The organism is Rhizobium esperanzae, from assembly GCF_014197615.1.
GTDB classification, from domain to species: domain Bacteria; phylum Pseudomonadota; class Alphaproteobacteria; order Rhizobiales; family Rhizobiaceae; genus Rhizobium; species Rhizobium esperanzae_A.
Genome location: NZ_JACIFY010000007.1, coordinates 57672 through 172438, shown reverse-complemented (window position 1 = coordinate 172438; position 114767 = coordinate 57672). Strand labels below are relative to the sequence as shown.

Here is a 114767-nt window from a genome sequence, read left to right as displayed (position 1 = left end):
GAAGGGCTTCTTCTTCCAAGTGTCCGAGACGGAGGCGGTGGCCTTCACGAACGCATCGTGATCCACTTCCACGACTTCGACAGCGGAGTTCTTCTTGAAGTTTTCGAGCACTTCGGCGGCCTTCTCGTTCGAGAGCTTCCGCTGCAGATCACCCGCTTCCTTGGCTGCCGCCTTCACAGCTTCCAGGTCGGATCCAAGCCGTGCCTGAGCGATCTTCGACATCAGGAATGGCGTCGATTCCCACTTGTGCGCTGTCAGGCTGATATACTTGTTAACTTCGTGAAGCTTCGAACTCTCGATATTGGCGAGAGGGTTCTCTTGCCCGTCCACAACACGCTGCTGCAACGCGATGTAAAGTTCGCCGAAGGCGATCTGTTCGGTCCCGGCTCCCAAAGCCTGGAAGATGTCGATCGTCATGGGGTCAGCGGGCGTTCGGATCTTCATGCCGGCCAGATCGGCCGGGGCTGCCACCTTCTGCTTCGAATTGGTGAGGTGGCGGATGCCGTTGTCCCACCAGTCTAGCGGAACGACGCCGACCGATTCGAAACGCTTGTTGAGTTCGGCGCCCACCGGTCCGTTGAGGACGGTCATCGCCTTGTCGGTGTTTTGGAAAAGAAATGGCAGGCCGAGCGCGTTCAACTCAGGGACAATTGCCGAGGTTGCGCCTTGGCTGTTGGCGGTGAAGTCGAGCGCGCCGGTTCGCAGGCTGGTCAGCATCGCTGAATCGCTGCCGAGCGTCTCGGCACCCGCGACGTTGATCTGGATTCGGCCCTCGGTCTTCTCTTTGACGAGTTCCGCGAATTTTGCGGCCCCGACGGTTCTGGGATTACCTGGCGCTGCTCCGTGACCGAGTGTCAGTGTCGTGGCCGCCGCGCTTGCATATCGACTGGATAGCACGACTGCCGGGGCTGCAAGAACAGCGGCGGCAGTCGCCAGGAAAATGCGTCTGTTGACTTGAAAGCTCATATCATCCTCCATCATAAGCTTGTCTTTGATCGGCCGGCTCTCCTCAACCGGCCATCGCTCTCACGTCGAAAGCCAGGCTTTCACCGCCTCTGTAACCTTGAGTGTCGAGAGACCATACTGGTCGTGGAGAGTTGGCAAAGCGCCTGCCTCCAAGAATTGGTCCGGCAAGCCGATCTGGCGGAAAGCCGGAGGTGAGACACCGGCGCGCATCAGCGTCCCGGCGACGGCCTCGCCGAGCCCGCCGATGACAGTGTGGTTCTCCGCCACGACCACGAGGCGCCCACCCTTCCGGCATTCGGCGACGATCGCCGCCTCATCGAGAGGTTTGATCGTCGGGACGTGCAGTACAGCTGCGTCGACGCCGTCCTTCTGGAGCTGCTTGGCAGCCTCGAGCGCACGCATCGTCATCAGGCCCGACGAAATAATAAGAGTGTCCCGACCGTCCCGAATGAGCTTCGCCTTTCCAAGCTCGAACTTGTAGCCATACTCGTCTAGGACCAACGGCACGTTGCCGCGAAGCAGCCGCATGTAGACCGGCCCCTTATGACCCGCAATCGCCGGAACAGCCTGCTCTATTTCACTGGCATCGCAGGGATCGATGATGGTTAGGTTTGGCATGCCACGGAACATCGCAAGATCTTCCGTGGCCTGATGACTCGGGCCGTAGCCGGTTGTCAGACCCGGAAGAGCGCAGACGATTTTCACGTCGAGCATCTCCTCGGCGATGGCCAGGCAGATGAAGTCGTAAGCTCGCCGAGACGCGAAGACAGCGTATGTGGTGACCCATGGCTGAAAGCCTTCGCGCGCCATACCTGCGGCCGACATCATCAAAAGCTGTTCCGCCATTCCCATCTGATAAAAGCGGTCGGGATGCGCAGCTCGGAAAACATGTAGGTCCGTATACTTTGCAAGGTCGGCGGACATACCGACAATCCGGTCGTCTCGTTGCGCCAGCGCCGCCAATGCATTCCCGAAGGGCGCAGGCTTGGTCGGCTGATCGGGGCCGGCGATCGACGCGATCATCGCGGAGGTCGTCAGGCGAGGCTTGTCGCTACCGTTTTCAAGATGCGCTGGCCGAATGTACTTCGAACGTCTCATGCCTCCACTCCCGCATCTATAATCCTGAGGGCCTCCGCCCATTCGTGCGGCTCCACTCGCAGGAAGTGGTTCCGATCGCGTACTTCGAGGAACGGCACGCCCTTCGCCATCTTCGTGTCGCATATGATGATACGGGGTCTGGCCTCCGCGTGATTGCGAGCAGCGTCGAATGCCGTCACGAGTGCCTCGATGTTGTTTCCATCGACTCGCTGGACAAACCACCCGAACGCTTCGAACTTCGGAGCAAGAGGCTCGAAATTGAGTATGCCGATCGATGGGCCGTCAGCCTGCATCTGGTTGACGTCAACGATGCCGACCAGGTTGTCGAGTTTAAACGATCCTGCCGACATCGCGGCTTCCCAAGTCGACCCTTCGTCGAGTTCGCCGTCGGAGAACAGGTTGTAGACGAAGGAGGACGACTTCTTCCTCTTAAGAGCGAGAGCCATGCCGACGGCGATGCCGAGACCATGCCCGAGCGATCCTCCGGTGATCTCCATGCCAGGTGTGTAGGCGGACATGCCGGACATCGGCAGACGGCTATCGTCGATCCCGTAGGTTTCCAACTCGTCCTCTGGAACGATCTTGGCCTCGATCAGAGCTGCATAGAGAGCGATGGCGTAGTGCCCAATGGAAAGAAGGAACCTGTCGCGTCCCTCCCATTCCGGATCTTCGGGACGATAGTTCGTGGCATGAAAATACGACACTGCAAGCACGTCCGCGACGCCGAGCGCCTGTGCGATATAGCCCTGTCCCTGGACTTCGCCCATGCGAAGTGCGTGACGCCGGATGCGGCGGGCTCGCTCCGTCAGGCTGATGTTGTGGCCAATCTGTGTCATGGTCGAGCGTTCTCCTGGTCGCCGAGCGGTGGATCTCAGTGGATCAGCATGCCGCCATTGACGTCGATCACAGCACCCGTGACATAGGCCGACAGGTCCGAGGCAAGGAACAAGTAGATGTTCGCGACGTCGGCTGCGTCCCCGAGTCGGCTCAATGGGATGCCTTTGATAATGTCAGCGCGCATCTGATCGGTGAGTTTGCCCCCGGTGATGTCAGTCTGGATAAGGCCGGGGGTGACCGAGTTGACCCGAATTCCGGCGGGCCCAAATTCGCGGGCCATCGCCTTGGCGAGGCCCAGGACGCCTGCCTTCGCGGCGGAATAGTGCGGGCCGCCGAAGATCCCGCCGCCACGCTGCGCCGAGACCGAAGACATGCAGGCGATCGATCCGCCGCCATTGTCGCGCATATAGGGAATGAAAGCCTGGCTCAGGAACAGCACGCCGGTCATATTGACGGCGACAATCCGTTGCCAATCAGCATCCGTGATGTCCAACGTTGAGACGGGCTGAGTAATGCCAGCGTTGTTGATCAGCGCGTTGACCGCGCCGAAGGATGCGATCACCTCGGAGGCAGCCTTCGTGCAGGAGTCCTTTTCGGCAACGTCGCATCGGAGGCCAATGTGAGCCCCGGTATTAACGGTCGGCAGGGCGGCAGCGGCTTCCCCGGCGGCTTCTGCATCAATATCGAGGATGGCAACCCGGGCGCCATTCTCGGCGAAAAGCTGTGCGGTCGCACGGCCGATGCCGCGCTTGCTCGCCGCGCCTGAAATGACCGCGGTCTTTCCATTCAGTAGCATGCAATCTCCTCCCGATGCTTCCCGAGCATCTGGCAAATCATGAACAAGTCAGTCGGCTTGCGAGCCGAAACTGCCGCAGTTGATGACGTTCGACAAACGCGAAGTTTACAACGGTAGGTGAATCTGGTTCACTTATGGCATGTTACAGATGGCTTCCCTTTCCGCGGTTCGCATATTTGAAGCGGCAGCCCGGCTTGCTTCTTTCCGGGCTGCCGCTGAAGAGTTGCATCTGTCGCCAAGTGCCGTCAGCCACGCCATTGCAAAGCTGGAACGGGACTTGGGCACATCTCTGTTTGAACGCAGCACACGCAAGGTCACCCTTACCCTCGCAGGGCAGACACTCCTCTCCCATGCATCCAACGCATTCGAGGAGCTTCGGCGCGGTGTTGAGACGATTTCATCGAACAAGGCGCATCTTTTGCGGGTTCATTGCGCGCCTAGCTATGCCGCGCAGGTGCTGTCGGCACGGCTACCGGACTTTCTCAGCAAGAATGAAGGGGTGGAAGTCAGGGTGGCGGCGAGCACGAATTACGCGCGGTTCGTCGACGGCCTCTTTGACGTCGATATTGTCTACGGTGAGCCTTCTAACCGTGAGGATCTCATCGTTGTGCCATTGGGGGAGGAAACCGTATCGCCCTTGTGCAGTCCGAAAATGGCAGAGCGGCTGAAAACGCCGCGTGATCTTGAGCGCCTGCCGCTCATCAGAAGCGATTTGAAGCGCATCCAATGGATCGACTGGTTCGAACTCAACAATCTCGGCCCCCCACCTCTTCCTGCCATGAGCTTCGACAGAAGTTTTCTTGCGGTCGACGCGGCGGCAAATGGTCTGGGGATCGCTTTGGAGTCGAATACTCTCGCAAATCGGGAATTGAGAAGTGGTCGGCTCGTGCGCCCCTTCACCAATAGCAGAGACAATCGCTACATCGGGCATTATTTGGCCTACCCAAAAGCTGGTAGCCAACGCCGGCTCTCGAAGATCTTTGCGGATTGGATCACGTCGTAGTCATCGCCGACGTGAGGCGCGGTGACGATGAACCTGAGACCTTATTATTCGACGTCTGGTGCAGTTGATAGGAATCGAACCATCGGGATAGTTCACCTTCAAAAACCGCCTTTCCAATCACGGGTCTCGTGGCTCCAGCACGCCGGCGCCGAATGCCTGCCTGCCTCAATTTGCCTTGGCGAAGGCTCCTACCATTGCGGCGTGGTCACCGGCGCCGGCACCCGCAGTGTTGAGAAGGACCCATAGAAACCCAACTCCATCACGGTCGTTGCGTGCGACGGCCGTCCAATGCCGGCATCGACGATCAGTGGCACGTCGGGAAAATGCGCACGCATCGATCGAAGGGCGGCAAGAAAGATTGAGCGGCCCCGTCGCAGTGCTGATATTGCCGCCAGCGTGTTTCGCGAGCGATCGTGAAGATCACAAGGATCACGCCTTTCCAAAAGCCGACCTCGCGAGTGATCATGAAGAAGGTCAAGTAAAGCTGCCTGCTCCGTCGCTTACCCTCAGAAACAAGTTTTGATCTCCGGCTCTGTGAGGTATTCATCACAGATCCAAAAGCGCGTGTTCTGCCTCGACGCGTTAATCCCCGGAGTTGCATTATGAAAATCGCGCCGCAGCAGCGGATCTATGTCTGCTTCTTTCTCTTCGCCGTGTCACTGGGGGCGCTGTTGTCGAGGATGCCGGATTTGCAGGATGCGCTTGGCGTCGATAAGTCGGAGCTTGGGTTAACCTTGATAGGGGGTGCGATCGGCGCCTTGATTTCGTTGACTTTGTCTTCGCCCTTGATCGCCCGGCTCGGGGCGCGGACGACGGCGTTCATTACAGTTCTCGGAACATCTGCGCTGCTGTCGCTGGTGCCATGGATCGGCGCTGCGCCGGCCGTGCTTTGTTTGCTTTTTGTCGAGGGGCTGCTCGCCGGGGCACTGGAGATCAATCTCAATGTCGAGATCGACCGCATCGAAGCACAGCTGGGACGCGGCGTGATGAACAGAGCCCATGGTTTCTGGAGCCTCGGCTTCTTCGTCACGGCGCTTGTCTCTTCGGTTGTCCGGCAAGCCGGTATTTCGATGCAGCTTCATCTCGCCGTAACCTTTGTCGTAGTCCTTGTCATCGGCATCTGCACGATCGCCGGCATGCGCAATGCGCCGGCGCGGATCACGTTGGATGAAGGCAAGGCGCCGCTCGTCGCGCTGCCTACCTGGGGGTTGATGCCGCTCTGCGTGATCGGCATCGCCGCCTTTCTCGTCGAAGGTGCCGGGATCGACTGGTCGGCGATCTATATGCGCGATGTGTTTTCAGTCGAGCCCTTCATCGGCGGACTGGGATTGACACTCTTTACCTTTTGCATGGCTCTGGCGCGCCTTTTCGTTGATCCGCTGGTCGATCGGTTTGGCGCGCGGGCCATCGCCACGATGTTGCTTGTTCTTTCGGCGATCGGCACCTGCGCCGTCTCGGGCGCACCGCATGCCTATGTCGCTCTGGCGGGCTTCGCCTTGATGGGCGCCGGCTGCAGTGCGGTCTATCCCCTCGCCGTCTCGGCGGCGGCCCAGCGCACCGATCGCGCGGCGTATCTCAACGTCGCCGCTCTCGGCCAGATGACCTTCGTCGTCTTCTTCCTGGCGCCGCCGCTGCTCGGTTTCATTGCCGAACATGCGGGCATCAGGACCTCCTATCTCGTCTGCCTTCCGCTAATCATCTACGCGCTCTTTTCGGTCAAGGCGCTTGCTACGCGCCGGGCTGCCGGCAGCGGGAGCGTAGTCACTGTTCGGAGCGTCAACGGATGACGGATGTGCCGAGCGGTTGCTGTTTTCAGTTTTACGTTCGGCTTTTGCGGGTTATCCATGCGTTCCGCGAATTGGCCGACAGACCAATGCGCTTGCGCATTGGAGGGTCGGTCAGCGTCGGCAAGTTGGCGCTGCGGCTCTAAACTTACTTCGTGACGGCGGTGTCGAAAACCGCGGATCGCGTGGCCATCAGTGGATCGGAGACAGCTGCTCTCGGCGCGATACCGCCAAACGCCCGTCTGGCGAACGAAGGCCGCCTGGGGAAGCAAGTTCCGGGCAATCAAAGCTCTCAATTCTTCCAGCGATACCGGACCGAAGCACTGTCCCGCGAAACCATAATCCCAAGACGTCAAAACCCACCTGTCCAACGTGAAAGAGGGTGAGCTCGCCCGGCCGTGCCGGACGAGCCGGAGAGCCGATCAAACGAATTGCACATTTGCGGGTTGGAGACTCGCAACCGTCACGTTCTTGAGGATGATCTTGTCGTCCGCGTCTGCCGTGATGATGACGTCGCTGCCCGATTGTGTGGAAGCCGCCAAAAGATGCGCCCAGTCGGCAAAGACCGCGCTATCGACAGCGAGCACATCGTGAGCAGTTCCGGAAGCGGCAAAGCCCACGATCGTGTCTATGCCATCGTTGGCGCCATAGGCGAACGTATCCGCAGCCGCGCCGCCGATCAAGATGTCGTCACCTCCACCACCTGACAGCCGGTTTGCACCGCTGCCGCCGGTGATGACGTTGTCCAGCGAATTACCCGTTCCTGTAAACGCCGCCGTACCAGTATAGGTGAGGTTTTCGACATTCGCCCCGAGGGTGTAGGTCGCCAGCGAGGTCTTGACTGTGTCGGTCCCCTCGCCGGAATTCTCGATCACCAGGTCACCGACATTGTCGACCACATAGATGTCATTTCCGGTGCCGCCCGTCAGCGTATCTGCGCCGGTTCCACCATCGAGCGTGTCATTACCAGCCCCTCCGATAATCGCGTTCGCCGATGCGTTGTCCGTTCCCGCGAAATCAGAGGACCCGGTGTAGACGAGGTTCTCGACATTCGTGAGCGAGGCCAGAGTATAGCTGGCGAGCGCCGTCTTGATCGTATCGATCCCGGCGTTGGCAGCTTCGGTGACCACATCGCTGACATTGTCGACGACGTAGGTATCATTGCCCGCACCGCCCACAAGAGTATCGATTCCGGCTCCCCCATCCAGGACATCGTTGCCCATGCCTCCGGTAATCGTATTGGCAAGCTCGTTGCCCGTCCCTGTGAAATCAGCGGTCCCGGTATAGGTGAGGTTTTCGACATTGCTGATTGCGGCCAGCGAGTAACTCGCAAGTGCCGTCTTGATCGTGTCGGTCCCGGCGCCGGCATTTTCGATGATGACGTCGTTCGGGCTGTCGACGATGAACGTATCGTTGCCGAAGCCTCCCATCAAGGTATCGTCGCCGGCTCCGCCATCTAGAATGTTGACACCGTCACCACCTCTGATGACGTTGTTCAACGCGTTCCCGGTACCCGTAAACGCTGCTGTCCCTGTATAGGTCAGGTTTTCAACATTGGCGACATTTGCCAATGAGAAAGTCGCGAGCGTCGTAAAGATCGTATCGCTTCCCTCGCCAGTATTCTCCGTCACCACGTCGCCGATATTGTCGACTACGTAGTCATCGTCGCCGATGCCGCCGGTTAGGTGATCGGCACCTGTTCCACCGTCGAGGAAGTCATCGCCGCCACCGCCGACAAACGGGCACCTGCCTCCTTCGGCTTTAACAAAGGCTCCTAAAACAACCGGCTTTGGCTAATCCCGCCGCGCCCTACGAGAAGAATTGGTTACTCCGAGCCCCCGCTCGTCAACGCCAGTTGGTTATTTCATAACTTACGAGGTGGGCAGCCAATTCTTGTAAGAAGGACTACCTATGATTTTGTTTTGGTTGGCTCACGTTTAATCGGAGACAACTATCGGTCAAATCACGGCTCCGTGATACCATCTGTATTTCGGCCCTGACGCCATTTTGTCGCATGGGGCAATGCGACTCTTGTGCAGGCCCGCTGAGTTGATGAAGGTTCGGGTCGACGTAGGAGAGGCAGCGCCAGTGTATCTGCAATCGAGAACTCGGCTTTCGCAGTTGAAAGTAATCGAACGGGAGACCGCTCGCCGGAATAGCTATATGTTTGGCGATCGATAATTTTTTCCATGCGTTGGCACACAGCCACTTCCAGTCGATCCATTATGCGATCTTTTTGGCCAAGAACATGAACATCCTAGCAACACGCCGTCCGCCGCGCTCATGAGAAGGCTACAATACTCAGCTGACGATACGGGCCTCGGTCGCTGCCAGAACATCACTCTCTGAAGTTCCCGGCGCCAATTCCACTACCTTCAATCCGCCTGGGACCACATCAAATACGCAGAGATTGGTGATGACCCGGTTCGCTACGCCCTTTCCAGTCAAGGGTAGACTGCATTTCTTCAGAATCTTCGATTCGCCTGCTTTGTTCGTATGCTCCATGAGGACAACCACACGTCCAACCCCGGCGACTAGATCCATAGCCCCGCCCATCCCCTTCACAAGCTTACCGGGGATCATCCAGTTGGCGAGATCTCCTTCCTCGGACACCTCCATCGCGCCGAGGATGGCCATTGCGATCTTTCCACCACGGATCATTGCAAAGGAAGTCGCGCTATCGAAGTAGGCCGTCTGCGGTAGTTCCGTGATCGTCTGTTTCCCGGCGTTGATGAGATCCGGGTCTTCCTCACCTTCATAGGGGAAAGGGCCCATGCCGAGCATCCCGTTTTCAGATTGCAAGGTGACTTTGACCCCGTCCGGAATATAGTTCGATACGAGGGTCGGAATGCCAATGCCAAGATTTACATACCAGCCGTCCTGTAGTTCCAGCGCTGCGCGGGCGGCCATCTGATTGCGGTCCCATGCCATTATTGAGCCTCCCGTTTACGAACTGTTCGTTGCTCGATCTGTTTCATTTGCTGCCCTTGTATCAGGCGATGAACATAGATTCCCGGAAGGTGAATGTGGTCAGGATCGAGCGAGCCTAGAGGGACAATCTCTTCAACCTCGGCGACGCAAACCCTTCCGCATGTGGCTGCCGGGGGATTGAAGTTGCGCGCCGTCTTTCGGAACACGAGATTGCCTGCGGGGTCGGCCTTCCAGGCCTTCACGATGGAAACGTCTGCGACGATCGCACGTTCGAGGACAAAGGTCCTGCCGTCGAATTCCTTATGCTCTTTGCCATCGGCGATGACTGTGCCCACGCCAGTGGGGGTGTAGAAAGCGGGAATGCCCGCCCCACCGGCGCGCATGCGCTCGGCAAGAGTGCCTTGCGGATTGAACTCAAGCTCCAACTCCCCGCTCAGAAACTGCCGCATGAACTCAGCGTTTTCACCGACGTAGGACGAGATCATCTTGCTGATCTGTCTCGTCTTCAGGAGAACACCGAGCCCGAAATCATCGACGCCGCAATTGTTGGAGGCGATGGTCATATTCTTCGTTCCGGCGTCCCTTATCGCGACAATCAAGAGTTCCGGGATGCCGCACAGCCCAAAGCCGCCCGACGCAATCGTCATGCCATCGAAAAGGAGACCGGCGAGTGCGGCCTCAGCTGTTGGATAGGTCTTGTTCATAGCTCTCCCTTAATTAGTGCTCTGACCTGCATTGGCTGGCATCCTCTCACCCGGCTCATCGCATGACGGTTGCCCCGTCGGGGCCACTCGACGCGTATGGCTCGTGACCAAGCCCAGCGCAACATTCAGAAGCGGGTGGTCACGACACCGTCTGCGAAGCACCCGGCGTCGCTGGCAAGACGCAGGAAGCGGTCGATGCCGCTCTGATACGGAATCGCCTCCACTCCGTTGGCTCCCGCTGGAACACCGTCCTCAAGAAGCGAGAGCGCCGCGGCGGAGATGCCGAGCCCTGTGCCACGGCTCATATCTCCCGCGTCCGTGATCGACTTCATGACGATTGGCTTGTTCCCTCGCGTGCCGATGACGTTGACCTGGGTCGCCGAGATTCGTTGCGCGCTCGGCTTCAATTCATGTCTCTTCCAGAGCAACTTCCACAAAACCTCGATCGGCTGTACGTCCTTGCCGTCAATTTCGACTACCATGTCGGAATGGCCGAAACCAATTCGTCCGAGTGTCGAGAAGGCGGCATTCGCCCAATTCGGGAAGAGCGAGCCCTTGCACTGAACCAGCGAAAGATCGGGACGAAAGCGCCCTAACGTGACTGGCTCCGGATGGGCAGTGTCGTAGGCCTCGATCCGATGAAAGGGGGGCGGTACATCGAAGCTTTCGGCGGTTTCCGGAACAAAGCCCTTGGTGAATTCCATACGGCCGTTGCGCCACGTCGGACACGGCGCTACCGCCATGTGCAACATGTGCCGCAATACAGCGAGGCCACCCGGATCCGGCTCGCGCGTGATCCAGACAATTTTGACGCCGTCGAGGTCCGGGTGACTTTCAAGCAAGCTGCAGGCAAGCCAATTTGATACGCCCGGCGAGAGTCCGGCCCCCGTTATCACCGGCACATTTCCGGATTTGGCCGACTCGTCCAGAGCGAGGATTGTCGTCGTGCCTTCGGCATCGTCCCCTACATCGATATAGGCCGCACCTGCTGCGATTGCCGCGCGTGCCGCTCCATCCGAGCCGAGAAAAAAAGGGCCGGCCAAGTTCACCACCAGGTCCATGCCTGATGCGTCGAGGCCGTCACTCGAAATATTGACTTGACGGGTTGCTATTCTTTCAGGGGCGATGGCTTCACCCAATCGCAAGCTTTCTGCGGACCGATCGACGACGACGAAGCTTGCGCTCGGCACCGACCGCGCGAGGATTGCGAGGGCACTCCTTCCCATGTGGCCAGCGCCCACGAGCATTATAATTGGACTCATCGCCGCCTCCAAAAGAATGAACGTTAATTCACTAGACGCTTGATTTTCTCGTTCGTCAAGAGTGCCGACTTGTTTTGAAGGCAGCTTCAAGCGATTTGGATTCTTCCGCAAGTCCTTTACATGGTGATCAAAATGCATTAACGTTCATTCATATTGCAAGGGAGGCTCTAATGTCACGCAGACCAAACACGGTAAATTGGGAGCAGGTAAACAAATGGGTATCCCGGGAGGGAGCCCAGGCGAGTTGGAAAGTTTTCGGTTTCCCGTCGATTATGTCGATCGACCGAACTGCCTTTTCGGACGCCGAGCCGATGCCAAAATGGGAGGCTCCGCCCAAGCTCATCCTGTCGACCGCGATCAATGGCGCGTTCTATACGAAGAACGAGAACCCCAATCAGGCGATTACGCCTGAGGAGATCATCCGCTCCGCTGAGGAATGCATCGCCGCAGGAGCGCAGATCATCCATATTCACGCGAGAGACGAACGCGGCTACAACGTGCTCGACACAGGCCTTTTCCGCGAAACGCTCACGCATCTGCGCACCCACCATCAGCATGTCGCACTGGACGCCTGCCTCGTTGCAGTGAACGCGGATGAAGAGCGAATGATGGCCGAAATGATGAAGCTCGGCCTTATGGAGGGCGTGCCGGTCAACACGACGGCCCTCATTCTCGGCGACAATCACTTCGTCAAATCTCCAGCGACAATCATTGAGAAAACCAAGCGCGCCCTCGACGCCGGCCTCACGCCGCAGATCGCAGTTTACTCCGATGCCGACATCGACAACGCCCGCCGATACCTGATCGACAGTGGCCTCATTCAGGGCCCTTTGAACTGGCTGGTTCTGCCCGGTCTTCCGGGCTGCAGCCCGATGTATTCGCCCGAAACGATGGTCGACGGCTTCCTTCGGCTCGTTCGGCTCATCCGCCACATCGACGCAGACTCTACCATCATCGCCTGCACCGGCGGTCGTACCAGCAGTTATCTTGCGACCCTCGCAATCCTGCTGGGCGTTCATGTGCGCGTCGGCATGGAAGACACGGTTTGGAAGTGGCCTCACCGTGACGACAAGATTCAGTCGAACGTCGAGGTATTCCAGCAGATTTCCGGAATAGCGGCTGCACTTGGCCGCGATCTGATGACCGCCGATGAGTATCGCGATCTTATGACGCTGCGGCTGTGAACCGCTGAGGCGACACTGACACGGTGTCGCCTCCCGCAAAGGCGCGGTCTCGACACGCGTTGTGTGGTAGCATCGATCGCAGGACCGCTTAGCCGAACGGGCCAGCGGTCTGGAAGCGACGATCTCTCAGTCCGACCAGCGATCGGATTTATTTCGAATCAGGAGAGAAGTCAGTGGCTTACCGTAACCGGACGATTCTTCATGCCTTGCTCGACTGGGGCCAGCGCACGCCCGACGCTGTCGCAGTCACCGACGGGGATACGGAGATTTCGTATGCGTCATTGGCTTCCGTAGTGGAAGCTGCGTCCAGGCGGCTGGTCTCTCTCGGTGTACAAAGGCAGGACCGGGTGGTCCTTGTGGGTAACAATAGCTGGCAGTGGGTCGTATGCTATCTGGCGACGATGCGCATCGGCGCAATCTCCGTGCCAATGAACAATCGGCTGGCGCCCGCGCAAGTCGGCGAATTGCTAGAGATACTTGGGACACGTATCGTCCTCGCGGACGACCTCCATTTGGGCATGTTTAAGGAATGCGCCGGTGTCGACCTGTTCTCGATCACCGGCTCTGCCGGTAGGTCCTTTTTCTCGCTTGAAACAGCCACGGAACTCCCTGCCCTGCCAGAGACGTCGGAAGACGCTTTGATTAGCTTCACCTCCGGCACCACAGGAGTTCCCAAGGGTGCAGTCATCACTCATAAGGCCCTGCGACAGAACGCGGAGGTATTCGCTGACCTAATAGGCGATGACCCGTCGCCCTCGACGTTGATTGTCGCCCCCTTGTTTCACAATACCGGCTTTGTCGATCAACTCTGCACCATGCTCTTTCTCGGCGGCCGCTCCGATCTTCTGCCACGATATCGGACGCAAGGGGCCATTGAGGCATGCAAGCGCCGTCCCGTCAGCTTCGTCACGGCGGTCCCAAGCGTTTTGCGGATGATGATGACAGCCGAAGGTGCCGAGGCCATTTACGGGCCGGCGCGGCTGGTTTTGTTCGGCGGTTCACCGATGCCGGCGCCATGGTCCTTGGAAATGCATCAGCGCTGGCCAAACCTGCGGTTGGTGCATGGCTATGGCCTGACCGAATTCACGTCGTGCTGCACTCTTCTTCCGCCTGAATTCATCCTAAGCCACGGCGACTCGATCGGCTATCCGGCCAAAGGCGTGGAGTTGCGGCTGGTGGATGAGAATGGTCAAGATGTGCCGGACGGGGTTCCGGGGGAGATTTGGGTGCGTGGCGAAACGCGCATGCGCGAATACTGGCGCCGCCCCGACGTCACCGCCGAGAAAATCCAAGGCGACTGGCTTCGAACCGGCGATCTCGGGGAACGTCGCGAGCTTGGCCTTCTATATCACGTCGGCCGCCGGGATGACGTGATCAACAGGGGTGGGGAAAAGATTCTTCCCTCCTTTATCGAGGCGGCAATGGCAAAGATCCCCGAAGTCGCTCAAGCTGTGGTATTTGGCATTCCTCACCCAGTGCTGCAGAACAGCATCGTCGCCGCGCTCGAGCCTCGTCCAGAGACAAAGGTAAATGTCCCGGCGCTCCTGGATTTCCTGCGTACGCAACTTCCGGGCTATGCCGTGCCGGAAACGATTATCGTCGGCAACGACCTTCCGCGCACGGCCTCGGGAAAGCTTGACAGACGTGCCGTGCGCGCCGCCTACCTCTCGTCCGCGCAAGGTCACTAGGAGAGCCGCCGCCTCTTCTCGGCTACAGCAGCAGGAACAAGCCATGCATAGAGAACCAACGGTATTCCGCAAGGATACGACTGAATTTGCGGCATATGGTGAAGGGCCCGGTGAGGCATCGATTGCGCGCCTCGTCGGGCCCCAGGAAAGTGAGACGATGGGCGCCTACCTCGCCCGCTTCAACGGTCGGTCTGTGCGTTGGACAGTGCGCTATGATGAGCTCATCACGTGTATCGAGGGCGAGTTCCGTCTTCGCGTCGGCCTGATCCTTTACACTCTCCACCCCGGCGATGTGATCTGGATCCCGAAGGACACCGAACTCGCTTACGACGGCGCAGACAGTCTCGTCTTTATCGCGATCGCTCCAGTCGATTGGCGCAACCGGCTCAGTCAAGACGCGACGCAAGTGTAAAAGCGATCGACCTGACGGCATCGAGATCAATGCCGGTCGAGGGCAACGGGAAGTCGATTGCTAGCTCTCAAACGCACCTGTCCGAGCGAGAAGCATATTCTGCGCAAGATGATAGAAGTGTTTGCAGATCTTTTCTGGGGTATAGGGTCCGCTCGGTCGATACCAATTGAGCACGTTGTCGCACATCGTGATGATTGCGAGGGCCGTTAGCCGCGCCTCGGGTGGCGAGCCTGTCGCCGGCGAAGGTATTGCCTCGACGATCTTGGTCAACCGGTCGAGATGTTCTCTCATCATGCCCTTCACCTTGTGTCTGACACTCGGATCCAGCTTGCTGAGAATACCGGACTCGAGGAGACGATCGTTGGCCTGCGCTATCCTAGAATGGTTGATCTGGTAGAGGATGTGAGCGGCAGTGATGCTTTGCAGACGTTCAAGTGGAGCGGCCCCGGCGGAATCGGCGGCTGCGATCGCTTCGTTGAAGGCGCCTAGCGCTTCCGTCACGGCCCCGGCCAGAAGTTCTTCCTTGGACTTATAGTGATTGTAGACGGCCGGTGCCTTGATGCCGACCTCGTTTGCAATGTCCTTCATCGAGGTAGCGTCAAAACCCCTTGACCCAAAAAGTTCGATCGCTGCGCCGAGCAGTCGCTCTCGTGTGTCCGACCGACTCGCCGACACTTTGCTGGCCTGATTGTTACGACGGGGTGGCCGCTCTGCCTCATCAGGAGCGGCCTCCTGATAGTTGCGTGCGAGTTCGTTCACAATATTGATCCTCATGAATAGCTGTTCACATAATGCGTCACCAATGCCGATCTGTCAAAGGAACATGGTCAAAATTCGCTTCTCGCTCGGAATTACTTTTCGGGCGCATTTAGAGCATATCCAACTGCATTTGTGGGCTTTTCAGATCGGCATGGGCCGCGACGGAAGCGCTTGACATATCGGCGATATGGGAGGAGTATTAATGATCGTTCATTCATTGTTGCTCTTGTTGGAAAAGGGTTTGATGGCGAACGAGGCGCCGCTGCTGCGGGCCAAATAGTAAAGAGCCGGCAACCGGCCGGGAACGTCCAGAAAAGGGAACGACGATGTCAATTGAATTGGAACGGGCCCACCTGCCCGAAGCCCGCGGGTTCGAGGTTGCTCTGGATGCGGAGCTCGCCAGACGAATCCAATCCTTGGAAGAGTCTCCGCATATCGACTCCGAATGCTACGCGCCGACGCGCGCCTGCTTCGTCGAAGCCACGAGTTGGGCAATTCTCGGGGTCGCGATCTGGATCGCGACACTGTTCTATTTCGGTTAAGGAGGAGAACCCATGAGCAGCGATATCAAACTCACCCAATCAAGAGTCACGGAGGAGGCTCTATCAGGGCGACTTCCGTTGCGCAGCAGCGAACGAGTCTACAACGGCTACGGCTCGTTTCTTTGGACATGCACGGCATTCAGCGCCGCGACCTGGGCGTTCCTCATTGGAGGGTTCCTTCCCTATGTTGGCGATGTTCGTGTAGGTGTGCTCGGTTACCTGGCCGGGATGCTGATTGGAATGGCCGTCGTCGTGTTGGCGTCGGGCTTGCCGTCTTTCAAATATGGCGTTGAGCCGATCGATGCGGCCAAGGCGTCTTTCGGTCCCTATGGCATTGTCCTGCCACTGTTTGGATTGCTGGCAACTTGTGTCGGCTGGACATATGTGGTGGTTGCGTTGACTGCCCGAGGAGCAGCCAACGTCTTGCAGACAGTGGAGCAATCGGAGGTGGCGACGGCCGAGCCCGTGGTAATCGGCTTGGCGCTGTTCACAATGTTCGCCGTCTGGTTGGTCGCGAGCAAAGGACCATGGTTGTTCGAACGCATCAGCAACTACATAGCGCCCGGCCACATTCTGGTGACCGTCGTGATGTTCGCCATCCTGCTCTATCATTATGGCGCCGGCCTCTGGACGCTGCAGGTTCCGGCGGATCAGCGCCTCGCGTCCACGCCAGGACAGGGTTTCGCGCTGGCAGTCGAATTCGGCATCTCGAACTCGCTGACATGGTGGCCCATTATGGGTGGCCTGACACGATTGGTGAGACGCCGTTCGCATATCGTCGGTCCGTCCGTCGTCGGCGTCGGCGTGCTGGGCGCCGCCTTCATATCGATGGTCGCCGCCTTTGCCGCTCTGTCTGCGGGAACGCCCGATCCGACGATCTGGATGATCAAACTCGCCGGCCCCGCATTGGGTTCGCTGATCATGACCTTCGTTCTCGCGGCCAACATTGCGACGATGGTGATCATGCTTTATCTGGCAGGGGTTTCGATTCAACAAATAAAACCGTTGACGCGCGTTCGTTGGGATATCCTGATCGCTCTGATGCTGCTGCCCGGTGTCTATGTGGCATTTCGAACCGAGTGGACTCTCTCGATCGTCATGAGTTGGCTTTCCTATAACGGCGTTATGTTCGTCGGCATTACGGGCGTTACCTTTGTCGACTACTTCATCCTTCGCAAAGAGACGCTTGCACCGGCACATTTGTTCTCACGTGATCCGTCGAGCAAGTACTGGTTCTGGGGCGGCGTCAATTGGGTCGCGGTGATCATATCGGTGCTTTCGGTCGCGCTGTACCTTTACCTGTACAATCCAGTCACGACTGCGATGCATCCGTTGGCCCACACGCTGGGGGCCGGCATTCCGACTGTGGTCGTTTCCGGTATCGCATATTACCTGATTATGAGGATGTTCGTCATTCCCAGCGGCAAGGGCGGATATAAGCAGGCTGGTTCCGCGACTACTTCGCCGGAAGTCATACCTACCCTCTAACCAGACAGCTCTGACGAGAAATCGCGGCGGCGGTGGAGCATCCATCGGCGCCGTTAACGTTCGCGCTTTAAATCGGCGAACGCAGATTTGCGATTCCGTCAGTTTGATGACGCAATTCAAAAAGATTCATTGACTACCGCCTGAATACGTGGATTAATGAGCGTTAATTAATATCGGGATGACGCCCAGCTATCTGGCGCTCCCGAATACCGGGAACCGAGCAAGCCGCCGAGCACGACGAACCACGGTTTCGCCGAGATCCAGCGGATCGCGCGGAGAAGCGCCAGAACCAGCGGTGACAAGCCACAACCGGCTCCATGCGATTAAACAGGAGGAAAAAATGACAATCAGGGAACTACGTCCGCTTATCGGCGGATCTTTCTGGTCGAAGGGAAACGACTTCGACGTTTTCGAACCGGCGACTGGAAATGTGATCGCTCGCGTGCCGAATGTCGGACCAGAAGGGGTGGATGCTGCCGTAGCCGCCGCCAAGGAAGCCTTCGGAACCTGGTCCTCGACGCCGCCCAAGGACAGGGCCGCCGCGTTGCTTGCGTTTACCGATGAAATCATGGCCCGCGTCGACGAGTTTGCCGAACTCGAAGCACGTGACGTTGGCAAGCCGCTCGAAAAGGCGCGCGCCGAGATGGCCTCTGCCGCAGACAAATATCGTTTCTTCGCTGGTGCGTGCCGGACCATGCTGGTGCCTGCCATGGGTGAATACAAACCCGGCATCACGAGCATGGTGCGACGCGAGCCAATCGGAGTCGTCGGCGCAATTGCTCCCTGGAACTACCCGATGGGCATGACCGCCTGGCGTATCGGCCCCGCGTTGGCAGCCGGCAACACTGTCGTTTTGAAGCCCACGCAGGTGACGCCGCTAACTGCCCTTCTCCTGGGCGAAGTAGCGCAGAAGTTTTTTCCACCGGGCGTCGTCAACATTGTCACCGGTTTCGGCAGCACGACCGGCACGCATCTGGTTCGGCACCCGGATGTTGCCATGGTTTCGCTCACCGGTGGCACGGACACCGGGCGTTCCGTGATGCGGGACGCAGCTGAGAGCATCAAGGTCGTTCATCTCGAACTCGGCGGCAAGGCGCCGGTTATTGTCTTCGAGGATGCGAATATCGACCGCTTGGCGACAACGCTGAGAAGCGCGGCCTTCGGAAATTCCGGTCAGGACTGCACAGCCGCCTGCCGTGTCTACGTCTCGAAAAAGCGCGAAAAGGACGTCGTCGAGGCGTTGGCATCGATGGCCAAGGGGATCAAGGTCGGCAATGGGTATGCTGAGCGCGGGATCGACATGGGCCCCGTGGTGTCTGCAAAACACCATGAATTCGTCTCGGGATTCGTCGATCGAGCCGTAAAGAATGCATCGGGACGCGTCGTCGCTGGTGGACCTATCGCCGGCCCCGGCTACTTCTACGCGCCGACCGTTGTCGATGGTGTCGAGCACGGCGCCGAGATCATCCAGAAGGAGATTTTCGGGCCTGTTGTAGCCGTCACCACGTTTGAAGACGAGGCTGACGCCATTGCCAAGGCAAACGACCTTGAGGTCGGATTGGCCGCTTCGATCTGGACGTCCGACATCGAGCGGGCGATCGTCGCCGCTGGCCGGGTCAAGGCCGGCAGCGTCTGGATCAATGATCACGGACCGACGGCGGCTGAGATGCCGTTCGGCGGCTACAAACAGTCCGGCATCGGCCGCGATCTGTCGATCTATGCGATCGAAGCGCACACCGAACTGAAGCACATAGCCATCACACACCGGGAGCGAATCTGATGATCCCGGCTGCAAGCTCGAAAAACTCAGGATCCGGTGACCTTCAGGCTCGATGTGTATTCGAGGACGACGTGCCTGACCTTGTGCGGAACACCGCTGTCAATCTTCTCGATCAATGGCGCTTCCTGCCCGACGAAGGTGCCATACGTTTCTCGATCCTGCCCGGCGGCGCAAACAACATCAACCTCGTGCTTCGACACGCCGACGGGAAATGGGCCCTGAAGATTCGTGAGCCCGATGCATCGTTTGCCGGCACGTCGGTAACAGCCGCTGTCGAGGCACAAGCCATGGCTGCGAGTTTCGGACTGGCGCCCGCCGTAGTCGCCAAATGCCTGCCCGAAGGGCATTTCATGTCCGAATTTGTGGAGGGGGAAACGTTGCGCCCGCAGCACATCCGGCATCCTTCCATGGCGCCGAGGATCGTCGATACGCTGAAGCAACTTCACGCGCATCACTTCTCGCCCAGAAAATTTGACATTTTCGACGATCTGCGAGGCTTTATGGCGGGAGCCGCCAAACTGGGAGGCTCCTATCCAGCATCCTACGCGGCGCTTTGGGAAATTGCCCAACGCTTCGAATCCATTCTCGCTGGAGCGAACGCACCTGTCGGCTTCGGCCACAACGATCTCGTGCCGCAGAACTTCATCGCATGTTCGGACAGCGTGAAGATGGTCGATTTCGACTACGCTGGCGAAGCCCTGCTCGCGATAGATCTCGCAAGCGTAACTTCGCAAGCGGAAATGTCCGACGACGAAACGACGACATTTCTGCGGCTCTACGATCCGAACCTCGATAAGAACCAGATCGCCCGCGTACAGGTCCTTCGTTTCGTCAACGCGCTGCGCGAGGTGGCCTGGGCTGCGATGGCGGAGCCATTCATGGCGGCCAAGACGACCCTCCTCGACGGTTGGAGCTATCGCTCCCATGCCGACGTCAACATCCGCTTGGCCGAGGCTCTCATTCGCCAAAACCCCCTCGACGACCTCGCTTCCAAGGCGGGATTTGTCAGGCCTGGCGCATTATTCTGACGGAGGAACCGATGTCCACTGTTCTTCTCCAGACGGTCGCCGACCCGCATCAGACGTACCCCGCGCCAAGGAGGCTACGCGATGCTGGAGCTTGGTCGCATGCCAATCAATCGCCCTTGCTTGGAAGAGAGGGTTCACCCAACTGCAACGGCTTTGTCGAAGTCGCGAAAATGAAGGAGTGCCGCTAATGGCCCGTCAGTGGAAGACAATTGTAATCGGTGCAGGCGGGTCGCAGGCACAAGCGATGCTGCGCGGGATTGCGCGCGCCGGAGCGACTGAGGGTTGGCTCGCTATCGATCGCGCCTGGCGGCCGCAGACACGTGCTGCAACTGAAGAGATGGGCTTCGCCGTTCAGGAACTGAATCCGCTCGAACAACCGGAAACTCTGCACAGGCTGTTGGAAACGACCCGCCTCGTGGTGAACATGGCTGGACCTTACTATAAGACCGGCTTTGCCATCCTCGACGCCGCCATCGAAACCAGGACTGACTATCTCGATATCTGCGATGATGCTGACATCACCCTACCGATGCTCGAGCGGGACACCCGCGCCAAACAGGCCGGCATTTCCGCCCTCATCGGAATGGGCTCCTCCCCCGGAACGACGAACATCCTGATCCGAAGTGCTGTCGACCATCTCGGCCCAGTCGACGATGTTGACATCTACTGGACCGTAGACGTCGCAGATCTGACCGAAGCCGCAATCCGGCACTTCTGGCATTGCTTCAATTTGGTCGATGCGGACGGCACGATACATGAAGTGACGGGCTGGGATGGCCTGGAGCGCCGGCATGTCGAGTTCCCGGCGCCGGTCGGCCTGCAGACGGTCGTCAGGCTCGCCCATCCGGAGCCCTTGACGGTGCCGCGTTTTCTTCCGGTCAAGCGCGCCTCCAATTTCGGAGGGCTCAATCCGGAAGAGGCACTCATTACTGCCTGGGCGCTCGCGCATATTGCCGATGAACAACGTTCCAATGGAGAACTTACCGATCCCGCGGCCAGCCTTTTTCGCCATTACAGGGAAAGACGCGTTGGAGCGCCACGGATTGGCAGCGGCATGATCATTGATGTGCACACGGCTGGCTCCGGTCTGAGGTTTGCAGCTGGCAGCGACGGTGGGATGGACGATTCCACCGGAATTCCGGCCGCAGCCGGCGCGTTGTTGATGCTTGATGGAAAGATCAACCGCCGGGGCGCCTTTGCGCCGGAAGTGGTACACCCCGCCGACTTTTTTGAAGTGCTGCGACGCGTGAGCACGGGCGGCGGCGGCTTGTCTCTCTTCAGACTTGAAGACGGCGTCCCGACGGAACGGTTGAGAATCCGCGATCTGGTGGCGGGAGAAATTGGCCAAAGGGAGGTGGCATGATGCAAGAGCTTGAAGGAAAGGTTGCCCTTGTTACCGGTGGCGGCCGCGGAATTGGCGCCGGCATTGCGGAGGGCCTGGCTCAGGCCGGTGCAACGGTGGCCCTCATGGGACGAAGCCGGGCACCGCTTGAGGAGGTTGCCGCGCGTATTCAGGCGGGCGGCGGGAGAGCTTCCGTTCATATCGGAAGCGTCAGTAATCCCGACGAAGTCGAACGCGTGCTTGATGATGTACTGGCCGCACATGGTAGCCTGGAGATCATTGTCAACAATGCTGGCATCGTTGACGAAGCGGATTTCCTCGATATCTCGCTCGAGGGCTGGAACAAGACCATCGGCACAGATCTGACCGGAGCGTTCCTGGTGACCCAGCGGGCCGCACGCAGGATGCGCGGCACAGGCGGCGGCTCCGTGGTCAACATCGCCTCGATTGACGCCAATGGCTACGACGGTCCTCAGGGTTCGTATGTCGCCGCGAAGGCGGGCCTTGTCGGTCTGACGAAGAACGCTGCGGTCGAGCTCGCGCAACACAGTATCCGGGTGAACTCAGTCAGCCCGGGCTGGACGCGCACGCCAATGGTCGAGGAATTCGTGTCTGAGAAGGCACTTCAGCACATGATGACCGACTTTCAGCGCGTGCCCATGAAGCGGCTTGTCGAGATCCCTGAGCTCGCCAACGCGGTCGTCTTTCTTGTCTCTGACAAGGCTTCCGCGATTACCGGAATCGACTTGCCGGTCGACTGCGGAACGCTGGCGACGCTCTACGTCTACGAAACCATCCGGCCCTTGTTCTGAAGGAGGACGACGATGTCGCCACGTATCGCCATTATCGGAGCGGGGGTCGCAGGCTGCGGTGCCGCGCTGAGAGCCACGCAACTTCATGCCAAGGACGTCGTCGTTCTGGAAAAGGGCACGCCGGCCTCCGGATCTTCGGGCCGCTCGGCAGGGGTTTATAACACACAAACGCTCGATCCCTTGCAGATCGAGATCCGCATCCGTTCGCGGGAAATTCTGTTCCAGCTGGAACGCAACCGCGGTCTGCCGCTGGCCCGCATCGGCAATATCCGCATTGCAACAACGGAAGCGGACATCCCCAAACTGGAATCCGCACTCGCAACGATCAAGAGCTTCGGGGCGGACGATACGCGGATATTGTCACAAAAGGAGCTGCAGGCTCTCGTTCCCGACCTGCGCTGCGACGATGTCGTCGCCGGCCTGTACGGCGTCAACGACGGTCATCTCGACGGACACCTCCTTTGCTCCGCGCTGATCGATGAAGCACGCGATCTCGGCGCGAAGGTAATGAACAATGCAGAGGTGCTTGCCTACGAAAAGCGTGGATCGACGCATGTACTGTCAACCACGCGCGGAAAGATCGAATGCGACGTGGTGATCAACGCCGCAGGGGCCTGGGCGGGGCAAGTTGGCAATTTGCTGGGACATGCAGCACCTATCAAACCAGAAGTGCACGAGGTGATCATCGTCAAGCTGCCGCGCAAGCTCGATTACGTTGTGCCAATGTGCAACTTCTATATGCCTGGCCAGAACGGCGCCGGTATCTATTTCAGGCAAGACGGCGAGGATTCGCTGATTGCCGGGCTTCACACCTACTATTCTGTCGAAGGCCATGAAGTCAGCAATCCCGACTCCTATAGCCCGCCGGATGGCGACGACTATTTTCTCGAGGTAGCGCAACTCGTCAGCGATCGGCTGCAGATCGACGACCTTGGCTTCAGAAACGGCTGGCATGGGCTCTATCCATTGAGCGCCGACGGGGAGTTCCAAATCGGCCCCTACGCCGCTGATCCCTCCGTCATCGCCGTCGCCGGCATGGGTGGCACGGGAGTAACGAGCGGTGCGCTGACAGGAGCCCTTGCTGCCGAGTGGGCGATACTCGGCAAGCCGGCCAGCGTTCCCAATGCCGTGAAGCTTCTGCCCGATAGGCTATCGCGGGCGGCTTGAAACAGATCATTCCAGGAAAGGCGCCGACGTGAAAGTCCTGCTTACAAATGACGATGGTTACCAATCCCCCGGAGTTGCAGCGGCACGCGACGCGCTGATCGCCTGCGGCCTTCAGGTGCTGACGGTTGCGCCCGACGGGCCGCGCAGCGGTACATCGAGATCCGCCTCGTTTCGCAAGGCGATTACGATGACCAAGGCCGGCGGTGACGACGTCAATCCGATTTATGTCACCAATGGTACCCCAACCGATTGCGTTCGCGTCGCCGTTCTTTCCGGCCTTGCTTCGGAAGTCGACGCCGTTGTGTCCGGCATCAACGAAGGTGCGAACCTCGGCGATGACGCCACCTATTCCAGCACGCTCGGATCTGCAATCGAAGGCGCTTTGTTGGGCTTTCCAGCACTTGCCGCATCCCAGCAGTCCCGGGACGGCCGTTTCCGGCTGGTCGATCTGACCGACTACGATTTCAGCTGCGGCGCCCAGATAATGGCGGAGCTTACCAGGCTGATGATCCGGGACCGGTCAAAGCTTCCGCCCCGATCGGTTTTGAACTTCAATGCACCCGCCCTGCCCGCGGGCGAGATCAAGATCGCAAGTCTCGATCGCCGCGTCTGGGATCCGTCTCGCATCCACTCGATCGAGACAGAGAACGGTCCCGGATGGCTGCTTTTCGACACGCATCCTGAACGCGATCCGATTTTTGAGCATCGACCAGGATCCGATTCCTGGGTGCTGTCACAGGGCCATGCGGCGCTCACGCCCCTCAACTTCGAATGGACCTTGCCAGGCGCGCGACGCGGGTTCGCCAGATGGACGCGCTCCGCTGTTGCCGAGCTCAATGAAGCGCTCGCTTCCGAGCAATCGGGAAAGGAGCTGGGATCATGAACGACAATTCCTGCGTGGTGATCAGCGGTGCCGGCGGCGAGATGGGGCGGGCGCTGGCCAGCCGATTTGCTCGCGACGGGCATGATATCGTCTTGCTTGATCGTGATGTCGCCGAATTTGGTCCAATCGAGGAGAAGTTGCTTCGAGCCGGCGCCGCAAGGGTATTTTCCTTGGCTGCCGATCAGACGGATCCGGACGCGCTCGAAAAAGCCGTTTCTGAGATCGGCGATCGCTTCGGCGCGATCGGAACTTTTGTCGCAAATGCCGGCTTCGCGAGATTTGGGGGTTTCCTCGAAACTTCCAGAAAGGTTTGGGATCTCCATGTCGACATCAATCTCAACGGCACGTTTCATCTCTGCCAGTCCGTCGCACGCAACATGGTCGCGGGGGGCAAGGGAGGAAGCATAACCTTGATCTCGTCCTGCCTTGCTCTGTTCCACGCGGACCAAACCGGCGCATATAGCGCGACAAAGGCTGCGCTGCTGATGTTGACCAGGACCATGGCAGCGGAGCTGGGAATCTACCGTATCAGGACCAACTCCGTCCTTCCGGGCGTCGTGGAAACCGCGATGACCCGGCCAATGCTTGATGTTCCCGGCTGCCGGGATGCGCTGTTACAAGAGACACCGGCAGGGCGCCTGGGCAAACCGGAGGACATTGCTGAGGCAGTCGCGTTTCTGGCGAGTCCAGCAGCTGGTTTCATAACGGGGGCATCGCTGCTCGTCGACGGCGGGCAATCCATTTATGGCCAACCGCAATGGGTTCGCCAGGATCGTTCCACGCCGGGTGAACCCAGATGGCTGTCCACCGCAGACGGTTCCCCGGCATGAGCGAGGGCCAGAACGTGAAAGCTCCAGCACCACGCGAAACCGCTCTCGTCACTGGTGCCGCGTCGGGCATTGGTGCTGCCGTGGCGCGGCGGTGTTGGGAACGAGGGTTGAACGTTTTCATGCTCGACCGGAACGTCGACGGCCTTCGAAACCTGTTGTCAGACGCGGATGGCAGCGGCGGAACGGTGAAGGCTTTCCAGGCGGATGTCTCCGACGGCGCAAAGCTTGGAGAGATCTTTGCCGAGATTGGTCGCCTCGGGGGCGTCGACCACGTCGTTCATTGTGCCGGTGTGGCGCGGGTCGGAACCGTCACCGAAATGGATGAGGCGACCTTTGACCTGGTAATAAACGTCAATCTCAAGGGTACTTTCTTGCTGGCCAAGCAAACAATGCCCTTTCTTGTGAGACGGAAAGGAAGCTTTACCGCGATTGCATCCGACGCCGGTACGCAAGGCGCGTCGAGCTATGCCGCATATTGCGCAAGCAAGCACGGCGTGCTGGGCTTGATCAGGTCGATGGCATTGGACCATGGGCCGCAGGGTGTCCGGTGCAACGCTATCTGCCCGGGCTTCGTCCAAACTCCGATGCTGGAGCAGCTGTTTGCTTACAACCCGCTCGACCGTGGCTTTTACGAAAGGAGCGTTCCGCTTGGACGATTGCGCGCCCGGAGGATGTTGCCGAATTGGCAGCATTCATTGCATCGACAGCTGGAGCCTATCTGAACGGGCCGTCATTGCGCTGGATGGAGGCTCCACAGCTGGATATTTGAGCGCCGGTTGAGGGCTGCAACCGCGTTGCATATCCTAGGTGCTAGGCAGCTGGCTCGTCGCGCACCATTTCCCAAATAATTTAAACGGAGACTGCGAAGGTGAAAGTTCTCGTCACAGTGAAACGGGTCGTCGACTACAACGTGAAGATCCGGGTGAAGGCGGATGGATCGGGTGTCGAGCTTGCCAATGTGAAGATGTCGATGAACCCGTTCGACGAGATCTCGGTGGAAGAGGCGCTGAGATTGAAGGAGGCCGGCAAGGCCGAGGAAGTGGTGGTCGTGTCGATCGGCCCGGCCAAGGCCGAGGAGACGCTGCGCACGGCCCTTGCCATGGGTGCCGACCGGGCGATCCTGGTCGAGACCGACGATCAGGTCGAGCCGCTGGCGGTGGCCAAGATCCTGAAAGCGGTGGCTGATGCCGAACAGCCAGGCCTGATCATCACCGGCAAGCAGGCGATCGACGACGATTCGAACCAGACCGGCCAGATGCTGGCGGCGCTGCTGGGCTCAGCCCAGGCAACCTTCGCCTCGAAGATCGAGATTGGGGACGGCAAGGCGCAGGTCACCCGCGAGGTCGATGGCGGCCTGCAGACGATCGAGATCAAGCTGCCGGCGGTCATCACCACCGATCTCAGACTGAACGAGCCGCGTTATGCCTCGCTGCCGAACATCATGAAGGCGAAGAAGAAGCCGCTCGACAGACAAGCTCCTGCCGATTTCGGCGTCGACACGACGCCGCGGCTGAAGGTGCTGAAGACCGAGGAGCCGTCCGGCCGCAAGGCCGGCGTCAAGGTCAAGTCGGTCACTGAGCTTGTCGACAAGCTGAAGAACGAAGCCGGCGTGCTGTAACGGGCAAGAACAGGAGCAACGATCATGACCATTCTTCTTCTGGCCGACCATGACGGCCATCACCTTTCCGACCAAACCGCCAAGGCGCTGATGGCAGCTTCCCAGATCGGCTCCGACGTGCATGTGCTGGTTGCCGGCAAGGCCGCCAGGGCTGCGGCCGATGCGGCGGCCAAACTCTCCGGCGTCTCCAAGGTGCTGCTCGCCGAAAGCGACGCGCTTGCCAACCATCTCGCCGAACCGCTTGCCGACCTGATCGTCTCGCTCGCCGGTTCCTATGACACGATCGTCTCGGCCGCCACCTCGGTCGGCAAGACCGTGTTGCCACGGGTGGCCGCCCTGCTCGACGTCGCCCAGGTCTCGGAAATCATCGAGGTTGTCAGCCCCGACACCTTCAAGCGGCCGATCTATGCCGGCAATGCTATCCAGACCGTGCAGGTGACCGATGCCAAGAACGTCATCACTGTGCGCACGGCTTCCTTTTCCCCGGCCTCCCAAGGCCAAACTGCTGCCGTTGAGGAGATCTCAACGGCAGCCTTTTCTTCTGATCTTTCGGCGGTTGTCTCCAACGCGCTGTCGGCCTCCGAGCGTCCGGAACTGACCTCGGCCAAGATCATCATCTCCGGCGGCCGCGCCTTGGGTTCGGCCGAGAAGTTCATGGAAGTCATCCTGCCGGTTGCCGACAAGCTCGGCGCCGCCGTCGGCGCATCGCGCGCCGCGGTCGATGCCGGCTATGCCCCGAACGACTGGCAGGTCGGCCAGACCGGCAAGGTGGTGGCGCCTGATCTCTACATCGCCGCCGGCATCTCCGGGGCCATCCAGCATCTGGCCGGCATGAAGGATTCGAAGGTGATCGTCGCCATCAACAAGGACGAGGAGGCGCCGATCTTCCAGGTCGCCGACTACGGCCTCGTCGCTGATATTTTCGAGGCTCTGCCGCAACTCGTGAGTGCTCTTTAGCCTGCGGATGACCAACCGACGGACCAAGATCTGCATGAAAGGAGTGAAGAATGCGTGAGGACGTGACTTTCTGGTCAGAGGGAGACAGACTACGGGGCTGGTTCTATAGGCCAAGGAAAGACGCCTCCTCATTTCCGACGGTCATCTTGAGTCACGGGTTTTCGGCCGTGAAAGAGCAATATCTCGACAGATACGCCGAGGTATTTGCCGCACATGGGTTGGGAGCGCTGGTTTATGATCACGGATGCTTCGGCGAGAGCGAAGGTGAACCGCGATTCGAAGTTGATCCGGAACGACAGCGGCGGGGCTATCGCGATGCCATAACCTTTGTCCAAACTCTGGACGGCCCAGACCCAGAGCGTGTCGGCCTATGGGGTACGAGCTACAGCGGCGGACATGTCCTGGTGGTCGCGGCTCAGGATCGGCGTGTAAGAGCAGTGGTCGCCCAGGTTCCGACAATCAGTGGATCAAAAGTTGCCGTTCGCCGCGCGACATCCCCGCAAGCTGCGAAACTGAGGAAAAGTCTCTCGAACGATCGTATAGCTCGGGTGCTTGGTAAGGGGAGCGCATATGTTGACGTCGTGACGAGCGATCCCGAAGGACCGTGCGCCTTACCCGGGGCCGACAGCTTCGAGTATTTTAGCCGTTCTCGGACAATGGCGGTAAATTGGAACCCCCAGGTGACGCTGCGGAGTCTTGAATTGGCAAGGGCAAACGAGCCCGGCGCTTTTGTCAGACTAATCAGCCCGACGCCACTGCTGATGATCGTTGCGGAAAACGACCACCTCACCCCAACCGACCTTGCATTGGACGCGTTTGACCGGGCCGGGGAGCCAAAAGCTTTGGAGGTTCTGGCTGGCGGTCATTTCGCGCCATACACCGACCTTTTCGAGCGCTCCAGTCGCGTCGCAGCCGAATGGTTTGTTGAACAGCTCATCGGAAGACCGAAGGTTCTCTGACGGCGCGTCATCCTGCGATAGCCTGGCTATCCCGAGGCAGATGACCCAGCGCACAAGTCATTGATCGGACATCATGAACGATTGTTCATAGAATGCTTCCAAGATGCGACCAAATTGCCCGCTGCCCCCCAATGTGCGCACAGTCATTGCTTACATTAACAATCGTTCGTTAATATAGTCGGGTTATGATCCGACGATGTGGTGTCGCAGGGGAGTCGGACATGAAACAGAGCGCGAGGAAATCACTTATCTTCAAGGTCATTGGGGTCACCGTCATTTCGATCACGGTGGTTCTCGTGCTTGCAAATACGCTGCTGGTCTACGCAACCGGCAACCGCATTGCGGAACTAACGGTTCAGCAGGCGAGGCTTGAAGCTTCCAAAGTCGCAAATGAGATATCAGCCGAGCTCGGACAGCTTGCGGCGCCCACCGCCACGATGGCCGAAGTCATCGGTCAAGGACGAGAAAAGGACTATCTGGATCGATCGGCGGTGATCGACATACTTCGTGCGAACGCGCGATCAAAAATAGTACTGAGCAGTTGGTTCATGGAAGAGCCGAATGCCTTCGACGGCAAGGCATCTGAGCATAAGGGTGACGCCAAGCTTGGCACTGCCGAAGATGGTGCGTTTTCGCCAACCTGGACCCGAAGCGGAGATAGCCTATCGATGGCGCCGGTCTCACTCGACTACACCGGCGAATATTATCGGGTGGCAGCAAAATCGCGCAAAGGATATCTAACGGAACCATATGTGTGGACCGACAAGAATGGCTCCTTCTTGCTTGCCAGCATCTCTTATCCGGTCCTGTCTTCAGGTAAGTTGATCGGTGTTATCGGCACGGACATCGACCTTACGGCGCTGTCGAAAAAGCTCTCCGACTTGCGGCCGTTTGGTTCTGGCCGCGTTCGATTGATTTCTCAGTCAGGGAAATGGATCGTTGCCCCGAATCCCGATCTCATTACCAAAGCTTACGATGGTCCCGGTTCGGAAGACGTACAACAGGCGTTGTCTAATCAAGAACTCGTCGTAGTGGCGAACGTTGAACTTGACGAAACATCGTACAGCCGCATCTTGTTTCCTTTTCATGTTCCAGGCCTCAATACCAGTTGGATGGTGTGCGTCGACGTTCCCACCACAGTGATAACTTCAGCAGCGCGTCAGCAAATCACGCTGCTGGTAGGCGCCGGCATAGTCGTGTTGATGGCCATCGCCGGAACTCTTTATCTTACGATTAGAGCAATGATTCAGCGTCCGCTTGGCCGCTTGATGGGCACAATCGAGAGACTGGCCATTGAAGATTTCAGTGCATCGCCAAGTGATCAATCACGGTCTGACGAGATTGGTGGAGCTGCGACGGCGCTCGCGAAACTTCGAAAAGCTCTGATCAATGCCAAGACCACTGAGGCCGAGTCAGAAGCTACGCGCCAAATCGCAGCAAAAGAACGGTCCGACGCCGAGGCGGCGCGCATCGATGCACTAAACCTGCAGCGCAGGATCGTCGGCACGGTTGGCCGAGCTCTTGGCGATCTGTCGGCCGGCAACCTGACTTGCCGGATCACCGAGGAGTTTCCCGGGGAATACCGTAAATTGCAGCTCGATTTCAATGCCGCGCTGGAAAGTCTGGAGCAAACGATCGCAACCGTAAATAATAGCGTGTGCCAGATCAGCGCTGGCGTCGACACGATCAGCAGCAGCTCCGACAATCTTTCTCGCCGAACCGAAATGCAAGCCTCAGGACTTGAGGAAACCGCCGCGGGAATGACGGAACTGACAGAGCAAGTTCAGGCAAGCGCAACCAACGCACGCTCCGCGTCAACAAGTGTCCGAGCCGCAACCGAAAATGCCAAAAACACTGGTGAGATCGTAGGGCAAGCGATCTCGTCTATGGAAAATATCAGCCGCTCATCGCTGGAGATCACCCGGATTACTGGTGTAATCGATGAAATTGCCTTCCAGACAAATCTTTTGGCTTTGAACGCCGGTGTAGAGGCAGCTCGAGCCGGTGAGGCCGGCAAAGGATTTGCCGTGGTCGCTCAGGAGGTGCGCGAGCTTGCTCAGCGCTCAGCGATCGCCGCAAAGGAAATCAAAGCGCTGATCGGTGCTTCCGCCGTCGAGGTCAAAGAGGGTGTCGAACGGGTGGCAGGCGCCGGAGACGCGCTGGCGCGCATCACCACTCAGATCTTGGATATCAACGCCAGCGTTCAGCAAATCTCGACATCCGCTCAAGAACAGTCTTCAGGCTTGAAAGGAATAAGTGCTGCGTTGAACCAGATGGAGCACTTCACTCAGGCAAATACCGTGATGGTGGAAGAAATGACTGCGGCGAGCGCCTCTTTGTGGGACGAGGTGCGTCTCCTAAGCGAAGTCGTTGGCCGCTTTAGGGTATCTTCACGAGCGCCCCAGTTCAGGGAGCGCGATCGGACTGTAGCGGCAGCTTAGCTGTCGCCGGAACGATGTAGAACGAAGGTGAATATCGCAAGATGGGAGTACTGTGTTTTTAATCCCCGCGGCGCATCGCATCGAGGCGATCTTGCTAGCTGCAATATGCGCCGCCGAATGGGGCTGGTCTCGTTCGCCTTGACAGGATTCGAACCGACGGCCGCCCAATTGTCATCACCTGAAATCCCGCGTCTTCACCCTGATCTCATCGAGATGCAGATAGGGATCGACGATATCGCGCGGCCGCGGCCCCTTCGGCAGCCCGCGCGGATCGGGCGCCGGCGATCCGTGATGAAACTCATCCCCGCGCCCATGCGGAAGGGCAAAAGCCTGATCGCGCTCCCCGACGCTCCTGAGTTCTCCCGAAAGATCGGTGAGACGATGCGCAACGAGGTGCACGACCTCCCCTTTCCGCTGGATGCGGCCGTAGACACCGAGCATGCCGGCGCCGAGCACGGCGCGACGGTGTTTTTCGAAGACTTTCGTCCAGACCACGAGATTGGCAATGCCGGTTTCGTCCTCGATGGTGATGAACATCACGCCCCTGGCCGAACCCGGCCGCTGGCGGACAAGAACGAGGCCCGCGGCCTCAAGCCACTTTCCGTCGCGGGACTGCATCGCCTCGCGACAGGTGACGATGCGACGCTTCAGCAGGTCCGAGCGCAGAAACGAGAGGGGATGGGTGCGAAGCGTCAGTCCAACATGACCGTAGTCCTCGACCACCTCGCCACCCGCTGTCATCGGCCGGAGTTCCACCGCCGGCTCGTCGAGTTCCGGCACGGTCGCTTTCTCCCGTTCCGATGCTGCCGCGAAGAGCGGCAAGGGTTCATCGCGCAGCGCCTTGATCGCCCAGAGTGCCTCGCGGCGGGCGAGCTGCAGCGACGGCTGGAATGCATCGGCTTCGGCGAGCTCTACGAGCGACGCGGCGGGCACATTGGCGCGGCGCCAGAGATCGTCAACCGAGGCGAAGGGCTCATCGGCTCGCGCCGTGACGATCTTGGCGGCGTCGGCATTGGCCAGCCCCTTGACCATGCGCAGGCCGAGGCGAACAGCAAACCGGCCGTCGTCCACCGTTGGCTCCAGCATGCAATCCCAGCGGCTGGCGTTGACGCAGACGGGGCGAACCACGACGCCATGATCGCGCGCGTCGCGCACGATCTGGGCCGGCGCGTAAAACCCCATCGGCTGAGCATTGAGGAGAGCGGCGCAGAAGACGTCCGGATGCCAGCATTTCAGCCAGGACCAGGCATAGGCAATCAGCGCGAAGGAAGCGGCATGGCTTTCCGGGAAACCGTAGCTGCCAAACCCCTCCAGTTGCTTGAAGGTCTTTTCGGCGAATTCCTGCTCATAGCCATTTGCCACCATGCCTGTGATCAGCTTCTGCCCGAACTTCGACACGCCTCCAGTGTGCTTGAAGGTTGCCATGGCGCGGCGCAATTGATCGGCCTCGCCGGCAGTAAATCCGGCGCACTCGATCGCCACACGCATTGCCTGTTCCTGGAAGAGCGGCACGCCGAGCGTCTTGCCGAGCACCGCCTCCAGCTCCGGTTTGGGGAAGTCGACTTTTTCCTTTCCCTCCCGGCGCCTGAGATAGGGATGCACCATGTCGCCCTGGATCGGGCCGGGACGGACGATGGCGACCTCAATGACGAGGTCATAGAAGGTGCGCGGCTTGATCCGCGGCAGCATCGACATCTGCGCCCGGCTTTCGATCTGGAAGGTGCCGAGCGTGTCCGCCTTTCGGATCATCGCATAGGTGCGAGGGTCCTCGGGCGGGATCGTCGCGAGATCGAGATTGATGCCCTTGTGCTCGGCGAGCAGATCAAAGCCGCGCTTCATGCAGGAGAGCATTCCGAGCGCCAGGCAATCCACTTTCATGAACTTCAGGATGTCGATATCGTCCTTATCCCACTCGATGACCTGACGGTCGACCATGGCCGCCGGCTCGATCGGCACGAGCTCGTCGAGACGGTCACGGGTCAACACGAAGCCGCCAGGATGCTGCGACAAGTGGCGAGGTGCACGCATCAACTGCCTGGCAAGCTCCAGCGTCAGACGCAGGCGCCGGTCGCCCAGATTGAGGTTGAGCTCTTCGGCATGTTTTTCGCCGACATCCTCGCCCCAGCCCCAGACCTGTGACGACAACATCTTCGTCATGTCTTCGGGCAGGCCCAGCGCCTTGCCAACATCGCGGATGGCACCTTTCGAGCGGTAGCGGATGACGGTCGAACAGAGAGCCGCATGATCGCGCCCATAGGTTTCGAACACCCACTGCATGACGATCTCACGCCGCTCATGCTCGAAGTCGACGTCGATATCGGGCGGCTCACGCCGTTCCTCGGAAACGAAGCGCTCGAACAAGGGAGCGTTGCGATCCGGATCGATCGAGGTGATGCCGAGCACATAACAGACCGAGGTGTTGGCGGCCGATCCCCTGCCCTGACAGAGAATGTCCTTCGACCGCGCGAAGCGGACGATCGAGTTCACGGTTAGAAAGTAAGGCGCATAGTCGAGCCTCTCGATCAGCCGCAGCTCGTGCTCGAGCGTCGCCTTGACCTTCGGCGGCAAACCTTCCGGATAGCGCCAGGCGGCACCCTCCCAGGTCAGTTGCGCAAGCGTCTGCTGCGGCGTCAGGTCCGGATGTGCCCGCTCCTCCGGATACTGATAGGCAAGTTCGTCGAGCGAGAAGCGGCATCGCTCGATGATTTCGAGGGTACGGGCCAGCGCCTCGGGATAACGCGGGAAGAGCCGCGCCATTTCTTCCGGGGGCTTGAGATAGCGATCGGCGTGCCGTTCCCGCCGGAATCCAGCATCGTCGATGGTGATGTTGTGACGAATGCAGGTCACGACGTCCTGCAGGATGCGCCGTTCGGGGACATGAAACAGCACGTCGCTGGTGACGACCGTGGCGACACCCATAGCAGCCGCCATGTTGGAGAGCTGATGCAGCCTGAGCTGGTCGTTCGGCCGCCGGCGGAGCGTCCTTCGTGGAGCGCAGATTTCCTCGACAAAGTCGAGATCGAGAAAGCCAGGGATCAATTGTTCCACATGACGGGCCTCGCCCAACCTACCGGCGACAACCAATTGAGTAGCCCGGTAGTCCGAACCGTTGAAACGGTAGTTCAGCAGAGAAATGGCCGGATCACGGAATGAAAGCCACCATGGTCCGCCAGCTGCCGAATAGCGCAGCACTCTGATGATTGCGCTTGAAGGGATGGATCCCTTGTGAGAGCAGTTGCCGAGCAGGGCAAGCGACCTTTCGTGTCCAAGTCCGCACTCCGAAAGGGGTTTTAGAAGCTTGGAGAAATGCATTCCCTGTTCGTGTTTGTCTGTCATTTCCGCTGGCGGACGGAACTCATCTCTCATTTCTCCGGCCCGCCAGATGAACCATGCGGTGTCTTCGTCCGCCTGCAACCGCGACTGATCCGGCAATAGATCGGTGTCGATCTCCACGATCACCAGGTCTTCAGACGCTTCCTTGCGGGAAGACTGGGCGAAATACATTGCGTAGGCGTTTGTAAGATACACGCGCTCGCCTGAAGAGGTGGCCCGCCAGTTCGATGCTCCATCACCTCGTGGCAGAAGACCGTTTTCGAGAATGGATTCGAGATGTCTTGAAGAGGTGCCGTGGTGAAGCCGCATGGTCAAACTCAATCTGGCGGGAGTGGCCCGTGGCCGAGTATCGCAGCCGATTACGGGCAAGCAACGTTCACGCAACGCAAACCCGAACCCTTTTCCTTGCGAGCAACTGCATTCATTCTAAAGAGCCGCGTAAACCATCCAGAACATTGAGTGTAACGTTATAACAAATTCTCACTTGAGTTGTCCCGGTACCGGGCAACTGAAGTGTCAGCGATTCAATCGGGTGCTCCGCGTGCCAAAAGTTGAAATGTCTTTACGAACTTGACGAACTTATCCATCTTTGCCATATGAGTACTTCTGTATGGAGGAAATGTTATGGCATCTCCCAAGGCAAAACCCAGCATCAAAGACGGCTCGGCCCGCAGGGATGGACCAGATAGGTCCATGGCTATTTTCCTGGCGACAGGCGCCGGCGCGCTGCCGGAAGGCATGAGCGGCTTCAAAATCAAAGTTCCGGATAGTGCGACTAAAGTCCTGTCCGACAAGCCGAAGCGCGTGCAGGCACTGCTGCAGCAATATGGTCAGGCGATTTCAAGGAGCCGAACCGCCGGCAGACGTGTGAGCTTCCGCGTCGACGTCGATCCAGAAGGCGAGATGGTCGTAACCCCGGTCGAAGACGACGCATTGGCCGCCCCTGCGCTGTCTGAGGAGGACAGCGCCGCAGATGCTGGCCTTGAGCAAGCTCTTGCAGCAGCCCGGGCACGCGGACGCTCGAAAGCAGCAGAAATCCTCGGGGGCGCCGATATGCTCAGCGCTGACGACTTTGCTCGCCTGCTCGGCACGACGCGGGTGACAGTCAATACCAAGCGGCAAAGCGGTCAGGTGCTCGGACTAGACGGCGCCAAGCGTGGGTATCGCTTCCCCGATTGGCAGCTCGATTCCGATGGCAAGCCATTTGCTGCGCTCCCTATCCTTCACGAGAGGCTTGGTGGAGCCTGGGCAGTCTATCGCTTCCTGGTCCAGTCGCATGGTGAACTGGATGGTCTGACGGGTCGTGAAGCTCTGGAGCGTGGGCGAACTGAACAGGCGATCGCGGCAGCGGAAAGCGTTGGGCGAGATTTCCGGTAAATGGGAAATGCACTACCGCCCACGGGCTTCGAAACAGCAAGCCTGCATCTACATGTCGTTGCGCCCGGCGCACGGTTCGGCCGCATCTACCTCGGTAGATACCCTGATCCGCCCGGCTACGGAAAGACACCGAGCCGCTTCAGCGACCCGCGGCGCCGAAAGCCCGCCAATCGCTTTGGCGTGCTCTATATGGGCGACACCGTCAAAGTCTGCTTTCTCGAAGCTTTGCTGAGGGATCAGCGCGACGGGTTGATCGGTGACCTGCCAATTGCCGAGTCAGAGTTGCGTGACCGGCAGTTTGCGCAGATCGAGGTGATCAAGCCACTGACGATGGTTGATCTGCGCGACGACGGCGCGATCAAGATGGGTGTGCCGACGGATGTGGCAAAATCCTCCAAGCAATCCCTTGCTCGCGAGTGGGCTGTCGCATCCATGAACATCGCGATCAGGCCGACGGCATCATTTATCCCTCGAGGCTAAACGAACACACTAATCTTGCAGTGTTCGATCGATCCATCGGCAAGCTGAAGGCTGTCGGCGCGACAAGGCTGATACAAGCGCCGGGTCTCGCGAATGTGCTCGATGACCTGAAGGTTGCGATTATCGATCCCTGATCCGGCTCCGCGTTTCAGCGTTGCTAGATAAGTCATTTCTGCCCGCCGATCCTCGACAGATCGATCCTGATGCCCGCCGCTCCGATGTCGTTTGGGTTTGAGGGCTCGGCCTCTTTTTCAACCGGCGCGGCATCAGCAGCCTCCGCCTCCGCCTCCACCGCCTTCGCCTTGTCGCTCGTTTCCGTGATAGCACCACGGGGATCCTGAGCTTGAAACACGCCCTGGCCCTCGAACCTGTTCCAGACATAGACCGCATCGTCGAAGATTTGCGGAAAGACCTCTGTGCTCGTGGGGTTGCCGTAGCATTTTCTTACGACCCGAAGGATCTTCGCGAACATCGCAGATCCCTTGCGGAGGTTCTCGCAGGGCTCGACCAGATCTGAACTCATCTCGGAGGTATCCTTCACGCCGACACCGGCCGGAAACTGATTCAACCCCACCCGGACCACCGCCTGGCCGACATACTCCCGAACGATGCCCATGGTCTCGTCAGGGGTTTTCGGCTTGGGAATGAGGATGAGGCGGCCGCCCGTTCAGACACAGCGGTTCGACGAAGCAATTAGGCTATCGCACCACCGAAAATGTTTCCAAACAATGAGCTAGTCAAAACGCGTCAACCCGAGGATATGCTGGCGGATTCACTCAGTGCCGAAGCGGCGCAACATCATTCGAAGCTGCAGATTCTGTTGGCGAAGCCGATCAGCCAAAAGCGTCTTCAATCGACGATTTTCGGCTTCGAGAGCGGGCAATTCATCAATGGGAGCTTCGCTCGGAGCCAAGGGGGAGGTTACTGAGATCCCAAGCTTATCGCCGGCTTTAGGCATAATTGGCGACTGACGGCCTATCAATCCCGATCGACGCGGCTTTCTTTTCGCGACGGCGGCAAGATCTGACCGCTCTTCTGCTGTAGAAACGGAAACCCAGACGATGGCATCGGAAGTCCGGGCCACCGGCGCGAGAACCGACTCTGCGACTGGCGCATTTTCTACAGCAGGCGCGACGATAATGTCTTCGACCGTTGGTTCAGCTTGCTGCCCGTCCTCGAACAGCTGCGGCGCCACGCTGGCTGCCTGACGGGCAAATGCCTTCAGATCTGTGCTGCCCCAGATGGATTCCTGCCGGACTGCCGATCGGCGGCCCTTCGACTTGATCTCGACAACGAAATTTCTCTGCGGGGTCTTCATGTCATTCCAATCATAACAGCCTGTCCGGCCGGCTATCGAATATCAAAGCGCTCGAGCATCTTTTTCAATTGAGCGTTCTGCAGCTTCAGCTTGAGCGCCAGGCCAGCCTTCAGCGCCGCGATTTCTTCGTCGAGAGCCACAACTTCCTCAAGAAATGTCAGAGGCTGCGGCGGAGGAGATACGGCCCGTGAGCCTTCGCTCGGCTTAGACCGAGACTGCGTCACGACTTGAACCGGACCGGGCTTTATACGCTTCGAGCGATTTTTGCTAGGGCTCGACCGTGCTTCAACCTCGCCAAGGTTTGGCGGTGTTATTGCCACCGGGATTGGATCTGGTCGCTCGATCGCGACGTCCGGCTCAACTACGTCAACCGCTGGTTCCGACGGTAAACGGGAGGTGACTTCGCTCGCTTCGACTACGGCACCGACCACCGATGATGACGTAGCCGGCGAAGCGGCGGCGCTGTCTGTCGTTCCGAGTAGATGACCAGTCGGCTCCGCTATCGTTACCGACAGCGCCGGCGCTACGTCCTGATCACCCGCCTGGTCCTCGGCCGGTTTCTCCGGAGCGGGGGGAACCAACGGTGACACTTGCGTTTTAGGGCGCGACGTCAGGTCCGCGAGAAATCGCCATGGTGACTTCATAGTCCTTTACCCCCTGACTGAATGCGCAATAGCGCTGCGAGATCCTTGCAGATCCCGCTTGCCAAATTTCTTGGATCGGTATGCTTGTCGCTGTCAAAAGGCAGAACGACAGCACTGTTCGCGTCAGACGCGATCGAGCCGTTTGCGCAAATCGGCGTTTTCGTTGCGGAGCTTTTCCGCAAGCAACTTGCGAAGGCGCTGGTTTTCTTCTTCCAGCTTGATCAGATCTTCAATCTCATCAAGCGCTGCGACAGCGGCCGTTTGAGGCTGAACAGCCTTGGGCGTGCGCTTGGCTCTGGGGGCTTTGGCTGCAACCTCGGGCTTTGCAGCGACCGCTTTGGCCTTCCTGCCACGGCCGCTGGCAGCCTTTACGGACTCAGCCGGTGCAGCGGCGGCTTGCGACGGGACGACCGCCGGCGCGGCAACGCCCTTCTTCTGGCGAGGTGCGCGCGTTTTCTTCAAAGCGGGTGTCTCCACCGGCGCCGCTACGCCCACGGCAACAGCGGGGGCGGTGATATTCTCTTCAGCCATCGATCATCTCCTTTACAGCCGGTTACTTTTTCGGCCGGGCGAGATATTCTGTCAACAGGCGCTTGCGCGGGCCTTTCATTGCTTTGGTCCGCGTGTCCGCGGACTATTGGGGGATATCAACAGCGACGTAAATGCTCGAATGGCTCAGATTCTACTGCCTTTTCTTCTGATCGCATTGGTGGCAACGATACCGGTGGACGCCGAGCGGTTCGTCGGCCGTGCGTCGGTTATCGATGGCGACACGATCGAGATTGCCGCCCAGCGAATCCAGGCTGAATGGCGTTGATGCACCGGAGAACTGGCACGTGTGTCAGGGCGCCGCCCGCTGTCGTCGTCGGGGGAAAGAGAATAACGCTCGCGCCTATAGAGGCGAGAATCCTTAGGTTCTTGCTGGAAAGGCAATGGCAAATCACGACTCGCGAGCAACTCATTAAGGCCGTCTGGCCAAATCCGCACGCGGTAGGGAGTCGGACGGTCGACGTGCATATCGGTCGGCTGCGAAAAGCGTTTGCTGGCTTCGCAAATCTGCAAGTCCGCACTGTGTACGGCGCAGGTTACGCTTGAATATCACGAGTCTTGAAGGCTCATCTCCTGCAGTCCGATCCACTGACCGCGCGACGCTGCTGGCTCGCGGCTCACATTGTCCATAGAAGAGATAGCGGGGCGGCCTGGAGCTTTTCTCCAAATGGCGTTACTCGGTCGTGATCGTGTAAGACGAGCCCGCGCACGAAACGATCGCCGACCGCCTCTTGTAACTGGCGCAACCCGCGAAAGTCGTCAGACTTCACCGTTGCCGACGCCTTTACTTCTATCCCAACAACCCGGCCACGCCGATCCTCGATGATGACATCGACTTCATCCTGGTCTCTCGTCCGGTAGTGGGAGAAGGAAAAGCGCCGGTCTGACCATGACGTCAACTTCAAAAGTTCTGAAACCACGAAGCTTTCAAGCAAGGCACCAAAACGACTTTTATCATCGCGCAAAACATCCGCTTCATCCTCTCGCAAAGTGGCAAGCAAGCCTGTGTCCAGAAAGTGAAGCTTCGGTGTCTTGACGAGCCGGCTCAAGCGGTTGTTGGACCACGGGACAAGTGTCCTGATCAGAAAGAGGCGCTCGAGGATAGCAACGTATTTCTGTGCGGTGATGCTAGACAATCCGAGTGCTGCGCCGAAACTGCTATGATTGACCAATTGTCCGGCGTGCTCCCCCAGGACATCGAGCAGCCGTGGAAGCCGGTCCAACTGATCGATGTTGGCGATATCACGCACGTCGCGATCAAGGATCAATTTCACATAATCTTCCAGCCAAGCAGTCCGCCGGCCGGGCGTCGGCCGACGCAAGGCTTCTGGGTAACCGCCCTGCAGCACTGTCGCCATCAGGTCGTCACCAACCACCGTGTCTTCCCCTGTGGAAGGCTCCTCGCCGGCAAACAGCCGATCCAGCAGGCGACCGGGAGTGGACCGGATTTCAGATTGGGCAAATGGCAATAATGGGACAACGGCCGTACGACCGGCGAGCGAGTCTGCAATCGCCGGAACGGTGGCCAGATGGGCTGAGCCCGTGAGCAAGAACCGTCCGGGCTCGTCATCGCGGTCAACGCTTTCCTTGATCGCCAGTATCAGTTCGGGCGCTCGTTGCACCTCGTCGATCACGGCCCGTTTGATACCTCGAATAAACCCGATCGGATCGGTCCTGGCTGCATTCAGCGTACCGACATCGTCGAGGGTGATAAACGGACGATCGGAGCCAGAAACCTGTCGCGCAAGGGTCGTCTTTCCGGCTTGCCGCGGGCCGGCTATGAGCACGACGCGTGTGTCAGCCAGCGCAGTTTCGACGATCGGTCGGGCTTTGCGTTCAATCAGCTTTTTCGGCGGCGGCGAATCTGTCATCGGCTATCATTGACCGAGTCTTCGGCTAATTTAAAGTACACGCTCGGCAAATTTAAATTCACGGTACGGCTAACTAATAGCGGGGACAGCTTAGTCAGTGGCGCCCCTGTCAAATTACAGGGGTTGCCGGCGCGGACCCGCTCGACCGTCGACGTCCAGAAGCCCAAGGCGCTCTCGGGCAGCACGATAGTGAGGCTGCCACCAGCGCTCAGGTAGTTTCAAGATCGGTCCAGAAGGCGGCGGACCAGAGCCAAAGGCCTGCCAAGGCGATTCTGTAGCCGGCCACATGCGGGTAAACGAGGCCCATGAGGTCGCCTGGTCGAGTTATGTTATAGCATATCGCACAAAAGGTATTTATGGAACTTCACTTTTCAAGTCATATCCTGCAGCTTTGAAGTTGCTTGCGCATTGGGCTGGCGTGAGACGGCGAGGCCTACCGCATCCCACAAACATCGACCTTTCGCCTGGTCACCTCAAGAGCGATTCCTCGATCACAGGATCTGCCTAATTCTTCATCTCGCCGCCGGTGGCCAATATATCCTCAGTCGTATCGACGTCGAGGCTAGCTGCATCGCCAACATCAACGCCGAGCACCGGCAGGCCCGACATCTTGATGATATCGCGCGCGCCGACATCGCCTTCAAGCCTTAGGATCACGTGATTGAGAGAGCGTGGCAGGACGACGGGGTTGCCGGGTTTGCCGCATGAAACGGCGCGGGCGATGGCTTTGCCGCCCGAGTTGCGAAATGCGGAAATCAGAACATTCAGGTGCGCGATGGAAATGCCGGGCATGTCGGCCAGCATGACGAGAATGCCGTCGGCGTCGTCGGCGCGCTTTGATGACAGTCCTGCTATCAGCGAACTCGCCATGCCGTCTTCGTAGTCGGGATTGTCGACGAGAGTGACTGGAAGCCCAGCGAGTGCGGCCTCGATCTCACGCCTGCGATGGCCTGTAACCACAATAACGCAGGCTGCATCCGACCCCAGCGCGGTCAATGCACAGCGCCGCACCAGCGGCACGCCATCGAACTCGGCCAGTAGCTTGTGCCTACCGCTCTCACCCATCCGGCTTGCCTTGCCGGCAGCGAGAATGACGATCGCGACTGACGCCTTAAGCATAAGCCATCAGTCTTGCCGCAGCGACATCCGCCAGAACCGACAGGGCGAGCGAGGTTGAATCCCGGGTCGGACCGAAAATCCCGATGGGCGCCTTGATACGATCGATCTCGTCGCGTCTGAAACCCATGGCTGCCAACCGCTCGACACGTCGGCGATGCGTCCGGGTGCTGCCGAGCGCGCCGATATAAAACCCTGGCGAGACAAGCGCGGTCTCGAGAATGGCGGCCTCGGCTTCGAGATCATGATGCAGGAGCACAACGGCCGTGAAGGGATCGATGGCACCGGCCGCCGCCCTGCCCTCCACGCCTTGCCCGCGGATGACCACCTCGTAGCCGGAAGCCTCGGCCAGTCGTGCGACGGCCTGCACTTCGATCGTCTGTCCGGAAATGACGACGCGAGTGCAGGGACGGTAGACGCTGACGAAATCTCGCTCCAGCCAGCTGGCCCGTGGCGGAGGGTCTGCCGGTTGCACCGTCTGCCGCTCTGGTGAATAGGCCAAGCCGCCTTCCTGCCTCTGTCCGAGACGATCCAGAGCATCCTGAATAGCTCCGGCATCTTTCAGTACATGGATTGCGACGGTGATTCCGCCGCCACAGGGAAGGACGATGTCGAAGAAGGGAGAGCCGTCGCCAAACTTCACCATGCGGTCGCGTCCTTCCGTCATCGCCAGAAGCGCTTCGGAAGCGACGGCAGCTTCGACGCATCCACCGGAGACATAACCGCAGAAACGGCCATCGGCCGCGACAACCACGTGGGAGCCGAGCGTGCGGGCCGCCCCGCCGCGGATGTCGACGAGGGTGGCGAGCGCCGCCGCTCCGCGACCGTGGGCGTCTAGCGCGAAACGAAGCAGTGCCGCAGGGTCGTCGGTGGCTGAAACCCTGAAGGGAATTGGCGCCGCGATGGTCGCGAGTGTCTGATCCATGAGACATCCTTGGGAAAGCAACGGCGGTCCGGCTTTAAGACTGCCCGTAATACAAGGTGTTTTAGTTCAACGGAAGCACAATGCCGCCCCTTCGCTGCCTTTCCAGAGCAACAAGCTTAGATCACCGCAATCGCCTTCTTAGCCCCCATCTCAATTCTGTCGCTTCCAACGTCCGCGTAAGTCTCGCTCGAAGCGCCCGCAGCGGCTAAGCGACGCGAGATTGATGCCCTCATGTCGATCAAGATAATCGGAGCGAATCGGTTGCTGGCACCAAAGGCGCCGCCGGGCTGTCCTGTTTGAGGGCAGCTTGACCTGGGAGCCCGCTTATAGGGCACAGTGACGGGCAGCATCAGTGATCAGAGGGAAACCAACCAACGCTCTATATCGTCAGCGTCCGTGACGTCTGCATACTTCTGATGCATATCGTAAAGATTGGCTTCATGCGGCGCCCGGGCGCGGTCCGCGCAGCAGTCGGCTGGCACCAGAACATTGAAGCCTGACTGGACCGCATCCACGACGGTTGCTCGCACGCATCCGGAAGTGGTCGCGCCGGCGACCACCAGCGTATCGACGCCGGCGCCGGTGAGAAGCGCGGCTAAAGGCGTTCCATGGAATGCGGATGCGCCCGTCTTGGTGATCACAGGGTCACCGGGCTGAATACCGGTGGCCGCATCGATCTCCACAAGCCGGCTGCCCTCGATCAGGGCCGCCATGCCGGTTGCCTTACGAAGCCATGGCAGCATCGTCACCTCGCCTCGATGATAGGCTATGGTGGTGTATACCACCGGAATGTCTTTCGCCCTGGCAAGATCGGTGAGACGCCGCGTTGCGGCGATCTCGGCCTTCATGTCTGCGGCTGTAGGGTAGATCGTGTCGGTGAACCCGTAGGTGAAATCAACGACGACGATTCCCGGGCGAATGCCACGCGGGACGGGCTGCCCGAACCCGGCGGTCTTGTAGATTTCCTGCTGCGACATGTGCCGTCCCCTCACGCTGGAAAGAGTGCTATCAGGCGCGCTCCATCTGAATTTCCTTCACGACAATGTCGCCGTCGATGACGACTGGCTCGTCGTCGAGGAACAGCGAGCACCCGCGCATGGGAATATCGAGGTGGCAGGCCGTATCGTTGGGGCCGCCGAGCTCGTTGTTGGGGCCGGTGGAGAACATGACGTTGCCATAAAAGCTGCGCGGTTCCATGCCCATGCCGCCCGGGAAGGCGCCCGGCACCAGGTTGTGCCATTTCGCATGCGGGTTCATGCCCCAGCCGACATGGCTCATGCCCATGCCGCGCGGATCGTTGAACGCCGCCATGTACGATTTCACCAGTTCCGCATCGAGCCCGCCGCGGATGTCGGTCACCCAGCCCTTTTCGATGGTATAGATGATCGGTTCGCGCACATATATGTTTTGGGGCAGCAGGATGTCACCGTTTGCCACCACGATCTGACCGTCGACGCCATCGTCGTCGCCTCCAGTGAAGACGAAGCCGGACGGCCAGTGGTCCCAGCGTCCCGGCTCGTCGGTGCAGGCATATTCGGTTACCGTCGGATAGGTATTGAGCTTGTAGCTGACATCGGTTCCGTGCGGCGAGGTGATGCGCATGACCTTGGCCTTGGCGAGCATTTCACCGGCGATTTCGACCTTCTCGCGGATCTCCTTTGTCGGCAGCATGCGAGCCAGCAGCTCCGGCGGTTCTACGGCGGTCAGGATGCGCGTACCGGCCGCCTGGATCGCCATCTGCTCCGGCGAAAACAATAGGAAGATGCAGTCGATCAGCATATCGCAGGCCTTTAGCGCCTCGACCGCATCGGGCATGGCGGCAAGGCCGGTGACGCCGACATTCCAGCCGCCGACCGGCAGGGGTGCGGGCAGACGCATGTGATACATGCTTGCGCCGAGGCGCTGGCCCGCCGCCATGAAGGCGTCGGCATAGTCCAGGCGATCACTGCCCTGGGTGAGCACGATCAGTTTTTCGCCTTCGCGCACACCAGACATCTTCAGCTGATGCAGGCAGATTTCGGTGAAGCTCGCATGGTCCATGGCTGGGTCCTTTTCAATTCGTCGTGCGGTCGGGCTGGAAGTCGAGGATGGCGGTGAGGAACCCCTCGAGGTCGTCCCAAGGGATCATGTGACCGGCCTTTTCGACGATGCGCACGTCGATACCGGGCTTCAGTTGCCGGATTTCGTTGATGTCGGCCGCGCCGATCACGGTGGCGCCACCGGCAACGACCAGCCGGGCCGGCGCGGTGATCTCGGCAAGGTCGGCATGAATGTTGTCGGTGTGGAAACCATCATAGGCGGTGCGGATCGCATCGAGCTGACACGTGTGCAGCCATTCGGCACGCAGGGCATTCTGCTCATCCGTCCAGCTCGGGCAAAAACTGCGCATGTCTTGTCCCGAACAGCCTTTCTGCGCCATCAGGATGGAGTCCTCATACCAGCTCCAGGCTGAGGGATAGGCACGCCGCCCTGGGCCCGAGACCGGAGGATCGGCGAGTATCAGCCCCGAAAATGCATCTGGAGCCTGGCGGGCCGCGCGGATGGCCGTGCGCGCGCCCATGGAATGACCAAGGACGATCGGGCTGCCGATCCCTGCCGTCGTCGCCAATGCCACGAGGTCTGCTGCCATGGCATCCAGCGAATAATCAAGATTGCCCGCCTCACTCAGTCCGCGACCGCGCACGTCAAGTACATGCACATCGAAGACCGCCGCCAATCTCTCGGCCACAAAACCCCAGGTGATGGCGGGCGACGTAATGCCGGGAACCAGCAACATGGTCGGCCCCTGCCCCGGGAAATGGAGGAGATGCTGGCGTATTCCATTTGCCTGAACATGATATCCCTTTGCCATCTATCGCCCTCCTCAATAGGCGCCGGACAGCAGCCTGCCGCCGCCTGGGACCCGCGTATTGAGATCGAGAGCTCGCAGCATCTGCCAGGTGGTGGCAATGGCCGCCGTCAGGACCGGCTTGCCCGTGATCGCTTCGGCCATGGAAACGGCCGGCAGTGATGGCATCTGGACACAGGCCGAAAGGACAACGACATCCACGTCGTCGGTATTCATGCTCTTGACGATCTCCGGCAGGTTCATCGGGTCATGGGCGGCCACAGCCAGATTGTCCGGAATTTCCAGCGCGCGCCAGTCCGAGACTTCCATCCCTTCATTACGAATGTAGGAAACGACCAATTCCGTCAGCGGCTTCATGTAGGGTGCGACCAGCGCGATGCGCTTGGCGCCGAGCGCCTTTAGACCGTCTACGAGCGCTCCGGCAGACGTCACCACAGGCGCCGGATTGCCGTTGGCGACCGTGATGCCATGCAGGCGCGCTTGGCTTTGGCGATGATATCCGAGCCCCATAGCCATGATTGCGACCAGACAGGCGTAACCCATCACGTCGACCCGGCCATCGGAAAGTTCCAGCGCGCAACGGTCGCTGTCAGCATCCATGGCGGCCAGCTCTTCCTTCGTCACGTGCTTCATCCTCATGCGGGACGAATGAAAGGTGAAGCGTTCGGGAGCGACCATCTCGCGTGCGCGCAACAGTGCCGGGATTTCCGTTTCCATCGTAACGTTCGAGCTCGGGACGATCTGTCCGATCCGATAGGTTCTCATACAGGGCTCCCTCGATCTGATGGAGGGATGTTAATTATTCATTTGAATAATAACAAGCACAAATTTTCGGCCGGCTCAGAAATTGAGCAGAGACTGGCATGTTCCTGTGTCGTCTAGGCGGGCGCGCGCAGCCCAGCGGCAAGGAAGCGGACGAGTTGGTCGAGCATTTCGTCCTTGCCGAAGGACGTCAGATGGCCTTCGGTTAGATCGCCGATGCGCCCCAAGTCGTTGAGCATGAAAAGATATGCTCCGACAAGAAAGGCCATACGCACGCTGATGATATCTTTCGGCACCTGCGGCAGAACCTGTGAAAGTGCTGATATATAGCGCTTGACCGAAGCGTCGTAGACTTCCCTTCGAAGGCGCAGCGCATGCTCCTCGGGCTCAGCATGCAAACGCGCCTGCATCGCCACGAAGGCGGCGCCATTGGGGCTCGAATATTTCATGTCCCACTGTGGTTTAAGGTAGGCATAAACAAGATCCTCGACGGATGGGTTTTCGCTGATCTCCAAAAGCCGGTCGAGGTTGACGTGCCTATGTCCCGCCAGAAGTCCGCCGCGCCGCCTGAAGCATTCATCGAAGAGGTCGGCCTTCGAGCCGAAATAATACCGGATCAGCGCCTGGTTGACACCCGCAAGGGAAGCGATTTCCCGTAGATTGGCACCTTCGAAGCCTGCTACCGCGAACGCCAATTCGGCATGATCCAAAATGCTGTCACGCAGATCCGAGGCATTGCCGAAGGTATCGGCTCTCGGAGGTCGCCCCGGACTGCGGTTTTTTGCTTTGAGCTTTTGCTCGACCACGCGATCGTCCTCGTCAGGGCCCTGCGCCCATTTCACTGGGTATGTTCAGGTTGTTTATTATCCAACTGTATAATTTCAAATCAGCCTTTTCAGCAGTTGCAGAAGTTGGTCCCTTTCCGTCGATGTCAATCGAGCAAGCGTGGCCTCGCTGCTGCCTATTACGTCCGGCAGCACCGCATCGAGAAGGTGGCAGCCTGTGTCGGTAATGAAGAGCGTGTAGCGTCTGCGATCTTCGCCGTCCTTCTCCACATGGATCAGATCTCTGGCCAACAGGCGCGAGACGACGCCCTTCGTGGTTGCGGCATCCATCCCGACAAGACGACCGAGAGCGTTTTGCGAAAGCGGTTCCGAGGCCTCACGCAGCCGGTAAAGCGTAGAGAATTGCGTCGGCGTCAATCCCCCCGTCATGCGTTCCATGAACAAGGCCATATGCCTCTGATAGGCGAGACGCAGCAAAAAGCCGACCTGCTCGTCAAGGACGTAACTTTCGTTTGGGTCGGTCATCGGCGATTTCCAGCTTCTGAAGGAAGTAGGTCGAACTGCAACATCCCAATGCCTGGCGTCAAGTCGGAATTCCGCATCCGCCTTGATGATGCGGCGCCTCGATTGGCGACGGCAGACGCGTGCGGAGCTGCTTAAATATCGGCCAAACGCTCTTACCGCCTGCTGGTTGGGCAAAAAAGCTCGCAGGCAGCAGAAATTCATTTGCATACAAACGATGTTTCTGCTGAATTCCGGGTAAGGGTCGAAAATAGAGCCCGAGGGAACCGATGACGAATACCTTCGAACTGACGGTGAACGGGACCGCACACCTGCTTCAGCATCCCGGGGAACGAACCCTTCTCGACATCTTGAGGGATGAGCTCGGCCTGAAGGGGGCAAAGTATGGCTGCGGCAAGGCGCAATGCGGCGCCTGCACCGTGCTCATCGATGGCTCGCCGGCACGGGCTTGCGTGCTGCGGGCAAAACGTGCCTTTGGTCGCGTCATTACCACGCTCGAAGGCCTAGCCGATCCCGTTACCGGAGTTCTTTGTCCGGTCCAGCAGGCCTTTCTGGAGTGCGAAGGCGCGCAATGCGGCTACTGTCTGAACGGAATGGTTATGACTGCCGCCGCTCTCCTGCAAAATAACCCGTCGCCGACGCGGGACGATATTCGCTTGGCTTTGCGCCACAATCTTTGCCGTTGCGGAACGCATCTGGAGATCATCGCTTCCGTCGAACGCGCCGCCGAACTGATGCGTGGAGCCCGGAATGACTGACAGCATTCTCCCCGGCAGCCTGTCCATCCATGACGAATTATCTTCCGGCCCGGCCGTCTTCCTGAGGATGGACGAGCGTGGTGTTGCCACTGGTTTCAACGGCCATGTGGATCTCGGCACCGGCATCGACACTGCGCTCTCCCAGATCGTCGCGGAGGAACTGGACCTACCGTTGAGTGCGGTGCGTATGGTGCTTGGAGATACGGCTTCAACCCCCGACCAGGGGCCGACGATCGCCTCCGAAACGATCCAGATCGCCGCCATTCCGCTGCGCCTGGCAGCAGCACAGGCCCGCCTCTTCCTGGCGGCGGAGGCTGCCCGTCGCTTCAATGCCCCAATAGACGGCATCGTGATCGAGGCAGGCCGCCTCAGCTGGCAAGGCAAGTCTTGTGGTTATGGTGACCTGATTGCGGGGCAGGATGTCGCACTCGAGCTTGACCGGGCAACTCCGGTCAAGCCTCCGGCGAACTATCGCATCGTCGGCCGCAAGACCGGACGCCGTGATCTTTCGGACAAGCTGCGCGGGACACATCCCTACATTCATGATGTGGAGATTGCGGGTATGGTGCATGGCCATGTCATCCGGCCGCCTTATGCCGGACGCGACAGTGGAGCCTTCGTCGGCCACAGCCTCATGGGTTACGACGAGGCCGCGGTTCAAAACTTTCCCGGTTTTATCGCGGTCGTTCGCCACGGTGATTTCCTTGGCGTTGTGGCGGAACATGCCGATCAGGCCCAGGCAATCGCCGAGGCTTTGCCGGTGCATTGGCATCTGCCGCCCGAAATCCCTGACATGGCCGATTTGCGCCAGACGCTGACGGACCATCCCTCCACGCCGCGCAGCCTTGATCGTGCCGGTAATTTTGCCCGGGCTATTGCGGAATCCGACGTGGCCCGGCAGCGCACCTATGTCTGGCCCTATCACGAACACGGCTCCATCGGCCCGTCCTGCGCCATCGCCGACTGGAACGGCGGCACGCCTCTCGTCTGGTCGGGCACGCAGAATCCGCATATGCTGCGTGGTGATCTGGCCGTCCTTGTCGGAGTGCAGCCTGAGCAGATCGAGATCCGCCGCTATCAGGCCGCCGGCTGCTATGGCCGCAATTGCGCCGACGATGTTTGCGGCGACGCGTTGCTTCTGTCGCACGCCACGGGGCGGCCAGTCAGGGTCCAGCTCACCCGCGCACAGGAGCATCTTTGGGAGCCCAAAGGGGCCGCGCAACTCATGGAGGTGCACGGCGGACTTAAGGCCGGCGCGCTGCACGCCTATGCCATCGACACCTGGTATCCATCCAACCGTGGGCCGAACCTGTCGCTGCTGCTGACGGGCCGGATCAGTTCGGAGGCGCGGCCTTCCGACATGGGCGACCGCACTATTATACCGCCTTATCGGGTGCCTCATAGGCGCATCACGGTGCATGACATGGCGCCGATCGTGCGGGCTGCATGGATGCGCGGTGTTTCCGCCCTGCCCAACACCTTTGCCCATGAGAGCTTCATGGACGAGATGGCGTACGAGGCGGGCGAGGATCCGGTTGCCTTCCGGCTCCGTCATCTCGACGACCCGCGGCAGGCTGATCTTGTCTGCCGCACGGCAGAACAGGCCGGATGGGCCGAGCGTGTCGGTCCGCGCCTGCGTCGGGAGGGCCGTATGGCCTTCGGTCAGGGCTTTGCCTTCGCCACCTATGTCCATGGCACTTTCCCCGGCACGGCGGCGGCCTCCGCCGCCTGGGTGGTGGATGTCGCCGTGGATACTGAAACCGGTGACGTCACGCTCACTCGCATCTTCATCGGCCAGGATCAGGGCCTCGTCATCAATCCGGACGGCGTGCGCCAGCAGATCCATGGCAACGCCATTCAGACGGCGAGCCGAGTGCTGCTCGAGGAAGTCACCTTCAACGAAATTTCTCCTACACCGCGAAGCTGGGCGACCTATCCGATCCAGACTTTTCCTGCTGTGCCCGAGATCGAGACCATGCTGATCGAGCGGCCGGACGATCCTCCGCTCGGCGTTGGCGAAAGCGCGGCGGTGCCAAGTGCGGCGGCCATCGCCAATGCTATTTTCGACGCGACCGGCGTGCGCATGCGGGAAGTGCCGTTTACACCGGAGAAAATTCGCGCGGCGCTGACAGCTACCGGGATCATGCCCGCCCTCGCCGCCGCGGAGGCTCGCCCGCCCAGGAGCCGTAGCCCGCCGCGCAAGAAACTGCTCGGGCTTGGCGCCGTCATCGGTGGCATGCTTACGATGGGTACTATTGCCCTGCCGCTCAACCGGCCCGTTGCCCCTTCCGCTGCGCCTGCGTCCGGCATGTTCTCGAAGGAGACACTCGAACGTGGCCGGCAGGTGTTTGCCCTCGGTAACTGCGCCACATGTCACACCGCTGACGGTGGGTTGCTCAATGCGGGTGGACGTCCAATGGTCACCCCCTTCGGCACGGTCTATTCCACCAATATTACCCCCGAGCCGGAAACAGGTCTTGGCCGCTGGAGTTTCGAGGCGTTCGAGCGCGCGATGCGTCATGGGATCAGCCGCGACGGCCATAACCTCTACCCCGCCTTCCCCTACACCTCCTTTGCCAAGATCGGCAGCGAGGACATGCTCTCGCTTTACGCCTACATCCAGACGCTGACGCCCGTGCGCCAGGAACCACCACCGTCACGGATGATCGCGCCGACTAACCTGCGCCCGGCCCTCGCCGCCTGGAACTGGCTCTATCATGACGCCGCGCCCTTCACACCCGATCCGGACCGCAGCGAGATATGGAACCGTGGCAAGTATCTGGTCGAGGCGGCGGGCCACTGTTCCGCCTGCCATGCCCCCCGCAATATTGCCGGGGCGGAACTGCCCGAGCTGACCGGAGCCATGATCAAAGGCTGGTACGCCCCTGCCCTTGCCGGTCCGCAAGTCGCCACCCGTGGCTGGAACGAGGAGACGTTCTTTTCCTATCTACGCCGTGGGCATTCCGAGGCAGCGACTGCATCAGGCCCGATGGCGGAAGTCGCCGCCAGCCTTACCGCCCTGCCCGATAGTGATATCCGCGCAATGGCCACGTATTTGGCCTCATTGACTGGCGTTGATACCGCGACCGCCGTGTCCGCTCCTGAGGCCAAACTTGCACCCTCACGAGCCAGCCGGATCTACGAAAGCGCCTGCGCCGTCTGCCATGAGCCCGCGCTTGCCGGGACAGTCACGGCGGCTCTTGCGCCGATTAGCCGGTCGGCTGCACTACGCGCGCCCGTGCCCGATGCCCTCTTCTCTGTTCTGGACGAAGGCCTGAAGGCGCCGGACGGGCTGGATCTGCGTGACATGCCGTCCTTCCACGGTGAATTCACAGACGTGGAACGGCAAGCCCTCGCTCGCTATCTGCGGCAGCGCTTCGCCCCCGACTTGCCACCCTGGTAATGCCGGAAGCCCGTGATTACGCACGGTCTACTTCCGGCGACGACAACGACCGGTTCGCATTCACTTGATTGTTGACCAACAATATGCCTGAGAGAAGAAGGATCAACCCATGAGCATGAACATTGAGAAGGTCGAGATCGCAGTTATTGGAGCGGGCCTTGGCGGCGCTGCGGCAGCAGCTCTGCTCGCCGGCGCCGGGTTCTCCGTGCATAGCTTCGAACAGGCCCCGGCCTTCACGCGTCTCGGCGCCGGCATTCACATTGGCCCGAACGTGATGAAAATCTTCCGCCGCATCGGCATTGAAAAGAAGCTGGAGGAGATCGGCTCACATCCGGATTTCTGGTTCTCTCGGGATGGCGTAACTGGCGACTATCTCTCGCGCATTCCTCTCGGCGATTATGGCCGCAAGGAATACGGCGCCTCCTACATCACCATCCACCGCGGCGACATGCATGCCGTACAGATAGACGCGCTGCCGCAGGACCGGGTCCATTTCGGCCACCGCCTGACAGGCATCGAAGAGCGGGAGACCGACGTGCTGCTCACATTCGAGAATGGCCGGCAAGTTGCCGCCGGTCTTGTCGTCGGTGCCGACGGTATCAATTCTATGATCCGCGACATGCTGCTCGGGCCGGAAAAACCCCGCTTCTCCGGCTGGATTGGCCATCGCGCTCTCGTCAACATGGATAAGCTGCGTGGTTCCGGTCTCGAGTTCGAAGCCTGCGTCAAGTGGTGGTGGGAAGCCTCCCGCCACATGATGGCCTATGCCACCAAGGGCAATGGCAGCGAATATTATTATGTCACCGGTGTGCCGGTGGACAGCTGGGAGCATGAAACCAGTTTCGTCGACAGTTCCCGAGAGGAGATGGAAGCGATATTCGGAGGTTCCCATCCGATGGTGCAGGCACTGGTCGACGCCACCGAAACCGTCACAAAATGGCCTTTCTGGAACCGCGACCCCTTAAACCTTTGGAGCCGTGGTCGCCTTGTCATGCTGGGCGACGCATGCCACCCCATGCGTCCACATATGGCGCAGGGCGCCTGTATGGCCATCGAGGACGCAGCGATCTTGGTGCGATGCCTCGAAGAAAGCGGCATGGCTGACTATAGGGACGCCTTCTCGCTTTATGAGGCTACACGGCGTGAACGGGCCACCACGGTCCAGACCATATCCAACGCCAACACGTGGCTGAAGCAACCGGAAGATCCCGCTTGGGTCTATGCCTACGACCCGCTGACCGCTGCCCTCGGCTGAACCATTGTCCGATCGAAGTTCAGCAGAAAAGGGCTCAGCATCGGCCTGCCGGAAATAACCCGGCGGGCCGCGCGGCTGTGTTGTTATTCGCAGCGATGGCACGAGCGTCAGGCGTTTTCGATAAACTCGACTTTTCCATCCACGACCAACTGCACATGAGGGGCGTCCGGCCGCTCGATCTGACGCACAAGCCCTTCGACCAGGCTGCGTCCGACGGCTACCATATCCACGGTATGGGCGATGAGCGGGACAGAGAGGTAGCGACACATATGCGTGTTGTCGCGAGCGACGATGTGAAAATCGCGGCCAACAGTCAGGCCCTTTCGGCGCGCGGCACTTAGCGCTCCGAGAAGGCCGAGTTCGTTGGCGCAGATTAAGCCTGTCGGCGGCTCCGGAAGCTCTAGCAAGCGCGCTACCCAGCGTTCACTCGCCTCCATGGTAAAATCCTCGTGCCCGATCAGCTGAGGATCTATCGAAAGCCCCGCTCCGCTGACAGCCTTGGCATAACCGGTCATCCGCACGGTGCTGGACTGATCCTCTCGGGTGAGCAGTTGAAGTGCAATGCGCAGGCACCCTCGTTCGAGAAGCATGTTGGCTGCCTGGAAGGCTATACCCTCGTTATCGACATCCACAAAGGCGTAGTCGAGCGCCCTGCCGCTTCGGCCGAAGGCGATGAACGGAATGCTGCGATCCAGGAGAAACGGTATGCGCGGATCTTCCGAGAGCATTCGGGTAATCACGATTCCATCAGCGCCGCCGGCATAGATCAGCCGACTGAGATTCTCCTGCGGATCTTCTTCTGGTGTGGTGGAGTATATTGAGAGGCTATACCCGTGTTCCCGAGCGGCGACCGTCAGCCCTTCGATCAGGGGCAGTTTCACAATGTCGGACAGGTAGTCCCGCGTCTCCATCGGCAGTATGGCTGTGAGCGCTCGTGTGAGACCTGTGCGCAAGGCCCTGCCATGGAAGTTCGGGACATAGCCCGTAGCGCTGGCGGCCGCCTTTACACGCTTTATGGTATCGGGATGAACCTCCGGCCCATCTTTCAATGCCCTGGAAACTGTTGTCACCGAAAGACCAAGCTCTGTCGCGATCTGCCTCAGATTGGGTCTCGAATTCACTGCCATCGCGTCTGTCAATCTTCCGTGGTTCGCTTCTTCAATACACTGCCCTTTCCGCCGGAAGATTGGAAGTGGGCCGGTTGAAGAACGAGATTCCGCTTGACGAAAGCGTCGACATCCAGCAATCGTAACGTTACGATTTCTAAAAAACGGGGCGTTAGACCTAAAGAATCGTCATTCAGAGGTGAACAAAGGAGATATCGAATGTTTCGTATGCTGCGCCTATCCGTGGCCGCTATTGCCATGATCGCCGCCAGCCCGCTGGCTGCACAGACACTGACCATCACAACTGCCGGCGGCGACTATGGTGCCGCCATGAAGCAGGCCATGTGGGAACCTGCCGCCCACGAACTTGGCTTTGACGTGCGTGAAGAAACCCAGAGCGATGGCTTTGCAGCACTCAAGATGCAGGTCACTTCAGGTGCAGTCACGACCGACGTTATCCACCTCGGGTCGCCGGAAGGTGCGCAGGCTGCCGCTCAAGGACTTTTGGAGCCACTGGATTATTCCGTCATCGATGGCAAATCACTGCCAGCAGGCGCGCAATCGGAATACTGCTATCCCTTCAGTTCCTACGGCACTGTGATGGCGTGGAACACAAAGACCATCGGCAAGAATCCGCCGAAGACCTGGGCCGAGTTCTGGGACGTCAAGACATTTCCCGGAACCCGCGCGCTGCGAGCCAATGCGCAGGATCTCATAGAAATAGCACTTCTCTCGCAGGGTGTCGCACCGGGCGACGTCTACAACGTCTTGAGCGCATCAGGTGGGCTGGAGCGCGCCATCGCCCGGCTCGAAGAGCTGAAGCCGAATGTTGCGATCTGGTGGACGTCGGGTGCGCAATCGGCCCAGATCCTGAAGGACGGCGAAGCCGACCTGGTCGTCACTTGGAATGGTCGCGCCCAAAGCGTCAAGACTGACGGTGGTGCTGCCGACTACAGTTTCAAGGGCTCAGTCATTGGTACGGACTGCCTTGCCGTTCCGAAGGGCGCGGCAAACAAGGATGCCGCCATGAAGCTCATTGCGGCGATGACGAAGCCAGAAAGAGGCGCGAAGCTGACGGACTTCATCGCTTATGGACCGGTCAACCCCAAGGCCTATGAGGGTGGATTGATCCCGCCGGAACGCATGCAACTCCTTGCAACCGCTCCCGGCAATGTCGAAACCTCGGTTTTTTCGAAAGCCGACTGGTGGCAGAAAAATGGTGAAGCCGCCCAGGTCGCCTTCGACGAAATGATGAACCGTTGACGGACAGGGAGCTGGTATCAAGATGGCCATAACCTCGCTTCCAATAACCATCGACACCGTAAGGAAAGTCTTCGGTTCCTACGTGGCGCTCAACGATGTTTCGCTGGAGATTGCAGCTGGCGAATTCCTCACGCTGCTTGGTCCGTCAGGATCGGGCAAGACAACGCTGTTGATGGCACTTGCTGGGTTTGTCCGTCCAGATAGCGGCTTCCTTACCATCGGCGGCCGGGATGTCACCCGGCTGTCCCCGGAAAAAAGGGAAATCGGGATTGTCTTCCAGAATTACGCGCTCTTCCCGCATATGAGCGTGCTCGCCAATGTGCAGTATCCATTGATGCTGCGCCGGGTGCCAAAGGCCGAGGCTCGAGCGCGCGCGATGGGGGCCCTGGCAAGGGTCGAGCTATCAGGTTACGGCGACCGCAACATCGTCGCCTTGTCGGGCGGCCAGCGGCAGCGCGTTGCACTGGCGCGGGCCATCGTATTCGAACCGCGTGTCATGCTCATGGATGAGCCTCTCTCCGCGCTGGACAAGAACCTGCGTGAACACATGCAGTTCGAAATCCGACGTCTGCACGACGATCTCGGTATCACGACGATCTATGTGACACATGATCAGAGAGAGGCGCTGACGATGTCCGACCGAATTGCAGTCATGGATGCCGGCCGGATCCAGCAGATTGGCGCGCCCTCCGAAATCTATCACCATCCCACCAACCGCTTCGTGGCGGAATTCATGGGTGAAGCCAACATTCTTCCCGCAGCAAGTCTGACGGGGTTCAACGGATCAACGCAGGACCCCCGGGGATTTGCGATGATCAGGGCAGAAAGTTTCCATCTCGACGCCGCCGATGCCGGACCTGACGCCGTGGCGATCACCGGCAGCCTCTGCGCCAAGGCTTTCCGTGGCGAGAACTGGCTTCTCAACGTGGAAAACGAGACCGGCGTCTTGGTCACATTGAGCGTGCCGGCAACCCGCGCTGTCGGCTGCGCCGAGCTCAGGACCGGTCAGGCGATAACCGCTTATGCGGCGGCCGCGAACGTACACAGATTGCCCGAGGGAGCCGGGAGATGAACGCTGCAAGCCTTTTGCAGGATGCCCGGCGCGAACGTCGCTTTTTTTTGTCGCTTGCCGTGCCGGCCTTGGTGCTTGTCGGTCTCGCGGCTATCCTGCCGGTGATGTGGATCCTGCGCCAATCGTTCCTGACTATCGCGGGCGACCTGTCGACCGCTAATTACGAAAAGATCCTCTCGAGCGGCCTCACCTGGTCCGCGGTTGGCACCACCCTCGCCCTGTCCGGCGCGACGTTGCTCATCTGCATGGTCCTCGGCATTCCTTTGGCATTGACGTTGGCCAGCACCAGCACGCGCATAGCGAACAGGGTCCTGATCCTGATCATGCTGCCGCTTTGGACGTCCATCCTGGTGCGTACCTATGGCTGGCTGGTACTTCTGCGCCGTGATGGTCTCGTCAATTCCACCTTGCAGAGCCTCGGCCTTACGGATACGCCTCTGCCGCTGGCCTACAATTTCACCGGCACACTGATCGGCATGGTTCACTACATGCTGCCGCTCTTCGTTCTGCCCATCTATGCCGCGATGCGCGATATCGACAATAATGTGATCCGCGCTGCCGCCAGCATGGGGGCGAGCCTCTGGCACTGCGTGCGGACCGTCATCCTGCCGCTTTCGGCTGGCGGAATCCTGTCTGGCTCAACCATCGTGTTCATCTACACGCTTGGTTTCTTTATCACGCCTGCCATTCTTGGGGGCGGCAAGGTCAACCCGATCTCCGTCCGCATCGATCGTACTCTCTCTACATTTCAGGACTGGGGTTCGGCCAGCGCGCTTGGCGTCCTGCTCCTGGTCCTAGTGCTGGTAACTGGTGGCATGCTGTTCGGCCTCCGCTGGTTTCTGATGAAGGGGGCACGCCATGCTTGACGCCTATTACGGCAGCCGGCTGACCAAGGCGGTCCTTTGGATCTTCTCCGCACTCATTCTCATCTTTCTGATGCTGCCCACCCTAATCGTGGTGCCACTGTCCTTTTCGGCCTCCGACCTTCTGGAGTTTCCCCCGAGGGCCTGGTCGCTACGCTGGTACGAGGCTTTCTTCTCGTCGGCCGTGTGGATGGCCGCGTTGAGAACCAGCATGCTTCTGGGTATGCTGACGGCGGTAATAGCGGTGCCGGTCAGCTTTCTGGCATGTTTTGCTATCAACAGGCTCGGCCGACCAAGCGCGAGAGCGATCTACGGTTTTCTCCTGTCCCCGTCGGTGACGCCCGGCATCCTTCTGGCAATCGGGCTCTTTTTTATCCTCGCAAAGCTAGGACTCGTAGGCACCCTTACTGGAGTTCTTGTGGGGCATGTGGTCCTGGCAATTCCGGTGGCTGTGATCGTGCTCTACCCCGCCATCGATCGGTTCGACTGGGCTCAGGCCCAAGCGGCCCGCAGCCTTGGTGCGGGCTGGTTCCGCACCATGGGAGGCATCATACTTCCCCAGTTGGGCCTCAGCTTAGCGACCGCCGCATTGATGGCGTTCCTGACATCCCTTGATGAGGCGGTCATCTCGATCTTTGTCGCCAACGGCCCAAGCAGCACCTTGCCGAAACTCATGTTCATGTCCCTCCGGGATCAGATCGACCCCACCATTGCCGCCATCTCAACCTTTTGGACTGTCCTGGTCTCCGTCGTGCTTCTGTTTTTTAACCTGCGCGAACGGGGCTCGGATGCCGTGAAAGATAATTCATGACTAATCTTGCAATCACTCCCGTCATTCCGAAGACCGAGCTGGCGATCATCACCGGTTCAGCCAATTGGGGCCTTGCCTTCCCCGAGGATGTCGCCATGCAGGGGGTCCGCGTGCTCGCACGCGACCTGTCTTTCGATACCCCTTACGGTGTGTCGGAAAACTGGAAACTGCTGGAATTCGACGCAAGCATCGTGCCGGATCGACACAGCAAACGCGCGCTCTGCATGTATTCCCATGGCAATCCCCGAGATCATATAGACCACGCCTGTCATCGACGCGCTTTCTGGGTTCTCATGGAATCTGGCGTTCGTCACGTGTTGGCCTGCTCGACCCTTGGCGCAGTCAACAAGGCCATTCAGCCGGGTGATATGGTGATCAATGCCGACATCCTCGAGCTGACCCAGACCCCGTACTCGCTTCTTCCGGGGCGGCAACGTTTCGATTGTTCCGGCAAACAGATCGTCTGCCCGAATTGCGCCGCCGTCCTGGCAGATACGGCCCGCCGCCTCTGGCCGTCATCCTGCCGGGTCCATGGGATCGAACACGGGTTAGTTGCGGCGCACGCCTACGGTCCACGCCTGACGACTCCCGCCGAGGCGCTGGCTTTTCGCTCGATGGGCGCAGATGTGATCAACCATTCGATAGCGCCCGAAGCGACGCTCTCGCGCGAGATAGGCGCGTGCTTCGTGCCATGCGCATTCGTCACTGCGGGATTTAATGACTATATGGATCGGAGCCGTGGCACGTTGCTTCAGGAGGGCGTGCTGCCCAGCTTGTCCGTGCTCGCCTCGCGCGTCGCCCTTGAAACGGCAGCACGACTGCCCTCAGGCGCATCATGTGGCTGCCAGGAGTTGAAGTCGCCCCAGCCGGAAGAGCGCTATGCTCGCTTCTGAATGATGCTTAAAAGTGTTGGGTTAGCACGACGATATCAACACTTTTCCGCGTCTTTCATGCCCTTCGACAGTCGCCTGCGCGCACTTGAGAAATAAGCGCCGGCCCCGTCGATCCCAGCGACTGCCAAGCGACATCGCTCGCTTGAGTTGCTCCAAGCCCTGAGGGGATCGAACCGCGGATCCGTGGTGCCGTCCTGGCGGCCTTCTGCGTTTCGGTGATTCCGGACAGATTGCCGCCCATCAGGAGATGGGCGGCCGAGTCGCAGGGATAGTGGGGGATATACGACTCGTTTCCGTACACCGGCTATTTGGCATCGCCGGACAGAAGGATTAACTCTTACGGAAACCGAACGTCTTTCGCAGACTTCCGTCGAATCCCTTTGCTGGCACAAACCTGCGCAGACGACTCAAGAGCGTTGCTTGGCCCCCGACGGGCTGGCGCATTTTATACGGGCTCTTAAGGGCGACGAGGATCTTTTCTGCAACCAACGTTGGGGCGGGCGCAGATTTAATCTGCGCCAGAACAGTCTTGATTGTCGCTTCGGCCTGATCGGCATAGACACCCAAAGGCGCTTCCGTATTCGTGGCATTCACATCGAGATTAGTCTTCGTAAACGTCGGTTCCATAAGGATAACCCGGACGTTGAAGTCGCGGATCTCGTGGTCGAGAGATTCGGACATGCCCTCAAGGGCGTGTTTGGTGCTGGCATAGATTCCCATGAACGGCGCCGGCAGGAAGCCCAGAACCGAGCTGATATTTATGATCAGTCCGCTGCGTGCACTCCGCATCGACGGGAGGACCGCCCGGATCATACGAAGGGGGCCGAAGACGTTTACGTCAAAAACCTTCGTTGCTTCGGCGACCGTGGTATTCTCGACCGGGCCGACAAGGGAAACACCGGCATTGTTGATCAAGACGTCGATCTTCCCTGCGTCGGACAGGACCCATTCTACAAAATTCGCAACCGACGCATCGTCCGTCACATCCAGCGCTCCGAATTTCACACCAGCAGTCGGTTTAACCCGTCTTGGGTCGCGCACCCCTCCGAACACACGATAGCCGTTCTGCGCCAGAAGACGGGCTGTAGCTTCACCAATCCCGGAGGACGCCCCTGTTATCACTACTACTTTCTGTTCGGCCACTGCGGGCTCCTCTATTGAAATTTATCGTCTGTTCCAGACCGGTGGCTCGTCAAATGAAATTCACGCGGCGGTGGCATCGAAGCAGATAGATTTCGTTGGAAATCTATCTTGCTATTAGATGTCACCCGTAATATTAAAAATCAAGTAGTATTCGAGCGAAAAGGCTTAAAAATGTCATGAATTTCGCATTTTCGCCGGAAGCCCGAACTTTGATGTAGAGACAGGACATGCACGGGGCAGCCCCCGATTACCGCTACCGATGCATGCGAAGCAACAAACGCTTGCGCCAAGGCGTGGCTCAGTACGCAATCAGAAAACCGTCCACCGATGGTCGAATTACTGCCGTTGTTCCTTCTGTCGCCAAAGAAACGTGCGGTCAAACTCAGGGCTTCTCCCAGGCCCCGCTTCCTCAACACCTTGAACACCGTGCACGGCGGTTGGAGCATGACAATCCTTGACACGTCTATGGCGCTGTCCGCGCATACGATGCTCGATCCTGGAGAATTATGCCCTGCGGTGGAAACATCAGTGAAGTTTGTCCGCCCAATTCTGGGAGATAGCGGAGAACTGCATTGTCGGCCAGGTTATTTCGCCTAGCTGGACCATCATCACGCTGGAAGGCAGAATAGAAACGAAGGAGGGTAAAATTCACGCGCACGGTACGTCGACTTGCATGATCGTGCGGAAAGGCCGGTAAGTCAAAAGGCTTTGGTGTGCCGGTGGAGGCTGGTTCGAGCCAGGTCGACAAAGCCTGATGGATGACCACCAGGCTCTGACGTGCAAAAGCTCATCCCGACATAATCCCAAGAGCCCGCAATACGAAGCGGGTCTGAGCTCCGAGTTCATCCTCCACATCCTTACCACTGCTAATCCGTTGCTCTAAAAGGCTCGGATGAACGAACGAAATGATTGCTGCCATGGCGCACCGAGCAGCATCACCCGCATCGTCGATTTCAAGTTCTCCGACCTGCAAGCCCTCGCGAACAGTCGCTTCGAATATCCGCGTCATCTCATCGAAGTACCACTTCGCGACGCCCCACTTGCCCTCTGTGGCAGCGACGAATAGTTCATGAACATAGGGCTCATCCGCGAGTTGTGTTCGGGCCTGCCGGTGAATTTCGTCAAACATTGCAGCCAGTCTGATGCCTGACGCATCCCTTCTTCGCGAGATCGCTCGTGCGATATCGAGTGTCCGGTTAGCAATGCGGGCGTAAACGTCCTGATCAATTGCCGCTCTTGTCGGAAAGAAGCGATAGACGTTCGCCCGACTTGTATCCAGATCACAAGCGATATCGTCAACGGTTGTCTTGCGGTGACCAATACGGCGAATGTGCTTTTCTGCGACGTCCAGAATCCGATCACGTTCCTGCATCAAGACTGGGTCACCCGGAACTGCGGAGCGAAGACCTCGCTCCTCAGGCTTCAGCTCTTGCCGATGGTGCGCCAAGTCATCACGAACCGTCGATGCCGCACCGCTGGTTTTCTCCTTTACGCCAGTACATTGTATGGACATGAGGGTCACTCTGCTGCTGCCGACAGTTTCAGGCTCGGAATCTTCTCCTCCGTGTCTGGGACAATGACCCTCTCGGGCGGTTTGATCCGGAACCAGGTCGCGTAAAGTGCAGGGAGAAACAGCAAGATCATAATCGTCCCGACCGCCGTGCCGCCGATCAGCGTGTAGGCCATGGATCCCCAGAACACAGAGTGCGTGAGAGGGATGAAGGCGAGCACGGCCGCCAACGCTGTCAGAATGACCGGCCTTGTTCTCTGCACAGTCGCCTCGATGACAGCATGATAATCATCCAGACCAGTCGCCTGATTTTCCTTGATCTGCTCTGTCAGGATCAAGGTATTGCGCATCAAAATACCCGCTAGGCCAATCAGGCCCAGAATGGCGTTAAATCCGAAGGGCTGATTGAACATGAGCAAGGCCGGAACAGCACCCGCGAGCCCGAGCGGGCCCGTCAGCATCACCATTGTCATGGTCGACAGGCTCCGAACCTGGAGGATGATGACGATCAGCATGGCGGCGATCATGGCAGGGAAGATCTGGACAAGTGCCACATTCGCTTTCAGTGATTCTTCAATGTTGCCCCCCATTTCGATGCGGTAGCCGACAGGGAGAGAGGCGATCAGCGGCTGAAGGGCCTTCATGACCTCCTGCGATACTTCCGGCGGCTGGGTGGTCTCGTTAATGTCCGAGCGGATGGTAATGACTGAAGTGCGGTCACGCCGCTTCATGATCGGCTCCTCGAAGCGGATTTCGGAGTGACCGATTTGGTCGAGCGGAACCGGTCGGCCATCCCTACTCATCAGGGAAAAGTCCGCCAGTCTCGAAGGATCGAGCCTGTTTTCACCGGCGCTCCGCGCGACCACGGGCACGTTACGAATGTTTTCGCGAACCTGCGTGATCGGCACGCCGCTCAGCAGCAACTGCATCTGTTGGGCTGCCTCTGCGGGAGAAAGGCCAATGAGGTTGAGCCGGTCCTGATCGGGAATGAAGCGCAGCACGGGCGTGCGATTGCCCCAGTCGCGGCTTGCCTGACGAACGTCCGGCACGCCCTTCATGATTGCAAGCGCTTGTTCGGAGATTTTGTATAATTTATCCGGATCCGGTCCCATGATACGGAACTCGACGGGAAATGGCGTGTAGGGGCCGAAGACAAGCTGCGTTACCCGCACAAAGGCTTCCGGTGCCAAGCCGCTGGAAACTGCTTCGCGCAGGCGATGCTTCAAGGCTTCGCGTCCATGCGCGTCGGGTGTCAGCACGACGATCTTCGCAAATGCCGGGTCCGGCAATTCGGGCGCCATGGCGAAGAAGAAGCGCGGCGCGCCTTGGCCGATGTAGCTGGTGGTGATTTCCGTTTCAGGCTGTTCCCTTAGCCAGCCTTCGAGTTTCTCGACCGTTGCAGTGGTCGTCTCGATGCTGGTCCCCTCCGGCATGCGCACTTCCACCAGAACCTCCGGACGATCAGACGTCGGGAAGAACTGCTGCTTCACGGAGCCCATGCCAACGACGGAGACAGCCATGATAACGCCGACGAGGCCGCAGGTCAGAAACTTGTGACGGACAGCAAACTCGATCGTGCTGCGAAGGCGTTTGTAATTTGGGGTATTATAGATGGCGTGATGGCCGCCCTCCACCGGCTTGATTTCAGGGAGCATCTTGACGCCAAGGTAAGGTGTGAAGATCACCGCGACGATCCAGGATACGATCAGGGCAAACCCGACAACCCAGAAGATGTTGCCAGCGTATTCGCCCGCGGTGGATTTGGCAAAGCCGACCGGCATCAGTCCGATGATGGTGACGAGCGTGCCCGACAGCATGGGGGCGGCCGTATGGCTCCAGGCATAGGCGGCCGCCTTGATACGGTCCATGCCTTCCTCCATCTTCACCACCATGACCTCGATGGCAATGATAGCATCGTCAACGAGCAGACCGAGCGCCAGGATCAGCGCGCCCAACGTAATGCGGTCGAAGAACCGGCCTGTTTCCAGCATGATGAGAAACACAACGGCGAGTGTCAGCGGTACCGCAAGCGCCACCACGATGCCGACGCGCCAGCCGAGAGCGACGAGACTGACGAATAGAACGACGCCAAGGGCCATCGCGAACTTGAGCATGAATTCACCGACCGCCGCGTCGATGTTGACGGCCTGATCGCTCACCTTCGTCAGCGTTATGCCAAGCGGCAAACTTCCCGCAATTTTGGAAGATCGTTCTTCGAGCGACTTGCCGAGTTCCAGCCCGTTCCAACCCTGCTGCATCACCACGCCAAGCATGATGGCGGGCTCGCCGTCATGGCGAATGACGTAGGTGGCCGGGTCCTGATAGCCGCGGCGCACATCGGCGAAATCCGACAGCTTCAGGACACGTCCACCCGCGACGATCGGCGTATCGGCAATCGACTCGACGCTGTCATAGGCACCATCGAACCGAATGAAGACTTGCGGACCCTGCGTATCGATCGATCCGGCCGGGGTCACGGTATTGCGCCGTTGCAGGGCAGCGGCGATGTCTTGCGCCGAGATCCCGAGAGTTGCGAGCTTGGAATAGGAAAATTCGACGAAAATCTGTTCCGGCTGCTCGCCGAGAATATTTATCTTTTTCACGCCCGGAACGTGAAGCATGTCCTGGCGGATCGTCTCGGCCTGTCGCACGAGGTCGCGCATCGCCATGCCCTTTGCGTTCAAGGCATAAAGGGCGAAGCTGACGTCTGAGTATTCGTCATTGACGAAAGGACCGATGACGCCGGGAGGAAGATTTCGAGCTTCATCGCCAAGTTTCTTGCGCGCCTGGTAGAATTCCCCCTCGACGGCCGACGCTGGAGTGTTGTCCTTTAGCGTCACTGTCAGGAAGGCATAGCCGGGTCGCGTAGTCGTTTCCACACGGTCGTACCAGGTCAGTTCCTGGAGGCGCTTTTCGAGCGGTTCGGCGACGAGATCCTGCATTTCGCGCGCGGTCGCGCCCGGCCAAACCGATGTAACTGTCAGCGTCTTGATGGTGAATGACGGGTCTTCGGCTCGGCCCAGCTTGACGAAGGCATAGGCGCCCGCGGCGGCCAAGAGGACGATGAAGAACAGGGTGACGGCTCGCTCACGGACGGCGAGCGCGGAGAGATTGAAGCTCATCAGTTTGCCGCCTCCGCCTTTTCAACGCTTGTGCGCACGCTTGCGCCGTCCTGAAGCAGATGTGCCCCAAGGGCAACGATCGCTTCCCCGGCCGTCAGGTTCGAGACTATGGCCTTCTCCTCCCCGATCCGCTCGACCTTCACGTCCCGGAAATGAACGCTGGAACCCTGCTCATCCAGGACCCAGACACCCGTGCGGGTGCCATCGTCCAGCAGCGCGCCAACGGGGACTTCAGCGTGTGACTGCGCTGTTTCGTTCTGCAGGCTTATCGTAACTGTTGCCCCTAGCGGCGCGGCCGCTGCAGAACCTTGCAGAACCCAGCGCGTTTCATAGGTACGGGTTTGAGGGTCGGCGGCATCGGAGATCTGCCTGAGGGCCGCCTTTTCTGCCGTGCTTCGGCCATAGATGGTGGCCTGTGCCATGGCGCCGATCCCGGGTCTCAGATTTTCAGGCAGCCAAACGAGGGCTTCGCGGGGTCCCGATTTCGCCAGGCGGATAACCGGCTGGCCCGCCGAGACCACCTGCCCCGGCTCGCCAAGCGTTTCAACAATGGTTCCGTCCGCGTCCGCCACGAGAACCGCATATGCCGCCTCGTTTTCGGCAACTTTCGCTTCTGCTTCGGCCGCGGCGAGCTGGGCGGTCGCCGTATCAAGCGCTGCCTTCGCCTGCTCATATCGCTGCGGAGTAGCAGCCAAACCGTTCTTGACGAGAGCAGCATAGCGCCGCTCGTCGGCCTGCGCCTGAATCAATGTTGCCTGGGCGGCCGCAACGGCATTGCGCTTTGCCGACAATGCAAGGTGCAGGTCGGTGTCGTCGACCCGCATCAATGGCTGCCCCGCCTTGACTTCTTCGCCAAGGCCGACAAGCCGCTCGACAATCTTTCCGGGCACCCGAAAGCCGAGATCACTTTGCACGCGGGCAGCAACCGTGCCGGTGAAGCTTCGGCTTGCTGCGTCTGGGGTCTTGACCTTCGTCACGCTTACCAGCGGAGCCAGACTGCGGGGATCCGCTGCCTCCGCGTCCTTGCTCGTTGGCGGCAGCAGGAAAATTGCAGCGGCGACGCCGACAAGGGCGGCCACTGCCACGGTTGAGAGGAAGATTGTTCGTTTCATGACACTGGCCTTCTTGACGGTGACGGCATAATTCTTAGATTGCATTCTAACTCTAAAAGATATATAGATGTCAACAGAAATCTAAAAGGAGATTATCATGAGGGTCAGTCGTGCCCAGGCCGAAGCGAACCGAGAGACAGTCATCAACGTCGCCAGCAGGCTCTTTCGCGAGCGGGGGTTCGATGGCATCGGCCTCAAGGACCTGATGAAAGGTGCCGGTCTTACCCAGGGCGGCTTCTACAAGCAGTTCGAATCCAAGGATGACCTAGCAGCCCTTGCGTCGCGTCGAGCGATGGAAAGCGCAACCCGTAGATGGTCCTCGGTCGCTGCGTTGAGCCCGGATCCACTGCAGGGCGTCGTCGATCTTTATCTTTCGGCAGGGCACCGTGGCGAAACCGGAGACGGCTGCCCCCTGGTCGCCCTTGGATCCGATGCGGCTCGCCAGAGCGTTGAGGTCCGCAAGCCGTTTCAGGACGGTATCAAAGCCCACCTGCAGGTTATCGAAGAGCTGTTGCCGGCCAGTGGTGACGATGACGATGCGCCCCGCAAGGCCATGGCGATGCTTGCGCTCATGGTTGGTGCGGTCACTTTGTCGCGCATCGTGACCGACGAGAAGCTGGCAGACCGCCTGCTTGAAGCAGCCGCGACCGAAGCAAAACGTGTCGCAGCCCCGGAGGCGGCGGAGTAACGGCCGGAACGACAGGTTCCTGACCGGTTCAGCAACCGCAGTCCGCTAGTTCGCAGTTCTATTCTGGAGTCATCATGCGTCGTGTCGTCGTAACGGGAATGGGAGCGGTCAGCCCGCTCGGTGCCAACGTTCAGAGCTCTTGGACCCGCCTGTTGGCGGGCAGGTCCGGGATCCGTCGTCTTCCTGACGAGATCGTCGGCGATTTGCCCGCCAAGGTCGGAGGTGTTGTCCCCTCTGTGGCAGAGGATGCCGACGCTGGTTTCGATCCTGACAGCGTCTTGCCACCAAAGGATCAGCGCAAGGTGGACCGCTTCATTCTCTTCGCACTGGCAGCGGCAGACGAGGCCCTTGCACAGGCCCGGTGGAAACCTGTCTCGGAAGAGGATCGCCTCAGAACGGCAACGATCATCGCTTCCGGGATCGGCGGCTTTCCAGCGATCACAGACGCGGTACGAATCGTCGACCAGAAGGGGCCGCGACGCCTTTCGCCCTTCACCATTCCATCGTTTCTGGTCAACCTAGCGGCAGGTCAGGTTTCCATCCGGCATGGTCTAAAGGGGCCGCTCGGCGCTCCGGTGACAGCATGTGCGGCCGGCGTCCAGGCAATCGGCGACGCGGCCCGGATGATCCGGGCGAACGAGGCGGACATTGCCGTCTGCGGTGGGACGGAAGCGTGCATGAACACTGTAAGCCTCGGAGGCTTCGCAGCCGCTCGGGCCCTGTCAACCGGGTTCAACGACACTCCTGCCCTCGCCTCCAGGCCGTTCGACATGATGCGCGACGGCTTCGTGATGGGTGAAGGTGCGGGCGTCCTTGTGATCGAATCCCTGAGCCACGCTCTGGCTCGTGGGGCGAAGCCGTTGGCCGAACTGGTGGGCTACGGAACAACGGCCGATGCCTATCATGTGACGTCCGGTCCTGAAGACGGATCAGGCGCCGCGAGAGCCATGCAAATCGCGATCAGGCAGGCGGGGATTGCCGCACATGAGATCCAGCATCTCAATGCGCACGCCACGTCGACCCCGCTTGGCGATCGAGGGGAAATCGAGGCGATTAAGACGGTGTTCGGTTCGATTGCAGGGATCGCGGTCAGCGGCACGAAATCCGCGACCGGGCACCTTCTTGGCGCCGCAGGTGGACTGGAAGCTATCTTCACGATCCTGGCTCTCAGAGACCAGGTCGCACCGCCAACGTTGAACCTGAACGCGCCCGATCCTGCAGGCGACGGAATCGACTTTGTCGCGAACAAGTCCCGGCCGGTTCAGATGGACTATGCAATTACCAACGGATTTGGGTTCGGGGGTGTGAACGCGAGCGCTCTTTTCCGGCGCTGGAGCGAATGACCTGCCTGAACAACACAGGTCCAGAAGATGAAGCTGCGGCAGAGCTCCTAAGCAGAAGCTTGATATTCTGAGCATTCAGCAGCTGATGCCGTTTCGAGTGCCAAGATTGAAACCGAATGGGATGGTAGTGATGCCTTCGCTTGAGATGACCGGCTGGAAGCCCAAGATTGCAGTAATCGGCGTTGGTGGAGGCGGTGGCAACGCCGTCAACAGCATGATCGCACGAAACCTGTCCGGTGTGGAGTTCATTGCGGCGAACACCGATGCACAAGCGCTTGCGATGTCTAAAGCCCACCACATTGTCCAGCTTGGCGTGACAGCCACCGAGGGGCTGGGTGCAGGCTCGCTGCCGGAACTCGGCCGGGCCGCGGCCGAGGAATCGATCGATCAAATCATGACGCATCTGAGCGATACTCATATGTGCTTCCTGACCGCCGGAATGGGAGGTGGTACAGGAACCGGTGCGGCACCGTTGATTGCGCATACAGCGCGCAGGGCCGGCATTCTCACTGTCGCGGTCGTCACGGAGCCGTTCAGCTTCGAGGGAACGCACCGGGCTCGCCAGGCCAGACAAGGAATCGAACAACTGGTCCATGCGGCGGATACCGTTATTGTCGTTCCGAACCAGAGCCTGTTCCGGCTTTCGGGTCCCCACACGACGCTCGAAGAGGCCTTCGCGATGGCCGACTCGATTCTTTATTCGGGGGTCATGTCGATCGTGGAACTGATCACGAAGGAAGGCCTGATCAATCTCGATTTTGCCGATGTCCGGTCCGTGATGCAGGAGATGGGACCAGCCGTCATGGCCACAGGCGAGGCCTCAGGGCCAGGTCGCGCGGCCGACGCGGCGAAGGCGGCTGTAGAAAACCCTCTGTTTGGGGAGGCGACCCTGAAAGGCGCGAAAGGCATTCTGGTGTCGATCGCGGCCGGCCGAGAACTGACCTTGTTCGAAGTCGATGAGGCAGCGAGTTGCATTCGTGATCAGGTCGACGCGGATGCCGAGATCACCCTGGGCGCCACATTCGATGAATCCCTCGGCGAAAAGCTGAAGGTTTCGATCATAGCGGCCGGCCTCAGGCGGTCGGCGGATGTGGTTGTCTTGGCGGAACGCGTACAGAAACACATCCCTGTCCACGCTCTCAGATGACGCGGCGCCGAAAAGTCGCACGGCCAAGTCCGCGAGCATCAATAAGGTCAATGGCAAGCTATGCTGAAACGCTTCTTTGAAAAATGGAGAGAATTGGAGGAGGCCCTTGACGGAATCGATGATCTTCAGGGTCAAGCCTTTTTGAACCTTGAACGACGTGTTGCTCGACTCGAGAAAGAGCTGGCGTCATTGCGCGCGATACCGCCGCTTGAAAACTGAGGTGCCGCATTCCCAAAGCTCGACTGCATTCAAGGCATTGTACAGCTATGCTGCGAGCGGTTGCGAGTTGGCGTGCACCGTCAGCCGTTAATGAGAGTCTTTTCGCGCGTCGATCCACTTTGTCTGCGTGAGTTGGATGCTCTTCAACGCTTGATCGATACGCCTCGACAATTGGCGATTCAGCCGTTGCACGATGAAGCAAAGGTCTCCCTCGATGTCGTATTCAGCATCAATAAATTTCCGATCCGGCGTCGCGCGGCGAACTTCATGGGAGTGGCTCGATCATATATATTTAGATGTTAGGTGAAATCTAAATATTGACTTAGATTTCCTTTCCCTTCTAAATGGGTGCGAACGAACTTGCAGGGAATGCCATGGGCCGAGTCACAAGCAATGCGCCAACCAGTGATCGTAGAAGCCTTCTCGCCGGCCCCATCATCCCGGCAATTATGCGTCTCTCGATACCGACGGTGCTCGTGCTCGTGGTGCAAACATCCGTTGGTGCAGCGGAGACCTATTTCGTCAGCTTTTTGGGTACCGATGCTGTCGCTGGCGTAACCCTGGTGTTCCCTGTGCTGATGCTCATGCAGATGATGTCGAACGGTGGAATTGGAGGCGGAACTGCCGCAGCCGTCGCTCGAGCGATAGGCGCCGGCCGGCGGGACGACGCCGATGCACTGGTGTGGCATTCGGTCGTGATTGCATGGGTGTTTGGGATCTTGTTCACGACGCTGGCATTCTCGCTCGGATCAGTGCTCTATCGGTCGATGGGGGGCGAGGGCGACGCATTAAACGCTGCGTTGACTTACTCGGCGGTCGTATTTTCAGGCGCAGTTCCGATCTGGGTCACGGCACTGCTGTCATCCGCGCTGCGCGGTGCAGGCAACCCGAAGGTCCCGGCGATTGTCATCATTTCTGGAACGTTTATTCTTCTTCCTCTTTCTCCAGCGCTCATTTTCGGTTGGGGGCCATTTCCAAACATGGGGGTGGCCGGCGGCGGCGTTGCAGTGGTCGTGTATTATCTCATTGCGGCATTGGCTCTGGTCTCGTACTTGCGATCCGGCCGTAGCACCCTGAGATTAAGGATCGTGCGCCTGGAGCGGCGCCTGTTCAGTGAGATCCTGGGCGTGGGCCTTCTATCTGCGATCGGAACCATCCAGGTCAATCTCTCCGTCGTTTTCGTCACGGCAGCCGTCGGCCATTTCGGGATCGACGCCTTGGCAGGCTACGGCATCGCCTCGCGGCTGGACTACCTCCAGATACCGGTCATTTTCGGCGTCGGGACCGCTATCGTTACCATGGTGGGGCTCAATATCGGAGCGGGTCAGGTGGAACGCGCCCGCAGGGTCGCATGGCTTGGCGCTGCTTTGGCTTTCGGGTTCTCAGCCGTTGTAGGAATCGTGGCGACCGCTTGGCCATGGGTGTGGATGCGGCTGTTCACTGGCTCGTTCGAGGTCGTGGCTCAGGGCAGTCTCTATCTGACGACGGTCGCACCCTTCTATCCGGTTGTCGCCTTTGGGTTAGCACTCTACTTCGCCAGTCAAGGCGCAAAGCGAGTGCTGCTTCCCGTTCTCGCAGGGACTATGCGTATGGTCATTGCCGCGTTCATAGGATGGGCCACGGTCGAATGGATGGGTGCTGACCTTCCAACGTTGTACGCTATCGTGGCGCTATCGGCCATCATCTATGGAATCCTGTCGACCATAGCTGTGTATTGGCCGAAATGGGAGAAAGTCGAGCTACAGGGGGGCCGCGATCGAGAATTCCGATACGCGACGGATGGGACATCCAAAAATACGTCTCGCATAGCCGGCTAGCCTGGATGATGGATTTGAATAGCTTCCGCCATTGGTCTGAATTTAAATGGCGGGATAATATAGATGTTGAAGCAACGAGTTTCGCTTCATCCAGCCGTCTTCGTTTTCGTACTTTTGAATTCAAACCATTCGCATCAGGCTGTATGTCTTTGACCTTCGGAGCATTCACATGAACAATAGCGCAGATGTCACGCCACCATGCGCTGGTGCGAATGCCCAGAGCATGTTTGACACACTGGCCGAAGTTGCTCGGCTCGAAGCCACACCCGTCAATACGCTCACAGGCTTTAGCTGGACTGCTGATGGTTGGTCTAATGGAACGATGACATCTGCCAGGTTCGAATGTAATGGAGAGCTGAAATGTCGGCCGACATCGGATGCTCCGGCATGGCTTGCGGTGTATGTGCCCCGTCACGGCATCTGCGGAATAGGGCGACGTGATATCCAGGCGATAGCGTCGCCTGGCCAGATACTCGTTGGACACAATCATGAGGTGGACCACTTCCTTGTCGGTGGCGCCTTTCACAGATCAGAGAAGTTTTTTCTGGACTGGAGCGTGATTTCCAAGGCGTTCGTCGATTTTTTCGATGCTCCCTTGACCGGATCTCTGGATCTGGCACCCGTGGTCGACGACTTGAGCCACACGGGTCCGCTGTTCAAGAATTTAACTGAGACGTTGATCTGTGGCATGCGTGAAGACGGGGGCTTGCGACAGTCTCCGTTGGCAATGGCTAGCCTCACCGAAGCGTTCGCTCATTTGCTGGTTGGCTCGGTGCGCCATCGCTATCCTGGACGTTTTGACCAGCAAAGGATCACGCCAGCGCCGTGGCATGTTCGACGCGCTATAGATTTCATGCAGGAAAATATCAGTACCCCGATCACAATTTCGACGGTCGCACAATCGATCAATGTATCCGTTCGTGCCCTAGAAAATGGATTTCGAAATTTCAAAGGTGAGACACCGGCAAACTACTTAAGAATGCTGCGAGTGCAGGCTGTCAGACAAGACCTTCTGGACGCTTCTAACCGCCAATCCGTCAAGACCATCTGTCTCAAGTGGGGTTTCTTCCACCCAGGCCGCTTTTCCGCATTCTACAAGTCCGTTTACGGGGAAACCCCGCGGCAAACGAAGATGCGGCAGACTCGTTAGTCGCCTTTCTCAAGGGAGAAGCCGCGGACGACTGGCGTCCGCGATTGGTTCAGCTGTGCTTCGAAACCACCGCCCCAGCGAACTGATGTTGCGGAAAAGCAATCCGCTCCTAGCCCCGCGCCGAAAGCGCGGCGATTGCACAATAACACTTTCTTGTGGAGGCAATCGTTGGTGAGCTGTCTGGGGTTAAGTGCCAGAGATCCGCACCCGTGCAAGTTCCGTGAATGACCGCAAGTTTAGCGAAGACCTCCTGAATTTGGTCCCGGGCGCTCTCCATAGCCTCCGTTTTCAGTCTTATCTCGACCTCGATCGATTTGAACGATCCCCGGGTTTGCTGACAGGGAAGATGATAAGATTGCTCATCAAAAATCCTCCCAGTGCTGCGCGGCTGAGACCGCCGAACCCCTAGCACCGCCGAACGCTGATGAAATCTTCCGGATCATGGCGACGGGAGCGGAAGGTCGCGGCTCGGATCCAGGCCCTGCCAGATGGATCGACGCAGCATCTGCACCATCGAAACGAAACTTTCCAAGCTGGGCCGATAGCGCCGCCGCTTCGGAAGCCAGCTTCTGTCCTGCCGCAGAAGTTTCCTCGACCATTGCAGCGTTCTGCTGAGTGAACTGATCCATCGCATTGACGGCGTTGTTGATCTCCTTAAGGGCGGTTGACTGCTCCCTTGCGGACTCGACGATAGCGTCAACGTGTTGATTGATCTCCTGCACTTCCAAAACGATTTCCGAGAGAGCGTTGCCTGTCTCGTCGACAAGCGCCACGCCGGAGCGGACCTGCTCGGCGGATGTGTGGATCAGCTGCTTGATCTCCTTGGCCGCAGTCGCTGAGCGCTGCGCCAGTTCTCGGACCTCTTGGGCGACAACGGCAAACCCTTTACCAGCCTCGCCCGCACGTGCTGCTTCAACACCGGCATTGAGTGCCAGGAGATTGGTCTGAAATGCAATTTCGTCGATGACGCTGATAATGTTGTTGATTTCGCTGGACGAGCTTTCGATCTGCCCCATGGCGAGGACCGCACGCTTGACCACGTCGCCGGACCGCTCGGCATTCTCCCGCGTCTTGGCGACAACGGTACGAGCTTCTTCCGCACGCGCAGTCGAGCCGTTGACCGTCGCCGTGATCTGATCGAGTGCGGCTGCGGTTTCTTCGAGCGATGCCGCCTGTTGCTCGGTGCGGCGAGCCAGATCGTTTGTTGCTGTGCTAATTTCAGCAGCGCCAGCGTCGATCGAGAACGCATTGCCGCCGACGGCCTTCAGGGTCGATTGCAGTTTGTCGGCGGAATTGTTGAAGTTCACACGCAGCCTGTCCAAGGCAGGGCCGAATGCTCGAGTAAGGCGGAAAGCGAGATTGCCGTCGGCCATGGCCTCCAGCGCCTGAGCGAGTTGTGCGACCGCATCATTGGTTTCTGCCGCCACCGCCTCGCGGTCCCTGGCAGTACTCTCGAGTTGTTCGCGCTCTGCCGCCGCACGGTTGGCATCACTTTCAGCCCGGCGTGCCGCCTGCTCGTTGATTGTGTCGCGGACAGCGCCGATTGCGCGTGCAAGATCACCGATTTCGTCGCCGCGAGTGTCGAGGCTAGTATCAGCTTCGTTACCTTCCCCACTTGCCATACGGTGGAGTGCCGACCGCAGCTTGGCGATGGGCTTCGTAATTGAACGGCCCGTCAAGAGGGCTGAGGCGATCGCCAAAAGAATGGCGCCCGCGAGTGAGCCGAATGCCAATGTCTGGAAACCACTGGCGGATTGACGAACTTCTGCACCAAGCTTCTGGTTCAGAGCCTCCTGATAGTCGATGAATTTGTTGATTGCGCCTAGCCAAGCTACGAACAAAGGCCGCGCCTGTTCAAGCAGAATGGTCTTTGCCTGCGCTTTATCGCCCTTCTTCTGCAGATCGATGATTTGTGCAACCAGCGGATTGGCCTTCGCCTGAATGTCGGCGATTTCAGCAAGTATGGTCGTTTCCTCGACCGAGGCGCCGGCGGAAGAGGCTATCATGTCCGCCATCTTTTTCTCGTTAACAGCGTAGGTTTCCGCCAATTTCGCAATCAGATCGACGGCGGCCTGCAGTTCCGTAGGTGTTTCGACCAGCGTGACATCCCGGATAGCAATGGCCCGATCGTGAACGCTGCCGCGATAGTTAATGGCGAAGCGCTGTTTGACACTGTTGACGTCGTTGATCTGGCCCAGACCTTCATTAATCGCGTTGACCTGGCTTGCCGAGTATTGCGTTAGCGCCAGCATCAAGAGCAGAAGAAAACCAAAACCTATCCCCAGGCGGGTTCCGATTCCGAAGGATCCAAAATTTCGTTTCATGTAGGAGTTCCTGAAGAGAGGTGAGCGGCTTGATGATCCGCTGATTGGCACAACGCTGCCCCGAGAACTCGCCGAGTAGAGTTAACAAGGTCTTGCATTTAACCGGACACAATTCCTTTGCTCCGCAAAACGGACACTCTGGTGAAAAGCGGATATCTATGCCGACGGCTGATAAAGTCTGGACGGTCGAATTTGACCTTGGTCAAGACAGGATTTCCGAAACCAGCAAGTCGGCTCCTGTCGTCCAAGTGTTGCGGCAGTCGCGTTGCAAAGTCGCTTCTCTCGTGTCCTCGACGGCACGGGCAACTGATCAGGAACGGCTCTGACCTTGCCTACAGGCATTTGGGCTCATCTAGGGATGCTCAACTCCTTTGTTGATCCTTTCCGGTAGTCCAGCCCAATTTCAGCAGATTCCGAAGCGCGCTCCGCGTGCTGCCGTCCGCGGTGGACGCGCCGCTCGCCCAAGCGATTGCCAGTGCTGCAAGAAAGATCTCATGGCCCGTCAAATCCTGACGAGCTCTCCCCTCGCGTTTCGCTTTGTTCAAAAATTGATCGGTGGTTTCGATTACTTGCCGACAAGTTGGCGACAGTGGTGACCGCACCTCGGACCATGCCGCGCGGAGTGGTTCCGGCAAACCGTCGTACACCAGCATCCAGTCACCGAGCGCATCTATCCACCGGTCGAGCATTTGGTCAGCTTCGATGTCTTCGCTGGCAATAAGTTGGCGCTTTGTCTCCAAAGTTTGGTAGTGTGCATCAAGCAACGCGGCCAGCAGAGCATCCTTGTTCGGGAAATGCCGATACAACGTACCTGCCCCGACACCCGCGTCCTTGGCAATGGCGTCCATGGAAGCGTCGACCCCCTGGCTTGCGAATGCGCGGCTCGCCGCATCCAATATCTGCGCTCTGTTATATTGCGCATCCTTGCGGGCGCTGCGTGAGGATGAAGTTGGAGACATAAAATCACTGCCCTCTTGCAAAGTGGAGACACTCTCCATATTTGTTGCGAAACGGAGATGCTCTCCATATAGCTAGTAGCCGGCTCGTCAAACAGCAAATGCGGTCCCCGGCCAAACGCACTTTTTGCGGCAGGAGGATCCATTGTGGCCCGGCAGATGATCATAAGCATGCAGTTTGGCAACGGCTACGGTTCGCAGCCCGGTGCTTGGCGTATGCCGGGTGTTGATCCCATGGGCTATACCAACTTCGACAATCAGGTGCGCTACGCTCAGGCGGCGGAGCGCGGCAAATTTCAGTTCCTCTTCGTCCCCGACTTCCCGGCAATGAAGGGCGATATCGAAAACGAAGCCCCACAGATCACTATCGATCCGATGATGACGCTCGCTGCGGTCGCGCGCGGGACCAGCCGGATCGGACTGGTGGCTACAGGCTCGGCTACATTCAATGAACCCTATAATCTCGCGCGTCAGTTCAAGGCCATGACTACGAAGGCTCCACCCTGCGCGCCCATCTCGGCGTACCCCCTCAATGTGGGCTCGATCCGCGGCTTCACATCCAAATGCTGAAAGGAAGGCAAATGAATATTGGAATTATCGGTGCAGGCAATATCGGCGGGACGATCGCGAAGAAGCTCGTCGCGGCTGGACATTCTGTGAAGCTGGCGGGTTCCAAAGGGCCTGACGCCGTCCGGGACCAGGCAGAAAAGATTGGTGCAGTGCCGGCCACCGCACGGGACGCAGTAAAAGGCGTCGAAGTGATCGTTCTGTCCATTCCGTTTGCGAAAATCCCTGATGTCGCAGAGCTGTTCGCCGATGTTCCGGCCGACGTGACAATCATCGACACTTCCAACTATTACCCGCAGCGTGACGGGCAGATCGCCGAGGTCAACGAAGGCAAACCAGAGAGCATCTGGGTCAGCGAGCAACTTGGCCGGCCAGTTATCAAAGCGTTCAATGCTGTTCTGGCCTATACGCTGGGACAAAGTGGAGCAACTAAGGGGACTGCGGGTCGGATTGCAATCCCTGTTGCTGGAGACGATCAACGCGGAAAGAGCGTAGCGCAGGGGATCGTTGAAACCGCCGGCTTTGATGCACTTGATGCAGGAGATCTGGCTGATTCATGGCGGCAGCAGCCAGGTTCACCCGCCTATTGTACCGAACTGTCGGCTCCAGATCTTCGTCATGCTCTGGCTTCTGCCGATCAGAACCGCTCGGCCCGTGATCGCGACAGGGTAATGAATGGATTTATGAGGAGTGTCGAGCCGATCAGCCACGAGGCGATTGTTGCTCGCAACCGGGAGGTCACCGCTCCGCGCTGAGGCAGTGGGCGCGAGATCAGCAGCCGCTCGCCAGTCTGCAGGGGATTGCCAGCGAGTGCAAACGCTTGAGTAGTTGGCCTCGTAAACATGTGCGTCGTGATCGGCGGTTAGGTGGTCAGCCGCTCCAGTGCAATGGCGATGCCCTGTCCGCCACCGATGCAGAGCGTAACGATTCCGCGCCTCAGGTCCTCACGCTCCAGAGCGTAGAGGAGGCGCGTGATCAGCACGGCCCCGGTTGCTCCAATCGGATGTCCGTGCGCAATAGCTCCGCCATCCACATTGACAATGTCCAAGGGAAGACCGAGCTCTTTCTGAACGGCCAATGGCACGGCAGCGAAGGCTTCGTTGATCTCGATGCGCTCGATGTCTGCCAGCGACCAACCGGAGCGCTCCAGGGCGATCCTAACAGCCGGCACGGGTCCGAGGCCGAATAGGCCGGGCTCGACCCCGGCGATGCCGTACGCTGCAACGCTGCGCAAAATCGGCACTTGTCACGATCATCGCCGCAGCACCGCTGTTGAGACCGGGCGCGTTGCCAGCGGTGATGGTTCCATCCTTGCGGAAGGCGGGCCGCAAATTTGAAAGTGACTCCATGGTGGTGTCCGGCCGCGGGGCTTCATCGACGGCGAAGACCGCCGTACCCTTTTTTGTCGTTAGCGCAATCGGTACGATTTCCCGCACAAACTTGCCACTATCCTGGGAGGCAACGAAGCGCTGCTGCGAGCGCAGAGCAAAGTCATCTTGCTCTGTGCGAGTGAGTTGCGACGTCGCAACGAGGTCCTCCGTGTGCCAGCCGGAATGCGCCCCGGAAAAGGCGTCGACGAGACCGTCCGTGAGCATGCTGTCGAGTATCTCTGCAGCACCCATCCGGTAGCCCCAGCGTCCGCCAGTCATCAAGTATGGAGCGCGGTCCATGTTTTCCATTCCTCCAGCGACCACCGCTTCGCACTCTCCGGCGACGATCTGCTGGATGGCACTCACGACCGCCTGAGCGCCGGAACCACAGACCCTGTTCACCGTCATGGCTGGCACGCTTACAGGAAGGCCGCCTCTGATTGCAGCTTGGCGTGCCGGGTTCATTTTGTTCCCAGCCTGAATGACATTTCCCATCACCACTGAACCGATCTCTGACGGAGCCAGCGTCGATCGTCTCAAAGTTTCGGCAATCACGAGCGCACCAAGTTCCGTCGCCGGCAGTTCTTTGAGAGAGCCGTTGAAGGTGCCGATCGCGGTTCGAACGGGATTGCAGATGACGATGTCGGGTGCAGAGTGGTTAACCATCGGATTCTCCTCACAGGTTTTGGAACAGCATGCCGGGCGCTCAAAGTCCCCCGAGATTGCCCTTCTGCCGATCCTCACTACTCTTCAAAATCGAAAAGCTGTTTCGCAACGCGTCGGGCTGGATCTTGTCCCAAAGCGAAGGGAGCCCGCTTTTGCGCGCCAACTCCTCATGCCGCTCGAGCCACTGATCGATGGACTTCAATCTGTTGGGATGAATCTCATCAAGAAGCCGGTAGTCGCGTTTGATGACGTCATGTTTCCACATGTTCCAGAAGCCTGTGAAATTGTCCCTGAAACTCATGGTGCTTTTGTCTGCGGGGTCCGCATTGTAGCCAGCCGGACGATCGGCTGCGTTTTTAAGCGGCCCGCCGAAATAATCGTCGATGTCGGTGTCGATGTAGCGTGCTGGATGTCCCGTCACACGTTCGAAGGCGGCGGCCAGCTCGTCGTAGCGGACATGTTCGATGGCAACCTCAAGATTCATCCCCGTGGACCGCTCAGGGTTGTCGAAAAGCCAGCGTACGTAAAATGCGCAGTCTTCCAGTGAGACATGGACCACGGCGCCTTGGCCAAGCGGCACCCTCCATGTGACAACGCCGTCCTCGACTCTTGGCGTCATAGGAGTGAAGGGCGAAAATGCCATTTCAATGTATGGGCCCGTGGTAAATATCGCGGCACCCATCCTCGCAGTATTGTCTTGGTTTTGCGACAAAATCCACTCGGCCACGCGGCCTTTACCGTCATAATGGCCCGTTCGAAAACGCGAGTCATATCCAGATTTTTTCAGGACATAATCGAGATTGCCGAAAACGAAGAACTTGATCCCCTCCTCCAAGGCGATCTCATAAATTCTCATTGCGAGATAAGTCTCTGTCTTTTCCCCCGTGTTGAACCCGTCAATATTGACAAAGGCCCCGTCGCACTCTCGAAGACCTCGACGAACAATATCCTCATCCGCAAAGGAGCCTTGCAAGACAGAGACATTGCCTAAATCCAGAAGTTCTTTCGCGCGATCTGACGTACGGTCACGGGTCAAAGCGAGAACATTATACTGGCCGTCGCTGACCAAGCCCTTCACGACAGACATTCCTTGGGCTCCGGTGGCCCCGATCACAAAAATCCGCTTGGTGTTGAATGACATACGAGCTTTTTCCGTTGTTTGGTTACAGGTTGCGGCTATGCCGTTCGGATCAAGTCGGAGGACATCGTTAGGGCGCGCTGGAATGCTGGCCGCGCTTCAGCGCGTGCGATATAGGCACCAAGATTTGGAGTGTCCTGCAGGACGTCACTTCCACGCAGCGGACGCAGCACCGACACCATCAACAGATCTCCCCCACTGAACTCTCCATCGAGCCAGTCGTGCGCATCAAGCACAGCGGACAGTTCGTGAAGCCGTTGAACCAGATAGCCCACGCTTCCGGAGTCTACGCACGGCTCAACCGTATTCAATGCCGCGAACATCCACATGACGGCGCGAGACCTGGCATTTTGATCCGGCGGTAGCAGGCCGGAATAGGATTGGGCGATATGATGGACAATCGCCCCGGACTCGAAAAGTACCAGATCCCCCTCCTCATATGTCGGCATCTGACCAAAGGGATGAAGCTTGCGGTATTCGGGACGGCGCATTTCAGAGAACGCAAGCAGTCGCAGTTGGTAAGCCTGGCCAACCTCCTCAAGTGCCCAACGCACACGCATATCCCTGTGATAGCCCCGGCCACCGTCGGGAGGGTTCTTAAAGATTGATACAATTGGATGCATGTCGATCATTCTTTGGATTGGGGTATTTAACAAACTAGCCCGAGCTTCGAGCGAAGCGGGCAAACTGTTGGCTGACAGCAGGATGCCTGCTCAAAAACCGCCTTAACATACCTACTTCTTAGATTTCGATCGAAATCTATATATAGGTTTTTGTTTTCGAGTCAAATGAAACTGTGTTGCTTTGCAGCGCCAGGCGTAACCGGTTGAATACCCTGATGTCGGTGCCGACATCCGCTTGCGTGCTGTTGGCATATGCATGACATAAAAAGACTAGCCGCACTGGTTTAGCGCCGATTGCCAAGGTGCTGGTCAGCAATAGGTGGTTAGCCTCCGCGAGCCGCGGTTACGTCAGCAAACGGCACAGCCAAGGACTAGGAAAGTTTCATCGGATGGAGCCGGGGGCGACTTCACGCCGCTCCCGGCACGGCTATTTGGAATTCGATCTCGCCACATTGGGCCCGACAAGCAGGCTTACTTCGGTCCGTCAAGAAACATATCGACTTGTGAGACGAAGAGAGTCTCGTGCTGAAACAGCGACCCGTGCCCGGAGTCCGGGTAGAGGCTAAGTTGGGCGTTCGGAATGCGCTGAAACAGCGTAACGGATTCGAGCGTCGGTGCGATGCTGTCATCGCTTCCGTTAACGATCAGAACAGGTTGCTTAATCTGGGAAAGCTGCTCGGTATTCTCCGGCATGCTGCCCCAGGTAACGAGAGCCTTCGCCTGCGCGCCCATGGTCTGCTCAGACACTGGAGCTTCGGGATCAACTGAGTGATTGTTGATGTTCTTCAGATATTCGTCGGCTTCTGCCTTTCCCGCTTCGGTATCAGTGAAGAACAGCAGGGCACGGAGCGGACGTCCGGTCTCGCCGCTGGTTTTGATGGCGGTCGAAATCACATCGGGCAGCCGTCTGAATCCTGCCGATCCTTGCGGCGCCGCACCTACCAAGATGGCCTTCCTGATCAAGGACGGTTTTTCTATCAGAAGCTGTTGAACTATGGAGCCTCCGAGAGAGAACCCCAGTGCGTCGACCTGCTGCAGCTTTAGAGCCTCGATAAGTCGCGCGGCGGTGTCAGCCATACCTGCAACATTATCTGGAGATTGGCCTCCAGATGCTCCGACGCCGGCATTGTCAAATACCACGAGCTCTCGTCCCTTCGCTAGGCCTTCGATAGTTCGTTGGTCCCAATCATCCATGGTGCCGGTAAAATGCTGGAAGAGAACAAGCGGTGGCTTGGAGCCTCGGTCGCCGATCGTTCGATAGGCGTAACGCGTGCCGCCGATCTCGACATATTTGTTTTCCGTCGTTGTGTAGTCAGAGGCTGCAACTGGCTGGGCCGATGCGACGTTGCCGATAACGGCCGCCGAAAGAAGCATCGTGGACAGTACTAAGCGCTTGATCATTTCACACCTGAATTTGTTGTGCTGTTTGCGGACTGTTAGCGAAGGAACTCAACAACCTGCTGTGCGAACAGCTTGTGGTGCTGGAAGATCGCGCCATGGCCCGTTGCCGGGAAAATGCTCACCTGCGCATTGGGCAGGCGCTTTGCGAGCTCGAACGAGTTCACCGTGGGCACCATGATGTCTGCGTCTCCGTTCACGACCAGAACCGGATGTTCGACGGTGCTCAGGTCGATTGCGTCGCTCGTGCCCCAATTATCGATGGCGGCGATCTGCGCGCCGATAGTCTCATCCCGCGCGGCTGCATCGCGGTGTTCCGCGCGCTCTTCCAGGCGTGCCAGGAATGCGTCGCCAGCAGCCTGCCCGTCGGCCGTCTCGGTGAAAAACAGGAAGTGCTTCGGGTGCTTTCCCGTCTCTCCAGCCTTCTGAAAGGCATTTTGGATCAGGCCGCCGACACCCGATATGCCCTCCCCTCCTGCTGGGCCGGTTCCAGCAAGAATGATCTTACGAACGAGCCCAGGTTCGCGCTGGACGAAGGCTTGAGCAACGAACCCTCCGAGCGAAAATCCAAAGAGGTCGATCTTCTCCAGCCCCAAGGCTTTGACAAAGGCAACGGCATCCGCAGCCATTTCCTCTACGGTCGTGGGGGCAATGCCATCCGCGCCCGGGTGATTTCGTCGAGTGCCCCGAACGGCTCGTCCAGCAGAAGGAGTTGCGGCCTGGTAATCAGCGCACGGGCGATCGAGACACGCATCTTCATGCCACCCGAGAGTTCGCGCGGGTAACATAGCCCTGCTGGATCGCGGTCTTGTCGGAGACGAAGACCGCCGAACTGTAAGTGTAGGGGCGCAACTGGTCGTCGGTAAAGCCAAAGCGGTATTTGAGGAACTGCCAGAATTCGCCGCGGGCAAAGTCGGCGACCATCACCGGACGACCTTTGACGTCCTCCAGTTTGGTCACCCCCTGCCCTGCATGAGCGACGAGGGTCTGAGGATCCTTCTGGAAGAAGGCCGCAACCGTGACGCCGGGTATACCCTGCTTGACCATATTGAGCGTGGTGAAGCTCGAGCCCATGCCGAGATCCTGCTCGCCGCCCGCCACTAGCATGGCAGTATTGATGCCCGGTCCACCGGCCATCAGATCCACGTCGAGCCCCGCCTTCTCGTAAAGCCCCGTGGCTTTGGCCTGGAAGAAGCCGCAATGCTCCGCCTCGGGCAGCCAGCCAAGACCGAAACGGATCCTGTCGAGTGCGGCGGCAGGGCCTGAGGCGCCGAGAAGAAGCGTTGCGGCCATCATTGCAAGCCCGCCGACGCGGGTGGTCTTGGTTGACATTGTTGTTCCCCATTGTTGGTATTGTCCGACCAAACTATGTCAACTGATGTCCTGACAACAGCGTCATTTTTGCGTATATCTGTCCCGATTTATGCATCATAATACGACGCGAACGAAAGACAAAGTCCATGAACCAAAAGACCCTGCGGTTTCTCGAACAGGTCTCCCGTTTCGGATCGATGCGGAAGGCCGCCGAAAACCTCAATATTTCCTCGTCCGCGCTCAACCGGCAGATCTTGGCTCTGGAAGAAGAAGTCGGGATGCCCCTGTTCGAGCGGCTTCCTCGCAAGCTCCGGCTGACAGCGGCTGGCGAAGTGTTGGTCGCGCACGCCCAGGCCGTGGAACGCGACTATCGTTCGACGATGGGGCGCATCGCGGCGCTGAAGGGAATGGAAAGAGGCACGATCCGGCTCTCGACCATGGGAGGATTGATCTACGGCCCGCTCCTGACGCTCGCCTGCGAATTCATCCGCCAACACAGCCGCATGCTGGTGCGCGTCGAGATCCAGCCGTCGCCCGAGTTGATCGCTGCACGCGTCATGTCGGGAGAAAGTGATATTGGGCTGGGTTACAATATACTGCCGAACCCTGGCCTTCGTATTCTGCAGACCATCGACGTGGAGATCGGTGCAGTCGTTGCGCCGGACCATCCCCTCACACGGAAGCCGGCTCTTCGCCTATCGGACTGCATTCAGTATCCGATCGTGACTGGGACCGACACGATGGCGATCCGCAGCGTCATGGATCATGCCTTCGCCTCTGCCGAACTGCCCTTGCAGCCGACAGTGGAAACCGATTCGATCGAAGTTATCAAACAGTTCGCGACGAGCGGCAGCGCCATCACTTTCCTCAACCCCTTCGACATCAGTGCGGAGACGGAACGCGGAGCGTTGATATGGCTGCCACTCGTAGAGCGTTATTTCCCCATCCCATCCCTCCGCCTGGTCGTCCGGTCGAAAGGTGTACTGGAGACTGCTGCGGCAAGGCTCACTGAAAATATCAAGTCGCAGATGAGCGCATACAGCGGATGAATAGGCAGCGCTCAATGCTCGCCTTGATGGATAACGAACCGCCTATACCAACTTCGTTGACCCAAAAGAATTTTGGCATCGTCCTGTCTTAGCGTCGCTGATCCTAGCCGCCTTGCAACCCTTTAAACGGGAGACATTTTCACGTCCTGCACGGTCGATCACGCCCGCGTGCATTGGCGGCCAGGACTTCCTTGACCATGATGTCCTTGTCGACGTCGCGGGATAGAACCGTGAGATCGGCTTCCTCATAGATCGGATAACGCGCGTTCATCAGGTTCTCGAGGGTCTATTTCGGATCCTCGGTCTGAGCAACGGGCGCCGTTGATCATGTTCTTTGACGTGGTCCCCACAGCAGGTCGAGATCGGCCTTCAGCCAGACGGAAAGACTACCGCGCTTGACGTGCTGGCGCGTGCTCTCGTTGATGAAGGCGCCGCCCCCGGTCGAGACGACACGGGGCCATTATTGAGGACACGCTTTTCCAGCGCCCGGAACTCCAGTTCACCAGAGGCGACAAAGAGGTCGGGGATCGTCATGCGCGAAACACGCTCGATCTCGACATCGGTATCGACGAAGGAAATGCCGAACTGCTGTGCGAGGAACCGGCCAATCGAGGACTTCCCTACCCATTGATCCGACCAGGACAAGATTGCGCTGACCCAGCGCAGCTCGCGCCCGGTCCTTAAGACTTTCGGGAAGGCCCAAGACTTGTTCACTTATCGGCCATTTACTATGTCTTTAAAAGTACGATCAAATGACCTCTCTAGGCCGGCGAGTCGCATATGTTCCGCTAGCCTTGCCGGAAACTGCGTAGTCGACCGGTCACTCATGCTCATAGTCGGAAGAAGCGGCAGTATAGACAGTGAGACGGATAACGTAGCTCGGCACATTTGCGGAGAAGGGTTTGCGGCATTGCAATAATTGATAGCGCACTGCAATATCACTCTCACAAGTCTATGCAGTTGGGGCGTCGTGCGATGAGGATTTGCATCTATAAGTCGGAAAGAGCACCTGAGCTTACCCTCTTGCTGCGAGAAGACTTGCCTCTGCCACTCGACACCAGGATAGGCAAATGGACCAAAATCAAGGTCGTGACCGACAGGGAAATGAGAGCAGACCTTTTGATTCAAATGGGTGGTGCGGGGTATGCGTTGGTTCGGCTTGGCGCGATCAAACAACATTAGCAATAGCACCGCCCGGACTTCTGCTAGAGTCATAGCCGGAAGGCGACAAGCTCCTCGTGTTGTCTCAGTGCTAATTCTGCGCCTCGTCGTTGTGCCTACGTCGTTTCTCGTACACGGAACGCCTCCCGACGCGGGCCCTTGGTCTATGCTCAAATTTTGAGCATAATGCTGCAAGTGTACACAATTCCGAACCACCCAAGGAACTGAGGCGAGAAAAATCAATAGGTTACAAGCTGGCACACCTCTTGCAGTAAATGTGCTGAGTTGGTGGCTAGGGTTCCGGCGCTTTTCAGAAGTGCGGCTGGTCCGAGAGCCACCACCGACGGGGGAGAAATCCCGTCGGGTGCACGGCGGGACAAAAGCCCGGGAGACCTCGTAAGCCAAGGGATTGGTGGCACGATGGTCTTTGCCGATCCCTTTTGAAGAAAAGCAGAAGGGGAATTTCAATGCAGACTTTTTCGAAGATTGTTTCCACCACGGCGCTGGCGGTATCGCTGATGCTCGGGGTTGTTTCCGTCGCAGAGGCGGAACAGAAGACCGAATTCAAGGTGGCCTGGTCGATCTATGTCGGCTGGATGCCTTGGGGCTACGCTGCTGACCACGGCATCGTCAAGAAATGGGCTGACAAATACAGCATCAAGATCGATGTCACGCAGTTCAACGACTATGTGGAGTCGATGAACCAGTACACGGCCGGCGCCTTCGACGCCGTGACACTGACCAATATGGACGGGCTGTCGATCCCGGCCGCCGGCGGCGTCGATACGACGGCCGTGATTGTCGGCGACTTCTCGAACGGCAATGACGCCGTCATCCTGAAGGACAAGGCGAGCCTTGCCGATATCAAGGGGCAGAGCGTCAATCTCGTCGAATTCTCCGTCTCGCACTATCTGCTTGCCCGTGCGCTCGAAAGCATCCAGCTGACGGAACGCGACGTGAAGGTGGTCAACACGTCCGATGCCGACATGGTTGCCGCCTACAAGACACCCGACGTCACCGCCGTCGTCACCTGGAACCCGCTGGTCTCCACCATTCTCGAAGATCCCTCGGCCAAGAAGGTGTTCGACAGCTCGCAGGTGCCGGGCGAAATCATCGATCTGATGGTCGCCAATAGCGGCGTGCTGAAAGACAATCCGAATTTCGGCAAGGCACTCGCCGGGATCTGGTATGAGACGGCCGCATTGCTGCGAGCAGACACCGCCGAGGGCAAGGCAGCCCGCGAGGCCATGGGCTCGGCGTCGGGCACCGATCTCGCCGGCTTCGAAGCCCAGCTCGCCGCCACCAAGCTCTTTGACAAGCCGGCCGATGCCGTTGCCTTCACCGCTTCGCCGAATCTGCCGAAGACCATGGATCTGGTGCGCAACTTCCTCTTCGAGAAAGGCTTGCTCGGCAATGGCGCGCCGTCGGCTGACGTCATCGGCATCGAAATGCCCGATGGCAAGGTTTTGGGCGATACCGGGAACGTGAAGCTGCGCTTCACCGAGACCTATATGAAGGCAGCCGCCGACGGTTCGCTCTGATCGCAACGGAGGCGCGGCTTGGCTCGCGCCCCTCCCCTTCACCAGCGGAGCATTCCCATGCGTTGGATCAACACGAGGCCGAGCCGGGGCGCGCAATTCGCCCTGACGATGCTGCCCTTCGTGCTTCTCGCCCTTGCCTATGCCTTCGGCTCGGCCGTGCGACTGGCCGATAACGCCAATGACAAGCTTCTGCCGAGCCTTGCCGGCTTTGCCGATGCGATCAACCGTCTGGCCTTCGTCGCCGACCCGCGCACCGGCGAGTTTCTGCTCTGGTCGGACACGGGCGCGAGCCTCATCCGCCTGCTTGCCGGCCTCGGCATCTCGACGGCGATCGCGCTCGTTGTCGGCATGCTGATTGGCATGCTGCCCTATCTCAGAGCACTGCTTTCCCCTTTCGTCGCCGTGATCTCCATGGTGCCACCGCTGGCGCTGCTGCCCATTCTCTTCATCGTCATGGGGCTCGGCGAAACATCGAAAATTGCCCTCATCGTCATCGGCGTCGCACCGACGATGATCCGCGATCTGGCGCTGAAGGCGCTGGAATTGCCCCGCGAACAGATCGTCAAGGCCGAGACGCTCGGCGGCTCGTCCTGGCAGATCGGCCTGCGTGTCGTGCTGCCGCAGATCCTGCCGCGGCTGATCACCTGCCTCAGACTGCAGCTCGGCCCGGCCTGGCTGTTCCTGATCGCGGCCGAGGCGATCTCGTCGGATTCCGGCCTCGGCTACCGCATCTTCCTCGTCCGCCGCTATCTCTCGATGGATATCATCTTTCCCTATGTCGTCTGGATCACTCTGCTTGCCGTTGTCATGAACGCCCTGCTCGATCGCTTGCGCATCGCCGTCTTCCCCTGGTCCGAACTGGAGAAGCAGGCATGAGCGAACTGAAGATAGAAAGGGTCTGGAAGGAATATGGCGACCAGATCGTGCTCGAAAACGTATCCTTGACCGTCGCTTCGCGTGCCTTCGTCGCCCTTGTCGGCCCCTCCGGCTGCGGCAAGACCACCTTCCTGCGCATGCTGCTCGGCCAGGAGCAACCGACGAAGGGCAGGATCCTGCTCGACGGTGAAGCTCTGCCGCCGGAGCCGGGACCGGATCGCGGCGTCGTCTTCCAGCGCTATTCCGTCTTTCCGCATCTGACGGTGCTCGGCAATGTGCTGCTCGGCAAGGAATTTTTCGCCGTCCGCTACAAAGCCAAGCTCTTCGGGGCGGCACGCCGCAACGCCATCGAGGAAGCACGTGCGCTGATTGCCGAGGTCGGGCTCGCCGGTTCGGAGGGCAAATATCCGGCCCAGCTTTCCGGCGGCATGCAGCAGCGCCTGGCGCTCGCCCAGACGCTCATCATGAAGCCGAAGGTGCTGCTGCTCGATGAGCCCTTCGGCGCGCTCGATCCCGGCATCCGCGCCGAGATCCACACGCTGATGAAGCGGCTCTGGCATGAAACGCAGATGACCGTCGTCATGGTCACGCATGATATGCGCGAGGCTTTCACGCTGGCCAACCGCGTGGTCGCCTTCGAACGCCGCCGCGATCGGCCGGAAGAAAAGGAGCGCTACGGCGCCACCATCACCAAGGATATTTCCATCTGGCCGCCACGCCTTGCCGGCCAGTCATCGATCTTCAGCCCTGACCGGGACGGCCCGGTCTCTTCCCTGGGGCACAGCCGGGACGACCTGGCATCATCAGGAGAGACGCTATGATGCATGTGAGACGCTCGCCGGAAGAGATCGCCGCCAATCGCGCGCGCTACGAGGAGCACCAGAAGAAGGGTCTGGAATTCGCGCCCAAGGCGCTTCCCGGCCCAAGCCCGCTGCCGGCGCCGGCCATCGATGCTGCCGCCGTCATCCACCAGGAGACCATCCCCGGCGGCTGGTACTGGTCGACGAAACTCTTGCGCGGCGAGGCGATCCGCATAGATCAGGCAGAGAGCAATTCCACCGTGGCGCTTGTCGCCTGGAATGCCGGTGATACGAGCGAGCGGATCAATCTCGTCGATACCGCCAAGGTTCAATGGACGACGGCGCTCGGCAAGGGGCGTGTGATCTTCTCCGATATGGGCCGCGTCATGTTCTCGATGATCGAGGATAGTTCCGGCGCCCATGACTGCCTGATGGGCGGCTCGACGGCTGCCTCGAATGCCGCGAAATATCCGGGCGAGAAGATACGCAATACCCGCGACAATCTGATCCTCGTCGCCGTCAAGCTCGGCCTCGACAGGCGCGATATTCCCGGCATCCTCAACCTTTTCGCGCCCGTCCGCCTGGCCGAGGGCGGAAGTTTCGGCTGGCAGGGCAAGCGCTCCAACAGCGGCGACTATGTCGAACTGCGCGCCGAGATGGACATGCTGGTCGGCTTTTCCACTTGCCCTCATCCGCTCGATCCCGATCCCGCCTATCAGCCGAAGCCTGTCGTCATCACCCGCTACAAGGCGGCAATCCCGGCTGCTGACGATCTCTGCCGCACGGCAACGGCCGAAGCTGCGCGCGGTTTCGAAAACAACACCCTGATGCAGGCCTGAGGAGACGACGATGTCCGATTTCATTCAGACCTCCCCTGCCCGCAATCTGCAGAATGCCGCGCAGGATCATTTCATTCCGGCCGAAGCTCCTTGGTCCGGCATTGTGCGCAAGGGCCAGACGATCCGCATCGAAGACAGTCTTGGCCAGCAGGCGATCGACACGCTCTTCTACCGTGCCGATGATTTCTCCGAGCGCTATTCCAATCAGGATACGATGCGCATGCAGGGTGCTGCCTATATCGGCATCGGCACGAAGATCATGTCGAACGAAGGCAATGTCATGCTGACCATGACGGCCGACAGCTGCGGCCGTCATGATACGTCCGCCGGCGCCTGCTCCTGCGAGAGCAATACGGTGCGCTTCGGCCATGGCACGAAATACCTGCATGCCTGCCGCGACAACTTCGTCCTCGAGGTCAGCAAACACGGAATGGGCAAGCGCGACATCGTGCCCAACATCAATTTCTTCATGAACGTGCCGATCAGGCCGAATGGCGAGATGACGATCGTCGACGGCATTTCGGCGCCGGGCGACTATGTGGAACTCGTCGCGGAGATGGACGTGCTTTGCGTCATCTCCAACTGCCCACAGATCAACAACCCCTGCAACGGCTTCGATCCGACGCCGATCCGGGTGCTGATCTGGGACGGCGAGGACTGAGCATGTTCAAGAAAGTCCTGATCGCCAACCGGGGCGAAATCGCCATCCGGGTTATCAAGACGCTGCGACGGATGGGCATTGCCTCCGTCGCCGTCTATTCCGATGCCGACCGCTTCGCCAAGCCCGCAATGATGGCGGATGAGGCGATCCGTCTCGGACCGGCGCCTGCCGGCGAAAGCTATCTCAATGTCGACGCCGTCATTGCCGCCTGCAAGGCGACGGGGGCAGAGGCGGTGCATCCTGGATACGGCTTCCTGTCGGAAAATATCGGTTTTGCCGAACGCCTCGCTGCCGAAGGCATCACCTTCATCGGCCCGCGGCCCGAACACCTCTCGGCCTTCGGCCTGAAGCATACGGCCCGCGAACTCGCCAAGGCAAGCGGCGTGCCGCTGCTGCCCGGCACCGGCCTGCTGTCGAGCGCCGATGAAGCGCTTTCGGCGGCAGAGACGATCGGCTATCCCGTCATGCTGAAAAGCACGGCCGGCGGCGGCGGCATCGGCATGCAGCTCTGCGCAGATGCCGAAAGCCTGAAAGCGTCCTTCGAAAGCGTGCAGCGCACGGCGCGGGCAAGCTTCGGCGATGCGCGCGTCTATATCGAGCGTTTCGTCGCTGCAGCCCGTCATGTCGAAGTCCAGCTTTTCGGTGACGGCAAAGGCAAGGTGATGGCGCTTGGCGAGCGTGATTGCTCGCTGCAGCGGCGAAACCAGAAGGTGGTCGAGGAGACACCCGCTCCCGGCCTTTCCGCCGCAACCCGCGCCCGCCTGCACAAGGCGGCTGTCGATCTTGGTGCTGCGGTCTCCTACGAATCCGCCGGCACCGTGGAGTTCATCTATGATCCCCTGCGCGAGGAATTCTATTTCCTTGAGGTCAATACCCGCCTGCAGGTCGAACATCCCGTCACCGAAGCCGTGTTCGGGATCGACCTGGTCGAGTGGATGATCCGCCAGGCCGCGGGCGAGGACGTGCTGTCCGATGCGGAGGCTCTGCGGCCGAAAGGGGCGGCGATCGAAGTGCGCGTCTATGCCGAGATGCCGCATGCCGATTTCCGCCCGAGTGCCGGCCTGCTGACCGAGGTGGCGTTCCCCAGGGACGCACGCATCGACGGCTGGATCGAGACCGGCACTGATGTCACGCCCTTCTACGATCCCATGCTCGCCAAGGTGATCGTGTCGGCCGAGGATCGCCCGGCTGTGATCGAAAAGCTGAAGGCGGCACTTGCGGAAACATCGATATCGGGCATCGAAACCAATCTCGACTATCTCAGGGCCATCGCCAGCTCCGAACTTCTGGCAAGCGCCAAGGTGGCGACGACCGCGCTGCGCGATTTTTCCTTCGTGCCCGATGTCATCGAGGTGATCGCGCCGGGCGCACAATCGAGCCTCCAGGAACTGCCGGGCCGGCTTGGCCTCTGGCATGTCGGCGTGCCGCCGAGCGGCCCGATGGACGAGCGCTCCTTCCGTCACGCCAACCGTCTCGTCGGCAATGGTGACATGGTCGCAGCGCTGGAGCTGACGGTTTCCGGCCCGGTGCTGAAATTCCATACCGACACGGTGGTCGCACTTGCCGGCGCCGGGATGGCGATGAGCGTCGACGGCGTGAAACTGCCGCATGGCAAGGCCGTGACCATCCGCGCCGGTCAGATCCTCGCAATCGGCAGCATCGATGGACTGGGACAGCGGGCTTACCTCGCCGTGTCAGGCGGCTTTGCCGCGCCCGTCGTGCTCGGCTCGCGCGCCACCTTCGGGCTCGGCCAGTTCGGCGGCAACGCCACCGGCACGCTGAAGACCGGCCATGTGCTGCATCTTGCCCGTCAGGCGGCCACTGATGCGCCGAAGCCGGCAACCGAACCTGCGGAACTGACGCGCGAATGGCAGGTCGGCGTCGTCTACGGTCCGCATGGCGCGCCTGATTTCTTCCAGGATGGTGATATCGAGACGCTGTTTTCGACGAGTTACGAGGTGCATTTCAACAGCGCTCGCACCGGCGTTCGCCTGATCGGCCCAGCACCGAAATGGGCGCGCAGCGATGGCGGCGAAGCCGGTCTTCATCCCTCCAACCTGCATGACAATGCCTATGCGATCGGCGCTATCGATTTTACCGGCGACATGCCGATCATCCTCGGACCGGACGGGCCGAGCCTCGGCGGTTTCGTCTGCCCGGCGGTTATCGCCCGCGGTGAGCAGTGGAAGATGGGCCAGTTCAAGCCGGGCGATCGCATTCGCTTCCATCCCGTCGCGCGGCCCGAAGATCCCATCGCCGGTCCGGCCGTGCATCGGGCGAAGCAGGATGCCGGCTCGCCTATCGTCGGCAAGCGTGACGACGGGCCTGTCTCTGTCGTCTACCGCCGGCAGGGCGATGACAACCTGTTGGTCGAATACGGCCCGATGACGCTCGATATCGCCCTGCGGCTGCGGGTGCACCTGCTCATGCAGGCTGTCTCGCAGGCACGTCTGCCCGGCATCATCGATCTTACGCCCGGCATCCGCTCATTGCAGATCCATTATGACGGCACGACGCTGACCCGCAACCGCCTGCTCGGCCTGCTGGCCGAAATCGAGGCGAGCCTGCCTGCGGCCCAGGACGTCAAGGTGCCGAGCCGCATCGTCCATCTGCCGCTTTCCTGGAACGATCCGGATGCGGCACTTGCGATGCGCAAATATCAGGAACTCGTGCGTCCGAATGCGCCCTGGTGCCCTGACAACATCGAGTTCATCCGCCGCATCAACGGGCTGGCAGACGAACAGGCCGTGCGTGATGTCGTCTTCAATGCGAGCTACCTCGTGCTCGGCCTCGGCGACGTCTATCTCGGCGCGCCGGTGGCAACGCCGGTCGATCCACGTCATCGACTGGTGACGACGAAGTACAATCCGGCCCGCACATGGACGCCTGAAAATGCCGTCGGCATCGGTGGGGCCTATATGTGCATCTATGGCATGGAAGGTCCCGGCGGCTACCAGCTCTTTGGCCGCACTATTCAGGTATGGAACAGCTGGCGGCAGACGCCGGTCTTTGCCAAGGACAAACCGTGGCTGCTCGATTTCTTCGATCAGATTCGCTTCTTCCCGGTCAGCCATCAGGAATTGGCGGAAGCCCGCAGCGCCTTCCCGCATGGCGGCTATCCTGTCCGGATCGAGGAGACGGAGTTCTCCTACGCCGCCTACGAGCGGGAATTGCAGGCAAATGCAGCCTCCATCGCGACCTTCAAGACCCGCCAGCAGGCCGCCTTCGAGGCCGAACGCCAGCGTTGGAAGGAGGCGGGGCTCGACAGCTTCGTCACCGACGAGGGCACCGGCGAAAGCCCCGATGGAGATATCCCGGAAGGCTGCTTTGGTATTGCCAGCGCCGTGCCCGGCAATATCTGGAAACTGCTGGTGGAGCCCGGCGCACCGGTTGCAGCCGGCGATACGCTTGCCATTATCGAATCCATGAAGATGGAAATCAACGTCACCGCACATGCGCCGGGCCGCGTCCGCGACCTGCGTGCCGGCCCCGGCCGCAATGTCAAAGCGGGCGATATCATTGTTGTACTGGAGGAATGCTGAACCATGCTGCCGACTATTCTCGATCTGACCAGCCTTCGCGCAGCCTATGAAGCCGGCCAAAGCCCGCTCGACATTGTCGAGACCATCATTGTCCGTCGCGCAGCCTCGGAGGATCCCGCAATCTTCATCACGCCGACGCCGGATGAAGCGCTGCGGGCCGAAGCACGCGCCCTCATGGAACGGGCACCTGAGCCGAACAGCCTGCCGCTCTGGGGCATTCCGTTCGCGGTCAAGGACAATATCGATGTGGAGGGTCTGCCGACCACTGCCGCCTGCCCCGCTTTCGCCTATGATCCCGAGCGCGACGCAACCGTCGTTGCAAGACTGCGGGCTGCAGGCGCAATCGTGATCGGCAAGACCAATCTCGATCAGTTTGCGACCGGCCTCAACGGCACGCGCTCGCCTCACGGTGCGCCGCGTTCGGTCTTCGACAGGAGCTATGTGTCGGGCGGCTCGAGCTCCGGCTCGGCGGTTGCAGTCGCCTCGGGCCTGGCAAGCTTCGCGCTCGGCACCGACACGGCCGGTTCCGGACGCGTGCCGGCGGCCTTCAACAATCTCGTCGGTATCAAGCCGACACCGGGACTGGTGCCGAATGTCGGCGTCGTGCCTGCCTGCCGCAGCGTCGATGTCGTCACCGTCTTTGCTGCAACGGTCGGCGACGGCGTTGCGATCCGCAAGGTGATGGAGGGCTACGATGCCGCCGATCCGTTCTCGCGCAGGGCCGTTCCGTCCAGCCTGCCCGCCGCCGGCTTGCGGATCGGTGTGCTCGACGGAGCAGAACGGGAATTCTTCGGCAACAGCCATGTCGAAGCTCTCTATGATGCCGCAATCGAAAGAGCGCGCGCACTCGGCGCCACGATCGTGCCTTTCGACTACGCACCGTTCCGGCAGGCGGCAGAGCTGCTCTACAACGGCCCCTGGGTCGCCGAACGGCTGGCGGCGGTGAAGGATTTTATTGCAACCAATGCCGCCGACTTCGACCCGACGGTTCGCACCATCATCGAGGGCGCGAGAGCCTATGACGCGGTCGCCGCTTTCGAAGGCCGCTACAAGCTCGAAGCGCTGCGCCAGAAGACCGGGAAGGAATGGGAAAAGGCCGATATCCTGATGCTGCCGACCTCGCCGACCACCTATACGGTCGAAGAAATGATGGCGGATCCGATCGTGAAGAACGGCCAATTCGGCCGGTACACCAACTTCGTCAATCTGCTCGATTGCGCGGCGATCGCCGTTCCAGCCGGCTTCGACGCCAACGGTCATCTCCCGGCCGGCGTGACCCTGATCGGCCCCGCTTTCACCGATGACGCGCTTGCCTCCTTCGCCGATGCCATGCACCGGGCGGCAAACGCCGGCATGGGGCAGGACCGCAAGGCCGCCTTGCCGGAGGCAAGCCGGGTGGTGGCTCCAGCCGATGACTTCGTTCCGATCGTGGTCGTCGGCGCGCATCTGACGGATATGCCGCTGAACCATGAGCTGACGCGGGCGGGCGGTTACAGGTTGAAGACAGGACGCACGGATGGCAGCTACCGGCTCTTTGCCCTGCATGGCACGATCCCGCCCAAGCCGGGGCTGGTCCGTGATCCCAGCTTTGCGGGCAATGGCGTTGAGATCGAAGTCTGGGCCCTCCCACCGTCGGCATTCGCCCGTTTCGTGCAGAACATTCCGGCTCCGCTCGGTGTGGGCAAGATCACCCTCGACGATGGAAGTTGCCTGACCGGATTTCTCTGCGAGGGTCATGCCGTCACCGGCGGACGAGAGATCACCGGGTTCGGCGGCTGGCGCAACTATGTCAGCGCAACCAGTCCCGCAGCCTGAGGGGAGATGGGATGCAAAAACTTCTGTCAAAGGCCGCGCAGTTCGTTCTCAGGGGTCTCATTGCCAGGACCGGCGCGATATGGGCGGGTAAGCGATCGTGATAAATCGACATATGTGCCGCGCTTGCGACGAGCTGCACTCTTCAGAGAGCGACAGCTGCTTCACCAGCACCTAAAAGGCATCGGTATGGGCGCAAATTGATGCTTTTCGCGCGCAATGATTTTCCCTACTCCTGCTTGAAAAGCAACGAGAGGCGCGGCGATGGCAATGCCATTCTACTGGAACGAATTGAATAGCTCCGACTTCGCCGGACTTTCGCCCGACACAACCATCGCCATCCTGCCGATCGCCTCGACGGAACAGCACGGTCCGCACCTACCGATCGCGACCGACGTGGCGATCGCCAACGGCATGCTGGCTGAACTGAAAAAGCAGCAGCCGGACGACCTCGATTTCCTGGTCCTGCCGACGCAGGAGATCGGCAAGGCGAATGAACATATTTACGGGCCGGGGACGCTGTCGCTCTCCGCGGAGCTGCTCATTCCAGTCTGGACCGCGATCGGCGCCAAGGTTGCCGAAGCCGGCATCCGCAAGATGGTGATCGTCAATTCACATGGCGGCAATGTCGATATCATGAGCATCGTGGCGCGAGAGCTGCGCGTGCGCCACGCGATGGCCGCCGTCGCCACGCAATGGGGCCGCTTCGGCCATCCCGAGGGGATGATCAGCGACCACGAGCTGAAATACGGCATCCATGGCGGCGAAGTGGAAACGTCGCTCATGCTGCATTTCCGGCCTGATCTGGTGCGGATGGAGAAGGCGCAGAATTTCACCTCCAAGGCGGAATGGATGCGCGGCCAATCGAAATACATACAGCCATTGCCACCGCATTCGCTCGCCTGGATCGCCCACGACCTCAATCCCAACGGCGTCGTCGGCGACGCCTCGCTCGGGACAGCCGAAAAGGGCGAAGCGATCTGCCGTCATCAGGTCAAGGGTTTCATCGAATTGCTCTGCGACCTGAAGCGCTATCCGCTTTCCAATCTTTATTCGCAATAGGCCCGTCCGCAGATGGCCTCAGATCGCGACGGACCTTTCCATCGCGATATGCCCCTTGGCCTGCAGTTCCTGCACCAGGCCGGCGAGCTCGGCCAGGAGATATTCGACGAACAGGCTGGTGGCGGAATCGAGCGGGGTGCGGGCGCGGGCGAAAAGTTTCATCGTCTGGTGGCGCGCATGCGGCTCGGCGATCGGCCGGAAGACGAGTTCGCCCTGTCGGCATTCGGTGATCACGTCGAGCGGGTTCAGCATCGTCACCCCGGCCCCTGATTTGACCAGCTTCTTCAGCATCTCCGACGCATTGGTTTCCAGCACGGGCTCTATGTGCACGTCGAGGCGGGCCATCGCCAGATTGATCACGTCACGCAGGCTGGTGCCCTGTTGCGCCAAGACCAGGCGCTCCTGGACGATATCGGCAAGGTTGATCGGACCCGAAGCGATCAGCGGATGGCCGGGAGGCAGCACAACGCCGATCGGGATGTCGAAATTGCCGAGCGTGCGGATGCCGGGCGTCGCCGGAATGTTGAAGCCCAGGCCGATATCCACCTCGCCCGACAGCACCGGGTTGACCGTCATCGTTCCCGCATCATTGCGCAGCTGCATGAAGACGCGCGGATGCTCCGACTGGAACCGGGCGATGATCTCGGGCAGCGGGCCGGCGGCCAGGCCCACCGTCGTCACCAGGCGGATCTTGCCAGCTTGCTGCGTTCTGAGGCTGCGAATGCGGCTCTCCAGCCGCTCGTAATTCTTCAAGACCTCGCGAATATGCTCGATGCAGAGTTCGCCGGCCGCCGTCAGGCGCAGGCCGCGCGGCAGGCGTTCGAAGAGGGGCGCGCCGATTTCCTCCTCCAGCGCCAGGATTTGCCGGTTGATCGCCGAAGACGCCACATTCAGCCGCGCTGCCGCCTTGCGGATCGAGCCGGCTCGGGCGATCTCGTTGATGTAGAGAAGCTTTCTGGAATGCAGCATCGCAACCTCTTTGCATAAAAATAGAGCAGGCAGCACAAATTAGGCACAGGCTTTCGGTGGGATGCCGAAAAGGCATCATTGCGCACGAAATTTGATGCTTTTCAAAGAGCAAAGCAATCGCTCCTATGAAGAAAATCCGACGTCGCCACGGGCGTTGCGAACTCAGAAGGGGAACGTTGATGATGCGCATTGCACAGAAGAATACGGTCTTTTCCGCACTCGTCGGCCTTGGCGGTGCGCTTGGCGCTGCCGTCTCGGCGCAGGCGGCAGACAAGGTAAGCTATGGCACGAACTGGCTGGCGCAGGCCGAGCATGGCGGCTTCTACCAGGCGGTCGCCGACGGCACCTATGCCAAACACGGCCTCGACGTCACCATCGTCCAGGGCGGCCCGAATGCCGCCAACAGCGCCCTGCTCATCTCCGGCAAGATCGATTTCTACATGGGCGGTCCGCAGGGCGAAATCTCGGCGGTCGAACAGGGCATTCCGCTCGTCGACGTCGCGGCGATCTTCCAGAAGGATCCGCAGGTGCTGATCGCGCATCCCGATGCCGGCATCGACAAATTCGAAGATCTCGCCAAGCTCAAGACCCTGTTTCTCGGCAAGGACGGCTATCTCACCTATTTCGAATGGATGAAGGCGAACTTCAAGGGCTTCAGGGACGAGCAGTACAAGCCCTACAATTTCAGCCCGGCGCCATTCCTCGCCGACAAGGATTCCGCGCAGCAGGGCTACCTCACGTCCGAGCCCTACGAGATCCAGAAGCAGGCCGGCTTCGAGCCGAAAGTCTTCCTGCTCGCCGATAACGGCTATTCCCCCTATTCGACTATGATCACCACCACCCAGACGATGATCGACAGCAAGCCCGATGTCGTCCAGCGCTTCGTCGATGCCTCGATCGAGGGCTGGTACAATTATCTCTATGGCGACAACAGCAAGGCGAACGCGCTGATCAAGAAGGACAATCCCGAAATGACGGATGGCCAGATCGCCTATTCCATCGCCAAGATGAAGGAATACGGGATCATCGAATCCGGCGACAGCCTCGACAAGGGCATCGGCTGCATCACCGATGCGCATTACAAGGCGTTCTTCACCGAAATGGTCGATATCAAGGTGTTCAAGCCGGAGACGGATTACACCAAGGCGTTCACGACGAAATTCGTCTGCAAGAACACCGGCGTGGCGCTGAAGAAATAGGCTGGCCGAACGCCGGCGAGCATCCGCCGCAGATGCGGCGGATCGCATCCTCTCCCCAGTGAATGAGACAGGCAATGCCTTTAGCCGAAGCCCAGGCCTTATCCCCGAAGGAGACGCGCACGCGGCCGTTGGTCGTCATGCGTTCGGTCTCGAAAGTCTTTTCCAGCGGAACGGTGGCGCTTTCAGACATGTCGCTCACCGTCGAAAGCGGCGAATTCGTCAGCCTGCTCGGCCCGTCCGGCTGCGGCAAGTCGACGGCGCTGCGTATCATCGCCGGCCTCGGCGACGTTACCTCGGGTGCAATCGATTGGCCGAGCTCGCGCATCAATGCCCGCGGCCTGCCGGACGGCGATGTCGGCTTCGTCTTCCAGGAGCCGACGCTGATGCCGTGGAAGAACGTGTTCGACAATGTCCACCTGCCGCTGAGGCTGAGGCGCGTTTCGAAGGCTGCGGCGCATGACCAGATCATGGAGGTGCTGACCACCGTCGGCCTCCAGGATTTCGCCAAGGCCTATCCGCGCGAACTGTCCGGCGGCATGAAGATGCGCGTCTCGATTGCCCGCGCGCTGGTGACGAAACCGAAGCTACTGTTGATGGATGAGCCCTTCGCGGCGCTCGACGAAATCAGCCGGCAGAAGCTCAACGACGACGTGCTGCGGCTTTGGCAGAGTACCGGCATTACCGTCATCTTCGTCACTCATTCGGTCTTCGAGTCCGCCTATCTCTCGAGTCGCATCGTCGTGATGAAGGCAAGACCCGGCCGCGTGCATGCCGACGTTCCGCTGGCCACCAGCCGCGAACGCGACGCCCATTACCGCACCTCGGAAGAATATCGCAAAGCCTGCGAAACGGTGTCGCATTCGCTGATCGGCGCCATCAACGCGGCGGGAGGTCAGTGATGAGCGACGAAACCGATGCACCACCGCTGCTTCTGAAAGGCACGGCAAGCGCCGGGCGCCGTGATCTGGCGCTGCGCATTTCCATCCCCATCCTCGTCATCGCCCTCTTGATCCTGGTCTGGTACCTCTATGTGAAACTGTCAGGCGTCCCGCCCTACATCCTGCCCGGGCCGGCCGCCGTTGCCAACGCCCTGGTGAGCGACTGGGGCACGCTCGCCCCCGCCCTCTGGGTCACCACCAAGATCACCTTCCTGTCGCTGATGCTGGCGCTTGCAGGCGGCGTCGGTTTTGCGATCTTCCTCGTGCAGTCGCGCTGGATCGAACTCGCCTTCTATCCGCTCGCGGTCATCCTGCAGGTAACGCCGGTCGTGGCGATCTCGCCGCTGATCCTGGTCTATGCGCCGTCGACCCAGGTGGCGCTGCTGATCTGCGCTTTCCTCGTCGCCTTTTTCCCGATCCTATCGAATATGGTCCAGGGGCTGAAAAGCGTCGACCACAACCTCATCAACCTGTTCGAACTCTACGGTGCCTCTCGCTGGCAGACGCTGTTCTTTCTCAAGCTGCCGGCCGCGCAGCCCTATTTCATGACCGGACTCAGGATCGGCGGCGGCCTTGCCCTGATTGCCGCCGTCGTCGCGGAATTTGCCGCGGGTTCAGCGGGCGCCGGCTCCGGGCTCGCCTTCCGGCTGCTCGAAGCACAGTATCGGCTCAACATCCCGCGCCTCTTTGCGGCGCTGCTGATGCTCTCCCTGCTCGGCGTCGCGATCTTCGCCGTCACCTCGTTCATTTCGTGGCTTGCCCTGCACCGCTGGCACGAGAGCAGCCTGAAACGGGAAAACTGATGAGCTATTCCTTCATTTCGCCACCCAATGCCGGCCGCTTCGTGCTGAGCAATGCGACGCTGCCTGCCGCCGCCGTCGCCGGTTATGAGGCGCCGGTTGTCGAGGGGCTTGTCAGGGCCGATATCGTCATCGCCGACGGTATGATTTCCGCCCTGCTGCCGCCGGGCGAAGCGCCCGTCGAACTGGCGAAGTCCGATCTGAAGGAGGGCATGGTCTGGCCCTGCTTCGCCGACATGCATACGCATCTCGACAAGGGCCACATCTGGCCGCGCAACGCCAATCCGGACGGCACTTTCCCGGGAGCGCTGGAGGCCGTGCGCACAGATAGAGAGGCGAACTGGTCGGCTGCCGACGTGAAGAAGCGCATGGAATTTTCCCTGCGCTGCGCCTACGCGCACGGCACCAGCCTGATCCGGACCCATCTGGATTCTCTTGCGCCGCAGCACCGCATCTCCTTCGAGGTCTTTGCCGAGATGCGCGATGTCTGGAAGGACAGGATCGCTTTGCAGGCGGTGGCGCTCTTTCCGTTGGAGAACATGGCGGACACGGCCTATTTCGCCGATCTCGTCGCCCTGATCCGCGAAAAGGGCGGGCTGATCGGCGGCGTCACCCGGATGAGCGCCGATCTCGACAGCCAGCTCGACACGCTGTTCAGAGCCGCGGCCGATAACGGCCTCGATGTCGATCTTCATGTTGACGAGACCGACGATCCGGCGGCAGAAACCCTGAAGGCGATCGCGCAAGCCGTGCTGCGCAACCGCTTCGGCGGCAAGGTCACATCAGGCCATTGCTGCTCGCTTTCCCGCCAGGACGGGGAAACCGCAAAACGCACGGTCGAGCTCGTCGCTGAGGCAGGTCTTGCTATCGTCTCGCTGCCGATGTGCAACCTCTATTTGCAAGACCGCTATCCCGGCCGCACACCGCGCTGGCGCGGCGTCACACTTTTCCACGAACTGGCGGCGGCGGGCGTTGCAACCGCCGTCGCCTCCGACAATACCCGCGATCCCTTCTACGCCTATGGCGATCTCGACCCGGTGGAAGTGTTCCGTGAGGCGGTCCGCATTCTGCATCTCGACCATCCCCTGGATACGGCCGCGCGGGTCATCACCACCTCGCCCGCCGATATTCTCGGCCGGCCCGATATGGGACGCATCGCCGTCGGCACTGCTGCCGACCTCGTGCTCTTCAGCGCCAGGCGCTGGAGCGAATTTCTTTCCCGTCCGCAGTCCGATCGCGTCGTCCTTCGCCGCGGCAAGGTGATCGACCGCAGCCTGCCGGACTATCGTGAACTCGACAGCGTCGTTGGAGCCTGACATGCCGGATTATCAGATGATCAAAAAGGAACTCGAAGGCATCGCCATCGAAGACAATCCGGCGCTGGTGCGCCAGAAGAGCCGCGATTTCTACTGGTATTCGCCGATCCTGAAAGCGCAGCTCGACAACGTGACGGCCGATCTCGTCGTCACGCCGAAAAACGAAGACGAGGTCATCCGGACGTTGAAGGTCGCCTTCGCCCACGGCGCGCCGGTCACGCCCCGCGGTGGCGGCACCGGCAATTACGGCCAGGCGATGCCGCTCTCCGGCGGGATCGTGCTGAACCTTGCGGTCATGGACAAGATCAAGGAAATCCATCCCGGCCGGGTGATCTGCGAGCCCGGCATCATCATTGCCCAGCTCGACAGGCAGACCAAGGCCCATTCCGGCCAGGAACTGCGGTTCCACCCCTCGACGGCGCAGATGGCGACCGTCGGCGGTTTCATCGCCGGCGGCTCCGGTGGCGTCGGCTCGATCACCTGGGGCGGGTTGCGCGATCTCGGCAATATTCTGCGCCTGCGCGTCGTCACCATGGAGGCAGAGCCGCGCGTGCTCGATCTCACCGGTTGGGATCTGCAGAAGGTCAGCCATGCATACGGCACCAACGGCGTCATCACCGAGGTCGAAATGCCGCTGGCGCCCGCTTATGACTGGGTCGACGTTCTCGTCGGCTATGACGACTTCATGGCGTGCGTGCGCTTTTCGGATGCGCTTGCCAAATGCAACGGCATCCTTGTCAAGGAAATCGCCCCGATCGCCGCTCCGATCCCGCACGACTATTTCACCCGCCACAAGCCCTATATCCGCAAGGGGCAGTCGGTGGTGGTGCTGATGATCGCGCCGCATGCGATGGATGCCTTCCTCGCCTTCACCTCGGCCCACAAGGGCGAGGTCATCTTCCGCTCCGACAAGGTCGAGAGCATGAAGGGCATTCCGCATGCCTATGAACTCGCCTGGAACCATACGACGCTACGGGCGCTGAAGGTCGATCCCGGCTTCACCTATCTGCAGGTCCAGTACCCGGGCCCGGATCACGTGGCCAAGGTGGCCAGGATGGTGGAGATCTTCGGCGACGAGGTTCCCGGTCATCTCGAATTCATCCGCTTCGACGGGCAGATCCAGTGCTCGGGTCTGCCGCTGGTGCGCTACACCACCGAGGAGCGGCTCGAGGAGATTATCAAGATCCACCAGGATCACGGCTGCCCGATCTTCAATCCGCACCGCTATACGCTGGAGGAAGGCGGCATGAAGCGCACCGACAAGGTGCAACTCGCCTTCAAGCACGAAACCGACCCCAAGGGGCTTCTGAACCCCGGCAAGATGATCGCCTGGGAAAACCCGGACTTCGATTTCGATGCCGGCAAGAACTATCTCTTCCCCGGCGTTGCGAGCGTCATGGAGGCTTCATGAGGGTTCTCGTGCTGCATTCGCATCCGGTGGAGGAAAGCTACGGCAAGGCGCTCTACCAACAGACGCTGGAAAGCCTGCGCAAGGGCGGCCACGAGGTGGATGGATGCGATCTTTATGCCGAGAATTTCGATCCCGTCCTTTCCCGGCATGACCGGCTCACCTACCACGACTATCCCGGCAATACCGAGCTGGTGAAATCCTATGTCGAGCGGCTGAAGCAGGCCGAAGGGTTGGTGCTGGTGACGCCGGTCTGGAATTTCGGTTTCCCGGCGATCCTCAAAGGCTATTTCGACCGCGTCTGGCTTCCGGGCGTCTCCTTCGAACTCGTCGACGGCAAGGTGGAATCGCGGCTGCGCCATATCAGCAAGCTCGCCGCCGTGCTGACGTATGGAGCAACGCCATTGCGCGCTTTCGTCGCCGGCAACCCGCCGAAGAAGATCGTCAAGCGCGTGCTGAGAGCCCAGATCAACCCGCTGCGGCCTGTCACCTTCCTTGCTCATTACGATATGAACAAATGTACGCCTGAAACGCGGGCAAGGTTTCTGGCGAAGGTGAAGACGTCGATGGAACGGTTCTGAAGCCTATCGCGCCACCGGGCGTCATAAGACTTTGGCGGCTGTGACCTCAACTTCGACGAGGAAATCCGGCCGGGTGAAGCCGGCGACGATGATCAATGTCGAGACGGGCTTCGGGTCGAGCGTGTAACGATCGCGCACCGCCATATAGGTTGGGAAATCCTCCCGTTTCGTCACGAACCCGGAAATGCGGATGACGTCCGCAAAACTCATCTCCGCATCGGCAAGAATGGCCTTGATCGCTTCGAAGCATAGCTCGGCCTGTTTGCCGATGTCTTCCGGCACCTCGTCGTCGAGACCGATGCCGAGCTGACCTGAGGTGACGAGCAGCGAAGCGCCCGGCGGCACAAGCAACCCATGATTATAATTTCCGAATGGACGGCGGATCGAGGGCGGATTGAAAATCTTCTTCATCGGCATTTCCTCGTAAAAACAAAAAGTTGGAGCGGTTCGGTGTTTTCAAGAAAACCTGAACCGCTCTAAGGGGAAGACGACGCGTCATTCCATTTGTTGGATCAGGAGAGCGGGAACGGGGCGAGGATGAGCGTGCGCGCCCTCAGGTGCTTCGCGCGCCCGGCTCGCCGGTTGCGACAAACACCGCGCTCGCATCGCTGACCATCTCCACATGGGAATAGGCTGCCTGCGCGGCAGCAGTGCCGTCCGCGCGCATGATCGCGATCACGATCCGGCCATGTTCCTCGTAGGATTTTGCCAAGCGGCCGGGCAGCCGAAACTGCGCCCGTCGAAATGGGGCGAGCCGTGCCCGCGTCTGCGTCACCATCTCGAAGATATGATCATTATGCGCGCCGCGATAAAGGCGGGTATGGAATTCGGTGTTGTGAGCCGCATAGTCCTCTTCCGCGCCGGTATGCACCAGCTTCATCGATGCCTTGTGCTCCAGCTCCAGCGTGCGCCGCTCATCCACCGTCATGCGCTCGGCCGAGAGCCTGGCGCAGATGGCTTCGAGTTCCGCCATCGCCTCGAACATGGAATGCAGATAGGTTTCGGTCACGGTGGTGACGACGGCGCTGCGGTTCGGCTCCCGGTCGACAAGCCCCATCGCACCGAGTTCACGAAGCGCTTCGCGCACCGGTGTGCGCGACACTTCAAAACGACCAGCCAGCGAAACTTCATCGAGCTTCTCGCCCGGCAGCATCTGCCCGGTGACGATCATGTCGGCGATCGCCCGCACCATCTGCTCGACGGTCGTTCCTGCCCTGATGATTTCTCTGCGCCTGACTTGCTTCAAGGAATGATTCTACATTGCAATGGTTGCATACACATGCCCGCTCAAGCCGGCAAAGTCAAACGCCAGTATATATAGTTGATGTTGTTGGCAAAAATGTATTTTTCTCTGCCGACATATTCAACGTTTAAGCGCAACGACGCAGATATCGGACGATTTTATAGGCTGTGCATATTTTTTCATCTAATTCCAAGATGAAATTGCATGCACTTTTCAGGCGTCGGCCGAAATAAAAAGAATTTAACTCATAAAATCAGCATAATAAAATCTGGCATGACCATTGCATACACTTTTCTGTAACCAATTGAAAACGGCGAAACCGCCGTCAGGGGAGCATTCCGATGACCAGACTCCTTTCCATGAAACGACGCCATTTCCTTCAGGCTTCCGCCGCCGCCACTCTCGTCGGCGCTGCACCCGGCCTCCTCTCCTCGCGTGCGTTCGCACAGACGGCTCTCACCGTCGGCTTCATCTATGTCGGCCCCAAGGATGACTATGGCTACAACCAGGCGCATGCCGAGGGGGCCGCTGCCATAAAGGCGATGCCTGGCATCACCGTCGTCGAAGAAGAGAATGTGCCCGAAACTGTCGACGTGCAGAAGACGATGGAATCGATGATCAATCTCGACGGCGCCACCCTGCTCTTCCCGACCTCCTTCGGCTATTTCGATCCGCATATGCTGGCCATGGCCGCCAAATATCCCGATATCCAGTTCCGTCATTGTGGCGGGATGTGGCAGGAGGGCAAGCATCCGGCCAATACCGGCTCCTATTTCGGTTATATTTTCCAGGGGCAGTATCTGAACGGCATCGCCGCCGGCCATGCGACGAAGAGCAAGAAGATCGGCTTCGTCGCCGCCAAGCCGATCCCGCAGGTGCTGCAGAATATCAACGCATTCCTCCTTGGCGCACGCGCAGTCGACCCGACCATTACCTGCCAGGTGATTTTCACCGGCGAGTGGTCGCTCGCCGTCAAGGAGGCGGAAGCCACCAACGCGCTGGTCGACCAGGGCGCCGACGTCATCACCTGCCATGTCGACAGCCCGAAGGTGGTTGTCGAAACGGCCGCCGGCCGCGGCGCCTTCGTCTGCGGCTACCACGCCAATCAGAGCCCGCTTGCACCGGAGAAATATCTCACAGGCGCCGAATGGGCCTGGGGCAATGTCTATGGCGACTTCGTCAAGAAGGCACAGGCCGGCGAGAAGCTCGGCAACTTCGTGCGTGGCGGCCTGAAGGACGGTTTCGTGAAGATGAGCGCGCTCGGTCCCGGCGTTTCCGAGGCAGGCCGCAAGGCATTCGAGGCGACGCATGCCGAGATGATGACGGGTGGCTTCTCGGTCTTCAAGGGACCGCTGAAGGACAACAAGGGCAACGCTGTCGTCACGGCCGACAAGGCCTATGCGGAAGATGCGATCGAGCTCGAAAGCATGAACTATCTGGTCGAGGGTGTCGTCGGGTCGACGGCCTAAACCGCGAGAGGGAGAAGCGCCATGACCGTTCATGCCAATGATCCCGCAATATCAGTCGCCTCCGACAACCCGGCCTCGCTGCGTCCGCTGCTCGAATGGACGGCGCGCAGGGCCGAACCGGTGGTCATCGGCCTTGCCGCCATCCTGATCGGGATCGGGCTCTTTTCTCTCTTCATCCTGGCGATCGGCAAATCGCCGGTAACGCTCTTCCAGCTTATGTACACCGGCGGCTTCGGCAGCTGGTTTTCGGTGCAGAACAGCTTAAGCCGTGCCGCACCCCTTCTCCTGACGGCACTCTGCGTCGCCCTGCCCGCCCGCCTCGGCCTCGTCATCATTGGCGGGGAAGGAGCGGTCGTGCTGGGCGGCGTTGCCGCCGCCGCCATGGCCATGCCGCTTGTGGGAGCGGCTCCTGTGTTTCCCACTCTCATTCTGATGGCGATCGCCGCCATGGTCGTCGGCGGCATCTGGATCGGCCTTGCCGGCTTCCTGCGCCATTACCGCGGCGTCAACGAGACCATCTCCTCCTTGCTACTTTCCTATATCGCTATCGCGCTGATGAACCAGTTCGTGGAAGGGCCGCTGCGCGATCCCGCCAGTCTGAACAAGCCCTCGACCAAGCCGTTGCCGGCAGACTACATGCTCGGCAACATTCCCGGCATGGATGTGCATTGGGGCCTTGTGATCGGCATCCTCGCCTGCATCTTCTCCTGGGTCCTGATCGAGGTGACGAGCTACGGTTTTGCCGCGCGCATCGCCGGCGGCAACGTGCGCGCCGCCCAGATCCAGGGCTTGCCGGTCGGCAGGCTGATCGCCGGTTTCACAGCGATCGCCGGCAGTTTCGCAGGTCTTGCCGGCATGATCGAGGTCGTCGCCGTCCAGGGCAGCGCCAATGCCTCGCTCGCCGCCGGTTACGGCTATACCGGCATCCTCGTCGCCTTCCTCGCCCGGCACAATCCGCTGGCGATCATCCCCGTTGCGATCCTGCTCGGCGGCATCGATGCCTCGGGCGGCCTCATCCAGCGCCGCATGGGCCTGCCCGATGCCACCGTGCTGGTGCTGCAGGGCACGCTCTTCATCGTCATCCTCTTCTGCGAGACCTTCTACGGGCGCTTCAAGATCTTCAATCCCGACCTCTGGAAAAGGAGCCTCTGATGGAAGAGACGGGCATCGGCATCTGGGGTGTGCCGCTCGCGATCCTGGCGGGCGCCATCCGCGTTTCCACCCCGTTCATCTTCGTCAGCCTCGGCGAGACGATGACCGAGCGCTCCGGCCGCATCAATCTCGGCCTGGAAGGCACGCTCGTCTTCGGCGCGATGACGGCCTACGCCGTCGCCGTCATGACCAACTCGCCCTGGCTCGGCGTGCTCGCCGCGATGGTGACCGGCGCCGCCTTCGGTCTGGTTCACGGCTGGATCTGCAAATGGCCGAAGGTGAACGACATTGCGATCGGCATCGCCATGATGCAGTTCGGCCTGGGCCTCGCCTTCTTCCTCGGCAAATCCTTCATCCAGCCAGTGGCGCCGCATCTGCCGTCCATCCCGCTCGGCCTCTGGTCGAGCCTGCCGCAGATCCAGGCCGCCCTGAACATCAATGTGCTCTTCATTCTGGGCGCCTTGCTTGCCTTCGCCCTCTGGTGGGGCTTCAGGAATACGCGGGTGGGTCTCATCCTGCGCGTCGTCGGCGACAGCACGGATGCGGCCCGCGCCATGGGCATCAACCCGGATCGCGTGCGTCTGCTCGCCACCGCCGCCGGCGGGTCGCTGGCGGCGATCGGCGGCGCATATCTCTCGCTCTATTATCCCGGCTCCTGGAACGAGGGTATTTCCTCAGGCCAGGGCCTGATGGCCGTGGCGCTCGTCATCTTCGCCCGCTGGAACCCGATCGGCTGCTTCCTCGCTGCCCTGCTCTTCGGCGGCGCCGGCGCGCTCGGTCCGGCGCTGCAATCGATCGGCGTGACCCAGGGCTACTATCTCTTCTACGCCGCGCCCTACGTGCTCACCCTCGTCATCATGATCGCGACCTCCTCGCCGACACGTTCGCTTGCCGGTGCGCCGGGCGCGCTGTCGCTGACGAAATGAAGACGGAGCAGCTGATGTCCAACCGCGGCAAGCAAAACATTCAAACTTGCGGGTGAATAGGAGAAGAAGACGATGGATGCGATGGTCGAGACCAAAGGACATTATATCGACGCCGATCCCTATCCCTGGCCCTATAACGGCGCCCTGCGGCCGGACAATACGGCCCTCATCATCATCGACATGCAGACCGATTTCTGTGGCAAGGGCGGTTATGTCGATCACATGGGTTACGACCTGTCGCTGGTGCAGGCGCCCATCGAGCCGATCAAACGCGTGCTGGCCGCCATGCGCGCCAAGGGCTATCACATCATCCATACCCGCGAGGGTCATCGACCCGATCTCGCCGACCTGCCGGCCAACAAACGCTGGCGTTCACAGCGCATCGGCGCAGGCATCGGCGATCCAGGCCCGTGCGGGCGCATCCTCACACGCGGCGAACCCGGCTGGGACATCATTCCGGAACTCTATCCGATCGTAGGCGAGACGATCATCGACAAGCCCGGCAAGGGTTCTTTCTGCGCCACCGACCTGGAGCTGATCCTCAATCAGAAGCGTATCGAGAACATCATCCTGACCGGCATCACCACCGACGTCTGCGTTTCCACCACCATGCGTGAGGCCAACGACCGCGGCTTCGAATGCCTGCTGCTGGAGGACTGCTGCGGCGCGACCGACTACGGCAATCATCTCGCCGCCATCAAGATGGTGAAGATGCAGGGCGGCGTCTTCGGCTCCGTCTCCAATTCCGAAACCCTCGTGAGCCAGCTGCCATGAGCACGATCCGCGACACGCCACTCCCGCAAGCCGGCAAGGCCGTCGGCATCGATACGATCGATATGACGATGCGCTTCGGCAGCTTCACCGCGCTCGACCATGTCTCGATCAAAGTGCCTGCCGGCAGCTTCCATGCCTTGCTCGGCGAAAACGGCGCCGGCAAGTCGACGCTCGTCAAATGCATCATGGGTTTCTATCACGCGACGTCGGGCTCGCTCTCCGTCGACGGTCGCGAAGTGGCAATCGCCTCGCCCAGGGACGCTGCGGCCTACGGCCTGGGCATGGTCTATCAGCATTTTACGCTGGTTCCTTCGCTGACAGGTGCCGAAAACCTCGTCATCAGCCGGGCAGAAGTCCCCGCCATCATCAACTGGGCGAAGGAGCGAAAGGATCTTGCGGCCTTCATGGAGCGGATGCCCTTCAAGATCCCGCTCGACCGGCCGGTGAGCGAGCTTGCCGCCGGCGAGAAGCAGAAGCTCGAAATCGTCAAACAGCTCTATCTCGGCCGCTCCTTCCTGGTCCTCGACGAGCCGACCTCGGTGCTGACGCCGGCAGAAGCCGATGAAATGCTCGGCCTCGTGCGCGGGATGACGGAGCGCGGCGAGCTGACCGTGCTGATGATTTCCCACAAGTTCCACGAGGTGACGAAATTTGCCGATGCCGTCTCGATCCTGCGGCGCGGCAAGCTCGTCGGCACTGGAAAAGTCGGCGAAGTTTCCACAGCCGAGATGGCGGCAATGATGATTGGGGACGTCAAACTTGCCGAACTCGACACCCGCGTCCCCGTCCCGGAAACCGCAAGGCCGGTCCTCGAAGTGGCGCAGGTCAAAGCGCCGGATCGTTCCGGCCTCAAAACCATCGAGATCGACAATCTCATGGTGCGCGCCGGCGAGATCGTCGGCATCGCCGGCATATCGGGCAATGGCCAGAAGGAACTGACGGAAATCCTTGCCGGCCAGCGGCCGACCAATACCGGCCGTGTCAGCGTCAAAGGCGAGGTTTACAGCGCAACACGTCGCGAGACCCGCAAGAACAATGTCCGCTTCATCCCGGAGGAGCCGCTGCAGAATGCCTGCGCTCCGAGGATGAGTGTCAGCGAAAACCTCGCTTTCCGCACTTTCGACCTGAAAACGGGCGGCAAGAACGCGATCTGGCTGAACAAGGGCAAGATGAAGAAGCGCGCCACGGCGCTGATTTCCGATTTCAAGGTGAAGACCGCTTCCTCCTCATCGCCGATCGCGGCACTTTCGGGCGGTAATGTGCAGCGTGCGGTGCTCGCCCGCGAGCTCACCGGCGAGGTGGACCTCCTGATCGTTTCCAACCCCTGCTTCGGTCTCGATTTCTCGGCCGTCGCCGAAATCCGCGCCCGTATCATGAAGGCGCGCAATTCCGGCACCGCGGTCTTGCTGCTTTCCGAGGACCTCGACGAGCTGCTCGAAATGTCCGACCGCATCATGGTCATCTCCGAAGGCAAGCTGGTCTACGAGACACCGGCACGATCTGCCGACATCGGCGTGATCGGCGCCCATATGGCGGGGCATCACTGATGACCGAGATCAAGGCAGAACCCTTCGCCTTTCCGGTGAAGCTTGACCAGCTCGCGCTTATCGTCATCGACATGCAGCGTGACTTCGCCGAGCCCGGCGGCTTCGGCGCCAGCCTCGGCAATGATGTCAGCCGCATCACCAGCATCGTGCCCGATGTCAAACGCCTGATCCAGGGCTTCCGTTACGCCGGGCTGCCGGTCATCCACACGATGGAATGCCACAAGCCCGATCTTTCGGATCTGCCACCAGCGAAACGCGACCGCGGCGATCCGACGCTCAGGATCGGCGACGAAGGCCCGATGGGGCGGATCCTGATTTCGGGCGAGCCCGGCACCGCGATCTTGCCGGAGCTTGCTCCGGTCAAAGGTGAAGTCGTAATTGAAAAGCCCGGCAAAGGCGCCTTTTACGCAACCGAGCTCGGCGAGGTGCTGCAGCAAAAGGGCATCAAGCAGCTCGTTTTTGCCGGCGTGACGACGGAGGTCTGCGTGCAGACGACAATGCGCGAGGCGAACGACCGCGGCTACGAATGCCTGCTCGCCGTGGAGGCGACGGAAAGCTATTTTCCGGAATTCAAGGCCGCCGCAATCGCCATGATCCGCGCCCAAGGCGCGATCGTCGGCTGGACGGCCCATGTCGACGACATATTGGAAAGCATCGCCCATGCCTGAAACCACCCGCGAATTGCTGACCTCGGGCGGCTGGAGGGATCTCGAGTTCGGCCCCTTCCGCGATCAGGTGACGATCCACTGGATCCGGCCCTTCGAGGGTGATCAGCCCGGCGTGGCGCTGCTGAAATACGAAGCCGGCGCCGGCGTTCCCCGCCATCGGCATGAGGGGCTGGAAACCATTCTCGTGCTCGATGGAGTGCAATCGGATGAAGCCGGCGATTACGGCCGCGGCAGCTACATCGTCAACGCACCCGGTACCGAGCACTCGGTCTGGAGCGACACCGGCTGTGTCGTGCTCATCCAATGGGACCGGCCCGTGACAATATTGGAAGAGCGTGCGTAACGCTTGACCGGCGTCCCAACGGCGTTAACGGCTAGCGACAAGAACCCTGCCCCGACCATCAGAGCTCCAGCTCCGCGATTGAGGATGCTGATCCTGTTCGGATCAGCCAAAGCCGTTTTTGCCTTATGGCCGAGGAACACATGCCCTCCGACCACGATCACCTCTCATCCCGGCAGACAGATTCACCTCGGAGTTCGTCAAGGAAGATGGCGAGCGCGTGCTCGATGGCCACGGCAAGCGGGTCGCATGAGGACATGGAGAGACGTCTTCCAATCTGGGGCTAATCGGCCTCGGCGCTACGCAGATTGTCGGCTACGGCACGCTATACTATGCCTTCAGGTATCCTCGCCCCGACATCGCCAAAAACGTCGGGATATCGGAGAAATGGGTTCGGCGCTTTTCGCTGATCGATGTTTGTGATCAGATGCTGCCTATGAAGGTGCCTCCCGTGATAGTATCCTTGAGAAGACGCAGGGTGTCCTTCGATTACCTGCGTCTTCGTCTCGCTATCAGTTTATCTGAGCAGCGGCTTCGAGGATCACCTTGGCAACCTCGGCCGGCTGAGAAACCTGGGGCGAATGGCTCGTGGAAAGCGTCACGACGTGAGCCGAAATATTTTTGGCCATCACCTTTTGCAGATCGGGCTGAAGCATGAAATCATGCTCGGCGACGATGTACCAGGATGGCTTGGTTTTCCAGGCCGGGATTCCGATTTTCTCCTCGAAGTTCTTTCCGCGGGTCGGTTTTTGCGTTGCCGCCATCACGCCGGCCTGTTCTGGCGCAACGTCCTGTGCAAGAAACTTTGCAACACCATTTGGAGTCAGAGTCAGGAAGCCGTCCTTGTCGGCAACGAGTTCTGAAAAGCCGGGCGGGGTTGGGTAGTCCTTGTTCAAATCAGCGATCGACTGACCTTCGCCAGGAGCATAAGCGGCGACGTAAACGAGGGCGCGAACATGCTCGTTGTTACCAGCTTCGCTAATCACCACGCCGCCGTAAGAGTGACCTACAAGAACCACTGGACCGGTCTGCGCATCAAGGACCCGTTTCGTCGAGGCGATGTCAGCGGCAAGCGATGTCAACGGGTTCTGAACCGAAATTACCTTCAGCCCCTGTGCCTGAAGAAGCGGGATTACTCTGCTCCATGCCGAGCCGTCGGCGAATGCGCCATGGACCAGAACAACGGTCGGAGTTTCTTTGCCGGCCGCGTTGGTTGTCGTCGCGCCCGCGGCCACGCTGGCGAGCGCGGCAGCAAGGGCCGCGTTCTTTACAAAAGACATCATCTTATTCTCCGGTTGGAAACACAAGCGACGGAACCGTGGTTCTTCAGGACTTGCGTAGACAATTGTTACCCAGCAGCTCTCGCTCACCATTGAGGTCTTGCACGACGACGACTGCCTTTCTTCCGTAAGCCGTGTTCCGACTCCGCCCGAGGTCGTTCGATATGAACGAGTTTCGGCCTTGAGCAGCGTCTCAGGCTTCAGGACGCCGAAGATTTACATTCGAAATTCAGAGGGATAAATAACGACAATGTTGCAACACTAGGAACTAGACGTTTCAAATGGACCGCTTTGCTTGCATGACCGTGTTTGTGAAATCCGTGGAGCAAGGCTCGATCTCGCTTGCTGCAAACGAGTTGAACCTGTCTCCGCAACTCGCGGGGAAACAATTGCGCCTGCTGGAGGCCAGCCTTGGCGTCAAACTTCTCAATCGAACAACGCGGAGGCAGAGCCTTACGGACAGCGGTCGCGCTTTCTACGACCGGGCGAAGAACATTCTGGAAGAGCTTGCGGAGGCAGAAACTCTCCTTGCACGGACGCGCTCGACACCTCGAGGGCGTCTGCGCATCAGCGCGCCGATTACGTTTGGAAGCCACGCATTGGCGCCGGAGCTGCCTGAATATGCGAAAGACCATCCGGAAGTAACCCTTGATCTCAGCCTGACCAACAGAACCGTGGACTTGGTAGAGGAGGGCTTCGATGTCGCGTTTCGAACAGGCGACCTCGCAGACAGCGCTCTTCAATCCAGGCGCCTTCGACCTCTTCGCCTCGTGTTGTGCGCGGCACCCCACTATCTGCGAACTGCAGGAACGCCAAGCACGCCAGAAGAGCTGCGGGATCACGAATGCCTGTTGTTTTCTCACACGTCCATGCGAAAAGAATGGTTGTTCGACGGACCCCAAGGAACAACGCAGATTGCGATCAAAGGGCGCTTTTCGACCGACAGCGGAGAGGCCCTACGAGCGGCGGCGGTGGCTGGAATGGGGTTGATCCTCCAGCCGGAGGAGTTGGTGCGGGAAGATATCAAAGGCGGCCGGCTGGTCCCGCTACTTTCTAATTTCCGTTCGCCAGATCGTCAGTTGCATATGCTCTATCCGCCCGATCGTCAGATGACGCCCAGACTCAGGAGTTTTCTCGATTTTGCTGTCAGGAAATTCGGCAAGGGCTGATCGGGCATGGCCCACTGTCGCCAGTTCATGACCGCAAAGGGCATATCGCAAACGACTCTGCGTCAATAACAGTGCCACAGCAGTTGAACTGAGTCGAACCGCCGACCCCGTAATTCCTCTATCGTTGCGGTTGAAGGGAGTCGAACTATCGGCCGCGAAATCGCATGGCAACACGACTTGGAAATCATAAAATTCGGCCAGGCCTCGATGCCTCGCGCCAGCATTTCCGTCTGTTCAAGTGAATTTCTATGCGCAACACCGCTTTTTGCGCCTCGGTAAATTCGCCGGCAGCCCGCTCGGCTCGCTCTTGGGCGGCGAGCCGGGCGAGTTTGCGCTTTTCCAGCAACGCGCCGGCATCGGCCTCATGCCCACGCAATAAGGATTGCCGCATGACGGCGTCCTGAAGCCGCGACGCGAGAATAATCCCGTCCTTGCACAATTCTTCGATAATGGGGTCGCCTGCGGCTCGGTTCGCGGCGATGTCGCGTGCTGCGGTGGCTCTCGCCTCCTCTTCGCTTGCCCGTTCGGCATCCGCACGCGCCTCGGAGAGGCCACGGGAAAGACTGTCCGCCCGCAGATTGCGTATTTCCAGCAACTGCCTGAGAGACCTCAGCGCCTTCATTGGCCGCCCCTCAGGCGCCGTTGTTCGTTGTCAGGATTTCCAGCTGGCCGCCCTTGATGACCTTGCTGCTGTCATCCTGCTGCCGGCTCAACACACCCTCGACAGCCTTGACGAATACGGCCGGGCCGCGCACCAGCACCAATCGCTGGCCGCATCTTCACGCAAGGCATCGAGTGACAAGGTCGATGTAT

General features: G+C 59.6%; 103 protein-coding genes, 4 pseudogenes and 1 riboswitch (1 of these 108 only partly in view). Of the genes and pseudogenes, 63 read left to right on the top strand and 44 right to left on the bottom strand.

All coding sequences use genetic code 11. The annotated features are described in order from the left end of the window. The 4 genes in view from GGD57_RS11970 to GGD57_RS11955 are tightly spaced (at most 60 nt apart) and all read right to left on the bottom strand, a layout consistent with a single transcriptional unit that may run on beyond the window. On the bottom strand, window positions 1-966 hold the 5' portion of the coding sequence (locus GGD57_RS11970) for a TRAP transporter substrate-binding protein (protein ID WP_184469901.1). Its footprint begins 42 nt before the window's first position; 966 of the gene's 1008 nt are visible here — the first part of the coding sequence; the start codon lies at window positions 964-966; its stop codon lies beyond the left edge, outside the window. Window positions 967-1026: 60 nt separating this feature from the next. Beyond that, window positions 1027-2064 (bottom strand): transketolase family protein, encoded by a 1038-nt coding sequence (locus GGD57_RS11965; RefSeq protein WP_184469899.1) that lies wholly within the window; start codon window positions 2062-2064, stop codon window positions 1027-1029. Next, a complete protein-coding gene (locus GGD57_RS11960) occupies window positions 2061-2900 on the bottom strand; it encodes a transketolase (RefSeq protein ID WP_184469897.1) in 840 nt (279 codons plus the stop codon). Before GGD57_RS11960 ends, GGD57_RS11965 begins: the two co-directional genes overlap by 4 nt. A gap of 35 nt (window positions 2901-2935) precedes the next feature. Then, the gene (locus GGD57_RS11955; protein WP_184469894.1) at window positions 2936-3697 is read right to left on the bottom strand and encodes an SDR family NAD(P)-dependent oxidoreductase; all 762 of its coding nucleotides are present in this window, start codon (window positions 3695-3697) and stop codon (window positions 2936-2938) included. Between the two features lie 139 nt (window positions 3698-3836). On the opposite strand from GGD57_RS11955, the gene GGD57_RS11950 reads away from it, so the two are divergent. Then, window positions 3837-4700 carry a LysR substrate-binding domain-containing protein gene (locus tag GGD57_RS11950; RefSeq protein WP_184469893.1) on the top strand — a complete coding sequence of 288 codons (864 nt, stop codon included), beginning with the start codon at window positions 3837-3839 and terminating at the stop codon, window positions 4698-4700. A gap of 168 nt (window positions 4701-4868) precedes the next feature. Here the strand turns inward: GGD57_RS11950 and GGD57_RS29015 are convergent. Further along, window positions 4869-5053 (bottom strand): annotated as a pseudogene (locus tag GGD57_RS29015) (thiazole synthase); the annotation flags it as partial. A gap of 249 nt (window positions 5054-5302) precedes the next feature. Here GGD57_RS29015 and GGD57_RS11940 point away from each other — a divergent pair. Then, window positions 5303-6487, top strand: a complete 1185-nt coding sequence (locus GGD57_RS11940) for an MFS transporter (protein ID WP_184469891.1) — start codon at window positions 5303-5305, stop codon at window positions 6485-6487. Between the two features lie 419 nt (window positions 6488-6906). On the opposite strand, the gene GGD57_RS29170 is transcribed toward GGD57_RS11940, so the two are convergent. From GGD57_RS29170 to GGD57_RS11920, 4 genes are all read right to left on the bottom strand, one after another. Further along, window positions 6907-8115, bottom strand: a complete 1209-nt coding sequence (locus GGD57_RS29170) for a calcium-binding protein (protein WP_348645969.1) — start codon at window positions 8113-8115, stop codon at window positions 6907-6909. Window positions 8116-8785: 670 nt separating this feature from the next. Beyond that, window positions 8786-9415, bottom strand: a complete 630-nt coding sequence (locus tag GGD57_RS11930; RefSeq protein WP_184469889.1) for a CoA transferase subunit B — start codon at window positions 9413-9415, stop codon at window positions 8786-8788. Further along, on the bottom strand, window positions 9415-10119 hold the full coding sequence (locus tag GGD57_RS11925) for a CoA transferase subunit A (RefSeq protein WP_184469887.1): 705 nt from the start codon (window positions 10117-10119) through the stop codon (window positions 9415-9417). The genes GGD57_RS11930 and GGD57_RS11925 overlap by 1 nt, the downstream gene beginning before the upstream one ends. A gap of 125 nt (window positions 10120-10244) precedes the next feature. Beyond that, complete coding sequence (locus GGD57_RS11920) at window positions 10245-11366, bottom strand: saccharopine dehydrogenase family protein (RefSeq protein WP_184470034.1); 1122 nt, start codon at window positions 11364-11366, stop codon at window positions 10245-10247. Window positions 11367-11455: 89 nt separating this feature from the next. Here GGD57_RS11920 and GGD57_RS11915 point away from each other — a divergent pair, with 89 nt between their 5' ends. From GGD57_RS11915 to GGD57_RS11905, 3 genes are all read left to right on the top strand, one after another. Further along, window positions 11456-12565, top strand: a complete 1110-nt coding sequence (locus GGD57_RS11915) for a 3-keto-5-aminohexanoate cleavage protein (RefSeq protein ID WP_246713610.1) — start codon at window positions 11456-11458, stop codon at window positions 12563-12565. A gap of 173 nt (window positions 12566-12738) precedes the next feature. After that, window positions 12739-14253, top strand: coding sequence for an AMP-binding protein (locus GGD57_RS11910; RefSeq protein ID WP_184469885.1), 1515 nt, complete (start codon window positions 12739-12741; stop codon window positions 14251-14253). A 43-nt stretch (window positions 14254-14296) separates the two neighbouring features. After that, entirely contained in the window at window positions 14297-14665 is a 369-nt protein-coding gene (locus GGD57_RS11905; protein WP_184469884.1) for an ethanolamine utilization protein EutQ, read from the top strand. A gap of 60 nt (window positions 14666-14725) precedes the next feature. Here the strand turns inward: GGD57_RS11905 and GGD57_RS11900 are convergent, their stop codons facing one another. Further along, window positions 14726-15424, bottom strand: a complete 699-nt coding sequence (locus GGD57_RS11900) for a TetR/AcrR family transcriptional regulator (RefSeq protein WP_348645968.1) — start codon at window positions 15422-15424, stop codon at window positions 14726-14728. 326 nt (window positions 15425-15750) lie between these two features. Here GGD57_RS11900 and GGD57_RS11895 point away from each other — a divergent pair, with 326 nt between their 5' ends. The 14 genes from GGD57_RS11895 to GGD57_RS11830 all read left to right on the top strand — a co-directional run bounded on the left by GGD57_RS11895 (window position 15751) and on the right by GGD57_RS11830 (window position 31271). Then, complete coding sequence (locus GGD57_RS11895) at window positions 15751-15966, top strand: hypothetical protein (RefSeq protein ID WP_086156681.1); 216 nt, start codon at window positions 15751-15753, stop codon at window positions 15964-15966. Window positions 15967-15978: 12 nt separating this feature from the next. Then, window positions 15979-17454, top strand: a complete 1476-nt coding sequence (locus GGD57_RS11890; RefSeq protein WP_184469880.1) for a cytosine permease — start codon at window positions 15979-15981, stop codon at window positions 17452-17454. A gap of 340 nt (window positions 17455-17794) precedes the next feature. Beyond that, window positions 17795-19234: an aldehyde dehydrogenase family protein gene (locus tag GGD57_RS11885; protein WP_184469878.1), complete on the top strand. Its 1440-nt coding sequence runs from the start codon at window positions 17795-17797 to the stop codon at window positions 19232-19234. After that, window positions 19234-20262: a phosphotransferase gene (locus GGD57_RS11880; RefSeq protein WP_184469876.1), complete on the top strand. Its 1029-nt coding sequence runs from the start codon at window positions 19234-19236 to the stop codon at window positions 20260-20262. Before GGD57_RS11885 ends, GGD57_RS11880 begins: the two co-directional genes overlap by 1 nt. A gap of 187 nt (window positions 20263-20449) precedes the next feature. Further along, the gene (locus tag GGD57_RS11875; protein ID WP_184469874.1) at window positions 20450-21625 is read left to right on the top strand and encodes a saccharopine dehydrogenase family protein; all 1176 of its coding nucleotides are present in this window, start codon (window positions 20450-20452) and stop codon (window positions 21623-21625) included. Next, window positions 21622-22416, top strand: a complete 795-nt coding sequence (locus tag GGD57_RS11870; protein WP_184469872.1) for an SDR family NAD(P)-dependent oxidoreductase — start codon at window positions 21622-21624, stop codon at window positions 22414-22416. Before GGD57_RS11875 ends, GGD57_RS11870 begins: the two co-directional genes overlap by 4 nt. A 12-nt stretch (window positions 22417-22428) precedes the next feature. Beyond that, a complete protein-coding gene (locus GGD57_RS11865; protein WP_184469870.1) occupies window positions 22429-23583 on the top strand; it encodes an NAD(P)/FAD-dependent oxidoreductase in 1155 nt (384 codons plus the stop codon). Between the two features lie 28 nt (window positions 23584-23611). Further along, on the top strand, window positions 23612-24466 hold the full coding sequence (gene surE, locus GGD57_RS11860; RefSeq protein ID WP_184469868.1) for a 5'/3'-nucleotidase SurE: 855 nt from the start codon (window positions 23612-23614) through the stop codon (window positions 24464-24466). Next, window positions 24463-25296, top strand: a complete 834-nt coding sequence (locus tag GGD57_RS11855) for an SDR family NAD(P)-dependent oxidoreductase (protein ID WP_184469866.1) — start codon at window positions 24463-24465, stop codon at window positions 25294-25296. Before surE ends, GGD57_RS11855 begins: the two co-directional genes overlap by 4 nt. Beyond that, on the top strand, window positions 25293-26018 hold the full coding sequence (locus GGD57_RS11850; protein WP_184469864.1) for an SDR family NAD(P)-dependent oxidoreductase: 726 nt from the start codon (window positions 25293-25295) through the stop codon (window positions 26016-26018). The genes GGD57_RS11855 and GGD57_RS11850 overlap by 4 nt, the downstream gene beginning before the upstream one ends. Window positions 26019-26164: 146 nt before the next feature. Beyond that, window positions 26165-26914 (top strand): electron transfer flavoprotein subunit beta/FixA family protein, encoded by a 750-nt coding sequence (locus GGD57_RS11845; protein WP_184469862.1) that lies wholly within the window; start codon window positions 26165-26167, stop codon window positions 26912-26914. A 24-nt stretch (window positions 26915-26938) separates the two neighbouring features. Beyond that, window positions 26939-27871 (top strand): electron transfer flavoprotein subunit alpha/FixB family protein, encoded by a 933-nt coding sequence (locus GGD57_RS11840; RefSeq protein WP_184469860.1) that lies wholly within the window; start codon window positions 26939-26941, stop codon window positions 27869-27871. A gap of 50 nt (window positions 27872-27921) precedes the next feature. Then, a complete protein-coding gene (locus tag GGD57_RS11835; protein WP_184469858.1) occupies window positions 27922-28830 on the top strand; it encodes an alpha/beta hydrolase in 909 nt (302 codons plus the stop codon). Window positions 28831-29051: 221 nt separating this feature from the next. Next, a complete protein-coding gene (locus tag GGD57_RS11830) occupies window positions 29052-31271 on the top strand; it encodes a methyl-accepting chemotaxis protein (RefSeq protein WP_184469856.1) in 2220 nt (739 codons plus the stop codon). A gap of 174 nt (window positions 31272-31445) precedes the next feature. Here the strand turns inward: GGD57_RS11830 and GGD57_RS11825 are convergent, their stop codons facing one another. Continuing rightward, window positions 31446-34463 (bottom strand): error-prone DNA polymerase, encoded by a 3018-nt coding sequence (locus GGD57_RS11825; RefSeq protein WP_432443349.1) that lies wholly within the window; start codon window positions 34461-34463, stop codon window positions 31446-31448. 879 nt (window positions 34464-35342) lie between these two features. On the opposite strand from GGD57_RS11825, the gene GGD57_RS11820 reads away from it, so the two are divergent. The 3 genes from GGD57_RS11820 to GGD57_RS29160 are packed head-to-tail and all read left to right on the top strand — an operon-like array spanning window position 35343 to window position 36595. Next, complete coding sequence (locus tag GGD57_RS11820; RefSeq protein ID WP_184470029.1) at window positions 35343-35981, top strand: XRE family transcriptional regulator; 639 nt, start codon at window positions 35343-35345, stop codon at window positions 35979-35981. Continuing rightward, window positions 35982-36461 carry an RES family NAD+ phosphorylase gene (locus tag GGD57_RS11815; protein ID WP_246713609.1) on the top strand — a complete coding sequence of 160 codons (480 nt, stop codon included), beginning with the start codon at window positions 35982-35984 and terminating at the stop codon, window positions 36459-36461. Then, on the top strand, window positions 36398-36595 hold the full coding sequence (locus GGD57_RS29160) for an RES domain-containing protein (RefSeq protein WP_348645967.1): 198 nt from the start codon (window positions 36398-36400) through the stop codon (window positions 36593-36595). The genes GGD57_RS11815 and GGD57_RS29160 overlap by 64 nt, the downstream gene beginning before the upstream one ends. A gap of 32 nt (window positions 36596-36627) precedes the next feature. On the opposite strand, the gene GGD57_RS11810 is transcribed toward GGD57_RS29160, so the two are convergent. The 3 genes from GGD57_RS11810 to GGD57_RS11800 all read right to left on the bottom strand — a co-directional run bounded on the left by GGD57_RS11810 (window position 36628) and on the right by GGD57_RS11800 (window position 38954). Then, a complete protein-coding gene (locus tag GGD57_RS11810) occupies window positions 36628-37077 on the bottom strand; it encodes a conjugal transfer protein TraH (RefSeq protein ID WP_432443348.1) in 450 nt (149 codons plus the stop codon). Window positions 37078-37233: 156 nt separating this feature from the next. Beyond that, entirely contained in the window at window positions 37234-37779 is a 546-nt protein-coding gene (locus tag GGD57_RS11805) for a hypothetical protein (protein ID WP_184469854.1), read from the bottom strand. A 767-nt stretch (window positions 37780-38546) separates the two neighbouring features. Continuing rightward, window positions 38547-38954 (bottom strand): transcriptional regulator, encoded by a 408-nt coding sequence (locus tag GGD57_RS11800; RefSeq protein ID WP_184469852.1) that lies wholly within the window; start codon window positions 38952-38954, stop codon window positions 38547-38549. Window positions 38955-39093: 139 nt separating this feature from the next. On the opposite strand from GGD57_RS11800, the gene GGD57_RS11795 reads away from it, so the two are divergent. Further along, a complete protein-coding gene (locus GGD57_RS11795) occupies window positions 39094-39240 on the top strand; it encodes a hypothetical protein (protein WP_246713607.1) in 147 nt (48 codons plus the stop codon). Then, entirely contained in the window at window positions 39231-39518 is a 288-nt protein-coding gene (locus tag GGD57_RS11790; protein ID WP_184469849.1) for a winged helix-turn-helix domain-containing protein, read from the top strand. Before GGD57_RS11795 ends, GGD57_RS11790 begins: the two co-directional genes overlap by 10 nt. Window positions 39519-39589: 71 nt before the next feature. Here the strand turns inward: GGD57_RS11790 and GGD57_RS11785 are convergent, their stop codons facing one another. The 9 genes from GGD57_RS11785 to GGD57_RS11745 all read right to left on the bottom strand — a co-directional run bounded on the left by GGD57_RS11785 (window position 39590) and on the right by GGD57_RS11745 (window position 48011). Continuing rightward, the gene (locus GGD57_RS11785) at window positions 39590-40843 is read right to left on the bottom strand and encodes an ATP-binding protein (protein ID WP_184469848.1); all 1254 of its coding nucleotides are present in this window, start codon (window positions 40841-40843) and stop codon (window positions 39590-39592) included. Window positions 40844-41347: 504 nt separating this feature from the next. Continuing rightward, a complete protein-coding gene (locus GGD57_RS11780) occupies window positions 41348-41962 on the bottom strand; it encodes a nucleotidyltransferase family protein (protein ID WP_184469846.1) in 615 nt (204 codons plus the stop codon). Then, on the bottom strand, window positions 41955-42884 hold the full coding sequence (locus tag GGD57_RS11775) for an XdhC family protein (RefSeq protein WP_184469844.1): 930 nt from the start codon (window positions 42882-42884) through the stop codon (window positions 41955-41957). The genes GGD57_RS11780 and GGD57_RS11775 overlap by 8 nt, the downstream gene beginning before the upstream one ends. A 356-nt stretch (window positions 42885-43240) precedes the next feature. After that, on the bottom strand, window positions 43241-43861 hold the full coding sequence (locus GGD57_RS11770) for an isochorismatase family protein (RefSeq protein ID WP_184469842.1): 621 nt from the start codon (window positions 43859-43861) through the stop codon (window positions 43241-43243). A gap of 31 nt (window positions 43862-43892) precedes the next feature. After that, window positions 43893-44924 (bottom strand): leucyl aminopeptidase, encoded by a 1032-nt coding sequence (locus GGD57_RS11765; RefSeq protein WP_184469840.1) that lies wholly within the window; start codon window positions 44922-44924, stop codon window positions 43893-43895. A gap of 13 nt (window positions 44925-44937) precedes the next feature. Then, window positions 44938-45735: an alpha/beta fold hydrolase gene (locus tag GGD57_RS11760; RefSeq protein ID WP_184469838.1), complete on the bottom strand. Its 798-nt coding sequence runs from the start codon at window positions 45733-45735 to the stop codon at window positions 44938-44940. 12 nt (window positions 45736-45747) lie between these two features. After that, entirely contained in the window at window positions 45748-46449 is a 702-nt protein-coding gene (locus tag GGD57_RS11755; protein ID WP_184470025.1) for a maleate cis-trans isomerase family protein, read from the bottom strand. Between the two features lie 161 nt (window positions 46450-46610). Further along, the gene (locus GGD57_RS11750; protein ID WP_184469836.1) at window positions 46611-47300 is read right to left on the bottom strand and encodes a TetR family transcriptional regulator; all 690 of its coding nucleotides are present in this window, start codon (window positions 47298-47300) and stop codon (window positions 46611-46613) included. 75 nt (window positions 47301-47375) lie between these two features. Beyond that, entirely contained in the window at window positions 47376-48011 is a 636-nt protein-coding gene (locus GGD57_RS11745; protein WP_246713606.1) for a MarR family winged helix-turn-helix transcriptional regulator, read from the bottom strand. Between the two features lie 59 nt (window positions 48012-48070). Between GGD57_RS11745 and GGD57_RS11740 the strand changes: the two genes are divergently transcribed. The 3 genes from GGD57_RS11740 (at window position 48071) to GGD57_RS11730 (ending at window position 53217) form a co-directional block, all read left to right on the top strand. Then, complete coding sequence (locus tag GGD57_RS11740) at window positions 48071-48559, top strand: (2Fe-2S)-binding protein (RefSeq protein WP_184469834.1); 489 nt, start codon at window positions 48071-48073, stop codon at window positions 48557-48559. Beyond that, window positions 48552-51962, top strand: coding sequence for a molybdopterin cofactor-binding domain-containing protein (locus GGD57_RS11735; RefSeq protein WP_184469832.1), 3411 nt, complete (start codon window positions 48552-48554; stop codon window positions 51960-51962). Before GGD57_RS11740 ends, GGD57_RS11735 begins: the two co-directional genes overlap by 8 nt. A gap of 115 nt (window positions 51963-52077) precedes the next feature. Next, window positions 52078-53217 (top strand): FAD-dependent monooxygenase, encoded by a 1140-nt coding sequence (locus GGD57_RS11730; RefSeq protein WP_088682706.1) that lies wholly within the window; start codon window positions 52078-52080, stop codon window positions 53215-53217. Window positions 53218-53324: 107 nt separating this feature from the next. Here the strand turns inward: GGD57_RS11730 and GGD57_RS11725 are convergent, their stop codons facing one another. Further along, window positions 53325-54344, bottom strand: coding sequence for a LacI family DNA-binding transcriptional regulator (locus tag GGD57_RS11725; RefSeq protein WP_088682462.1), 1020 nt, complete (start codon window positions 54342-54344; stop codon window positions 53325-53327). Window positions 54345-54542: 198 nt separating this feature from the next. Here GGD57_RS11725 and GGD57_RS11720 point away from each other — a divergent pair, with 198 nt between their 5' ends. The 5 genes from GGD57_RS11720 to GGD57_RS11700 are packed head-to-tail and all read left to right on the top strand — an operon-like array spanning window position 54543 to window position 59225. After that, window positions 54543-55586 carry an ABC transporter substrate-binding protein gene (locus tag GGD57_RS11720; protein WP_184469830.1) on the top strand — a complete coding sequence of 348 codons (1044 nt, stop codon included), beginning with the start codon at window positions 54543-54545 and terminating at the stop codon, window positions 55584-55586. A gap of 22 nt (window positions 55587-55608) precedes the next feature. Continuing rightward, window positions 55609-56658: an ABC transporter ATP-binding protein gene (locus GGD57_RS11715; protein WP_088682464.1), complete on the top strand. Its 1050-nt coding sequence runs from the start codon at window positions 55609-55611 to the stop codon at window positions 56656-56658. After that, window positions 56655-57524, top strand: a complete 870-nt coding sequence (locus GGD57_RS11710) for an ABC transporter permease (protein WP_088682465.1) — start codon at window positions 56655-56657, stop codon at window positions 57522-57524. Before GGD57_RS11715 ends, GGD57_RS11710 begins: the two co-directional genes overlap by 4 nt. After that, entirely contained in the window at window positions 57517-58332 is an 816-nt protein-coding gene (locus GGD57_RS11705; protein ID WP_184469828.1) for an ABC transporter permease, read from the top strand. Before GGD57_RS11710 ends, GGD57_RS11705 begins: the two co-directional genes overlap by 8 nt. Then, window positions 58329-59225, top strand: coding sequence for a 5'-methylthioadenosine phosphorylase (locus tag GGD57_RS11700; RefSeq protein WP_184469826.1), 897 nt, complete (start codon window positions 58329-58331; stop codon window positions 59223-59225). Before GGD57_RS11705 ends, GGD57_RS11700 begins: the two co-directional genes overlap by 4 nt. A 330-nt stretch (window positions 59226-59555) precedes the next feature. On the opposite strand, the gene GGD57_RS11695 is transcribed toward GGD57_RS11700, so the two are convergent. Continuing rightward, window positions 59556-60368 (bottom strand): oxidoreductase, encoded by an 813-nt coding sequence (locus GGD57_RS11695; protein WP_088682468.1) that lies wholly within the window; start codon window positions 60366-60368, stop codon window positions 59556-59558. 327 nt (window positions 60369-60695) lie between these two features. Between GGD57_RS11695 and GGD57_RS29460 the strand changes: the two genes are divergently transcribed. Continuing rightward, window positions 60696-60965: a PaaI family thioesterase gene (locus GGD57_RS29460; RefSeq protein WP_348645966.1), complete on the top strand. Its 270-nt coding sequence runs from the start codon at window positions 60696-60698 to the stop codon at window positions 60963-60965. A gap of 190 nt (window positions 60966-61155) precedes the next feature. Here GGD57_RS29460 and GGD57_RS11685 read toward each other — a convergent pair whose 3' ends face one another. From GGD57_RS11685 to GGD57_RS11675, 3 genes are all read right to left on the bottom strand, one after another. After that, window positions 61156-61740 (bottom strand): TetR/AcrR family transcriptional regulator, encoded by a 585-nt coding sequence (locus tag GGD57_RS11685; RefSeq protein ID WP_246713625.1) that lies wholly within the window; start codon window positions 61738-61740, stop codon window positions 61156-61158. Between the two features lie 146 nt (window positions 61741-61886). Beyond that, complete coding sequence (locus GGD57_RS11680) at window positions 61887-65000, bottom strand: efflux RND transporter permease subunit (protein WP_184469824.1); 3114 nt, start codon at window positions 64998-65000, stop codon at window positions 61887-61889. Beyond that, a complete protein-coding gene (locus GGD57_RS11675) occupies window positions 65000-66112 on the bottom strand; it encodes an efflux RND transporter periplasmic adaptor subunit (protein ID WP_184470019.1) in 1113 nt (370 codons plus the stop codon). The genes GGD57_RS11680 and GGD57_RS11675 overlap by 1 nt, the downstream gene beginning before the upstream one ends. A gap of 97 nt (window positions 66113-66209) precedes the next feature. Between GGD57_RS11675 and GGD57_RS11670 the strand changes: the two genes are divergently transcribed. The 5 genes from GGD57_RS11670 (at window position 66210) to GGD57_RS11650 (ending at window position 72476) form a co-directional block, all read left to right on the top strand. Then, entirely contained in the window at window positions 66210-66800 is a 591-nt protein-coding gene (locus GGD57_RS11670; RefSeq protein WP_184469822.1) for a TetR/AcrR family transcriptional regulator, read from the top strand. 74 nt (window positions 66801-66874) lie between these two features. Then, window positions 66875-68143 carry a beta-ketoacyl-ACP synthase II gene (gene fabF / locus GGD57_RS11665; protein ID WP_184469820.1) on the top strand — a complete coding sequence of 423 codons (1269 nt, stop codon included), beginning with the start codon at window positions 66875-66877 and terminating at the stop codon, window positions 68141-68143. 130 nt (window positions 68144-68273) lie between these two features. Beyond that, window positions 68274-69290 (top strand): cell division protein FtsZ, encoded by a 1017-nt coding sequence (gene ftsZ, locus GGD57_RS11660; protein ID WP_246713605.1) that lies wholly within the window; start codon window positions 68274-68276, stop codon window positions 69288-69290. 593 nt (window positions 69291-69883) lie between these two features. Continuing rightward, the gene (locus GGD57_RS11655; protein WP_184469817.1) at window positions 69884-71326 is read left to right on the top strand and encodes an MATE family efflux transporter; all 1443 of its coding nucleotides are present in this window, start codon (window positions 69884-69886) and stop codon (window positions 71324-71326) included. 169 nt (window positions 71327-71495) lie between these two features. Beyond that, on the top strand, window positions 71496-72476 hold the full coding sequence (locus tag GGD57_RS11650) for a helix-turn-helix transcriptional regulator (RefSeq protein ID WP_184469815.1): 981 nt from the start codon (window positions 71496-71498) through the stop codon (window positions 72474-72476). Between the two features lie 362 nt (window positions 72477-72838). Here the strand turns inward: GGD57_RS11650 and GGD57_RS11645 are convergent, their stop codons facing one another. After that, the gene (locus GGD57_RS11645) at window positions 72839-74800 is read right to left on the bottom strand and encodes a methyl-accepting chemotaxis protein (protein WP_184469812.1); all 1962 of its coding nucleotides are present in this window, start codon (window positions 74798-74800) and stop codon (window positions 72839-72841) included. 362 nt (window positions 74801-75162) lie between these two features. Next, entirely contained in the window at window positions 75163-75759 is a 597-nt protein-coding gene (locus tag GGD57_RS11640) for a TetR/AcrR family transcriptional regulator (protein WP_184470018.1), read from the bottom strand. A gap of 144 nt (window positions 75760-75903) precedes the next feature. Here GGD57_RS11640 and GGD57_RS11635 point away from each other — a divergent pair, with 144 nt between their 5' ends. Together GGD57_RS11635 and GGD57_RS11630 are read left to right on the top strand one after the other, a co-directional pair. Then, complete coding sequence (locus GGD57_RS11635) at window positions 75904-76326, top strand: LLM class flavin-dependent oxidoreductase (protein ID WP_348645965.1); 423 nt, start codon at window positions 75904-75906, stop codon at window positions 76324-76326. A gap of 11 nt (window positions 76327-76337) precedes the next feature. Beyond that, complete coding sequence (locus GGD57_RS11630; RefSeq protein ID WP_184469810.1) at window positions 76338-77078, top strand: NADPH-dependent F420 reductase; 741 nt, start codon at window positions 76338-76340, stop codon at window positions 77076-77078. A gap of 107 nt (window positions 77079-77185) precedes the next feature. Here the strand turns inward: GGD57_RS11630 and GGD57_RS11625 are convergent. From GGD57_RS11625 to GGD57_RS11600, 7 genes and pseudogenes are all read right to left on the bottom strand, one after another. Beyond that, window positions 77186-78359 (bottom strand): annotated as a pseudogene (locus tag GGD57_RS11625) (thiolase family protein). A gap of 40 nt (window positions 78360-78399) precedes the next feature. Next, window positions 78400-79500 carry an NmrA family NAD(P)-binding protein gene (locus tag GGD57_RS11620; RefSeq protein WP_088682480.1) on the bottom strand — a complete coding sequence of 367 codons (1101 nt, stop codon included), beginning with the start codon at window positions 79498-79500 and terminating at the stop codon, window positions 78400-78402. Window positions 79501-79535: 35 nt separating this feature from the next. Continuing rightward, entirely contained in the window at window positions 79536-80120 is a 585-nt protein-coding gene (locus GGD57_RS11615) for a glutathione S-transferase family protein (RefSeq protein ID WP_184470014.1), read from the bottom strand. Between the two features lie 471 nt (window positions 80121-80591). Continuing rightward, window positions 80592-81521, bottom strand: a complete 930-nt coding sequence (locus GGD57_RS11610; RefSeq protein WP_184469808.1) for an alpha/beta fold hydrolase — start codon at window positions 81519-81521, stop codon at window positions 80592-80594. A gap of 35 nt (window positions 81522-81556) precedes the next feature. Further along, window positions 81557-82171 carry an alpha/beta fold hydrolase gene (locus tag GGD57_RS11605; protein WP_348645974.1) on the bottom strand — a complete coding sequence of 205 codons (615 nt, stop codon included), beginning with the start codon at window positions 82169-82171 and terminating at the stop codon, window positions 81557-81559. A 2-nt stretch (window positions 82172-82173) separates the two neighbouring features. Beyond that, window positions 82174-82302, bottom strand: a pseudogene (locus GGD57_RS29150) (ATP-binding cassette domain-containing protein); the annotation flags it as partial. Continuing rightward, window positions 82275-82811, bottom strand: a complete 537-nt coding sequence (locus GGD57_RS11600; protein WP_246713623.1) for an ABC transporter substrate-binding protein — start codon at window positions 82809-82811, stop codon at window positions 82275-82277. The pseudogene GGD57_RS29150 and the gene GGD57_RS11600, both read right to left, overlap by 28 nt. 167 nt (window positions 82812-82978) lie before the next feature. Between GGD57_RS11600 and GGD57_RS11595 the strand changes: the two genes are divergently transcribed. Then, window positions 82979-83881 carry a LysR family transcriptional regulator gene (locus GGD57_RS11595; protein WP_184469804.1) on the top strand — a complete coding sequence of 301 codons (903 nt, stop codon included), beginning with the start codon at window positions 82979-82981 and terminating at the stop codon, window positions 83879-83881. A 139-nt stretch (window positions 83882-84020) separates the two neighbouring features. Here GGD57_RS11595 and GGD57_RS11590 read toward each other — a convergent pair. Continuing rightward, window positions 84021-84599: pseudogene (locus GGD57_RS11590) on the bottom strand (shikimate kinase). A 724-nt stretch (window positions 84600-85323) separates the two neighbouring features. Beyond that, window positions 85324-85435: riboswitch (guanidine-I (ykkC/yxkD leader) on the top strand. A 74-nt stretch (window positions 85436-85509) separates the two neighbouring features. Between GGD57_RS11590 and GGD57_RS11585 the strand changes: the two are divergent. The 8 genes from GGD57_RS11585 to GGD57_RS11550 all read left to right on the top strand — a co-directional run bounded on the left by GGD57_RS11585 (window position 85510) and on the right by GGD57_RS11550 (window position 96175). Continuing rightward, window positions 85510-86583 (top strand): putative urea ABC transporter substrate-binding protein, encoded by a 1074-nt coding sequence (locus GGD57_RS11585; protein WP_184469802.1) that lies wholly within the window; start codon window positions 85510-85512, stop codon window positions 86581-86583. A 57-nt stretch (window positions 86584-86640) separates the two neighbouring features. Beyond that, the gene (locus GGD57_RS11580) at window positions 86641-87459 is read left to right on the top strand and encodes an ABC transporter permease (protein WP_184469800.1); all 819 of its coding nucleotides are present in this window, start codon (window positions 86641-86643) and stop codon (window positions 87457-87459) included. Further along, window positions 87456-88280 carry an ABC transporter ATP-binding protein gene (locus tag GGD57_RS11575; RefSeq protein ID WP_184469798.1) on the top strand — a complete coding sequence of 275 codons (825 nt, stop codon included), beginning with the start codon at window positions 87456-87458 and terminating at the stop codon, window positions 88278-88280. The genes GGD57_RS11580 and GGD57_RS11575 overlap by 4 nt, the downstream gene beginning before the upstream one ends. Then, entirely contained in the window at window positions 88277-89098 is an 822-nt protein-coding gene (locus GGD57_RS11570) for an urea amidolyase associated protein UAAP1 (protein WP_184469796.1), read from the top strand. The genes GGD57_RS11575 and GGD57_RS11570 overlap by 4 nt, the downstream gene beginning before the upstream one ends. Before the next feature lie 10 nt (window positions 89099-89108). Continuing rightward, complete coding sequence (locus GGD57_RS11565; RefSeq protein WP_184469794.1) at window positions 89109-89759, top strand: urea amidolyase associated protein UAAP2; 651 nt, start codon at window positions 89109-89111, stop codon at window positions 89757-89759. A gap of 2 nt (window positions 89760-89761) precedes the next feature. Next, window positions 89762-93301: an urea carboxylase gene (gene uca, locus GGD57_RS11560; RefSeq protein WP_184469792.1), complete on the top strand. Its 3540-nt coding sequence runs from the start codon at window positions 89762-89764 to the stop codon at window positions 93299-93301. Between the two features lie 3 nt (window positions 93302-93304). Next, window positions 93305-95116, top strand: coding sequence for an allophanate hydrolase (gene atzF, locus GGD57_RS11555; protein WP_184469790.1), 1812 nt, complete (start codon window positions 93305-93307; stop codon window positions 95114-95116). 261 nt (window positions 95117-95377) lie between these two features. Next, a complete protein-coding gene (locus tag GGD57_RS11550) occupies window positions 95378-96175 on the top strand; it encodes a creatininase family protein (protein ID WP_184469788.1) in 798 nt (265 codons plus the stop codon). Window positions 96176-96193: 18 nt separating this feature from the next. Here the strand turns inward: GGD57_RS11550 and GGD57_RS11545 are convergent, their stop codons facing one another. After that, on the bottom strand, window positions 96194-97144 hold the full coding sequence (locus GGD57_RS11545) for a LysR substrate-binding domain-containing protein (RefSeq protein WP_025418548.1): 951 nt from the start codon (window positions 97142-97144) through the stop codon (window positions 96194-96196). A gap of 182 nt (window positions 97145-97326) precedes the next feature. Between GGD57_RS11545 and GGD57_RS11540 the strand changes: the two genes are divergently transcribed. From GGD57_RS11540 to GGD57_RS11515, 6 genes are all read left to right on the top strand, one after another. Continuing rightward, window positions 97327-98343: an ABC transporter substrate-binding protein gene (locus tag GGD57_RS11540; protein WP_184470011.1), complete on the top strand. Its 1017-nt coding sequence runs from the start codon at window positions 97327-97329 to the stop codon at window positions 98341-98343. Window positions 98344-98417: 74 nt separating this feature from the next. After that, window positions 98418-99242 (top strand): ABC transporter ATP-binding protein, encoded by an 825-nt coding sequence (locus tag GGD57_RS11535; RefSeq protein ID WP_184469786.1) that lies wholly within the window; start codon window positions 98418-98420, stop codon window positions 99240-99242. Next, window positions 99242-100084 (top strand): ABC transporter permease, encoded by an 843-nt coding sequence (locus GGD57_RS11530; RefSeq protein WP_184469784.1) that lies wholly within the window; start codon window positions 99242-99244, stop codon window positions 100082-100084. Before GGD57_RS11535 ends, GGD57_RS11530 begins: the two co-directional genes overlap by 1 nt. After that, complete coding sequence (locus GGD57_RS11525) at window positions 100084-101397, top strand: cytosine deaminase (protein ID WP_184469782.1); 1314 nt, start codon at window positions 100084-100086, stop codon at window positions 101395-101397. Before GGD57_RS11530 ends, GGD57_RS11525 begins: the two co-directional genes overlap by 1 nt. A 1-nt stretch (window position 101398) precedes the next feature. Next, complete coding sequence (locus tag GGD57_RS11520) at window positions 101399-102808, top strand: FAD-binding oxidoreductase (RefSeq protein WP_184469780.1); 1410 nt, start codon at window positions 101399-101401, stop codon at window positions 102806-102808. Next, window positions 102805-103386: an NAD(P)H-dependent oxidoreductase gene (locus tag GGD57_RS11515; protein ID WP_184469778.1), complete on the top strand. Its 582-nt coding sequence runs from the start codon at window positions 102805-102807 to the stop codon at window positions 103384-103386. The genes GGD57_RS11520 and GGD57_RS11515 overlap by 4 nt, the downstream gene beginning before the upstream one ends. 21 nt (window positions 103387-103407) lie before the next feature. Here GGD57_RS11515 and GGD57_RS11510 read toward each other — a convergent pair whose 3' ends face one another. Together GGD57_RS11510 and GGD57_RS11505 are read right to left on the bottom strand one after the other, a co-directional pair. Further along, window positions 103408-103797: a RidA family protein gene (locus GGD57_RS11510; protein WP_184469776.1), complete on the bottom strand. Its 390-nt coding sequence runs from the start codon at window positions 103795-103797 to the stop codon at window positions 103408-103410. Between the two features lie 142 nt (window positions 103798-103939). Then, entirely contained in the window at window positions 103940-104632 is a 693-nt protein-coding gene (locus tag GGD57_RS11505) for a GntR family transcriptional regulator (protein ID WP_184469774.1), read from the bottom strand. A 338-nt stretch (window positions 104633-104970) separates the two neighbouring features. Between GGD57_RS11505 and GGD57_RS11500 the strand changes: the two genes are divergently transcribed. From GGD57_RS11500 to GGD57_RS11470, 7 genes are all read left to right on the top strand, one after another. Beyond that, window positions 104971-106098 carry a BMP family ABC transporter substrate-binding protein gene (locus GGD57_RS11500; RefSeq protein ID WP_184469772.1) on the top strand — a complete coding sequence of 376 codons (1128 nt, stop codon included), beginning with the start codon at window positions 104971-104973 and terminating at the stop codon, window positions 106096-106098. 21 nt (window positions 106099-106119) lie between these two features. After that, window positions 106120-107250, top strand: coding sequence for an ABC transporter permease (locus tag GGD57_RS11495; RefSeq protein ID WP_184469770.1), 1131 nt, complete (start codon window positions 106120-106122; stop codon window positions 107248-107250). Then, window positions 107250-108176, top strand: a complete 927-nt coding sequence (locus GGD57_RS11490; RefSeq protein ID WP_184469769.1) for an ABC transporter permease — start codon at window positions 107250-107252, stop codon at window positions 108174-108176. The genes GGD57_RS11495 and GGD57_RS11490 overlap by 1 nt, the downstream gene beginning before the upstream one ends. A 72-nt stretch (window positions 108177-108248) precedes the next feature. Next, the gene (gene biuH, locus GGD57_RS11485; protein ID WP_184469767.1) at window positions 108249-108950 is read left to right on the top strand and encodes a biuret amidohydrolase; all 702 of its coding nucleotides are present in this window, start codon (window positions 108249-108251) and stop codon (window positions 108948-108950) included. Further along, window positions 108947-110497, top strand: a complete 1551-nt coding sequence (locus GGD57_RS11480; RefSeq protein WP_184469765.1) for an ABC transporter ATP-binding protein — start codon at window positions 108947-108949, stop codon at window positions 110495-110497. The genes biuH and GGD57_RS11480 overlap by 4 nt, the downstream gene beginning before the upstream one ends. Further along, window positions 110497-111165: a cysteine hydrolase family protein gene (locus tag GGD57_RS11475; protein ID WP_184469763.1), complete on the top strand. Its 669-nt coding sequence runs from the start codon at window positions 110497-110499 to the stop codon at window positions 111163-111165. Before GGD57_RS11480 ends, GGD57_RS11475 begins: the two co-directional genes overlap by 1 nt. Next, window positions 111158-111508, top strand: a complete 351-nt coding sequence (locus GGD57_RS11470; RefSeq protein WP_184469761.1) for a cupin domain-containing protein — start codon at window positions 111158-111160, stop codon at window positions 111506-111508. Before GGD57_RS11475 ends, GGD57_RS11470 begins: the two co-directional genes overlap by 8 nt. A 509-nt stretch (window positions 111509-112017) precedes the next feature. Here GGD57_RS11470 and GGD57_RS11465 read toward each other — a convergent pair. After that, the gene (locus tag GGD57_RS11465; protein ID WP_184469759.1) at window positions 112018-112788 is read right to left on the bottom strand and encodes an alpha/beta fold hydrolase; all 771 of its coding nucleotides are present in this window, start codon (window positions 112786-112788) and stop codon (window positions 112018-112020) included. A gap of 278 nt (window positions 112789-113066) precedes the next feature. On the opposite strand from GGD57_RS11465, the gene GGD57_RS11460 reads away from it, so the two are divergent. Continuing rightward, window positions 113067-113954, top strand: a complete 888-nt coding sequence (locus GGD57_RS11460; protein WP_184469757.1) for a LysR substrate-binding domain-containing protein — start codon at window positions 113067-113069, stop codon at window positions 113952-113954. Between the two features lie 184 nt (window positions 113955-114138). On the opposite strand, the gene GGD57_RS11455 is transcribed toward GGD57_RS11460, so the two are convergent. Both GGD57_RS11455 and GGD57_RS29375 read right to left on the bottom strand, forming a co-directional pair. Next, window positions 114139-114576 (bottom strand): hypothetical protein, encoded by a 438-nt coding sequence (locus GGD57_RS11455; RefSeq protein ID WP_184469755.1) that lies wholly within the window; start codon window positions 114574-114576, stop codon window positions 114139-114141. Between the two features lie 10 nt (window positions 114577-114586). Next, window positions 114587-114718 carry a hypothetical protein gene (locus GGD57_RS29375; RefSeq protein WP_281423741.1) on the bottom strand — a complete coding sequence of 44 codons (132 nt, stop codon included), beginning with the start codon at window positions 114716-114718 and terminating at the stop codon, window positions 114587-114589. Window positions 114719-114767: the final 49 nt, after the last annotated feature.

What these genes read in the sequence shown, in the direction of transcription:
- GGD57_RS11965 (WP_184469899.1), bottom strand. Translation starts at nt 2,064, where the DNA reads ATGAGACGTTCGAAGTACATTCGGCCAGCGCATCTTGAAAACGGTAGC.
- GGD57_RS11960 (WP_184469897.1), bottom strand. Translation starts at nt 2,900, where the DNA reads ATGACACAGATTGGCCACAACATCAGCCTGACGGAGCGAGCCCGCCGC.
- GGD57_RS11955 (WP_184469894.1), bottom strand. Translation starts at nt 3,697, where the DNA reads ATGCTACTGAATGGAAAGACCGCGGTCATTTCAGGCGCGGCGAGCAAG.
- GGD57_RS11950 (WP_184469893.1), top strand. Translation starts at nt 3,837, where the DNA reads ATGTTACAGATGGCTTCCCTTTCCGCGGTTCGCATATTTGAAGCGGCA.
- GGD57_RS11940 (WP_184469891.1), top strand. Translation starts at nt 5,303, where the DNA reads ATGAAAATCGCGCCGCAGCAGCGGATCTATGTCTGCTTCTTTCTCTTC.
- GGD57_RS11930 (WP_184469889.1), bottom strand. Translation starts at nt 9,415, where the DNA reads ATGGCATGGGACCGCAATCAGATGGCCGCCCGCGCAGCGCTGGAACTA.
- GGD57_RS11925 (WP_184469887.1), bottom strand. Translation starts at nt 10,119, where the DNA reads ATGAACAAGACCTATCCAACAGCTGAGGCCGCACTCGCCGGTCTCCTT.
- GGD57_RS11920 (WP_184470034.1), bottom strand. Translation starts at nt 11,366, where the DNA reads ATGCTCGTGGGCGCTGGCCACATGGGAAGGAGTGCCCTCGCAATCCTC.
- GGD57_RS11905 (WP_184469884.1), top strand. Translation starts at nt 14,297, where the DNA reads ATGCATAGAGAACCAACGGTATTCCGCAAGGATACGACTGAATTTGCG.
- GGD57_RS11895 (WP_086156681.1), top strand. Translation starts at nt 15,751, where the DNA reads ATGTCAATTGAATTGGAACGGGCCCACCTGCCCGAAGCCCGCGGGTTC.
- GGD57_RS11890 (WP_184469880.1), top strand. Translation starts at nt 15,979, where the DNA reads ATGAGCAGCGATATCAAACTCACCCAATCAAGAGTCACGGAGGAGGCT.
- GGD57_RS11885 (WP_184469878.1), top strand. Translation starts at nt 17,795, where the DNA reads ATGACAATCAGGGAACTACGTCCGCTTATCGGCGGATCTTTCTGGTCG.
- GGD57_RS11880 (WP_184469876.1), top strand. Translation starts at nt 19,234, where the DNA reads ATGATCCCGGCTGCAAGCTCGAAAAACTCAGGATCCGGTGACCTTCAG.
- GGD57_RS11875 (WP_184469874.1), top strand. Translation starts at nt 20,450, where the DNA reads ATGGCCCGTCAGTGGAAGACAATTGTAATCGGTGCAGGCGGGTCGCAG.
- GGD57_RS11870 (WP_184469872.1), top strand. Translation starts at nt 21,622, where the DNA reads ATGATGCAAGAGCTTGAAGGAAAGGTTGCCCTTGTTACCGGTGGCGGC.
- GGD57_RS11865 (WP_184469870.1), top strand. Translation starts at nt 22,429, where the DNA reads ATGTCGCCACGTATCGCCATTATCGGAGCGGGGGTCGCAGGCTGCGGT.
- GGD57_RS11855 (WP_184469866.1), top strand. Translation starts at nt 24,463, where the DNA reads ATGAACGACAATTCCTGCGTGGTGATCAGCGGTGCCGGCGGCGAGATG.
- GGD57_RS11850 (WP_184469864.1), top strand. Translation starts at nt 25,293, where the DNA reads ATGAGCGAGGGCCAGAACGTGAAAGCTCCAGCACCACGCGAAACCGCT.
- GGD57_RS11840 (WP_184469860.1), top strand. Translation starts at nt 26,939, where the DNA reads ATGACCATTCTTCTTCTGGCCGACCATGACGGCCATCACCTTTCCGAC.
- GGD57_RS11835 (WP_184469858.1), top strand. Translation starts at nt 27,922, where the DNA reads ATGCGTGAGGACGTGACTTTCTGGTCAGAGGGAGACAGACTACGGGGC.
- GGD57_RS11830 (WP_184469856.1), top strand. Translation starts at nt 29,052, where the DNA reads ATGAAACAGAGCGCGAGGAAATCACTTATCTTCAAGGTCATTGGGGTC.
- GGD57_RS11820 (WP_184470029.1), top strand. Translation starts at nt 35,343, where the DNA reads ATGAGCGGCTTCAAAATCAAAGTTCCGGATAGTGCGACTAAAGTCCTG.
- GGD57_RS11815 (WP_246713609.1), top strand. Translation starts at nt 35,982, where the DNA reads ATGGGAAATGCACTACCGCCCACGGGCTTCGAAACAGCAAGCCTGCAT.
- GGD57_RS11810 (WP_432443348.1), bottom strand. Translation starts at nt 37,077, where the DNA reads ATGGGCATCGTTCGGGAGTATGTCGGCCAGGCGGTGGTCCGGGTGGGG.
- GGD57_RS11805 (WP_184469854.1), bottom strand. Translation starts at nt 37,779, where the DNA reads ATGAAGACCCCGCAGAGAAATTTCGTTGTCGAGATCAAGTCGAAGGGC.
- GGD57_RS11800 (WP_184469852.1), bottom strand. Translation starts at nt 38,954, where the DNA reads ATGGCTGAAGAGAATATCACCGCCCCCGCTGTTGCCGTGGGCGTAGCG.
- GGD57_RS11795 (WP_246713607.1), top strand. Translation starts at nt 39,094, where the DNA reads ATGGCTCAGATTCTACTGCCTTTTCTTCTGATCGCATTGGTGGCAACG.
- GGD57_RS11790 (WP_184469849.1), top strand. Translation starts at nt 39,231, where the DNA reads ATGGCGTTGATGCACCGGAGAACTGGCACGTGTGTCAGGGCGCCGCCC.
- GGD57_RS11785 (WP_184469848.1), bottom strand. Translation starts at nt 40,843, where the DNA reads ATGACAGATTCGCCGCCGCCGAAAAAGCTGATTGAACGCAAAGCCCGA.
- GGD57_RS11780 (WP_184469846.1), bottom strand. Translation starts at nt 41,962, where the DNA reads ATGCTTAAGGCGTCAGTCGCGATCGTCATTCTCGCTGCCGGCAAGGCA.
- GGD57_RS11775 (WP_184469844.1), bottom strand. Translation starts at nt 42,884, where the DNA reads ATGGATCAGACACTCGCGACCATCGCGGCGCCAATTCCCTTCAGGGTT.
- GGD57_RS11770 (WP_184469842.1), bottom strand. Translation starts at nt 43,861, where the DNA reads ATGTCGCAGCAGGAAATCTACAAGACCGCCGGGTTCGGGCAGCCCGTC.
- GGD57_RS11765 (WP_184469840.1), bottom strand. Translation starts at nt 44,924, where the DNA reads ATGGACCATGCGAGCTTCACCGAAATCTGCCTGCATCAGCTGAAGATG.
- GGD57_RS11760 (WP_184469838.1), bottom strand. Translation starts at nt 45,735, where the DNA reads ATGGCAAAGGGATATCATGTTCAGGCAAATGGAATACGCCAGCATCTC.
- GGD57_RS11755 (WP_184470025.1), bottom strand. Translation starts at nt 46,449, where the DNA reads ATGGAAACGGAAATCCCGGCACTGTTGCGCGCACGCGAGATGGTCGCT.
- GGD57_RS11745 (WP_246713606.1), bottom strand. Translation starts at nt 48,011, where the DNA reads ATGCAAATGAATTTCTGCTGCCTGCGAGCTTTTTTGCCCAACCAGCAG.
- GGD57_RS11740 (WP_184469834.1), top strand. Translation starts at nt 48,071, where the DNA reads ATGACGAATACCTTCGAACTGACGGTGAACGGGACCGCACACCTGCTT.
- GGD57_RS11735 (WP_184469832.1), top strand. Translation starts at nt 48,552, where the DNA reads ATGACTGACAGCATTCTCCCCGGCAGCCTGTCCATCCATGACGAATTA.
- GGD57_RS11730 (WP_088682706.1), top strand. Translation starts at nt 52,078, where the DNA reads ATGAACATTGAGAAGGTCGAGATCGCAGTTATTGGAGCGGGCCTTGGC.
- GGD57_RS11725 (WP_088682462.1), bottom strand. Translation starts at nt 54,344, where the DNA reads ATGGCAGTGAATTCGAGACCCAATCTGAGGCAGATCGCGACAGAGCTT.
- GGD57_RS11720 (WP_184469830.1), top strand. Translation starts at nt 54,543, where the DNA reads ATGTTTCGTATGCTGCGCCTATCCGTGGCCGCTATTGCCATGATCGCC.
- GGD57_RS11715 (WP_088682464.1), top strand. Translation starts at nt 55,609, where the DNA reads ATGGCCATAACCTCGCTTCCAATAACCATCGACACCGTAAGGAAAGTC.
- GGD57_RS11710 (WP_088682465.1), top strand. Translation starts at nt 56,655, where the DNA reads ATGAACGCTGCAAGCCTTTTGCAGGATGCCCGGCGCGAACGTCGCTTT.
- GGD57_RS11705 (WP_184469828.1), top strand. Translation starts at nt 57,517, where the DNA reads ATGCTTGACGCCTATTACGGCAGCCGGCTGACCAAGGCGGTCCTTTGG.
- GGD57_RS11700 (WP_184469826.1), top strand. Translation starts at nt 58,329, where the DNA reads ATGACTAATCTTGCAATCACTCCCGTCATTCCGAAGACCGAGCTGGCG.
- GGD57_RS29460 (WP_348645966.1), top strand. Translation starts at nt 60,696, where the DNA reads ATGGTCGAATTACTGCCGTTGTTCCTTCTGTCGCCAAAGAAACGTGCG.
- GGD57_RS11685 (WP_246713625.1), bottom strand. Translation starts at nt 61,740, where the DNA reads ATGCAGGAACGTGATCGGATTCTGGACGTCGCAGAAAAGCACATTCGC.
- GGD57_RS11680 (WP_184469824.1), bottom strand. Translation starts at nt 65,000, where the DNA reads ATGAGCTTCAATCTCTCCGCGCTCGCCGTCCGTGAGCGAGCCGTCACC.
- GGD57_RS11675 (WP_184470019.1), bottom strand. Translation starts at nt 66,112, where the DNA reads ATGAAACGAACAATCTTCCTCTCAACCGTGGCAGTGGCCGCCCTTGTC.
- GGD57_RS11670 (WP_184469822.1), top strand. Translation starts at nt 66,210, where the DNA reads ATGAGGGTCAGTCGTGCCCAGGCCGAAGCGAACCGAGAGACAGTCATC.
- fabF (WP_184469820.1), top strand. Translation starts at nt 66,875, where the DNA reads ATGCGTCGTGTCGTCGTAACGGGAATGGGAGCGGTCAGCCCGCTCGGT.
- ftsZ (WP_246713605.1), top strand. Translation starts at nt 68,274, where the DNA reads ATGCCTTCGCTTGAGATGACCGGCTGGAAGCCCAAGATTGCAGTAATC.
- GGD57_RS11655 (WP_184469817.1), top strand. Translation starts at nt 69,884, where the DNA reads ATGGGCCGAGTCACAAGCAATGCGCCAACCAGTGATCGTAGAAGCCTT.
- GGD57_RS11650 (WP_184469815.1), top strand. Translation starts at nt 71,496, where the DNA reads ATGAACAATAGCGCAGATGTCACGCCACCATGCGCTGGTGCGAATGCC.
- GGD57_RS11645 (WP_184469812.1), bottom strand. Translation starts at nt 74,800, where the DNA reads ATGAAACGAAATTTTGGATCCTTCGGAATCGGAACCCGCCTGGGGATA.
- GGD57_RS11640 (WP_184470018.1), bottom strand. Translation starts at nt 75,759, where the DNA reads ATGTCTCCAACTTCATCCTCACGCAGCGCCCGCAAGGATGCGCAATAT.
- GGD57_RS11630 (WP_184469810.1), top strand. Translation starts at nt 76,338, where the DNA reads ATGAATATTGGAATTATCGGTGCAGGCAATATCGGCGGGACGATCGCG.
- GGD57_RS11620 (WP_088682480.1), bottom strand. Translation starts at nt 79,500, where the DNA reads ATGTCATTCAACACCAAGCGGATTTTTGTGATCGGGGCCACCGGAGCC.
- GGD57_RS11615 (WP_184470014.1), bottom strand. Translation starts at nt 80,120, where the DNA reads ATGCATCCAATTGTATCAATCTTTAAGAACCCTCCCGACGGTGGCCGG.
- GGD57_RS11610 (WP_184469808.1), bottom strand. Translation starts at nt 81,521, where the DNA reads ATGATCAAGCGCTTAGTACTGTCCACGATGCTTCTTTCGGCGGCCGTT.
- GGD57_RS11600 (WP_246713623.1), bottom strand. Translation starts at nt 82,811, where the DNA reads ATGGCCGCAACGCTTCTTCTCGGCGCCTCAGGCCCTGCCGCCGCACTC.
- GGD57_RS11595 (WP_184469804.1), top strand. Translation starts at nt 82,979, where the DNA reads ATGAACCAAAAGACCCTGCGGTTTCTCGAACAGGTCTCCCGTTTCGGA.
- GGD57_RS11585 (WP_184469802.1), top strand. Translation starts at nt 85,510, where the DNA reads ATGCAGACTTTTTCGAAGATTGTTTCCACCACGGCGCTGGCGGTATCG.
- GGD57_RS11580 (WP_184469800.1), top strand. Translation starts at nt 86,641, where the DNA reads ATGCGTTGGATCAACACGAGGCCGAGCCGGGGCGCGCAATTCGCCCTG.
- GGD57_RS11575 (WP_184469798.1), top strand. Translation starts at nt 87,456, where the DNA reads ATGAGCGAACTGAAGATAGAAAGGGTCTGGAAGGAATATGGCGACCAG.
- GGD57_RS11570 (WP_184469796.1), top strand. Translation starts at nt 88,277, where the DNA reads ATGATGCATGTGAGACGCTCGCCGGAAGAGATCGCCGCCAATCGCGCG.
- GGD57_RS11565 (WP_184469794.1), top strand. Translation starts at nt 89,109, where the DNA reads ATGTCCGATTTCATTCAGACCTCCCCTGCCCGCAATCTGCAGAATGCC.
- uca (WP_184469792.1), top strand. Translation starts at nt 89,762, where the DNA reads ATGTTCAAGAAAGTCCTGATCGCCAACCGGGGCGAAATCGCCATCCGG.
- atzF (WP_184469790.1), top strand. Translation starts at nt 93,305, where the DNA reads ATGCTGCCGACTATTCTCGATCTGACCAGCCTTCGCGCAGCCTATGAA.
- GGD57_RS11550 (WP_184469788.1), top strand. Translation starts at nt 95,378, where the DNA reads ATGGCAATGCCATTCTACTGGAACGAATTGAATAGCTCCGACTTCGCC.
- GGD57_RS11545 (WP_025418548.1), bottom strand. Translation starts at nt 97,144, where the DNA reads ATGCTGCATTCCAGAAAGCTTCTCTACATCAACGAGATCGCCCGAGCC.
- GGD57_RS11540 (WP_184470011.1), top strand. Translation starts at nt 97,327, where the DNA reads ATGCGCATTGCACAGAAGAATACGGTCTTTTCCGCACTCGTCGGCCTT.
- GGD57_RS11535 (WP_184469786.1), top strand. Translation starts at nt 98,418, where the DNA reads ATGCCTTTAGCCGAAGCCCAGGCCTTATCCCCGAAGGAGACGCGCACG.
- GGD57_RS11530 (WP_184469784.1), top strand. Translation starts at nt 99,242, where the DNA reads ATGAGCGACGAAACCGATGCACCACCGCTGCTTCTGAAAGGCACGGCA.
- GGD57_RS11525 (WP_184469782.1), top strand. Translation starts at nt 100,084, where the DNA reads ATGAGCTATTCCTTCATTTCGCCACCCAATGCCGGCCGCTTCGTGCTG.
- GGD57_RS11520 (WP_184469780.1), top strand. Translation starts at nt 101,399, where the DNA reads ATGCCGGATTATCAGATGATCAAAAAGGAACTCGAAGGCATCGCCATC.
- GGD57_RS11515 (WP_184469778.1), top strand. Translation starts at nt 102,805, where the DNA reads ATGAGGGTTCTCGTGCTGCATTCGCATCCGGTGGAGGAAAGCTACGGC.
- GGD57_RS11510 (WP_184469776.1), bottom strand. Translation starts at nt 103,797, where the DNA reads ATGAAGAAGATTTTCAATCCGCCCTCGATCCGCCGTCCATTCGGAAAT.
- GGD57_RS11500 (WP_184469772.1), top strand. Translation starts at nt 104,971, where the DNA reads ATGACCAGACTCCTTTCCATGAAACGACGCCATTTCCTTCAGGCTTCC.
- GGD57_RS11495 (WP_184469770.1), top strand. Translation starts at nt 106,120, where the DNA reads ATGACCGTTCATGCCAATGATCCCGCAATATCAGTCGCCTCCGACAAC.
- GGD57_RS11490 (WP_184469769.1), top strand. Translation starts at nt 107,250, where the DNA reads ATGGAAGAGACGGGCATCGGCATCTGGGGTGTGCCGCTCGCGATCCTG.
- biuH (WP_184469767.1), top strand. Translation starts at nt 108,249, where the DNA reads ATGGATGCGATGGTCGAGACCAAAGGACATTATATCGACGCCGATCCC.
- GGD57_RS11480 (WP_184469765.1), top strand. Translation starts at nt 108,947, where the DNA reads ATGAGCACGATCCGCGACACGCCACTCCCGCAAGCCGGCAAGGCCGTC.
- GGD57_RS11475 (WP_184469763.1), top strand. Translation starts at nt 110,497, where the DNA reads ATGACCGAGATCAAGGCAGAACCCTTCGCCTTTCCGGTGAAGCTTGAC.
- GGD57_RS11470 (WP_184469761.1), top strand. Translation starts at nt 111,158, where the DNA reads ATGCCTGAAACCACCCGCGAATTGCTGACCTCGGGCGGCTGGAGGGAT.
- GGD57_RS11465 (WP_184469759.1), bottom strand. Translation starts at nt 112,788, where the DNA reads ATGATGTCTTTTGTAAAGAACGCGGCCCTTGCTGCCGCGCTCGCCAGC.
- GGD57_RS11460 (WP_184469757.1), top strand. Translation starts at nt 113,067, where the DNA reads ATGGACCGCTTTGCTTGCATGACCGTGTTTGTGAAATCCGTGGAGCAA.
- GGD57_RS11455 (WP_184469755.1), bottom strand. Translation starts at nt 114,576, where the DNA reads ATGAAGGCGCTGAGGTCTCTCAGGCAGTTGCTGGAAATACGCAATCTG.